The organism is Streptomyces sp. P1-3, assembly GCF_050613155.1.
In the GTDB taxonomy this organism is placed as follows: Bacteria; Actinomycetota; Actinomycetes; order Streptomycetales; family Streptomycetaceae; genus Streptomyces.
The window spans coordinates 403,276-514,083 of record NZ_CP192512.1 but is presented as its reverse complement, the minus strand read 5'-3'; the positions used below and the strand labels follow the sequence as shown (position 1 = coordinate 514,083).

Below are 110,808 nucleotides of genomic sequence, written 5' to 3'. Positions count from 1 at the left end.
GACCGGCAGCAGGAACAGTCCTCCTGCGGTGAGCTGCCAGGCGGTCGAGGCGAGCACATCGGCACCGGTGTTCCACCGCTTGGTCAGGATGTAGCCGAAGGACGACACGAGCATGGCTGCGGCCGAGGCGAGGACTCCCGGTACGCTCACCCCTCCCGCCCCTGTGAGCAGCATGAGACAGACCCCGCTGAGCCCGATCGCGGCGCCGGCCAGGTGCGCGAGGCCGGGGCGCTCGGACACCAGGGCCCAGGCGATGAGCATCATCGCCAGCGGGGGCACCGCCATGACGGTCGAGGCGATGCTCGTCGGGAGCAACTGGGAGGCGGCATAGACGAGTACGAAGAACACGCTCACGTTGAGCAGCCCGAGCACCGTGGACCGCCACCACCAGGCGCCGTGCGGTCGCTGCCTGCACAGGCCCAGCAGGACGAGGCCAGCGGGCAACGCCCGCAGGGCGGCCCCGTACAGCGGGCGGTCCGGCGGCAGGAATTCATGGGTGACGCAGTAGTTGGCTCCGCAGGTCACCGGCGCGACAGCGGTCAGTGCCACCCACCGCATATTAGCTTCTATGGAAGACAATATAGCTTCCTGGGAAGCTATCGTGGTGTCCATGGATGATCCGCAACCTCTGGACCGCGTAGCCCGCATCCAGGCCGACTGGCGCCGCGAACGGCCCGACATCGACATCGCTCCGCAAGGCGTGATCGGCCGACTGCACCGCTTGGCCGACCAGCTCACCGAGGAACTCTGCCTCGTCTACGGGCGCTACGGACTCAGCGAGGGAGAGTTCGACGTCCTGTGCGCACTGCGCCGCGCCGGTGAGCCCTACGAACGGGCACCCGGCGAACTCGCCGCCCACACCATGGTCACCACCGGCGCGATGACGAAGAGAATCGACCGCCTGGAGCGCGCCGGACTCGTCACCCGCCGCCGTTCCGACGACGACCAGCGCAGCCGGATCGTCGCGCTCACCCGGCCCGGACGCGAACTTATCGACCGAGCGTTCACCGACCACATGCGCAACGAACGCCGCCTGCTGGACCTGCTGACACCCGCCGAGACCCAGGCACTCGAAGGGCTGCTCACAACCTGGCTCTCCCGCGTGGAAAATCCGCATCCGTCTGACAGCAAGTGACCCACTGCCCGCAACCGCGGCTCCGCCCTGCTCGGCTGGGTCGGTGAGGACGCCGCGCCGGTGGCCGGAGCCTTGCAAGTCAACCCGTGCGCCCGTAGATCCCGGCCAGCCGATGGAAGGCGGCCTTGGGCTCCCAGGCATACGGGTCGGCCGGGTCGGTGCGGGCGATGCCGTAGCTGGCCATGTCCAGGTCGTGGCGCGGGTCCGGGGAGTGCGGGTACATGGGTTCGGCGAACTCGAAGACGAATGCCCCGTGGACGTTCTCGGCGTCGAAGAGGTGGAGCAGCTCGGCAAGGTAGTCGGCCTGTACCTGCTCGTTCCTGGTGTAGCCGGGTTTCACCTTCGGCCGGGCCGCCCGCCAGTTGACGATTCCGTCGCCGTTGGCGCCCTTCGCGTCGGCGCCGGTGTAGGTGCAGCAGCCGAATTCGGTGATGACCACCGGCTTGCCGTACCCGCGCAGTGTGGCGAGTTCCGCGGTATAGCGTGCGTGGTTGCCCGCGTCGCGGTAGAGGTTGACGCCGACCAGGTCGAATGGCGTCCAGTCGACGCCTTCCCAGCTGCCCGCTCCGTAGCTGACCGGGCCGTGGAAGTGCTGCCTGGCCAAGGTGACCGCCGCGCGGAGATGGGAGTTCAGCCGCCGGTTGTAGACCCAGAGCAGTAGTGGCCAGGTGACCGTGAGCACCACCGACCGGATCGGGAACCGGCCGCCGGGGACGACGCCCGGCATGAAGATGCTCAGCTCGCAGCCGACCGACAGGGTGACCTTTCCGGGATTTCGGCGGCGCAGGTTCTCCGCGGCGACGCTCAGCTCCTCCAGGTGCGCCAGCGTCCGTGCGCGGCCGGTTTCGGCGAAGCGGGGCTGGATCCACACCTCGAGGCCGCGTTCCAGGGCGAGCTCGGCGGCCTCGCTCAGACGGCCGATGTCGGTGCCGAACACGCAGACGGCCGTGCAGTGCAGCTCCTCGGCGATGACGCGCAGGTCTTCGCCCGCGTGGGCGGCGTCCCACTCCGGCCGCGACAGGGTGCCGGGCACGTAGGCGGTGCCGACGTCGTAGTTGATCCCGCGCACCGGCAGACCGCTCACGGGCTCGGGCGTCGCCCGCGCCTTCTCGATGAAGGATCGTGGGTTCTGGTTGGCTGACTGGTTTCCTGAATGCATAACCACCGTTGTCCTCGGTCGTTGAGGGGGCGTGGAGGGCGTGCGGCCAGGTGGTCGCCGAGCCTGCGGAGGTGGGCGGAGGCAGAGCTCAGAAGGTGCAGCGCGTAGAGAGGCCCTGGGTGCGGCTTCAAGAAGAAGGAAGAGAGCGGCGCAGGGAAGAGGCGTGGGTGCTAGGGGAGGGGGAGAGTGTTTGCTTGGTGTTCGAGTTCGGGGAGGCGGGAGGGGTCGGTCAGGAGGGCTGTGAAGGCGAAGTCGACGATCTCGGGCGGGCTGACCGCGATCTCCGGCAGCGCCAGCGCGTCGAACAGCGCCAGCACGAGCCGCGCCCCCGACACCGAGTTGATCGGCCGCACGTCGCCCTCGCGCTGCCCCTGCGCGATCATCTCGGTGACCTGCCGTTCGAGCCGTTCGGTCAGCTTGCGTTCGGCCGCGAACCGGTCGCGTTCCAGTTCGGGCGTGGTCAGGATGGACGCCAGCACGTACGGCGAGTCGAGCAGATGCTCCAGCGACTCCCGCAACCAGCGATGCAGCTTGACCACCGCCGGTGCCGCCACGACGTCGAGTGAGTCGCCTACGGCCAGCGGCCGCTCGAGCCCCAGCTTCACCAGCGCGGCCAGGATGTCGTCCTTGGCGGAGAAGTGCTTGTAGATGGCCGGCTGCTGGACGCCGACGGCGGCGGCGATGTCACGGGTGGAGGTGGCGGAGTAGCCGTGGACCGCAAAGAGCCTGGCGGCCGTGCGGAGGATGCGCTCGGCCGACGGGCTCCTTTTCGATGCGGGCATGCAGGTCAGACTAGCCGGTCACAGTTCGGTGGCGGCCCGGATGCGGGCCATCGCCGCCTTGAACTCGGGCGCGTCCATGACCGGCACCAGCGTCATGGCCTTGACCATGCTGCCGGTGAACTTCATCCGGCCGCGGGCGAAAGCGGCCTCCTCGGTCAGTTCGCCCCGCTCGATGCGGACACTGTCGTCGTAGGTCATGGTGATCGTGTAGTCGGGTTTGTCGAGGATGCCGAGCGCGACGTCGGTCACCCGGCCGTGTTCCAGCACCCAGTAGTAGTGCACGGCGCGTGCGCCGGTCAGGATGTACTGCAGGCGGGCGTTGGCGCCCTGGCGTTCCGGCAGGTCCTGGGTCTCCTTGAGTACGAGCCTTGTCCAGTCCTGGGTGAGGTAGCGCGCCATGTCACAGCTCCCCGGGCCAGGCGTCGCCCTCGCGGGTGAGGGCGCGTGCCAGGTTCTGGTAGAAGACGATCACGCCGGGCTCCTTGGGGCTGAGGTGGCCGCGCTCGGCGAAGCGTGAGGAGACGCCGCGCTGCACGGCTTCGAGTCCTGTCTTGTCCTCGTCGTTGACCATGGCGGTGATCGTCTGCTGTGCTCTGGCGAGGGCCTCGGGATCCACGGAAGCCACCAGTTCGGGCGGCATGAGCACGCCGCCGACCACCTGGATCCTGTCGATGGACTGTGGGATGAAGCTGAGCCAGACGATCTGGTCGCCCATGGCGAGGAAGCCGCCGGTCGGGAATGACAGCAGGGCCATCCCGTTGGCCTTCTCCAGCTCGCCCAGTTCGAGCGCCTCCGACTCGATGGGTTCGGCGAACGGGGTGCGGGCGTGCATGACCCAGGGCGAGTACTGCTTGATGTAGGGGGTGCCGCCGCCGGGTAAGAACGGCTCCAGCGTCTCCCGATGCAAGCCGATGACGTGGTAGTTCTCGTAGCCGTTCTCCAGCGCAAGTTTCCAGTTCGCCTGCCATTCCTCCGCCACAGAGATGACCTGGACCAGATCGCCGAGCCGGTAGTTGACGAATTCGGGCGCGGCCAGGTCGAGGTGCGGGCCGATGGGTTCGGCGGCGGCGTCGAGGTTGACGTAGACGAGGCCGTTCCACTCCTCGACCGCGAAGCCGGGCAGTCGGCAGTTCTTCTGGTCGAAGTCCTTGTTCCCGCCCATGTGCGGCGCGCCGCGCAGCCGCCCGTCGAGGCCGTAATTCCACAGGTGGTACGGGCAGGTGAAGGAGTCGGTACGGCCGCTCCCCGGCTCCACCAGAGGCATCAGCCGGTGCCGGCAGATCGGCGACATCGCGTGCAGCGCGCCGTCGGTGCCGCGGGTGACGACGACCGCCTCGCCGGCGATGGACAGCGCGACGTAGTCGCCGGCTTCGGCGAGCTGGCCGATGTGAGCGACGAGCATCCAGGCGCGGCTGAAGATCCGCTCCCGCTCCAGCTCCCACATCTCAGGCGAGGTGTAGGCGCGCGGCGGGAGACTGATGGCCGGCGGGTCCTCGTCGAGGTAGCGGCGCAGCTCGGCGAGGATCTCCCCGGTTCCCTCTGTAGTGATCACGGTCATGGTGAACCCTCTCGTGACGAGTTATCAATCGATAACCTTGAAGCCAAGGTATCAGTTGATAACCGTTCGTCAATGGGTGAGACCGAAGCGATCAAGCGGTGAGGGCATATCCCTCCTGGTAGAGGGTCTGGTGGACACGTTCGTGTTGTCGGGCAGGGTGGTGGCGCCAGTAAGCGTCGAGATGACCGTTGGCGGTCACCGCGCGGAGTTTCAAGACCGCGTCGGCGAGACCTCAGTGCGCTCCGGCGAGGGCGAATCTGTCGGCGATCAGGTGGCGGCAGGCGCCGATCACGCCGGTCGCGATCGGCCATCCCGCTTCGAGTGCTTGCTCATGGCGCAGGTGCTCGGTGTTGCCGGTCAGGTAGCGGATGCAGGCGTCGATGCCGTCGCGGCGTCGGGCGCTCAGTGTGGAAGCCTGCGTGGTGAGGGCGGTGACGACCTGGTCGGTGTGCCTGGCCAGTGGCGCCAGGGCGTGAGTGGCGCCCCAGTCCTCGGTGGCAGGAGCAGCGGGCGGGCGCAGGCGCCAAGCAGCCGCCCACAGCCTCTCCGCGACGTGGATGAAATCGATGACGATTTGAACGTGCACGTCGCGGCGGGCGGCTTCGGCGGTGATCACAAAAGTGGCCGCCAGGCCCAACGGGCGGGGCGTCATTCGGGACATGGTGTCCATCAGCGCCCGCCCCGCCGAAGCCGAGGACCGTGCGGTGCCTGGTCATACGTGTCTGATGGAAGAACCTTGTGTGTCGACAGCCCCTGGACTGGCGATGCGCTCGATGCGTGGTTGGGCGAGTTGGACGTAGTCAGCACCCGAGATGACTGCTGAGCGGTCGAGCCGGGCGGCGTTGAAGTAGAGCTGTGGCTGGGCGACGACCTCGGGGTCGGCGACGAGCTCGAGGGCGGGATCGAAGGCGAAGGGAAGGACGGTGCCGGGGACGGTGTGGGCCAGTCGTTCGGCGGTGGCAGCATCGCTGAATCCCACGTAGCGGGCGTCGAACAGCGTGCGGATGGCGTCCAGGTCGACGCGCCGGTCTCCTGGGATGACCGCGAGCACGTGGCGGGTGGTCCGCCGATCGATCTTGACCCTGAGGATGATGCACTTCGCTGCGTGGGACACGGGGTGCCCGCGCAGAGCGCTGACCGAGTCCGTGGTGCCATCCGGTTCGTGATCGATGAGCCGGTAAGGCGTCTGAGTGGCGTCGAGCAGGGTGATCAAGCGCTGGTAGGTGTCATTGCCGGGCACGCTTCGTCCTCTTTCATGGTTCTTGCTGTAGTGGTGCGGTGGGTACGTTCGATGGCCTGTCCCCAATAGGTTCCGGCGATCATGAGCATGGCGCCGATGGCGGCCCAGGGGGTGAGCCGTTCGCCGCCGAGGCTGATCCCGATGGCGACGGCCCAGATGGGTTCGGTGCCCAGCAGCAGGCTGGCCCGGCTGGCGGAGGTGCCCTGCACGGCCCAGGTCTGGGCGAGGAAGGCGAACACACTGCAGAACAGGGCGAGATAGACCAGCTGGGCCCAGGTGGTGGCACTGCTGTGGGCCAGGCCAGGCAGGTGGGTGACGGCCGGGGCCAGGCACAGTGCCGAGCCGACGACGGTTTGGGCGGTCGTCAGGTGGAGCGGGTCCATGGAGCGGCCCGCGGTGAGCCGTCCGACGAGCGCGACGTGCCCGGCCCGGACGACTGCGGCGGCGAGCATCAGCACGTCTCCGAGTCGTGGTGCGTGCAGCCCGGTGCTGGAGGTAAGCAGCCCGACGGCCAGGACACAGAGGCCGGCGGCAAGGAAGAACGTCCAGGGCAGCCTGCGGCTGCCGGTGCGGTCCAGCAGTGGCGTCAGCACAATGGTCAAACTGATGATCAGCCCGGCGTTAGCGGCGCTGGTGTGCGCTACCCCGTAGGTCTCCAGCACGAGAACGGCCGCCTGGGTGACTCCCAGCAGCGACCCGACGCGGACCTCTTCGCGGGTCCAGCGGCGCTTTCGGCGGCGGGAGGCGACCAGGGCGCCGCACGCGAGCGCGGAGATCGCATACCGGGCGAAAAGCACCGTCATGACCGGGAGCGCGGCGGTGGCCGTCTTGGCCGCGAGATAACTGGATCCCCAGACCAGCGCGACCAGGAGAAGTACCGCATCGGTACGGCGGGTAACTTGCATGCCCCCACGCTGCCCCACCGGATCGTTGAAGGGTAGGACCAACTTCTAAAACGAAGCTGTAGTTCGCCTACACTGTCAGGATGGATGAACGGCAGCTGCGGATCCTGCGTGAGCTGGGAGATCTGGGCAGTGTCAGCGCGGTCGCCGAGGCTCTGCACGTGACGCCTTCCGCGATTTCGCAGCAGCTGCGGCTGCTGCAGCGCTCGATCCCCGTCCCGCTTACCGAGCGTGCCGGACGTCGTGTGGTGCTGACCGACGCCGGGCAGGCCCTGGCCGCGGCGGCCATCGAGGTGGAGAGCGCCCTGGCCCGGGCACGGCACACCATCGCCGACTTCGCAGAGCAACCCGACGGCAACGTATCGGTGGCTGCGTTCCACAGTGCAGCCTCCGCATTCTTCCCGATCCTGCTACGCAGCCTCGCCGGCCAGAACCGCCCCCGCCCGGCGCTCGCCGACGAAGACGTCGCTCAGGACCGCTTCCCCGCTCTCACCCGTGACTACGATCTCGTGCTCGCTCACCGCCTTGACCATGGCCCGCCATGGCCGCGCACCGTGACCTCCACCACGCTGCTGCATGAGCCCCTCGATATCGCCTTGCCTGCCAGCCACCCACTGGCCTCGAAACCGCTGCTTACGCCGCGGGACGTGGCAGACCAGCCGTGGATCACGGTCCACGACGGCTTCCCGCTGATGGCCACCATCGAGGCCATCGCCAGCGTCGCCAACCGCCGCCTCGACATCGTCCACCGCATCAACGAGTTCGCAGTGGTCGCCGAGGCCGTCGCCGCCGGCGGCGGCCTCGCGCTGATGCCCCGCTGGACCGCCCGCCCGCACCCCGACGTCGTCCTCAGGCCGCTGAGCGGAGTACACGCCAGACGCCACATCGACGTCCTCCACCGGCCCGAGCGCACCGCCCGCAAGGCCGTCCGAACAGTCCTAGCCGAGTTGCACCGCGCCGCCGCAGAAATCCAGGGTCGAGAGACCTGAGCCGCTCCTGCTGCCGGTCTCGATGTGCACACGCCGACGAACAGCCGGGAGTGATCAGGCGCCCTTCGTCAGTCCTGCCGCCGGATCGGCGGCCCCCCCCGGAAGCATGGGGCGGGCACGGAAAACGACACGGTGAGTTCGAGTCGCTTGTCCACCACGAGTGTCAGCGGATTGAGTGGGTCGGGAGCGGGCACTGTCGTCTCCTGGTCGCGCCGGTTCGCGGCCGCCGCGGTCGATCTATGGGGCGCGCGGTCTTCTTGCAGGTCAGCGCAGCTTCGGGGAATTAGGCAGTTAGTCATGTTGGCATCGGAACAGCATGGTGTCCCAGATGATCGGGTCGATCTGTTGCTCGCAGCAAGGGCAGCGGTCCGGTGCGGTGCTGCTGTCCACGAAGTACGGCCCAGGCATAGGCGAGTGGCGGCTTTCCGGCCACCGAAGTGGCCGGAAAGCCGCCTGTGGTCACCGCAGCGAGATGTGCAGGATCTCCGAGACGCGCCGGTATCCGGCGCGCTGGGAGATCCGCTCGGTGTCGTCGTCCTCCGGCATGAGGAACGGGGTGGTGATCCCGACGCTCGGGCAGGCGCGCGTCAGCGCGGCGTGGAGCGCGGAGGCGATCCCGCGACGCCGGTACGCCACGCGCACACCGATGGCGGCGAGCTCGCTCACGCCCTGGTGAGGCGGACCCATCTGGCCGCCGCCCACGCCCTGGCCGCTCGCAGTATCGAGGGCGAGGGCTACCAGGCCGCCGCGGTCCAGCACACTCCGGAGCCGTGCGACGTCGTGCTCGCCGGTCACCGGCTGCTGGTACGCCTCGCCCTGCGCCTCGGCGACCTTCCGAAGCTGCGCGTCGGTCTCGGCGAGCAGGACCTCGACCGGCCCGGCGACCCGTGGCGCGGGCGCGTCCGCGGGATCACATGTCAGGATCGGCAGCCGCCGTTCCGCGGTGAACCCGGACGCGACCAGGGCGTCCTCGACGAGCGGGGCAGCGGCCGGAAGGTACTCCAGACGCGGCGTCCGCGATCGGCTGGTGAACGTCTCGACGAGCCGACGGACCTGGTCATCGGTCGGTTCGGCCCCGTCGTCGGGGATGGCGTAGTTGAAGAAGAGTCCGGCGTCGTGGGGGTCGATGCCGACGGTGAACGGTCCGGTGCGAACGGCTCGGCCACCGCGGCCGGTGGCAGCGGCGCGCAGGTAGGCGTGCGCCTGGGATTCGAATGCGAACACGAAAGATCTTTCTTGGGTCTGAAGACGGGTTCCGTGAGAACGGGCCGCCCAGCAGCCAACACCGGATCCGTGTCCGGCGGAGTGGCGCAGCGGCCCGTCAGCGGGTCGCAGGCACAGGCATCGTCCTTCCGTGTTCGAGATACGGCGCAACGGACGCTAGGCGTCCGCCCCACGGAGGGCAACCGATATATACCGGCCAAGCCCTGCCGGGAGAGCCGGATCGTCGCCCATACCAGCGGCAACTCGCGCCGGCCAAGCGCGACGCCCAGAGGAGCCAACTACCGTGCTCAGGGGCCAACCGAGCACAACATGCCTCACACCCATCAGAGTCATTGCACTTGCTGTGTCCCACACAGGCTGTGTCGCTTTCGCGGGGCCTCGCCCGGTGGTGCGCCTCGCGTCCTCGTCGGCCATCGTGTCTCTTTCGGTGATTCATCACGTGATGGAGATCACGCGTCGGTGTCGTCGTCCCCTTCCGTCTCTTCCTCGGCCTCCTCTGATGCTGCTTCGGCCCCCTCCGATTCCAACTGGTCGACGGTTCCCTTAAAGCCCTCCACGACTGAATCGGATTCGTAGACCTGAGGCAAAGGAGGCAGGTCGTCACGCTCTTTGTGGCGACCGTCGTCGTCGCCCTTTGTGTCAGTGGCCAAGACTGTCCTCCAGATGCGGTAGGCATGCTCGCGGGGTCCCGCCGGTATTGCTCCAGGATTGAACGCTAAGGGCTCTGGCCAACGCCGAGTATCGATTTGATCACTGACGGCCTCGTGGTCGTGCCGTCTACCTATGGCCGCAGGTTGACAGGCCGTGTCAGTTGAGTACCTATCGGATGATCAGGTCGCCCGGTACGGGCGGTTCGCGGGTGAGCCGTCGGTTCAGGAGCTGGAGTCCTTCTTCAGGCTGGACACCGAGGCGTTGGAGATGGCCCGGTCGAAGCGCCGTTCCCATAACCGGCTGGGCTGGGGAGTGCAGTGGGGACGGTGCGGATGCTGGGCACGTTCCTTTCCGAGCCGGCCGCGGTGCCGACGTCGGTGGCGGACTTCGTCGCGGAGCAATTGGGGATCGACGATCCGTCGTGCCTGAAGCTGTATCCGGAGCGGTTGCCGACGCAGCACGAGCACGCGCGGGAGATCCGGAAGCTGCTGAAGCTGCGGGACTTCGAGGAGGGCGACCTGCCGCTGCGGGAGTACATCGCGGGGCGGGTGTGGGTGTCGACGGAGGGGCCGCGGGCGCTGTTCGACCGTGCGGTGACATGGCTGCTGCGCAACCGGGTGCTGCTGCCGGGGATGACGCCGCTGGCCTACCTGGTCGCGGAGGTGCGGCGGGGTGAGCAGGCGCTGATCTACTCGGTGGCGGACGCGCCAGTGACACCGGAGTTCCGCCGTGAGCTGCTGGGGTTGCTGACGGTGCCGGAGGGCTCGTCGGTGTCGGTGCTGGAGCGGTGGAGGAAGGCGCCGAGGGACATCTCGGGACGGGGCCAGAAGGCCGCGCTGGAGCGGGCCCGGGACATCCGCGCGATGGAGGGGCGGAAGCTGGATCTGTGGCGGGTGCCGCCGGTGAAGCAGGCGGAGCTGGCCCGGTACGGGCTTTCCACGCACGCGCCGACGCTGCGCCGGCTGGCGGAGCCGCGGCGGACCGCGACGCTGCTGACGACGGTGCGGCATCTGGAGCACTCGTCGGTCGATGACGCGCTGACGCTGTTCGAGCTGCTGATGGCCACCAAGCTGCTGGCCCGCGCGGAGCGCGAGGAGGGCAAGGCCCAGCTGAAGGGCATGCCGAAGCTGCGGAAGGCCGTGGTGAAGCTCAGGGGCGCGGTGACCATCATGATGGACACCCCCGTCGTCGCGGAGAGCGAGGGGGAGCCGGTTCCGCTGAGCATGGCCCAGGCATGGGAGCGGATCGAGCAGTTCGTCACGCGTGAGGAGCTGGCAACGGCCATCGTGGCTCTGGGGGAGGTGTTCCCCGAGGGCGACGACGAGGACAGCGATGCGCTGTGGCGCAAGCAGTTGCTGGACCGGTACGCCACGGTGCGGCCGTTCACGTCGCTGCTCGCGACGGTGGTGCCGTGGGGCGCGAGTGAGGCCGGCACGTCCGTCGTGGAGGCACTGCGCGAGCTGCCGAAGGTCCAGGCGCGGCGTAAGCCGGGGCCCGAGCACATCGACTCGACGCTGTTGCTGGACGCCACGTGGCGGCGGCTGGTGCTCGGCAACCCGGTGTTGGTGCCGAACGGGCTGATCGACAAGCAGGCGTGGACGTTCTGCGTGCTGGAGGCCCTGCACACCGCGCTCAAGCGCCGGGACGTGTTCGCCAAGGGCACCGACGTATGGGGTGATCCGAGGGCGCGGCTGCTGACGGGACCGGGGTGGGCCCTCGCGCGGCCGAAGGTGCTGACTGCGCTGGAGCTGCCGAACACCGCCGACGAACACTTGGGCGAGCTTGGGGCGCTGCTGGATGAGACGTACCGGCATGTGGCCGAGGGGCTGCCGGGGAACGCGGCCGTGGACATCGTCGGCGGGAAGATCCGTCTGGACCGGCTTCAGGCCGAGCCCGAGCCCGCTGGATACAAGATGGTGCACGACGCCGTGCAGGCGATGCTGCCGAAGGTGGACTATCCCGAGCTGCTGCTGGAGGTCCACGCCCACACCGGCATGCTGAACGCCTTCGAGCACATCAGCGGTAAGGTCGCCAGGCCGGACGACCTCGACATCACCCTGACCGCCCTGTTGGTGCACAAGTCCACCAACATCGGTCTGGAGCCGGTCATCAAGCCCGGCGACAAGGCTCTGACCCGGTCGCGCCTGACGTCCGTGGACTGGGGGTACTTCAACACCCCGGGCATCAGCGCGGCCTCGGCGCTGATGGTCCAGAAGCAGGGCGAGATCGACATCGCCGGCGACTGGGGCGGCGGCCACGTCGCCTCGGCGGACGGGATGCGCTTCACCGTCCCGGTCCGCTCCCTGCATGCCCGCCCGAACCGCAAGTACTTCTCCACCGGGCGCGGGGCGACCTGGCTCAACGTCGTCTCGGACCGCGTGATGAGCCTGGGCGGCATCGTGATGCCCGGCACCCTGCGCGACTCCCTGGGCATCCTGGACGCGGTGTTCAACCTCGACACCCGCGAGCGGCCCGAGATCGTCATCACCGACACCGGCTCGTACAGCGACCTGGTCTTCGGGCTGTTCGCGATCTGCGGCTACCAGTTCTCCCCGCGGATCGCCGACATCTCCGACGCCCGCCCGTGGCGCTTCGACATGAGCGCGAACTACGGCCCGCTGGAGCCGGTCTCCCGGCACCGGGTGCAGGCCGAGCGGATCCGCCAGCATTGGGAGGACATGCTCCGTGTCGCCGGGTCGTTGCAGACCGGGAAGGTGCGGGCGTACGACCTGCTGCGGATGATGATGGCCAGCGGCGACCGCATGACCGGCCTCGGGGACGCGTTCGCCCACTACGGGCGGATCTTCAAGACCCTCCACCTGCTCCAGTTCCTCGACTCTGAGGCATACCGGCGCATGATCGGCGTCCAGCTCAACATCGGCGAAGGCCGCCACTCACTGGGCCGGCGGATCTTCTTCGGACGGCTCGGCGAGCTCCGCCACGGCTACCGCGACGGCATGGAAGATCAGCTCGGCGCCCTCGGCCTCGCCCTCAACGCCGTCGTGTGGTGGAACACGCTCTACACCGATGCGGCGGTCAAGAAGCTGGAAGCCGGGGGCGTGACCATCTCCCCCGAGATCCGCTCACGCCTGTCCCCGCTGGTCCACGAACACATCAATTTCCACGGCCGCTACCCCATCATCCGCTTCCACAGCGACGGGGCCCTGCGGCCCCTGCGGGAGCCGGGCGAGTCCGAGGAGTAGAAGGACGGGTACGCCCTGGGCGGGGGCCGTCACACTTCCCGTCCAGGGCACCGGCTTCGGAAACAGGACGTTGACACCCCTTGAGGCTCATGGGGCCGCTCGTCCACTCGGGGCAGACAGTCATCATCCCAACACGCCCTGAGCGTGGCACGGACTCAGATGCCGCCACTGCGCCTCGCAGACACGATCCACAGGTCTTGACAATGGCTTGCATTCTCCCAGGTGGGGAGGGGGGTGAAGCCCGCGTCGGTCATGATGGCATCTCTTTTCCAGTAGCCGCAGCCGATCACCAGCGGACGAGAACGAGTTCGACAGCGAATCCGGGGCCCATGGCTGCGACGAGCCCATGAGTGCCGGCCGGGGGCGGGCTTCCCATCGCGGTGTCCAGGACATCGAGGACTGACACGGACGAGAGATTGCCCCGGTCGGCCATGGAGCGGCGGGTGAGTACGGTGGCGTCCGGCGCGAGGCTCAGAGCCCGTTCCACCGCGGTGAGCACCTTCGGCCCGCCGCCGTGGATGATCCAGCTGCCGATCCGGTCGGTCGTCAGCGCATGCCGGGAGAGGAAGGAGTGCACGGCTTGGGGCAGGTGTGCCTCGGTGAGCGCGGGCACCTCCGGCGCCAGACGGATCCGGAAGCCGTGGGAGCCGATCGCCCAGCCGAGCGCATCGTCGCTGTCAGGCACCAACCAGCTCGCGCCGTCCACTAGTTGTGGCCCCTGACGCTCGCCTGCCCGGTGACCGCCCGCCGCCACCACGACCGCCGCGCCGTCGCCGAACAGGCTGCCGGCGACGATGTTCGCTATCGATCCGTCCTTCTGCTGGTAGGCCAGGGAGCAGAGCTCCACTGCCAGCAGGACGGCGATCTGGTCCGGGTGCGCGCTCAGGTAGTCGCGGAGCAGGGCGAGACCCGCGGCTCCCCCGGCGCAGCCGTTGCCGAACAGCGGAATGCGTCTGATGTCCGGCCGCAATCCCGTCCGCTGGGCCAGTCGTGCTTCCAGCGAGGGTACGGCCAGCCCCGTCACGGTGGTGCTGATCACCGCGTCGACGTCCCCCGGACGTACCCCGGCCTCGCTCAGGGCTCCGGTCAGGGCCTGCTCGCCGAGATCCAGGGCGGTTTGCAGCCATACCTGGTTGGTCTGTGTGAAGTCGTCGAGATCGGCCAGTTCGACGAGCTTGCCCAGGGGCAGGGACAGATGGCGCGTGGCCACGCCCGCGTTGGCCTCGATCTTCCGCAGCATCAGGACGCCGGTCGCGGAGTTCATGAGCGTGGTGCGCGCCAGCGTGGCCATGATCTCGTGCTGGGGGTAGCGGTACGGCGGGAACGCCGTCCTGATCGCCCTGATCCGCGGAGCGGGCGAGGGGCCTTCCGGCGGTCGTGCGTGGCGGTATGTGGTCTGGGTGGTGGAGTCTTGCGTCGGTTCCCCCATCGATTACCCTCCGCTCTTTCCCGGGTGTGCGGTCAGTTTCTGTCATGACGGCGGGCACCAGCACTCCGCGTACGAGTACGGCGTCCACGGCCCCGCCCAGCGCCACGCCGATGCCGATGAGCTTGAGCAGGGCCACGTCCGAAGTGCCCATGGCCGCCGTGGAGACCGCGACGGCCGGTGGGGCGGACGTCATCAGTCTGCCGGTGCGGCCGATGCCGTCGACGATCGTGGTGCGGTTGTCTCTGCAGCGCACGTACTCCTCGCGGATCCGGCCCAGCAGGAACACCTCGTAGTCCACCGACAGAGCCAGGGTGATGATCAGGACGAACAGCAGGGGCGAGGCATCGAGGGTGTGTGTCACCGTGAAGCCGCCCAGCAGGGCGCGGCCATAGCCTTCCTGGAAGATCAGGACGAGGGCCCCGAGGCTGACGGCCGCCACCGTCAGCGCCTTCAGCGGCGCGATCACGCTGTGGGTGAAGGCGCCGAGCAGGAGCGCGAGTCCCACACCCAGCGCAGTGAGGCACCACGGCAGGGCGCCCGCAACGGTGTCAGCGACTTCGGCGGCTCGGCCACCCACGCCCACGGTGCCGGGTGCGGGCAGGGTTCGTACGACGCGTACGGCCGTGACATCCGCCAGGTCCTCCAGTCGGCCGGCGTAGGCGTCAGCTCCGGCGGCGGCCTGCGGACCGGTGACCACCACGGTGAGGAGCCGGTCGGGCGAGGCGGCGAACGCGGCGCGCATGCGCTCGGCCGCGGCAGCGGCCGGAGCGGTGGGGGGCAGCTGCCTCAACGCTCGCACTCGCATCCTGTCCGTCTCAGGGGGCCGTGAACAGCAGGACGGCGTTCTGCCCGCCGAACCCAAAGGAACAGCTGATAGCCGTCTTTGTGTCGACCGGGCGCGGGCGGCCGGCCACGATGTCCAGCTTGTACTCGCCGTCCTGGCCCTGGAAGTTCGCCACCGGCGGGATGAGGCGGCGGCGCAGGGCGAGGACGGTGTACGCGGCCTGGATCGCTCCAGCCGCGCCAAGAGCGTGACCGATTACGCCCTTGGACGCGGTCACCGGTGGCACGTCGTCACCGAACGCCCGGGTCAGGGCCGCGGCCTCGGCGGCATCGTTCAACGGTGTCGACGTACCGTGCGCGTTGACCAGACCCACGTCACGCGCAGCGCAGGCCCCGTCCTCCAGCGCGGCGCGGACCGCACGGACCGCTCCGGCACCGGCCGGGTCCGGGGCAACCGGATGACGGGCGTCCGCACCGGCTCCATAACCGCGCAGCAGCGCCTGCGCCGGAACGCCGCGGGCCTTTACCTGTGTGAGGCGTTCCATTACGAGGACGGCGGCGCCCTCGCCCAGGACGAAGCCGTCCCGCGCCGCGTCGAACGGCCGGCTGGCCAGCTCCGGCCGCTCCCGCTGTCGGGAGAGCGCGCGCATCCGGGTGAAGCAGGTCGCCGTCATGCGGGAGCGCCCGGACTCGCTGCCGCCTGCCAGGACGATGTCGCAGGTGCCCGACCGCAGCAGATCCCGTGCGACACCGATCGCGGTCGCGCCGGACGCGCAGGCGCTGGAGGTGATGAAATTCGGCCCCTGGGCGCCCAGATCGATCGCGACCTCGCCGGCCGCCATGTTCGGCACACTGCGCGGCAGCGCCAGCGGTGAGACGCGCTCGGGGCGGCCCGCGCCGAGGTGGCCGAACTCGGTGACATAGGTACTCAGGCAGTTCGAGCCCACACCCAGCACGACGCCCACGCGCTCGGCCGGCCAGGACGTGGGGTCGAGCGCGGCGTCGGCGACGGCTCGCCTGGCGGCGACGAGGGCGAACTGGATGAACCGGTCCACCCGCCGGGCGAACGACCGTCCCAGTTCAGCGACGGCGTCGAAACCGGGTACCTGGCACGAGAAGTCGACGGGCAGTCCGGCGAGTTCCGGATCGGAGGCGGCCAGGGAGCGGCCCCGGCACAGAGCCGCCCAGTTGTCCTCGGCGCTGTGCCCCGCGGGAGTCACCAGACCCAGTCCGGTGACCGCGACCTCAGCGCGCACGTTCGAACACCTGGGCGGCCTCGCCCAGCGTGGCTATCGGGGACAGTTCCACGGCGTCCTCCGGCAGGACGATCCCGAGCTCCTCCTCGGCCGCCACCACGAGTTCCATCAAGGACAAGGAGTCCATCCCGAGGCTTTCGAATGTCGTCGCCGCCGTCAGCTGCTGCGGGTCCGCCTTGACGTCGAGATGACTGGTCAGCAGGGTGACCAAACGCTCGGGAAGCACCGGCTGGATGTCCTGTCCCACTTCCTGTGTCATGCCGTGACCTCCTGTGCAGTGGTGCGGGAACGCCCTGGACCGTCACCGGCGTTCATCCGCTCGTACAGTTCTCGCGCGCGGGACGCCTGCGCCCGCAGCGACTCCAGGTGCTGCCCCAGTCGCTCCTGGGCCTGCTCGCCGGCTGGGCCGAGGCCGGACAGAGACACATCACTCCCAGGGCGCGCAAAAGGGGCCGCACGACGTGCTGGTGGTGGACATCGAGGTCGAAGATGCCGGCGGCCGCGACCCGCAGAGCGCGGGCGCGGAAACCGGGAATCGTCGTGCCCGGCATCCTGAAGTCGCAGATCACGTCGGTCAGGGCCGTCAGCGCGTCGTCCGGGAACACGCGGAGGGCGTCGGCGTACAGATCCCGGCAGAAGAGCATGTGCAAGCTCTCGTCTGCGGCGATACACGCCATCAGCTGTTCACCCACCGGAGCACCGCACATGACGCCCACGTTGCGGTGCGCCTGGCAGGTCGCCAGCTCCTGCACCGTCACGTACGACAGCGCATGCAGGACGGTCGGCAGGTCGCTGCGGTACCCGGCCGCCCGCATGCCGCATCCGTAGCTCCTCAAGGGCCACCGGGTCCATCGCACGACGGGCGAGACGGGAGAAGACCGGCGCCCCTGTTACCGACCGGTTGATCCAGACTCAGGGCGCTGTCACGACGACCACTTCTGAACCAGTGCCGCCAGAAACACTGCTACCGGTCAGGCAGGCTGCGGTCTGGTTTGCCAGCCGGAGAGGCAGAATATTGATGGCGGCACCCGAGTAGTGCCCATTGATGATGGTGCCCTCGGCATGTCCGACAATGTGGCCTTCCACGCGTTCGGCAGTGAACGTGTTCACGTTGAACGCGCTGGTGGTGCCGTCCGACCACTTGAGCGTGCCATGGTGGTTCGGATCGGTGACGGTGCCCTGGCACTGAGTCACAAAGGTGCCGTCGACCTGAGAGGACACCAGTAGCCTAGTAGGGGCATCGGCACAGGGCACAGGCGGCACAAATGTCGTATCGCTGTGCAAAGTGACCGTCTGCGCGCTCTGGGTGATGGGCGGACTGTAGCTGGAGCTAGCAGTTCCCAAGCCAGCAAGGATGTGAGTCGGCATATGTGATGCCCCTTTGCTTGTCGTCACTTGTCACGGAACGCCTGCCCTGTCCAAGCAGGGCGGGACGGTGAGAAGACACCTCCAGACCAAGCGAATCCTGCCCCTGGCCCCTTCGGGTCTTCCTCACAGGAGGGGCGGAACTCGTCCGCATACATACCGAATCCCCACCGTCCCCTCCGGGGCACACGTACGACGGAGGGGCGCACGAAGCAGACTTGGGGCGTACGTCATCGGGGTATCGCCGAGGTGAGCCCCAAAGCCGCCAGTAGTTGATCTTGAGCCTTGGTCTGACCAGGCCGGCGCAATCAACCCGGGACATGACACGTCACCCGGGCAGTCACCTCACGTGCCGTACTCCGGCAACAGCCCCTCCAGCGCGTATACACGGTCTTCCCTGCTCTGTCGTGGCACGCTCAGGGCCATGGTCTACCGCTACCAGCACAAGGCTGTCCCGATCACCGTCGGGCAGCTCCGCCCCCTCTTGTCCGGGCTGGAGGACACCACCATGATCGAGGTCGTCGTCCCCACAGGCCCCAGCATCGAGTGCGGCATCGGCGACGAGCCGCCGCTCATCCTGACCGGCGGCTCCGGCGACTGGACTGTAGAGGAAGAGAGCGGCAGGCCGGTCCTGACCCTGAACGCCGACTACCCGCCAGGTGCATACAAGCGACTGGACGACGGCCGCCACGTTCCCGATCATGGGTAGCGCGTGATGTGTCGGTGGACGGCTACGACACGGTCGGGCGCATTCCGGCTGCCCCCTCAGGTGGAATTCTGTGGCGCCTCGACGACTCGTCCGTGCTCCCAGGCGGTGAGCACACGCTCTCGGCCGTCCGTCTCCTCGATGACGCGGATGACCACCTGCTCATCGGAACCGTAGAGGCCGACCCAGTCTCGCCAAGTCCGGAGGGCGGTGGTGTCCGAGGTCCACTCCCCGGTGACCTTCGGGCCGTTCGCGGTGAACTGGAGGACGGCGAGGTACTTGGTCACCGGGCTGGTTCCGTCTGCTCCACTGTGCGCGGGGCGGGGAGTTCGCCGGCCTGGAGGCCCGCGAAGTCGGCGTGGGCCTGGGCGACGGCTTCGGGGTATGCCTCACGCTTGGCGTGCTCGGCGAGCGCCCGGTAGATGCTGGCCACCGAGGGGTTCTGTCCCTTGCGCTTGCCGGTGGGGATGATCAGGTCGGGCTGGATCTGCTCGACGGACTCGCCGTTCGCCCTCCGCCGGAGCACGGTGTGCAGCATGTCGTCGGTGATGACCGGCGGTCGGCCACCGTGCTTGCCCTTGCGGGCCGCGGTGTCGAGCCCCTCCAGCGTCGACTCGCGGATGTTCACGCCGCCGCACGAGCCGTCACCCGCGGCTGGCAGGGTGAGCGACGAACAGCACACCAGCCGACAAGCAACCCGGACATGGTGCTCGATCTGCCCGGCCTACTCGCCGACCACCTGCGCACTCCTGCGAGGTCGAGCCTGAAGACGGCGTCAAGGGCGTGGACATGTGCCGACTCCCGGCGGATCACCTTGGGGACACCACTGGTAAACACCGCCACAGGCCGGAGCGGCAGCCTGGCGATCGATGCTCTGACCTGCGGCGACCCCTTAGCGTTCAATCCTGGAGCGATACCGGCGGGACCCCCTCGCCAAGCGCAACGATCGTCCGGCGGCCTTGGCTTCACCCGCATGGGTGGGCTCGCTTCCTGGTGACCGGCACGCACCCGACTCTCGTCGGTGGCGATCGGCCATACGGACGCGAGGCCGGGGCAGGGGCCTGCCACCTCAAGGAAACGCAAGTTCAGAGAAGGCACGGGTGTGGACTCAGCTGCACGACCCGAACGGTGCCGAGTCACCTCGGGCCGCGGGAAACTGGCGGACGTTGCCTCCCTGGGTGGCCTGCTCGCGCAGACGCTCGATCTCGTCGTGCTGGGCGGCCAGCCTGGAGATCGCCAACGTCTTGAACGCGATCATTTTCGCCAACTCCTGGTCCCGGTCGGCGATCCGCTTCTTCAATTCGGCGTTCTCCGCCTTCAACCGTTCGACCTGAGCGGCACGTGGGTCGATGATTTCCCCGGCGGCCTGAAGCTCCTGCACCCGCCGCTCGAACTCCTCGGCCAGGTGCTGGTAGGCGCCGGGCCTGGGGATGCCGTCGCGGTTCTTCTTGGGGTAGAAGCCGGTGCGGGTGACCCCGGCCAAGAAGGCGAGGGTCTTGAGGTCGGCCTTGCCTCCGGGCGGCAGGTTCCCGGCCAGGATCCGTTCCATGGCGGCCCGGATCGCGGCCTCGTTGCGGGCTTTGTCTTCCTCGGTGAGCCGGGCCGCCTCAGTCCTCTCCCGCCGCCGTGGCGGCGTCGATCTCGGCGACGACGCGCAGGGCACGGTCGCGTTCGGGTACCAGCCGCGTCTTCTCACCCTTGGCCACTCGGGGGCTCTCGATTAACACATCGATGGAGGCGGCCTGGCCGGCCCAGACCGGCCGATGACACGGATGGTGGGTGGCCTGCGGGCAGCGGGCGGAGTCACACATCCCCACTAGCGGCTTCGTCGCGTCGGGAGTGCCGACCATCCGCAGACACAAAGCCTTGGACGGATCTCGGAACCAGCAGAAGTTCGCTGGACCTACGTGCAGCGTCTTCGCCTGCTTTCGCAGGAGGTTCTCCAAGTGCCGGTCGTCCTTGAGGACTTTCGGGTCGGTGCGGGCCGCGTCCTTCAACTCGGCATCGATGCGAGAGAACACCTCCACCAGGCTGCGGGCACCGGGACCGGCGGGCATGATTCCGGCCTGGACATCGCGGAACGCCTGCACTGTAAGCTCGACGTGGTGGGCTTCCTCAGCCTCTTCGATCTCAGCGTGGAACAGCCGCTGGGACCCTCCGGGACGGGAGGCATAGCCTTCCGTTGTGGCCACTGAAATATGCTTGAGAGCCACCTTCGCGGCCAGCACGCCGCCCGGCCGCTGGGCGATGGCCAGAGCCAACGTGCGTCGCATCATCCGGGCACTGGCCGGGCCTGCCGGGGTCAGCGGGAGCCCCCAGTGCTCCCGGTTGCCGGTCCGTTCCAGCCAGCCCCGCAGGTACTTCACCCGGGAGGATAGGTCGACGGTGGCGAACAATGCCTCGCCGGTTGGCCGATCCAGCAGACGCTCGGCGAGAGCAATCGCTCGGTCTACTTCTTCGATGACCACCCATTCATCAGGTGCCCCACCGAACGCCTGTCCCTTGACCAGCTTGCTTGCCAGCCGGAATCGGGTCCCGCCGCCCGGAGTCGTCCGAGCCGGGAGTCGGCATCCTGCCTCGATCTCCAGTAGTTCGCTGTTGCGCATCCCAGATAGCGCGGCGGTCAGGACTAGGCAGGCGGTGGCCACGTAGCTGGCCATGATGTTGACGTCCTCTGTGGCCAACGGACGTGTCCACGGGACCAGTTCGCCGCTGTCGGCTCGTGCGATCTGAGCCGGATTCCGGGCCCAGGGCCGTTGGAAACCCACTTCAGTCGCCAGCTCGGTCAGTGCAGGCACCAGGTGCGTGCATACGTCCGGAGGGAGTCGGCCGACGCCGGCCTTGCGGGCGAAGCGGCCCCAGACCAAGAGCGTCAGCGGATCTTCTCCGTGATGGTTGACGCGCTTGGTCGTCTGGTTGTCGGCCAGCGCCGGCAATGGCTCACCGGAGGCCCTGATCTCCTCCACCACCCGCCGCAAGGCGGGCAGATCGGCCATGGTGCCGCCGGGCAGACCTACCCCCTCCGCCGCGTCGGCCCGTACCTGGTCCAGCAGGTCAGCGATGTGCGGGCCCACGACATCAACCAGGTACAGACACGTGGCCAGCAACGGCTGCAGGATGGCATCCGGGACCGGCGGAGTGCGGTTCTGGGCATTCGTCTTGATGCCGACGACGCTGGTCGCGGTCTTGCCCTTCCATGGCGCGAACCCCGCACAATAGCTGTCGGTGGACACCAGATCGCCGTACAGGGCGAGCATCTGGATGGCACTCACGAGCTCCCTCATCGTGCCGGGATCCAGCCGTCGCTGGAGCTCGTCGGGAACTGGCAGGCTCCAGTGACGCTCCTCCAGGTAGCGCTCGCACATCTCCTGGGTCACGCCGTCCAGAGTGACGAGCCCCTGCTCGGTCAGCCAGTTGAACCAGTCGATGAACTGCCGCAGGTACCGGTAGCAGGTACGCGGGCTGCGGACCCTTCGCAAGGCCAGCGAGCACTCCAGGACGGCCTCGTGCCGCGGTGCGAGCATCGCCAACAGGACTTCCTTGGCCACCACCCGCCACGATGGGTTTACGATCTCGCTGAAGTCCCAGATCAGCTCTGTCTCGCTGACCATGCGATGGGCGTCGGCCAGGCCGGACAACTCCCAACGGTCCTGCCCGAACACTGGTCCTCTCACGCCAGGGGCCAACGTCAACCCGGCAATCTCACAGATGTTGCCACCAGCGAAGACCGAGGCAACGCGGCGCTGGGAGTGGAGGGGGACGGAAAATCGGCGGCGCATCATACGGTTGCCTCCTCAGGGCGAAGCGGCAGGTCGCTGTCGTCGCCCGCTACCTCCAGCCGGCCCCTCGACTTCGTCTCCTCGGAGAACTTGGGCAGGATCTCGATGCTCAGGCGATCGGCGTAGGGGCCGAAGACCCGTAGGAAGTTCTCGGTGGGCATCTGCCGGAACTGGCGGCTGAAGAAGGCGTCGAGCCTGAGCAGGTTCGGGGCGTGACGTGGCAGGAATACTGCCAGTGGGCACAGCAGGCACATCCATGGCCGGGCGGGACATGGCTGTCCGGCGGGGCCATGGATCCCGGCCAGTTGGTCGGCGCACGCGGCGGTGAACACATCCCGCTCACCTCCCACCAGCTCGGCGAGGTCCGCAGCCTCCAGACCAAGTCGCCTCACCGCCTCGGGGAACCCTTGTGCCAGCTCCGCGGCCTGTGCGGTCGAGAGCACCACTGGCGGCAGGGACTTGCGCAGGACATCGGTCTGGCCATCCTCAATGATCGACTCCACAGCGGCCAACTGGGCAGGGTTGGTCGGGGTGACGTAGTGATCGCCCTCGGTGCGGGGGGTGTGGTTCGGGTCGATGGCGGCCCGTCCCGTCCAGCCCCGTCTCGACAGTCGCGCTTCGTACGTTGCCCGAATCCGGCCGCGGTGAATCACCAGGGCCATGCCCGTATCGTCCAGCAGACTGAGAGACCGGTTCAGGCGCCGCCGGATTTTCCCGTTTTCAGACGGCCGACTGATCGCTCGTCGGGCATGGGGAGCGTGGACAATCCACAGCATGTTGCGGTGCTCGGTATCGGCGAATCGCCGTGCCGGGGTAGAGAACTCCAGCCATCGTTCCAGGAGCCGGACCGCCCGGCCTGGAATTGTCAGGATCTCCCGCGACGTACGGCCTTTTATGTAGCTGAGCAGGATCGTGGCGTCACCAGCCCACTCCACGTCTGCGATACCGAGGTCTTCGATCCCGTCTGGGACGATGCCGGAGTACATTCCGAACAAGGTCATGTAGGCGTGCTGGACAGGCAGCGTCGGGAAGAGAGCCTCGCGCACGTTCCGCAGCATTGGTTCCGGTTGCGGGGTCTTACATTTCACATGGCCGCGAATGCAGTCCTGATATCCATTGCGCCACGGAATCGGGCCGTCTCGGATCATGAGCCAGCCGATGTCCGCCTCGCTGTTACGCCCGCTTATTCGCGGATCAGTGCCCCCAGCAGCCAGTGCCAGAGCCCGCTTGTGACGGGCCCAACTGTCGTCCACCAGATTTCGGCAAGCCGTCTCCAATCGCTCCCACTCGTCGTCGGTATAAGCCGTGTAGGGCCCGGTGCGAGGCTTCACATGCAGCTTGTTTCCGGCGAGGTACTCGCGTACCTCGGGTCGCAGGGTGCCGGTGATTGCGTCGAACCCCTTCAGAATCATCCGGGTGTTGCGCTCGTGCGCATGCTTCCCGGCCAGCCAGAAGCGCATCAGCAGAGGCCGGGTCAGGTCCGAGGCTGAGCCGGTGAAGCCGGCCGCCGACAGTTTGATCACCATCTGGCGCAAGGACACGGCGTAGACCGCGGCGGTCCTCTTTGCGCCGATGCCGCCGTGTGGGTGGGCGTTCGCCGTCAGGCCGTGGGCGAGGTCCCGGGCCAGTTCCAGGTTGGGCAGTCCGTCCAGGGCGGCTGTCCACTGGCTTCCATCGGCGAAGAGGAAATGGACGGCGAGCGGCTCGTCAATGACAGTCGCGGGCATCAGTGCAAATCCTCATCATCGAACTCTGCTTCGGCCTCGGCGGCGGCAGCCGGATTCAGTTCGACGGCCATTTCCCTGTAGGCGTCGCGGTAGATACGGGTGACGTCCAGGCGCGCGATGTAAATTTCAGTGGAGACGACGCTCTGATGGCCCAGCAGGTCGCGAAGAACCAGCATGGGATCTGACTTGGTCAAATACAGAGCCATCGCGGCGTCATCGCCTGTAGCCTTCACTAGTTCGGCAGCCCGGCGGTAGTAGCCCGCGATCAGCCACTCCAGAGTTTGCATGGCCATCGAATGGCGGAGTCGGTGTGGAGAAACGGTCGGAAACCGCGGCTCGAACCGTTCCCGGATTCTGGCGGACGTCCGGCGGAAGACCGTCGCATAGTCGACGAATGGCTTCCCCGAGGACTGCAGTCCGACCAAGGGCGATTCGCCTTCCGGCGAAACCAGCCGCAGTCGCTCAGACGGTCTCAGCTGCCGCCAGGACCTGCGTTGGCCATTGATGTGTGCGCCTTCCCAGTCGGGTTCCTCCACCACCAGGGGCTTGCCCAGCTTCGACGGCGGCCGCCAGACGAAGCCTTCCGCGGACGCGGCCCGGTCCAGCTCGATGTACTGGTGCACGTCGGCCAGTGCTTCGTAGCTGATCCACGTTGTCCGTGGCTTCTGGCCTTTGGTGATCGCGTGAGCGAGCGGGAACAGTACCGGCACCGGGGTCGGGCGGGCCGGCAGCGGCGGCACCTCGTGCACGGTCAGGTAGGTGAACTCCTGCCGCCGCAGGCCACTGGACAGATCCAGCTTGGCCATCGAGGCGTTCCGGGCGCCTTCGCGCCCCCGGAAGTGACGGTCCGGTTCTCCATCCGGATCCAGCCCCGCCAGGGCTCGCACAAAGAGCTCGGAGAAGTCCCTCTCCATGTACTTGACCGACATGTGCGGCCGGGGAGCCCGCATCTTGGCCAGGTTGCGCTCAACCTCCACCAGCACACCGTCCGCGAACCTCTTGCCCGTGCGGTAGGTGAACGGCACGGCCGCAGAACAGCCTTCGTCGCGCGCCCACCGGTAGAAGCTCGACAGCATCCCCATGTGGAGATTCCACGTGGTCACGTCCCACCGGTTTTTCAGTTCCCCGGCCAAGCGGTACTCGGCGTACATGCTCAGAGCCGCGCGAAGCCTGTGGCGGTCACCCAGCGGGTCGACACCACGGATCTTGAGGAACTGCATCCAGTCCCGCAGGCACCCCGCGTTGTTCTCCCAAGTCCGCACTGCTGGGGCACCGTTCAGTGGCATCTCGCGTAGCCAGCGATTCACGATCACGGTGGGGCGCAGTAACCCCGGGGCGTCCTCGAAGAGAAGGTCGTCGTCGACCAAGACTGGCATCCGGTCCCGGATGAGCGGCTCCCGGGATAAGTCCCAGGACTCCCAGCCCGCCGAGGAGAAGCTGATCAGTTGCATGTTGCCGGAACCTAGCTATCCGACACGTACAGCGGCAACAGACTCAGAGGCCAATGGAGGGGCACACAGCAGGGAAAGCGACACGACAACTAAGCAACGACTTCCCTCGGATACTCGTAAGGCACGTGACCTCCGGGCCCACTTGCCGCACATGCCTTATGGCTCCCGGGAGCCATAGATAAGTGTGGCCGGGTGGCCGGTTCCGTGCGGTTAGCCGGCGAGGTCATCGGGTTGGTCGCTGACGCGGGTTCGCCTGCTGTCGGCGCGGTTTCTGGCGGGTGTGGGGAGGGCGCGCAGGCGTGCGACGTGACGTTTCTGGATGTTGGTGGTGCGCTCAAGGAACTCGGTGATCAGTTCGATCTGCTCGACGCTGTAGCGGGTCAGGAGCTCGCGGCGACCCTCATCGAGGAGCGGGCCGATCAGTTCATAGCCGCGCCGAGTGGCTGCCTCGGTGGCACGCACGATCGTCTTGCGGCGGTCGCTGGGATGCGGGGAACGGGTGAGATAGCCGAGCTTCTCCAGCCGGTCGAGCATCGCGGTCACGCTGCCGGTGGTCAGCCCGAGCCGGGCGGCCAGCAGGCTCGGTGCCGCTTCCGGAACCTCTTCCATGAGGATCTCCAGGCAGCGCAGATCGGTCTCGTTGACTCCCATCAGCCGCGCCGTCTCGCGGTCGAAGTCGTCCACCGACGCCTGGTAGCCCGCGATGACCTTGCCGAGCCTTTCGGCGACCGGAGCCGGTTCACTTGACATTCGAGTCACTCGCCTTCCAAACTACTTTTAGCTCGATCTCCAAGATACATCGCTTTCGAGCGGCTTGGCAGTCGAAACGCTGAGTGGTCGTCCGGTTGCGCAGCTCCACTCCACCCACTTCGAAGAGGCAGGCAACAACCATGTCCGAGACGTTCATCCCGCTGACCGGTGACGAGCGGTTGACCCTGAAGAAGGCGGCCTTCGGCGCAGTGACCCTGGTGTCCCTGGCCTACCCGGGTGCCTGGTCCGCCACGAAGGAGAACATCGTCGGGGCCAAGGTCCTCACCGGCGCGACCGGCATCGTCGGCCGCGTCCTGTCCGGCAAGGCCAAGTTCGACCTCAAGGGCGAGAACACCGCCGACATCGCGGACGAGGTCCTGTCCGCCCTCCGCGCCACGGTCGCCACCCTGGACGCCAAGGCCCCGGCCGAGACGCAGGAGTTCCGGCGCGCGGTGACCACCGCTGTCCAGCAGGCTGCCGACTCCACCGGACGCGGGACAAGCCCTGCCCAGGCCGACATGATCACCAAGATCACGGCCGCCCTCAAGGCCGCGTGACGGCAGGCCGACCGCACCAGCCCCAGCACGCCACCGCCCCGCGTTCCGCACAGGGCAATAACCACCTCCCGCCCAGAAGGAGTTGACTTAACAATGACCACCCCCCGCACCGCACTGGTGATCGGAGGCGGCATCGCGGGCCCCATCACCGCCATGGCCCTGCAGCGCGCCGACATCGACGCGACCGTGTACGAGGCGTATGAGCAGAGCTCGGGCCTCTCCCACGGCATCTACCTCACCGTCGCCGTCAACGGCATCGCCGCCCTGGGGGCCATCGACGCCCAGCACGTCGCGACTGATCACGGCTTCCCGACCGGAAAGATCGAGTTCGCCTCCGCTACCAGCAAGCACCTGGCCGCGATCCCCAACGGCACGACCCTGCCCGACGGCACCCTCACCCACACCATCAAACGCACCGACCAGATGCCGACACCGGCGCGCACGCACGCGAACCGGCCGCGCTGTTCGACCGGGTGAGTCGGCGAACGGATTGAGGAGCGGCGATGAGAGAAGGATCCGATGGCGGCGGCCGTGTGCTGCTGTGGTGGCGCGTCGCCGGCATGTTCGCCTGGGTGACCGTGGCCGCGCTGGCGGTCTTCCACGGCGCCAACGCCATCTTCGGTGTCGGATATGACCGGTGGGCGCACGCGGCACGAGCCGGCGCGATGTTCGTCCTGGTCGTGCCGGCCGTGGTGCTGGTTACCCGCATCCCCGACCGGGCGACCCTGTCCGGCATCGGCTTGACCTCGCTTCGCCAGGGGGCACGCTGGCTGCTGATCGGTATGGCGTGCTGGCTGATCCCGGCGGCCGCAGGCGTCGCCGGCTGCCTGGTGTTCGGCTGGACCGCCCTCGCCCCGCATGGATCGGCGGGCCAGATGTTGGTGACGGCCGCCGGCCTTTTCCTACTCGTCTTCGTTTTCGAGGCTTTTCCCGAGGAGCTCGTCTTTCGCGGGTATCTGTTCGGCAACCTGGCCGTCCGGCTCGGGCCGTGGCCCGCGCTGTGGACACAGGCGATCTTGTTCATGCTGTGGGGCATCATCAACGGCGGACCGAACTCGTTGTCCAGAAGCATGCTGTTCCTCGTCTTCGCCGTGGTCGCCGGGCTGCTGCGCATAGTGACGGGCAGCGTGTGGACCTCGATCGGCTTCCATCTCGCCTTCCAGACAGCCGCCCAGCTCTTCGGCTCGATCGGCGGTCAGTTCACCGTGAGCACCCCCTCCGCCCTGAACGTCCTCGCCTTCGGCGTCCTACCCTTCGCCACGGCCCTCACCCTGTGCCTCTGGCTCATGCGCAGGCGAGCCGCCACGCCAGCCCCTCACCAGCACAGTCCGCCGCCCGGCAAGACCGAGGGCTGACGATCAAAGGCTCAACTATGACGTCGGCACGTCCCACCCGAAACACCTGTCCCGGCCCGCATGGAACACCGGCCGCATCGACGTGCGGATCGTCGAGCGTAACCCCGCCGAGGCCGGGTTCGTCCCCCAGCTGCGCGGCAGCACTACGAACCCCGCGGTGTCGTTGGCACGTTTGACGATGTCGAGGGTGAGGTGGAGTTTCTCTCGGGCCCAGTCGACCAGGCTGCTGGCATCGCCGCCGTCCGCCCACACCAGGCGGATGGAGAAGTACAGATCCCGCAGCCGTTGAAGCAGCGGGACAGCGGCGTCGCGGTCCTGAGTGCTCGCCGCGTCATGTCGGAGACATAGCACCGAGTGCGGTCCGGCCGGTCCGCCGCGTTGCCGAACCTGTGCGCGAGGCAGTCACACAACAGGGAGGGCGAGTTGGATTCCACGCACGCGAGCGCGAAAGACTGCGGCAGCAGGGCCTCCCTGGTGCTTGGTTTGGTTCGCACCCCCGAGCCACCAAGAGGCCCTGCTGTCATGCGCCAGTTCTCCCGCGATCACCCGATCAGGAACCCTTCGACCAGGCCAGCCCGTGATCGATAAGCGGATGGCGTCTCAGGGCAGGTCCTGGTATGCGTCGATGCCGATGAACGCAGCTTGGCCACCACGGTGATCTCGTGTCGATTGTGGTGCAGCTGTCTGGCGTGCAGGATCTCGTGCTTTCGCCGCAGCAGGTCAAGACACTTGCGCACGGACGCCGCGACATTGCCGTGGGCGAGCTTCAGGGTGACGACCGCTTTACCACCGGGCCGCAACCGGCCTGCCGCAGTCAGCATGGTGTCGCAGGTCAGCCTCGGGTCCATCTTCATGTCGTTGACGATGACATCGAAGCGCGTCTTGTTCGCCCCGAAGAAGTTGCCGGCTGTCGTCCTGGCATGGGTGACACCAGGGTCGGCGAGCAGACGGGGATCCAGATCATCCGTGAGGTGTTTGACGAATGCGATGGGCCGCGTCCGGCAAACCTTGGCCAGCTCGTCCAGCGATGTGCCGGGCACGCTCAGGGCACCGACATCGGGACCAAGCCGTTCGATGACCGCACGCTGCCCGAACTCATCTGTCAGCTCCCGGCGAGCAGCGGGGAAGTGCTCCTCCGAGGTGGAGAATATGAAGGTGTTGGTGGACATAACGTCATCGCTTTCGGATGGCCATCGCGAGGCGCGGTAGTGGGGGCGGCCTGCCGACGTCGCCGCCCGCATTGCCCTGCCGTGCGGTGCGCGGGCGGCGACGCGGTCGGTCACGGCACGCGCGTGCGTTCCACGAGGCGGTCGGCGAGATAGCGCTGGAACTGCCACAGAGCGCGCTCCAGGTGAGAAGCGTCCGCCCGACGGCCCCGGATCGGTGGCCAGTCCCCGCTGCACACCCCGCAGGGCCACCAGATCCTCGTTCGTGATGGTCTCCAGTTGCTGACGCGAGGCGTCCACGTAGGCGTCGAATCCCGGCTTGCCCCGGGCCTCGGCTGGCACGAGCACCGCGAAGTGGGCATCGTGGGTAGCTGGGCCCGTGGGAATCCACCGCAGGTACGTCACGCTGTCGGGCAGGAGGGCCATTGCCATGTGGGGGAAGATTCCCGCGATCGTCATCCCTGAGAGGGCGGTTCGTGAGTTGATGTCCGTTTCCAAGTGTTGCATAGGGCAGGGGTGCCAGCTGCGGCGTCGGCTACTGTTTCCTGGCGAAGTTGCCGGTGTCGGCTTCAGTGAGGATGCCGAGTTGACACGTTGAGGTCGTGTAATGCGGATGTCTTGTTGAACAGGCGCTGTGCCGAGAGCTCGCCGTACGGTCGATGCGCTCGAACACCAGCTGGTGGTTCTTGGCGGCGGGGTTGCGCCAGTCGAGACCTGTTCGTGAGTCAGGTCCGTGAGGAGCCATCACCGCGGCGGGAGCCGCCGTACGGCCGTCCCGAGAACGCGCTCGGCTGGAAAGTATCCCAACTGTCGTGAGTCGAGGCTGGCCGCCTTGTTGTCGCCCAGCAATATCAGCCGCCCCGGGGGTACTCGGCCGCCCGGTGACACCCGGAGTAGCTGGCCGATGTCGCGCGGCACAGGATCTCCCGGCACCCCGGTCACCCGTTTGATTAGCCAGTGCGGTGCAGGCTCCAGCCGCGCCGGGGGCAGGTACGGCCGTTCCACCACGACAACGTGCCCGCGGTCAGGCACCCTGCCGCGGCGGACGAGGATCCGGTCCCCGTCCCGGTAGGCAGGCGCCATGCTCTCCCCTCGCACCGTCACCACCATCAGCCGCCGCCCCAGGAAAGCCGACAGGGTCAGATGCATGGTGATGGCAGCGGCTGGGATGACGCAGACGATCACCAGCCCCCAGGCCGCGGTGAGCGCCGGAAGCGCCATGGTCAGCCCCGCCCCGCCGGCAACACTGGCCAGCAGGCCTCGGGCCCCGTCCGGTAGCCGGTGGACTGCAATGTGAACAGCCGCGCGTACACCTGTCCGGCCGTCATCAGCGCGTGGTGGTTGCCGCGTTCGACCACGCGCCCCTCGGACAGCACGACGATGAGATCCGCGTCTCGGACCGTGCCCAGCCGGTGCGAGATGAGAAGACTCGTCCGGTCGCCACGGTGCCGCCCGAGCGAGGCGTGGATCTCGTGCTCGGCCTCAGCGTCTAGCCCGGAGGAGGGCTCGTCAAGGATCATCAGTTCACGTCGGTCGCGGAGGAATGCCCGTGCGAGCGCGAGACGTTGCCACTGCCCGCCGGAGAGCACAACCCCGGTCTCCGGATCGTCCTTGTCCGACTCCATGAAGAACATCCGCGACAGCAGGGTTTCGTATCCCTGCGGGAGCGTGGCGAGCGTGTCATGGATACCGGCCTGCTCCGCCGCCGCTTGGACGCGTGTCCGGTCGTCGAGCGCGTCCAGGTCGCCCAGGCCGATGTTCTCGGCTGCCGTCATGTCGTAGCGCATGTAGTCCTGGAAGACGGCGCCAATCCGGTGGCGCAGCGCAGCGGGGTCGACATCCCGCAGGTCGACGCCGTCCCACAGGATTGCGCCGTGGGTAGGGTCGTAGAACCGGCACAACAGTTTGACAAGCGTGGACTTGCCTGCCCCGTTGAGGCCGACCAGGGCGAGTGTGCTGCCGTGCGGAATACGAAGGCTGACGCCGCGCAGCACCCATGGGTGGTCGTCGGAGTAACGGAACCACACATCGCGCAGCTCGATTCCCTGCCGCAGTCGCGGCAGGGCGCGCGGTGTCGCAGATACCGGCAGATCCGGACCGGCCGTAGTGACCACGACATAGTGCTCGAACATCAGCAGCGCCTGGTAGAAATTGGCGATCTGCCCCGCGAGCGCGGCGGTCGCGCCCTGAACTCCCGCCACGGCGGCGACAAAGATCGCGACATCGCCGACCGATAGCCCGCCCGACCGGGCGGTACCCACTGCCCATAGCAACCCCGCACCGGAGACCAGAGCTGCTAGCAGCCCCAGTCCGGTCTGGACCAGGGCTTGTTGCCGGTCCAAGGCCCGGCGTGCGCCGTTGCTGGCCCGCCGGTCGGCGAGCATGCGTCCGCGCAGGAAGCCGCCGATGCCGAACAGGCGAACTTCCGTGGCGGCGTCGACGCTGGTCAGCAGCGTGCTGTAGAAGAATTCCCGCCGCTCGGTGTGCCCGATGTCCCAGTACACGCGGGCCTGGCGGCGCGAGAGGACGATCTCAGCCAGCAAGGTGGGCACTCCCGCCACGAGCACCAGTGCGGTCATCGCAGGGCTGAGCAAGAACAGGGAGCCGAGGAGGCCTGCTATGGTCAGTAAGGCCTGGCCGGTGCCCAGCAAACCGTTGACAACCTGGTTCGCGGACATTCCCCCAGCCTGAAGGGCCAGTCGCAGCCGATCCAGGAATCGGGGATTCTCGAACCTGCCCAGTCCGACGAAGCCGTCCACCGCGGTGAACAGCCGGTCCTGGCTGAGCAATCCCGTAGCCCGGTTCATCTCGGCCTGGAGATACTGCGTCAGCTCGCTCGTCATACCTGTGACGGCACTGACTGCGGCCAGACCCGTCGCCAGCGCGACAAGGCTTCCCGGGCTGGTGCCGTCGACCAAGCCATCCATCACGAATTTGGTGAGCCAGGCTGTCGCCACCGGCAGTCCGCCTGCGACCAGGGTGAGAAGCACGTACATGGTCAGCACGCGGGGCGCCGCCCGGGCAGCGAGCGCACTGGCCACGAGCATGTGCCGGATCAGCGTCACGGCTCCCGGGGGTGGCCCCGGCGCCCCGTCCACCGTGTCGGGGCGGTTCATGCGACGACATGGGCAGTCGTGCTGTCAACATCAGCGGCCATGTCTCCGTTTGGGGCTACGTCGACGTGGCTGGAGGTGACCACAAGTCGACCCCCGTCGTCCCGTCCCACCCGCAGCAGCGTCGGATATGCGCGGGCCCCGAAGGCGGTGCTTACCGTGCCGGCGGGCGGTTCGACGACCACGCGAGCCACCGGTTTGAGCTCGGCGACGAACTGCGCCGCGGCATCGGTGTCCCCCACCACCGTGGCCAGCACCCGGTTCCGTCCGCCGGCCAGTCTCCGGGCATGCGCTACGAACGAGGGCAGCGTGGTCTTGCACGGCCCGCAGGTCGGGGAGAAGAACGCCACCAGCGTATCGTCGGGGAGCGACTCCTGGGCGAGCGGTTCGTCGTCCACGGTGACGGTTCGGAACGCGCTGATCTCGGTGCCCACCTCGATGTCGGACGTCTGGGGACTGAATGCCGACAGGCGCTCCGTGTGCTCGCGCAGTCGTTTGATCACGCCGATCATAAGGACCAGGTTCAGGGCTCCTAGCGACCCGACGAAGACCACCGCCGCGATGAGGAAGAACATGACAACTCCTCGGTCCATTCTGGTTTTTGTGGTCCGGGTGCCGTCTGCAACACCGAAGCCACGCTTAGTGGCGGCGGTCGACGGGAGTAAACAGCGCGATCACGTCGTCGAGAACGGTGATCAGCAGCCCAAGTAGTAGACCGGCGGCCGCAGCCATCGTTCCGCCGCCCACATGCACGGGGCCGGTCGCTGGCGTAGCCGCAGTCGTCATCAACGTGCCTGCGCCGGCCAGGAAGGTCAGCGCGGTATTACGGGCCAGGTGCGAGGCGCCGAGCGGGGTGCTGGACGCACCGAAGCACCGGCATGGCTGACGGACTCCCCGGCGGACCGCCAGCGTGATAGCGGCCGTGAATGTGATCAGCATTGCCGTCGCGGTAGCGCAGCCCGCTGCAGCGGCAACGCCGCCGAACGGTGCCGCGACCAACGCGCACACCGCCGCCTCCCCGGCGGTCACCAGCACGGCCGCAGGCGTGACGAGGCGCGGCGGCAGCACTCGCATGCCGTGTATCGAAGCGACGAAGGCGCGAAACGCTGGAAGCCCGCGTGCCTTGCTGAGGAAGGCCGCGAGGAATACCGCGCCGATGAGGCAACGGATCCCGATTGCCAGGTAGGACACTCCCGACCTTCCTCCACGTGTTGGGTGGGTCAGCAGGCGTACTGTTCGCCGGGGTAGCAAGGGCCGCATTGGTAGTACTGCCACGGTCCGGCGCCGGTACCGTTGCAGAGTCGCCGCTGCTGCCACCAAGTGTGGCCCGCTGAGGCACAGCCGCTATTGGCGTCGCCCTTGACGCAGCGGCACTCCCACCAGCACGGGATCGCAGCCGCTGCCTCGACCTTCGGCACGAATCGTTCAAGCAGCCTGGTCCCCAATTTTTCGAGCATCCCGTACATGTTCCGACTCCTTCGCATCGCCGATTGGCCATGGAACGTTGTGCGAGCGGGTCTCGTGAATGTCTGATGCCGACTCCTGAACAGCCCATGCGACGCTTCGATCTCACACACCAGAGGCCCGGGTCCGAGCACACTGTGCCGCTGATGTCCGGCGCGGGAGAAGGCGCCACATGATGGACGGATTGCGCTGTTGCGTCGAAGACGAGACGGATGAGTTGCCGACGACTGCCGCACGACGATGAGCGTGTCCGCACGGTCACTGGGCTGACAAGGGAAGTCACCGTTCGCGTCTGTTCGGAACGATGCTCACTGCGTTCCGAACGCTCATGAACAAGGCCGGTTTCAAGGGTGCCCGATCACCATCTGTCGGGTACATGCTGAGATATGAGCCAGAGCCAGAGAAAGGGCACCTTCACCGAGCCACCGGAGGAACCACCACAGCCAGCGCAAGCCAGCACCCCTGCCGAATACACTGCGGCACTGCGCACGCTGCGACTCTGGTCCGGACTGACCTACCGCCAGCTTGAGGACAAGGCCACCGCGCACACCGACGCACTCCCGGCCAGCACAATCGCAACCACTCTCGGCCGCGCCACCCTGCCCCGAGAACGGTTTGTCGACGCCTTCACCCGCGCGTGCGGCCTTGATGAAGAAGAAGTACGTCAGTGGCTCGAGGCACGCCGCCGCATCGCCACCCCAAAACCTGCGTCAACCGGCGACGAGGGAGGTGACGACCGCGACGTCATAGCCACCGGTGTGGCTGTTACAGCACGCGCCCCGCGGTGGCACTGGGCGGCCGGCCTGCTCGGTGCCGCGGGCATCGCGGTCGCGGGCACGCTTGGCGTCAGCAGCCTGTTCCAGGACTCGTCGACACCGGCCGCCCTGCCCGCGATGCCGGTGACCGAACTGCGCATGCTGGCAGTGGGCAGCTGGGCACGTATCCACCCCGCTCGCACACCCGGACTGTGTCTCACCGAAGGCAGGGATCGCACCGGCCGATACCAAACCGCCGTCGCCGCTCAACAACCGTGTACGAAGGCCGCCCTGCCGCTAGTGTTCCTCGAACCGCTGGGCAAGGACACCGTGCAGATCCAGTGGCACCACCCGAAGTACGGCATCGGCTGCCTCACAGTTCTGTTGAAGGGGCCAGGGCGCGACCTGATCGAGCCCCGCGACGACTGTGCCGACGACAACCGGGCCCAACAGTTCCGCGTCGAGCCATTCGGCCCGCCTGCTACACCCCACTTCCGCATCCGCCCGGTCGTCACCGGCCAGTGTCTGAGCCTGCGCGACCAAGACACCAAGAGCGGATCGGAAGTTGTCCAGGGCCGCTGCTCCGGCGCCGCGGACCAAGACTTCCTGATCGAACTGATCCCCCCTCCGCAGGTCGCTGCCGGACGCAGCCAATCGTCGAGGTGACCAATGAAGATCCACCATCTTGAAGTCACTGGTCACGGGGCTGGTGTGAGTCGTTGGTCGCGTACTCGTGCCGGTCGGGGGCCGTTGTCGTAGCTCAAGATCGTCTGCCGTTGCCATCGCGGATCTGCCGACTGCCTGGCGTGCGCTAGGCAGCCGTCTCGACCACCCAAGACAGATCTATCGACATGCGATAGATTCTTATCGTAAATCGATAGGTCAAGGAGTCTCGGTGACGCAACTACTCGCGCGCTCCCTGCGCGCCGTCCTCATCGCAGTGTTCGCCCTCACCCTCGGCGTCCAATTGATGATGTTGGCCATCGCCAACGTGGAACCCGACCAAGACGACATCGCCGTCTCCCGCCACGGAACTGTCGTGATGAACAACAGCTTCATCGACGACGTCATACAAGACCGCGGCGTCGAAGTCGCCCTCTACGCCATCCCCGCCCTCATCCTGCTGCAGGCCGTCATGGTCTGCATCTGGCGTCTGGCCACCCTCGCCCAGAACGGCAAGGCCTTCACCCCCGCTTCCCTTCCCTACCTCACCACCACCATCCGCGCACTCGCCGGAATGACCGTCCTTCTGGCCGTCCTCGCCATCCGTCTCAGCAGTACAAACGCCCTGCCCCTCGGCTTCACCCTCTACCCCTATGGAGCCGTCCTGGCCGCCGCCACCGGCACTCTGGTCATGCTCCTGCTGCGCACCCTGTTGCACCAGGCCATCAACCGCGACGACGAAGCCACTCGCATGCGCAGTGAACTCGACGAGGTGATCTGATGCCGATCGTCATCGACATCAACGTCATGATGGCCAAACGCAAACTCACCGTCGGCCGCCTCGCCGCCTACGTCGGCATCTCTCCCGCCAACCTCGCCGTGCTGAAAAACGGCCGCGCCAAAGCCGTCCGCTTCACCACCCTCGAAGCCCTGTGCGAAGCCCTTGACTGCCAGCCAGGCGACCTGCTGCGCTACATCCCCGACACCGACGACCCCGAACCCGGCACCGACGATCCCGAACCCGGCACCGACGATCCCGAACCCGGCGAACAGGAAGGCCCGGATGAATGAAGATCCGTCCAGCTCGTTCGCGCAGGGCACCGGGGCTGAGTCCGGATCGGCGATCATGTACTCGTGCTGCTCGTGGGCGGTTGCCTGTCCCCAAGACCGTATGTCAGGAGGCGACTTCGGTGCGGGTCAGCACGAGCAGGGCCCGCAGCAGCGTGGTCGCGTAACGGGGCGAGAGCCGCAACTTGGTGAGGATGCGCCAGTTCTTAAGGTGCGCGAAGGCGTGTTCGCAGACCGTGCGGACGGATGCGATCAGCTTGTTGACCTGCTTCTTCGCCGAGGTGAGGGGTTTGGTGCGGGCGGCCTTGTAGCCGGTGATGACCACCGGGTCGTCCGGGTTGCCGTCCAGGCCGATGAAGCCGAGGTCACCGATGGCGCCGAGCTCGGTGGCCCGCAGCCGCTCGGCGAGCTTGTTGTAGCGGGCCGTGGTGATCTCCGAGGAGCGTCCCGGACGGGCCGCGGACAGCCACAGCAGCCGGCCGCGATCGTCGGTGAGCGCGAGGACAAGCAGGCCGTGGGCCTTGTGTTTCCCGCTGTAGTTGCGACGGTTGTCCGATCCGGTGCGGCGCCGGGTGCGGATCAGGGTGCCGTCCAGCAGCACGACGTGGCCACCCTTTCGGGCGACCTTCTTCAGCGCGCGCTCCAGGCGCTCGGCCCGCGCTGCAAGCAAGTTGATCACTTCCAGCACCCAGCGCCGCACCGTGGTCGCGGAGACGTCGTTGCCGTCCGCCATGTCGGCAAGACGCTGGTCATGGCGGAGAACAGCGAGGACGATCGCGGCGATTCTCCCGGGCGGCAGCTTGCGCCACCGCGATCCGATCATCTTCAGATGACCGCGCAGCAGGTCCCCGAGGTGGGTCAGGATGGCCGTGGACAGGGTCAGGCTCGACTGGTAGACAACCGTCTCAGTGCCCCTGGCGGAGCTGGTTTTCTTTGACATGAACTATCAACTGCCGCCGGGGGCACGAACGTTACGGGCGGCACCGCGCGGTGTTGCCGCTCACAGCGTGGTGGTGAACTTCCCGTCGGCCAGCTTGCGCAGCCAGCCCCGCTCGGCGAGCCGGTTCAGCTTCGAACGCATCGCCTCCGAACGAGCCGGCTCCAGGGAGATCCCCAGCTCAGTGCAGACCTGCTTCACCATGACCGGCCCGTCGGCCCGCCGCACCACGTCCACGATCCGCTGATAGTCCGCGGGCAGGACCGACTCGTCCATGCCCCGCTCACGCGGCGGCACCGCCAACACCGCACGGCCCGCGGCCTGCCCGGCGGGCGGTCCCGCCGTCCGATCGGCCTCGGCTCGCACCTGCTCGGCCAGTCGGCGTGCGACCCTCTCGGCGACAGCGAGTTCCTCCAGCTCGTCGCGGACATCCTGCAGCTGCAGGCTCAACTTCTCAGCCCGCACCTCCAGTTCGGCCCTGCGGGCCATGATCAGTTCACGCAAGTCCGGTTCCGCGTCCTGGGCCACCTCGATGTACCTCCCGCCCGGAGCGTACGAATATCCCCCTCGCGCGCGCCGGGGAATCCACAGATCCGCGATCATCGAAACGGCAGACGATCTTGAGCTACGACAAGCACCCTCGACCAGCGCGAGCAAACGATCAGCGACTCACACCAGCCCAGTGACCAGCGACTTCAAGATGATGGATCTTCAATGAGCGACTCGAGAGTGTCATGCATCAGGTGTGAGCCTCCACGAAGGAGTCACTCGATGGGAACGGCGACGGATCACCTGATCGGGACGGGTAGCGGCGTGTCGCTTGCCGGTGTTGGCGAGGCCGTCGAGGGTGCCGACGTGAAGTCGATGCCGGTATCCGCGAATGGTATGTCCAGCGAGTTGCTGGAGGAACTGGTCGCGCTGACGACCGAGAAGACCGCCGAGGGCGGGCTGAGGCTGATGGGCGAGGGCGGGATCCTGCCCGAGCTGGCCCAGCACCTGATGCAGGCCGCCCTGGAGGCGGAGATGGACCTGCACCTGGCCGCGGAGGCCAGCCGGGTCGGCGGGCGCGGGTCGCGCTCGGGTGGCAACACACGCAACGGCTACCGGAGGAAGAAGGTGATGGCGGAGGTCGGACCGGTGACCGTGCAGGTCCACCGTGACCGGCTGGGCACCTTCTCTCCATGACTGCTGGCGAAGTACGCGCGCCGGACCGGGGCGCTGGACGAGATGGTGCTCTCGCTGACCGCGAAGGGCCTCACGTCCGGCGAGATGGTCGCCCACCTCGCGGAGGTCTACGGGATGACGACGACGAAAGAGACCGTCTCCACCATCACCGACAAGGCCCTGGAATCGATGGCGGAATGGCGCACCCGCCCCCTCAATCCGGTCTATCCGGTCGTCTTCATCGACGCCATCCACGTCCGCATCCGCGACGGGCACGTCGCCAATCGGCCGATCTACGTCGCGATCGCGGTCACCGCGGACGGCTACCGGGAGATTCTCGGCCTGTGGGCCGGCGACGGCGGCGAGGGCGCCAAGTACTGGCAGACTGTCCTGACCGAGATCAAGAATCGGGGCGTCGAGGGTGAGCGGGCAGATCGCGGCGACGCGGGGTGGCTCACGGCCGTGGATGGGTGAACAAGCCCTGCTCGGTCTCGGCCAGGATTCCGCGCTCGGCGAGCCGCTTGAGTTTCAGGCGGGTGTTGTTGATGGTGTTGGGTGCGATCTCCAGGTCCATCGCCTCGCACACCTGCCGCGCCCGCAGCGGGGCGTCGGCCGCGGCGAACACCGCCATGATCTGCTGGTAGGCCGGATGGTCAGGCAACTTCGGGGATGGCGGCGCGGGCGGGACCGGCTCGGGCAGCTCCAGCAGGTCTTGCGGGTGATGCGGATCTCTTCGGCGGTGCGGTGAAACTCCTCCAGCTGCGCGGAAAGCTCCGCGATCCGCTCCTTGGCCGCATCGGCCTGCGCGGCGATCTCCCGTTCCCACTCCTCCAGCCGTGCCAGCACCGCGCCGAGGGTGAACTGCTCGCCGGTCATGCGGTACGCCAGGACGGCGCGGTGGCTCCGGCCAGCCGGCGCAGTATCACCGCGGTCATCGCCCAGTAAACCCGCGACTCGGAGGTGCGGGGCTGGTGTTCGTAGTCGCGCACCAGCCGGCGGTGCAGCATCAAGATCCCGTAGGCGCGCTCCACGATCCACCGTTTGGGGATCGGAACGAAGCCGGTCTGCGCGGGATTGCGCTCCACGACCTCTACCTCGATGCCCAGCTTCTCCCCGTGCGCGACGACGGCGTTCTTGAAGCCTTGGTCGACCAGGGCCTTCTCGACGGTGTCGGCGACCTTGTCCAGCAGCGTGCTGCCGACGGCGTTCTCGTGCGCCGACGCAGCCACCACGACCACCGCGATCACCAGCCCCAGCACGTCAACGGCCAGGCCGCGCTTGCGGCCCGGTACCTTTTTGCCGCATCACGCCCCGTCGACTGTGCGGGCACCCGGCCGCGGCGTGCACGCTCTGGGTGTCGAGCACCACCAGGCTCGGGTCCGCCTTCCGGCGCGCCTTCTCCCGTACCTGCCAGCGAAGCAGGTCGTTGGCAGCCGGTGCGGCCCTGATAGAGCAGCGCGTTGACGATCTCCCGCATCGCGTACCGGCCCTGATGGCCGCTGACCGAGGGGTGCGCGGCCTTCCACGCGGTGATCACCGGCTCCACCAGTACCCACCGCTCGTCGGACAGATCGCTCTTGTAGGGCTTGCGCTCGCTCACGGCGACCAGCCCAGCATGCCCATGGCCGCCAACCGGCCGGGATACCGTCCTGCCACACGTTCAGGTGACGACAAATCACCTGTGCACTCACATTTCGCCCTCTGACAGTTCGCGCTCCCCGGGCCCGGGGATCAAGGCCTATCGCCCCTGGTGCGCCTTCCGCAGTCGCTTCCTCCATCGCCATCTCGGACAGGGCGTCCGCAGAGAAGGGCGTGTACATGGTGAACCAGCGTCCGTCGCACTCGTCGACGATGGTGTCCTTGCCCGGCAGGATCGGCTCGAGGGTGCCCGCGTGGCTCCCCATGTGGTGGTAGTTCTCCGAGCCGTTCTCCAGTCCCACCTTCCAGTTCGCGGGTATGCCCTCCCAGCCGGCCGTATAGGCCACGACCAGATCCGCCATCCGGTACGGGGCCAGCTTGGCCGTCAGCTCGTCGAGCTGCGGACCCAGCGCCGGCACCTTGGGATCGGCACAGATCATGATCAGCCCGTTCCACACCTCCAGGCGGTACCGGGGCAGCCGGCACGTCGCACGATCGAAGTCGACCTTGCCCATTAAAGGCGCACCAGCCAGCTGCCCGGCGTACTCACCGTTCAGCCGGTACGTCCACGTGTGGTACGGGCACGTCAGCCGCTTCAGGGACCCTTGCTCGGGCGTGGTCTCCGGAGGAAGCACATCCATGAACCGGTGACGACACACCCGGGACAGCGCGTGGAGAACACCGTCCTCGTCTCGCGTGACAACCACCGGTTCCCCCAGCATATCGGCGCAGGTAGTCGCCGGGCCGGGCGATCTGGTCCACGTGACCGGCGCACAGCCGGTCGGCGCGGAAAATCCGTTCCCTCTCCAGGCGGTAGCAGTCCTCACTGCTGTAAGCCCGTCCCGGAAGCGTTTCACCGCGCTCCAGCGGTAGCGCCGCGATGTGCGTCAGCTCGTCGAGGAGGGAATCGAGTTCTCGGTGCGGCATGGTGCCACCACCCTTCCTGCAGGTTCCCTTCATCCTTCGCCCGGAGCCCCCGGCAGTGGATCGCCGCAAAGGTTGACATTCGAGTCATCCTTTCGGATGAGACATTGGTGTCTCAATCGATTATCGTGAGTCTCATGTCCGTGGATCGTGCACACGTACTCAAGGAAGCCGCCGCGCTGCTCACACGCCGGGCGACGACGTCGATGGACGAGATCGCCCGCGCCGCGGGCATCAGCCGCGCCACCTTGCACCGGCACTTCGCCGGGCGGGACGCCCTGATCAGAGCGCTGGAGGAACATGGGATCGCCCAGTTCGCGCAGGCCATGGACCGCGCGCGGCTGGACGAGGGGAATACGGCCGACGCACTGCGCCGGTTGATCGCCGAAGCCGAACCGGTCGCCGCCGTACTCGCCTTCCTCTGCACCGAGAACCAGCTCTTCGAGGGCGGCGAGATCAACGTCGGCTGGGCTCGCCTCGACGCGCGGATCACCGCGCTCTTCCGCCGCGGTCAGGAAGAGGGCGACTTCCGGATCGACCTGAGTGCCGCCTGGCTCACCGAAGCGCTCTACGGCCTGTTCAGTGCCGGCGCCTGGGCTGTCCACGAAGGGCGCCTCGCCCGCAACGACCTCAACCACTCGATCGCCGAGCTGCTGCTCGGCGGCATCCGACGGAGCACGAAGAAATGACCGAGACCCTAGCGATGGGACGGGCCGGTTCGGCCCATGTCGACGACCAGCCGCGCCCCGGGCGCTGGCTCGCGCTCGCCGTCCTCGCCCTGGCCGTACTGCTGGTGGGCGTCGATGCCACGGTCCTCGGCCTCGCCACCCCCTTCCTCAGCGAGGACCTGCGCCCCTCCGGGACCCAGCTGCTGTGGATCGGTGACATCTACTCGTTCGTCATCGCCGGCCTGCTGGTCTCGATGGGCAGCCTCGGCGACCGCATCGGCCGTAAGAAACTGCTGCTGATCGGCTCTGTCGCCTTCGGCGCCATGTCGGTGCTCACCGCGTACGCCACCAGCCCGGAGATGATGATCGTCGCACGGGGGCTGCAGGGCGTGGCCGGTGCGACGCTGATGCCGTCCACCCTCGCACTGATCCGCAACCTCTTCCACAACCCCAGGGAACGCAGCCTGGCGGTCGGTATCTGGGGCGCGATGGCCTCGGCCGGTATGGCCGTCGGGCCGGTCCTCGGCGGCTTCCTGCTGGGGCACTTCTGGTGGGGGTCGGTCTTCCTGATCAACCTTCCGGTGATGGCGCTGCTGGTGGCCGTCGGCGCAAAGCTGCTCCCCGAGTCGCGCAATCCGGATCCCGGGCCCTGGGACATCCCCAGCGTGCTGCTGGCCCTGGTGGGCATCGTCGGCGTCGTCTACGCCATCAAGGAAGCGGCGGTGGTGGGCTACCGCTCGGACATCGCCGCGAGTGCCGTTGTCGGTGTGCTCGCACTGATCGTGTTCGTCCGCCGGCAGCTCACCCTTAAGTCGCCGCTGCTGAATGTGAAGCTCTTTTACCACCGGGGGTTCTCCGGCGCGGTGCTGGCGGACATGCTGACCATCCTCGGCCTGTCCGGGCTGGTCTTCTGCCTCTCCCAGTTCCTCCAGATGGTGCAGCTACGCTCGCCGCTCAACGCGGGCTTGGTCGAGCTCCCGGCCGCGGTCGGCGCGGTGGGCGCCGGTCTGGCCGCCGGATGGGTCGCCCGCAGGCTGTCCGTACGGCTCGTGGTGGCCGGCGGGCTGGCAATGGTGGGGCTCTCGCTCGTCGGCTGCACCACCCTGCAGGGCGACACCGGCACCGCCGCGATGTGCGTCATCCTTCTCTTCGTCGGCATCGGCGCCGGCTTCGCGTTCACCGTCACCACCGATGTGATCCTCTCCAGCGTGCCCAAGAAAGAGGCCGGCGCCGCCTCCGCGGTCTCCGAGACGGCCTACGAACTGGGCGCCGCGCTGGGCATCGCCCTGCTCGGCTCCATCGTCTCCGGCATCTACCGCGGCTTCGCCACCCCGCCCGGGGTGCCCGAAGGCGTCGCCGACGCCTCCCGCGAGTCGCTCGGCGGCGCCGTCGACGCGGCCGGAGCGCTCCCCGCCGACAAGGCCGCGGCGCTGCTGACGGCCGCTCAGGACTCCTTCGTGGCCGGTGTGGACGTGGCGGCCGGGGTGGGCGCCGCGGTCCTGCTGGCAGCGGCCGGCGGGGCGTGGTTCCTGCTGCGTGGCCAGGAGCTGGCGGCCGGCCCGGCCGCCGCCGAACCAGCCCGCCCCGTGTCAGTCTCTGACCAGAGCGTGGATCGGAAGTAGATCACGTCATTGGCCGGCCGGCACTCGAGCACGCGCCGAAGAACCCCCTTGATGGTTCTGAACTGTCTCTATTCATAGTTGCGGACTGCAATCAGCAGGACGTTACCTACAGGAAGGCACGCACTCATGCGCACGCTTTACGTCGTCACCCACCCCGAAGCGACGCACCACGTCGAGGGAGTAGTCGGCGGATGGCACGATTCGCAGCTGACGCCCTCTGGCGTCCGCGCGGCAGCCTCCATTGCCCAGGCGCTGCGGGCCCAGATCCCGGACGGTGCCGAGGTGGAGCTGTTCTCCTCGGATCTGCAGCGCACCCGGCAGACGGCCGAGAAGGTTGCCGCACTGTTCGGGATGAAACCGATCCTGGATCGCAGGCTGCGGGAGAAGTCCTACGGAGAGGCGGAGGGCAGGCCGCAGGAGTGGCTGGACAAGCGGTTCGTCCCGCCGCCGGCTGTCGGGGAGCGGATGGAACACGACGCGGGCGTCGCGGGAGCCGAGACCATGGCGGCGTTCGCGCAGCGCGTCTACGCGGCCATGGACGAGATCCTGCAGAATCCGTACGAGCACCAGATCGTCGTGACCCACGGCTTCGCCCTGACGTTCGTCGTGGCATCCTGGATCGGTATGCCGCCCGAGTCGCTCGGCCACGTCAACTTCCGGGCGCCCTCCGGCAGCATCACCACGCTGCGCGAAGACGACTTCTTCCACAACCGCCAGGTTGTCAGCCTCGGTGACACCCGCCACCTCGCCTCTACCAAATCTGGCTGACCTCTACCTGGCCCGCTGCCCTCATGGCTGGCGGGCCATCCCATGAACTGACGTCATTTCTCGGGTTCTGGCTCAACCTCTGTGATCGGTAACGCTGGGTTATCCGCTTAGAGCTCGTAACACGATCTTGTTGAACGGCCCTGGTCGGCCGTGACCGGCGTGACGATTCGGCCGTTCGGGATGGTGTGACTACCCGGCCGTGGATCGTGGACGACGACTTGTGGGCCCTGATCGAGCCGCTTCTGCCGCCCTGGCCCGAGCGGTCTCCGGGGCCTCGGCCGGTGCCGGACCGGCTGTGTCTCCAGGGCATCTTGTACGTGCTGCACAACGGCATCGCCTGGCAACTGCTGCCTCTGGAGCTCGGGTTCGGCTCAGGGCAGACCTGCTGGCGGCGCCTGGATCGCTGGCAGAAGGCCGGGGTCTTCGACCAGCTGCACCGGATCCTGCTTGCCGAGCTGAACGCGGCCGGCGAGCTGGACTGGTCGAGGGCATGCGTGGACGGCTCTCACATCCGCGCGAAAAAGGGGGCGCCGACACCGGTCCGTCGCCGGTCGACCGGCGGAAGACGGGCAGCAAGCATCACCTGATCTGCGACGGACGCGGCACCCCGTTCAAGGTCATCACCACCGCGGCCAACATCAACGACGTCACCCGGGCCCTCGCCCTGGTCGATGGCATCCCGCCCGTCGCCGGACGGCCTGGCCGTCCCCGCAGGCGTCCCGAAGCCCTGCTCGGTGATAAGGGCTACGACTCCAACCCCAACCGCCGCGAGCTACGCAAGCGCCGGATCCTGCCAGTCATCTCCCGCAAGGGTGTCCCGAACATCCAGTGCCTGGGCAAACTCCGCTACGTCGTCGAGCAGACCTTCGCTCTGCTCCACCAGTTCAAGCACCTCGCCGTGCGCTGGGAACGCCGTACCGAACTACACGACGCCTTCGTCTCCCTGGCCTGCGGCCTCATCTGCTGGAGACGCCTCAAGAAGCACAACCCGTGATCGTGTTCTAGAGCACTCGCTCGTCGTCGCGTCCGTGGCCCGCAAGTACGACCTTCCGGAGGAGCTGGCCGGGCGTCTGCGCGGCTCGACTCCCGAGGAGCTGGAGACCGACGCGAAGGCCCTTCATGCACTCATCGCACCTGCCGCCCCGCCCTCACTTGGGGGGCGGCCTCACCCCGTCCGACGATGAGGACGATGGGGGGATGGACCCGCGCAGGCTCGCGCGGCGAACTCGGCGTTTCTAGCTCGCCTTCAGTGGAAGATTCTGTTCATTTGCTCTACAGACATATTTTGACGAAGCCAGTAGATCTCAGAGTTTGTCATGCCCTGTTGCATCACACGCAAAGGCTCATCGGGTAGATGCCACACGACTGCAGGCATCCGCTCGGGATTCAGCCCTTTCAGGTGGTGCATAATCTCGGCAGGAGGAAGGCTGGCGATCTGGCTTGCTACACCGGCGGCCCAACGCCCTTCCCAGACTTGGTACGCTTCGGGTTGAGTCAGGCGAGCGAAAATGAATTCCGTATCGCCTGGCATATTAGCGAGAATACCACCGACACGCCGAGCGAAGTTGATCCATTCCTTGCCCCCGTGAGGCACTGACCGAGCAAACGCACCTCGCACCCACATCACGAAGTCTTCCTGAGGGAAGCCCTGTATGAGAGTGGCAGCTTCCGCCGAACCCATCGCATCAAGCAGAGCAATTTGGGATTCGTGACCGAAGATCACAAAAGCGTTATGCGGGTCTTCGAAGGTCATGATGACTTCTGCAGTGCGCCTGTAGCCCAACGCCCCGAAGACCTGACCGGCCTGCGGCGTCGGCACACTCAAGGTCTGTGCCAATGTATGGAAGTCGAGACCGTCCCTGCGGAGGAATTGCTCCGCAAGACCCCGAAGCCATTCATTCGGCATGAAAGGCAGTAGGGCGTTCCGCTTGCCGGCGTCGCTCACCGAGAGCCACGTGACAATGGCATCGGCAAACTCCAGTGTCTGCAACGCTTGGGCACACGCCTCCGGCGTGACACCTGCGGTGACGAAAGCCGCCAGGGCAGGTGTAGGAAGACGTGGAGCAAACTTGATCAGCGTTGGGATGTCGACAGTGTGGCGCCCGTCCGGGTCTGGACGGGCAATCAACTCGATAGACTGCTCGAATGGCATTCCGGAGATGAACGTTCGCGCCACAGGGACGGGCATATCTTCCAGCAACTCTAGGACGCGAGAGTTTCCCATCGACGCAAGGCGCTGATAAGCCAACTGCTCATCAACAGAGAGCAGGAAGTCGACGCATACAGCATTAGGCAACTCGGCAAGACGACGCGACGCCGAAGCGGCATCCATTTCAGCAAGCATCGCAATAGTCTTCTCTCGCGGCATTTCAAGGAGAGCTTCCACCGCCGCCTTGATGGGCAGCGAGGCGATTTTTTGTGCATCTGAACGCTCAGCAGGATATCCGACATACATGTCACCCTGAGCCACTTGATAGATGCGGGCGTGGTCGCTCGCGGATGCCTGCGCCTCAACGCTGTTTTCACGCCGGGGCGGCACTTCGAAGTTCGTCATGATTCCGTGACATTCAAATCGCCCTGTCCGATCTGGAACACCCGTGCGTGGCCGGATGCCTTTGCATCCTGCTTCACGCTTCCATGCCAGACACGATCCCCTTGAGACGCGGCGGGCACAGCGTCCGAGATTACAGATTCCAGTTCCCGTACCAGACTCGCACGATCACGCTCGTCTGCGGCCTCCAGCAACTGTTCGAAGCGTGCCCGCCACATCCCCATCTGCACCGCGCTGACGATCTCCGCGTGGTCAACAGGTGTTGCCGCTAGTTCCGTTGCGGTCTGGTCAAGTCGCTCAAGTTCGGCACGCTCGCGCTGCGGCTCTCCTCTGCCCAGCACTGCCGCGAGACGTGCACGCATGGTCGCCCAAGCGTCAGTGCCCGCAGCCTGGACCACTGCTGTGCCCCCAGTCGCCGCAAGAGCTGTGAGTGCTTCCGTCAGCAAGGTTCCCCCTCATCTCGCAGGCAGGGCAGCAGTGTAGCGGCGCAGGCAGCACTGCGGACGTATGAACTCCCTACCCAACTTGACCTCTTCACGCCACCCCCACTCTCGGAGGTAGCACCACTTGCCCACCCCTCAGCACCAGGCCGAACCCCAGCTCCGAGGGCAGGAGTTGCCAGGCTATGTCGTTGTAGAGGACGAACAGGATGCCCTGCAGGCAGAGACGGTCCAACACCGGCCTCGGCCCCGGCGACCGCTCTGGCCAGGGCGGCAGCAGCGGTTCGATCAGCGCCCACAAGTCGTCGTCCACGATCCACGGCCGAGTACTCACACCATCACGAACGGCCGAATCCTCACACCGGTCACGGCCGACCAGGACGTCACAGCAAGATCGTGTTACGAGCTCTTAGCGCGAAGCCCAGCCCCTGATCAGCGGACTCGCCCGGGGCGAGAAGAAACAGCCGTCGGCCAACGTGGTCCTCCGCTACCGGCTCGTCGAGGACGTTAACGACCGGCGCAATGCCAAGTCGGCGTTGTAGGTCATCCATCGTGCCGAGCGTCGCCGAAAGATAAAGCCGTTGTTTGGAGTGCCGGTAACCAGGCAGTGTCTGGGTCGGGGGGTTGTATGGCCGGATCTCGACTGCAGAGGGGCCGATGAGGACCCCGCATGCGTGCAGATTTGGGCGTACGCGGAGCCACAGGAATTTGGCGTCGTTCGGCGGTAGGCCAGAGGAGAGGAGATGCGCGGCACGGTCGGAGATGGCTGCCCAATGGGGGAACGCGATCAGCTCTGGGGGAACAGCGGAGTCGGCAAGGCCCTCACGCATGAGTGAGATGGACGGGTAGAGCCCAGTGTGAGCGAGTACAAGGTCGCATAGCCGCTCGTACAGTTCCCGCTGAGTTCGACGGTCGATGCGGATAGCGAAGAGACCTGCGAGTGGCTGTTCGGCCATGTGAGCGTCATCGAAAACGAGAACGTCGGCAGGCTCGACCTTGGGGCTGGTGTTGAAGTACGTCCAGTAGTTCATGACGCCGAGAACCCTGGCGTCGTGGTAGGCCGCAAGGTCCGCGGGCGGGTAGTTCATCGAAGAGAACTTCACGGCCTCCAGTCCAGGCAGGCCCCCAGCCTGGGCTAGCACTTGCTCGGCGAGTTGGTTTGTGCCGGTCAGGTAGGCGACTCTTTGGCCACGCTCCAGGGCAAAGTCGGCGATGAGTAGTGCGACCAGTGTTTTGCCGAAGCCAGTTGGCAGCTCAACAGCCACATCATCTTTGTCGATGTTGCGGACGTAGCCTTCGAGCACACGGGCCTGTGACGGCCGCAGACTCGCATAGCGTGCCGATCGGAACCCCGCCAGCCGCGCCTCAAAGTTCACTGGATCAGCCACGCTGCAGCTCCTCCTCGGTGCCTGCCCTGCAGCTACCGGCGTACGCAGCCTCCCAGGCACCCTCCTCACCCAAAGTAACCCCTGGCGCCCAAGCGGCACCCTGTGGCTGTCTGTCATCGGCCGTCACTGGAAGTTGTATTCAGGCAGGGCGAGATTCGCCCCGCCTCGCGCATGGCAAGACGGGGCGAGGCCCACCTCGGAGGGGCACCGGGCGAGGGCTCGTATGGTCAGCGATTTCCCAGGGACTTTTCAGGGACTTTCAGCTCTGTCCCAGGGACTTTTCAGGGACTTTTCGCCGAGTAGGCAGGGAAGGGCCTGACAGCTCTGAAAGGATCGAAACCGCAGGTCAGGCCCTCTTTCCTCAGCACTCGATGACGTTGACCGCGAGTCCGCCCCGCGCCGTCTCCTTGTACTTGACCTTCATGCCTGCGCTGTCTCCGTGGGCGATGGGTAGGTGCACAACCTGCTTCGGGCTCCGCATGGATCCGCTCTCGTGTGGGGAGAGCGCAGCCCGGATGGTTTCGCGAAGCTCGGCTTCTCTACCTGCAAGTGGCGGCCTGAGCAAATTCTGCTTCGAGCGGGAAGCTCGATCCATGAAAACGTTCATGGCCTCGAGGCTGCCCGCACTGAAAGGCTGAATGTTGGATCATGGGTGGCGGAGTTTCTTGCGGGTGCGCCGCAGCCGGACGGTATTGAGGTGACGAGGTTGCGGCGCATTCTGGAGCACATGAGGAAATGACGTAGGCCCCCACGTCGCGGCGTGGGGGCCTATAGCTATGCTGCGAGCTCTTCCTGAGTCTTCCACTTCGGGCGGAGGCGGGCCTTGACGAGAGCGCTGCGGTTGAACTCGTTCGCCTCGACCGGAGGCGTGACCTCGATGCCGTGCAGGTATCGCTTCAGCACGGAGCGGCGCTGCCGTAGCGAGCCCTCGTGCCAGCCCCTCAACAGATCCTCCTTCGAGACCCTGGGAGCCGAGCCGCCTTCCGTGGCCGTGATCGCGTCACGCAGTCCGGAGATCTTCCGGTTCGTCCCGGCGAGCATGTGGAAGTAGTCGTCCTCGGTGAGCCCCACTTCCTGGAGCGTGCCGTCCGTCCAACGGTGCATGAGGTCTTGCTTCCGGGCGGACTCGCGGTCGAGGTCGGCGCGCATGGTTCGCAGTTTGTCCGGATCGCCCGGCGGGTCCTCTGCAGGGCAGGCGAGGAGCTGGGTGAGGAAGGCGTTCATGCCTTCGCTGATGGCCTGCTCGGTCGCTTTCGCCGCGATATAGGTGCCGGCGCAGCCCCCGTGAGCTGATGGTGGGCAGCGGTAGCCGGGCACCTTTTTACCGTTCTTCCTCCCGAACTGGGCGCCGACCAGGCCCCTCCCGCACTTGAGGATCCCGGAGAGCAGGTATTTCACGACGATGGGGTTGCGGCTCTTGCCCTCGGGGATGCCGCGCTTCTGGCGGCGGAGCTGGAGTTCGAACTGGACCTGGGACCAGGCCTTCGGGGTGACGATGGGGTCCCAGCAGCCCAGTAGGGGGTGGCCGTCGTCGTCGAAGAGGACGAGGGACCAGCCGTCCCACTCCTTCGACGCGTCCACGCGGTGCTTGCCGGAGTAGGAGACCATGCCTGCGTAGCGTGGGTTGCGGAGCATCTTGTTGATCATGGTCGAGGACCACTGCCTCGCCGCCGGTGGGCACACGCCGTCTTTGTTGAGCTTCGTGGCGATGCTGTAGGCGGTCTCGCCGGACAGGCACTCATCGAAGATGTGGGCGACGAGGTCGGCCTCGTGGGGGAGGAGCTTGCCCTTGTCCGTTCCCTTGCGGATCCAGCCGTAGGCGATGCGGCCCTGGATCTTGCCTTCCTGGGCTGTGGCTAGGTGCATGCGTGCGACGCGGCGCGAAGTGTCCTCGGAGGACTTCAGCGCCATCACGCACATCATGCGCGCCATGTGCCGGTCGCTGTCGTTGATCAGGTTCATCCGGCCGCCGGTGGCGCCGACCACGGGCCGCTGGACGTACTCGACGATGTCGATCAGGTCTTCGAGGTCCCTGGGCTGGCGCACGAGGCGGTCCAGGTCGTAGAAGATCACGCCGTCGATGACACCGCTGTCGAGGTCGGCCAGGAGTTGGCGGAACTGCGGGCGGATCACCATCCAGTCGATGGAGCCGTCGCTCTTGACCACCTTCTTCTTCTTGAAGGCCGAGGTGTCGTTCTCCCGGTAGACCTTCGCGAACGGGCCCCACTGCAATCGAGCGCGGGTGTCTTCCGCGTCTTCGAGCTGCCGGTCGACGCCGGCCTCCAGGCCGAAGCGGTCGGAGGAGATGCGCAGGTAGGCGCCGGGGCGCCGAGGGAGGTAGGCCGAGAGCTGGTCGTACAGGTTGAGGGTGACCCGACCGCGCCGGGCCTGCGGGGGGATCTGGAAGTCGTCCCAGGTGGGGAGTGTCGACATGGGGATGCTGCTCCGGTACTCGATGGCTACCGATACCGGGCACCTTCTGTCGAACATCAGGGTTGGGCCGGGCCGTCGATCCGCTGTTAGCCTGCGCCGTTTCGATGTGGATACTGGCTGCCATGCGCATCGACTTTGATCCCGCGGCCATGGACCGGAACTCCTTCTACAAGCTCCTGACTGCGGTGGTTGTCCCCCGCCCGATCGCGTGGATCTCCACGGTCGGACGAGACAGCTCTGTTCCCAACCTCGCCCCGCACTCCTTCTTCACCATCTCCGCCGTGGCGCCGCCGATCGTTCAGTTCACCTCCGTGGGACGCAAGGACTCGCTGCGGAACATCGAGGACACCGGCGAGTTCGTGGTCAACTTCGCGCCGGAGCACCTCTTCGAGCAGATCAACGAGACCGCGGTGGACTTCCCGCACGGTGTCAGCGAGTTCGACGCGGTGGGGATCGCGCGCGAGCCGAGTCTGCGGGTCAAGGCGCCGCGGGTGGCGGCCTCACCGGTGGCTCTGGAGTGCGAGCTGCACAGCACGCTGCGGCTGGGCGACTCCACCGTGGTGTTCGGACGGGTCGTGCACGCGGCGGTGGCCGAGCAGGCCGTCGACGACGGGCATCCGGAGGTCACGCGGCTGCGTCCGCTCAGCCGCTTGGGCCGCGACGAGTGGGCGACGCTGGGGGAGGTCTCGGAGCTGGGCCGTATCCGGTATGCGGACTGGCCGGGCCGCCGCGGCGAAGACTGAGTCACATCGCGCTCTATAGTCGTCCGGTTACGGTGGTGGCGCCCCTGCTCGAAGTCGGGTGGGGGCTCGCTCGTGGGTGCGACAGGGGCTGAAACCAGTCGCGTCACGCGGCGTGCATACGGGCAGCATCCCGGGTCGGCCCGCCGCCCCCCCCCCCCGCGCACGAAGCCCCGCCCGGGTCGTCCCGGGCGGGGCTTCGCGTCGGCCGTATGTATCGGTCCTGTCAGTCGCCGGACTCGCCCGCGTGCGGGCTCAGCGCGTCCGTGCCGACCAGTGCGAAGATCACCACGCCGAGCAGGATCCGGTAGTACACGAACGGCATGAAGCTCTTCGTCGAGATGAACTTCATGAACCACGCGATCACGGCGTAGCCAACGAAGAACGCGATGACCGTCGCGAATATCGTGGGCCCCCAGGAGACGTGCCCGCTCTCCGCGGCGTCCTTCAGCTCGAACGTTCCGGAGGCCAGTACCGCGGGGATCGCGAGCAGGAACGAGTAGCGGGCGGCCGCCTCGCGCGTATAGCCCATCAGCAGACCGCCGCTGATCGTCGCACCCGACCGGGAGACGCCGGGCACCAGCGCCATCGCCTGGCACAGGCCGTAGACCAGACCGTCCTTGACGCTCAGTTCCTTCAGCGTCTTGCGCTGCTTGACCGCGCGGTGCCGCCCGCCGTTCTCGTCACGCGCCGCCAGCCGGTCCGCCGCACCCAGCACGATGCCCATGACGATCAGCGTGGTGGCCGTCAGCCGCAGATCGCGGAACGGTCCCTCGATCTGGTCCTTGAAGGTCAGGCCCAGCACACCGATCGGGATCGAGCCGACGATCACCAGCCAGCCCATCTGCGCGTCGTGGTCGGACCGCATGCGCTTGTCCGTCAGCGACCGGAACCACGCCGAGATGATGCGTCCGATGTCCTTGCGGAAGTAGATGATCACCGCTGCCTCGGTGCCGATCTGCGTGATGGCGGTGAACGCCGCACCCGGATCGTGCCAGCCCGCGAAGGCCGCGGTCAGCCGCAGATGCGCGCTGGAGGAGATCGGCAGGAACTCGGTCAACCCCTGGACGAGTCCGAGGATGAGTGATTCGAACCATGACATTGCGTCTACGCTATCCAAGGTTTGATCATGCGCTGACCCATGAATGTGCAGGTCAGGCGGGGTTCCGGGTGGGAGGCCAAGGCGACTTAAGGTCACTGGGCGGCCGGGGGCAGCGTAGCGTCCCCGGGCCCGGCGCTTCGCACAAGGTCCCCGTTCACCGCCGCCTGGGCGGACTGGCGCAGCCGCCCCCGTCGGCGCCAGGCGACGGCCACCGCGCTCAGCCCGGTCAGTGCGATGAAGGCCATGGCCGCCATGAAGACCGGTGAGGTGGGGGTCGCCGCCCGGCTGCCCGCCACCACGTACGCGGCGGTGTTCGGCACACTGCCCAGCGCTGTGGCCAGCAGGAACGGCAGCCAGCCCATCCGGGACACCGCGGCACAGTAGTTCGCGGCCGCGAACGGCACGCCGGGGAAGAGGCGCAGCGCGAGCATCGAGCGGAAGCCGTGCCGCGACAGCTGGCGATCGGCCGCCGTCAGCCAGCGGCCGCGCAGCAGCGGCCGCAACGCGTCCTGTCCCAGCAGTCTGCCCAGCCCGAAGGCGATTCCGGCGCCGAGCACGGTGCCCACCACCGCGCCGGGCAGCCCCGCCTGGGTGCCGAACAGCGCCCCCGCCGCCAGGTTCAGCAGCGGCCTCGGAACCAGCGCCGCCGTACACACCCCGTATGCGAGTGCGAACACCACCACGGCGCCGGAGCCGGACAGCCGGTCGGGCCAGCCGTCGGCCATCAGCCGCTGCGGCTCCCAGACCAGCACCGCGGTCGCCGCACCGGCCAGCAGGACGAGCAGCAGAGCCAGTCGCGACCACGGGGACAGCAGCACACGGGCGCAGCGCGTGGCCGGTCGCGGGGGCGGAACGGCGGCATGGGGCATCGAAGGAGCGTATCCGAAAACCAGTCGACGCCCCCCAGCCCGTGGGGCCATGATCAGCGACATGTTCCGGTACGCCTTCCCGAAGCCGACGTCCGCGCTCGCGGACGCGCCGAAGGCTGCCGTCCACCGCCCCCTCGTCTCGGTGGCCGCCTGCCTCGACGGCGCCCGAAGCTGACCCTCCTCGGATCTTCCGACGGACCCCGCCAGGGGAGGGTCGGTCAGGCCCTCGGGGTCCGCGATGCCCATCCCTGTTCCCGGAGATTCCCATTCTTGTTCCCGGGGATTCCCAACCCTGTTCCCGGGGACTCCCCTCACCCTGTTCCGAGGAAGGAACGGAAAGCCCATGTCGAAGCAGGTCTATGTCCGCACCAAGCCGCACCTCAACATCGGCACCATGGGCCATGTCGACCACGGCAAGACCACCCTGACCGCCGCCATCACCAAGGTCCTCAGCGACCGCGGCACCGGCGGCACCTATGTCCCGTTCGACCGCATCGACCGGGCGCCGGAGGAGGCCGCGCGCGGCATCACCATCAACATCGCGCACGTCGAGTACGAGACGGACACCCGGCACTACGCGCACGTCGACATGCCCGGCCACGCCGACTACATCAAGAACATGGTCACCGGCGCCGCCCAACTCGACGGGGCGATCCTGGTCGTCTCCGCGCTCGACGGCGTCATGCCGCAGACCGCCGAGCACGTGCTGCTCGCCCGCCAGGTCGGGGTCGACCACATCGTCGTGGCGCTCAACAAGGCGGACGCGGGCGACCCGGACCTCACCGACCTCGTCGAACTGGAGGTCCGCGACCTGCTGACCGCGCACGGCTACCCCGGCGACACCACCCCCGTGGTACGGGTCTCCGGACTGCGCGCGCTGGACGGCGACCCGCGCTGGACCGGCGCGGTGGAGGCGCTGCTCGACGCCGTCGACACGTTCGTGCCGACGCCCGTGCGCTACACCGACGCGCCGTTCCTGCTGGCGGTGGAGAACACCCTCACCATCACCGGCCGCGGAACCGTGGTCACCGGAGCCGTCGAGCGCGGCACGATCCGCATCGGCGACCGCGTCGAACTCCTCGGCGGCACGGACGCGGAGGGCGCCATCACCGTCGTCACCGGCGTGGAGACCTTCGGCAAACCGATGGAGTACGCCCAGGCCGGGGACAACGTCGCGCTGCTGCTGCGCGGCGTGCCCCGCGACGCGGTGCGCCGCGGGCAGGTCGTCGCGGCGCCGGGCAGCGTCACGCCCCGGCGGCGCTTCACCGCGCGGGTCTACGTGCTGTCCACAGCGGAAGGCGGCCGCCGTACGCCGCTCACCACCGGCTACCGGCCGCAGTTCTATCTGCGGACGGCCGACGTGGTGGGGGACGTGGACCTGGGCGCCGCCGGCGTGGCACGCCCCGGCGAGACGGTGGAGATGCGCGTCGAACTGGGCCGCGACGTACCGCTGGAGGCGGGGCTCGGGTTCGCGATCCGCGAGGGCGGGCGCACGGTCGGCGCCGGCACCGTCACCGCTGTCGCGGACTGACCGGGGTCTGGGCAGGGCCCGCGTAGCGCCCGCGTACGGCCCGCGTAGCGTCGGCGTGTGGCCCGTGTATGGCCCGCGTCGAGCCTGCGTGTGGCCCGCGTAGCGCCAGCGCGTGGCCCGCGTGTAGCTCGCGTACGGCGCCCCAGTGGCGGCACCTGGGGCGCCGTACGCGGCACAATGTGGGGGTGGACGAGCCCATACCCGTCAGTCGCGCCGTGGACGGCGGCACCGCCAAGCTGATGCCCGACGTGGACCGCGCGCGGGCCTGGCTGCTCACCGTGGACGGCGCCCCCCAGTCGTACGTCGACCTGGACGACCCCGCCCACCTCGAGTTCGAGTACGCGCGACGGCTCGCCCACGTCCTCGACACGGCCGCGGCCCCCGGCGCCCCGCTCGACGTCCTGCATCTCGGGGGCGGCGCGCTGACCCTGCCCCGCTACGTCGCGGCCACCCGCCCCGGCTCCCGGCAGCGTGTCGTCGAGGCCGACGGCGGCCTGCTGGACCTCGTCACCGAGGTGCTGCCGCTGCCGCCGGGGGCCCGGATCGACCTGTGCCGGGCCGACGCCCGCACCGTGCTGGAGGCCGCGCCGCCGGCCGCCGCCGACGTGGTGGTCGCCGATGTCTTCACCGGTTCGCGGGTGCCCGCGCACCTGACCTCCGTGGAGTACGCGCGGGCGGCCGCCCGCGCGCTGCGCCCCGGCGGCCGGTACGCGGCGAACCTCGCCGACGGCGCCCCGTTCGCCTTCCTCCGCTCCCAGGTCGCCACCTTCGCCACGGCCTTCGCGCACCTGTGCCTGATCGCCGAGCCCGCGGTGCTGCGCGGCCGCCGCTTCGGCAACGCCGTCCTGCTGGCCTCCCAGACGGAACTGCCGGTCGGCGCCCTGGCCCGCCGCGCCGCCGCCGACGCCTTCCCGGCCCGCGTCGAGTACGGTCCGGCGGTGGACCGCTTCACGGCGGGAGCCGTCCCCGTGTGGGACGCGGACGCCGTGCCCTCGCCGCAGCCGCCGGGCGGGGCCTTCAGCATCGGCTGACCCGGCCGTCCGCCCCCGCGGCGGATCAGCGGGCGGCCGCCGGGGCGGCGGTGCCGTCCGCGTCCGTTCCGTCTGCGGACGTTTCCCCGCCCCGGGCTCCGCCCTTTGCGGCCGACGGCGGCTGACGGCGCGTCAGCCGCCGTACGTCCGGCACGGTCAGCACCGCCGCGGTCAGCGCCACGATGAGCACCGAGCAGCCCCACAGCGCGGCCGTCCGCCCGAACGCGGACTCCGCGGGGCCCGCGAGCGCGGTGGCCAGCGGCAGCAGGGACAGCGAACCGAACCAGTCGTAGGCCGAGACCCGTGACAGCTTCTCCTCCGGGATCTCCTGGTGCAGCGCGGTCATCCAGGAGACGCCGAACGCCTCGATCGCCGCGCCGCTGACCAGCATCACCGCGGCCAGCGCCGGCAGCGGCAGCGGGACGGCGAGGGCCGCGGAGGGCAGGGCGAGCGGGAAGACGCACAGCGTGCCGACCAGCAGCAGACGACGCGGCCGCCACCGCGTCATCACCAGCCCGCCGAGGACCGTGCCCGCGCCGAACGCTGCCAGCACCAGGCCCCACGACCGCGCGCCGCCCAGCCGCTCCTCGGCGACCAGCGGCCCGTACACCGAATCGGCGGCCCCCACCACCGCGTTGACCACGGAGAACTGCACCACGATGCCCCACAGCCAGGGCCGCCCGGCGAACTCCCGCCAGCCGTCGCGCAGATCCCGCAGCATGCCGCCGCCCGGCTCGCGCCGCGGCACGTGGCTGACGTCGAGAAAGGCCCGCAGCGCGGCGGCGAACGCGAACGCGGCGGCGTCGACGGCCAGTACCCAGCCCGCGCCGAACGCCGCGATGAGCGCGCCGCCCAGGGCCGCGCCGCCGATGTTCGCGCTCTGCGTGCCCATCCGGAACCAGGCGAAGGCCCGGCCCGCCTGCTCACCCGTCACGCTGGACAGCAGCATGCCTTCGGCGGCGGGGGAGAAGAACGCCTGCGCGGTGCCGCCGAGTGCGGAGAGCGCGGCCATCTGCCACAGCTCGGCCGCGCCGGTCAGCACCAACACCGCGAAGGCGGCCTGGGAGAGGCAGTTGAGGGCGTTGGCCGCGACCATCACCCGGTGCCGCGGCACCCGGTCCGCTATCGCGCCGCCGATCAGCAGGAAAACCACCAGCGGTGCGGTACGCGCCGCCGCGACCAGCCCGACGTCGCCGCCGTCCCCGCCCGCCTCCAGCACCGCGAACGCCGCGGCGACCAGGGCCCCGGAGCTGCCGAGGCCGGTCACCACGGCGGCGGCGGTCAGCAGGGTGTAGTTGCGGCCCGCCCACGCGGGGCGGCGCGGGCGGCGGTTGGGGCGGCCGGGGGTACCGCCCGTGCGCGAAGCGCTATGGGGGAGTGTCACCAGCGGACTATCCCCGCGGGCGGGGCCCGCTGCCAACCGGATTTCACCCCCGGGCCGAAGGGGAGCCGGTGGTGAAGAGAGGAGCCGGTGGTGAAGGGAGGGGCCGGTGGTGAAGGGGGCCGGGGCGGTCAGGACGTGGTGGCGGGCTTCAGCGGGCGCAACGTGCTCATGATCTTCTCGACGACCGCGTCCGGCAGCTCGTCCGCGACGTTCTTGGCGGCGTACAGCACCCAGACCGCGTAGTCCCCGTTGATGTCGGTGTAGGCGACGGCGTAGGCCTTGCCGTCGCTGTCGCACTTGTTCTTCTTCGGCACGCCGGTGACCGTGGCCGAGGAGACATAGCCCGTGATGCCGTGGGCGCTCCGGAACGGCTTGGGCGCCGTGACCTTGAGATCGCCCTTCTGGTCCTGGTCGAACCCGGCCAGCGCCCAGTTGCCGGCCTCGACCCGGGCGGCCTCGGCCTCGTTCTTCGCCCCCTGCGCGCCCTTGGTGCCCACGCCCGCCAGGGAACTGGTGGACTTGGAGCCGTCCTTCTCGACGGTGCACCACTTGTCCTTGAAATACGCGGGGGAGGACATGCTCACCAGGGGCTTGCCGTTGTCGTCCGCGAAGCCGGTCGACCACGACGGGCCCTTGACCTTCCAGTCGGCGGGCACGTCGAAGGCGTTGTGCCGCTTGCGGTTCACCACGACATCCCAGCCGGGGAGGACCGCCTTGACCTCGCCGTCGGCGCCGGTCTGGCCGTTGTCCCCGTCCCCGTCCGCGTCCGAGCCGCCGGTGTCCTCGCCCGGTTCCGGCCGGTCGGAGGCGGACGACGGGGCGGAGGGCCGCGCGGCGCCCTTGGCCTCGCCCTTGCCGTCGTCGTCCTTGCCCAGCACCAGGACACCGGTCACCACCGCCGCCGCGATGACGGCGGCCGCGGTCACGATGGCGATGGTGGCGGTGCGCTTGCCGCCGTTCCGGGGAGGCTCGGGGGAGCCGGGCGGGCCGGCCGGGGCCTTCCAGTCCGCCCGCGGCTGGTCGTACGGCTGCTGTCCGGGCTGCTGGTAGGGGTTCTGGCCGGCCGGCTGCTGATACGGGTTCGGCTGGTGGCCCGGCTGCTGCTGGTAGGGGCCGCCGGGCTGCTGGTACGGGTTCGGCTGCTGCTGTCCGAGCTGCTGGTACCCGGACTCCGGGTACCCCGGCTGCTGATACCCGGGCTGCTGGTACGGGTTCGGCTGCTGCGGGTTCTGCTCGCCCCCGGGCGGCTGCTGTCCTGGCCACATGGCAGGTAACCCTAAAGGGGCCGGCGTGGCGCTGCCATGCCCGGCCTTCCCCACACTGGCTACCCGCTGGTAACTTTCCGGTATGTCACAGACTCAGCCCCAGACCCAGACGTCGATCGGCGAGATGCTCGCCGCCACGGTGCCCATGGTCCGCACCCTGAACCTGGAATTCCTGGAGACCTCGACCGAGCGCGCCGTACTGCGTCTGCCCGACCAGCCGGACTTCCACAACCACGTCGCCGGCCCGCACGCGGGCGCGATGTTCACCCTTGCCGAGTCCGCGAGTGGCGCCATCGTCCTCGCCGCCTTCGGCGATCAGCTCTCCCGCGCCGTCCCGCTCGCCGTCAAGGCCGAGATCGGCTACAAGAAGCTCGCCAAGGGGCCGGTCACCGCCACCGCCCAGATCGGCCGGCCGGTCGCCGAGGTGGTCGCCGCACTCGACGCCGGAGAGCGCCCCGAGTTCCCCGTGAACATCTCCATCACCCGCGAGGACGGCGCCGTCACCGGCGAGATGACCATCGTCTGGACGCTGCGCCCGAACAGCTGACACCTCACCAGCCCCACCCGCCGCTGCCCGCCGCACCGCCCGTGCCGCGGGCAGCGGCATGTCCGCCACCGCCGCGAATTCGCGGCGCGTCGGCCCTTGCCGTCACCGTTCGTAGGCCAACACTGGACACAGCGCGACATCGCGCGGTTCCGCACCTCTTCCGCACCTCTTCCCCACCTCGCAGGAGACATAGGGAGTGACGGCCCATGCCCGAAGCAGTGACCCGAAGGTCCGCGATCCGACTCCTGGGCGGGGCGATCTCCGTCGCCGCGGCCACCGGTGCCTCCCCGGTGGCCGCGGCGGCCCCAGCCCGCCGCCCACTGACCGCCCCCGCCCGCGCCGCGGACATCGCGTCCCTGCTGCGGCGGCTGACACTCGACGAGAAGATCTCCCTGCTGCACGGCGCCGCCGACCCCGCCAAGCTCGGCCAGGCCGGATACCTCCCCGGCGTCCCCAGGCTCGGCATCCCCCCGCTTCGGCTCGCCGACGGGCCCGCCGGCGTACGGGTCACCCGCCACGCCACCGCGCTGCCCGCCCCCGTCCTCCTCGCCTCCGCCTTCGACCCCGAGCTCGCCCGCGCCTACGGCCGCACCATCGGACACGAGGGCCGGGCCCTGGGCCAGGACGTCCTGCTGTCCCCGATGGTCAACCTCATCCGCACCCCGTACGCCGGACGGAACTTCGAGACCTTCGCCGAGGACCCGCTGCTCGCCGCCGACCTGGTGGCCGCCGAGATCCAGGGCATCCAGGCCGAGGGCCTGATCGCCACCGTCAAGCACTACGCCGTGAACAACCAGGAACACGAACGGATGTCGATCGACGTCCGGATCGACGAACGCACCCTGCACGAGACCGAGCTGCGCGGCTTCGAGGCCGCCGTACGGGCCGGGGCCGGTGCCGTCATGGGCGCCTACAACAAGGTCAACGGCACCTACGCCTGCGAGAACCGGGCCCTGCTGACCGACATCCTGCGCGACCGGTGGGGCTTCACCGGCTGGGTGATGACCGACTGGCACGCCGCCCACAGCACCGGCCCCGCCCTGGCCGCCGGTCTCGACATGGAGATGCCGAACGACACCTACTTCGGCGCCGCGCTCAAGACGGCCGTCGTCACCGGGCTCGTACCCCTCGCCCACGTCGACCGCGCCGTGGGCCGCGTGCTGACCGTCCTGGACCGCTTCGGCCTGCTCGACGGCAGCGCGCCGCCCCGGCCCGAGCGCGACCCCGCCGCCGGTGCCCGCACCGCGCTGAGGGTCGCCCTCGCGGGCGGCGTCCTGCTCCGCAACGAGCGCGCCACCCTCCCGCTCACCGGCCCCGCCGCCCGCCACATCGCCGTCATCGGCCCCACCGGCAGCGTCCCCTTCGTCAGCGGCGGCGGCAGCGCCCATGTCGTCCCCGACCGGGCCGACAGCCCGCTGGACACCATCCGGGCCCGCGCCGGACGCGGCGCCCGCGTCACCTACGCCCTCGGCGAGGACCTGTACGGCAAGCCCGTCCCCGCCGCCGCGCTCAGTCCCGCCGTCGACCTGGAGGAGCAGCGGGTGCCCGCCGGCCAGACCTGGAACTACGACGGCACCCTCACGGCCGGCGAAGCCGAGGAGTGGACCTTCGTCCTGCACTACTCCGGCCGGCGTCCCACCGTCACCCTCGACGGCGCCGAACTCTTCCCGCCGATCCCCGGGCTCGGCGAGTACTTCACCGGCGGCCTGGCCGGCACCGCCCCGGACGGCCTCGCCGTGCGCCGCCACACCCGCGACCGGCTCCCCGCGGGCCCGCACCGGCTGCGGATCACCGCCCGGGGCGGCGACGCCGGGCAGACCTTCCGGCTGCGCCGGACCACCGCCGCCACCCGCGCCGCCGACGTCGCTGAGGCGGCCCGCGCCGCCCGCGCCGCCCGCAGCGTCGTCCTGTTCGCGTACGAGGACGCCACCGAGGGCCAGGACCGCACCACCCTCGCCCTCCCCGGCCACCAGGAGGAGCTGATCACGGCGGTCACCGCCGCCAACCCGCGCACCACCGTGGTCCTCAACACCTCCTCCTGCACCGCCATGCCCTGGCTCGCCCGCACCGGCGCCGTCCTGCAGATGTACTACCCGGGGCAGGAAGGCGCGGCCGCCACCACCGCGCTGCTCTTCGGCGACGCCAACCCCGGCGGCAAGCTCACCCAGTCCTTCCCGGTCTCCGACACCCGCCACCCGGTCGCCGGGGACACGCTCCGCTACCCCGGCGTCCTCGGCCGCGAGGAGTACTCCGAGGGCGTCTTCCTCGGCTACCGCTGGTACGACGCGCACCGCAGGGCGCCGCTGTTCCCCTTCGGGCACGGCCTGTCGTACACGACGTTCGCCTACGGCGGGCTCCGGCTGCTGGCCCGCGGCGGCGACGTGGAGGCGACCTTCACCGTCCGCAACATCGGACAGCGGACCGGAGCCGAGGTCGCCCAGGTCTACCTCGGCCCGGCGCCCGGGATCCGGCTGCCCCAGCCGGTGCGGATCCTCGCCGGCTACCGGCGCGTCGAGCTGCGCCCCGGGGAGGCCCGTACCCTCCAGGTGCGCATCACCCGCCGGACCCTGTCCTCGTGGGACACCGCCCGGCACGACTGGGTGGCGGGCACCGGCCGCCGTACCGTCGAGGTCGGTTCCTCCTCCCGCGACCTGCGGCTGCGCGGCTCCGTCGACGTGCCGATGTCACGGTGATGTACCGATGTCCCTCTGGTGCGCAGACGCACCGCTGACGAGGGGAACCGCCGGGTCGATCCAGTAGTCTTCCCCGGGTGTGCGCCCGGATCTGGGCGCACATCGGGGGCTCCAGACAGTCACACGGGGAGGACACGGCGTTGCATATCGAACAGTGGCTGGAGACCGTACCGGCGGTCAGCGTGTACGCGATCGTGGGGGTGGTGATCGGGCTGGAGAGCCTGGGCATCCCGCTGCCAGGCGAGATCGTTCTGGTCACCGCGACGCTGATGGCGTCCTCACAGGACCACATCAACCCGTACATCCTCGGGGCCTGCGCCATCGCGGGCGCGGTCATCGGCGACTCGATCGGCTACATGATCGGGCGCAAGGGCGGGCAGCCGCTGCTGAACTGGCTGGGGCGCAAGTTCCCCAAGCACTTCAGCGCAGACCATGTGGCGACCGCCGAGCGGTCGTTCCAGAAGTGGGGCATGTGGGCCGTCTTCTTCGGCCGCTTCATCGCCCTGCTGCGGATCTTCGCGGGGCCGCTCGCCGGTGTCCTGCGGATGCCCTACTGGAAGTTCGCCATCGCCAACGTCCTCGGCGGCATCATCTGGGCGGGCGGCACCGTCGCGGTCATCTACTCCGTCGGCAAGGTCGCCGAGGACTACCTCAAGAAGTTCTCCTGGCTGGGCCTGGTCGCGGCGCTGCTCTTCGGCCTCGGCTCGCTGGTCATGATGAAGATGCGCGCGAAGAAGGCCGCCGCGGCCCGCGAGGCGGCGGAGGCCGAGGCGCGGTCCGCGCCGGAACCCGCCGCGGAGAGCGCCCCGGCGTCGGTGTCCGCGCGGGACTGACCGCCGAGCCGGGCGCGACCGAGACCTGCGCCCGCGCCCTACACACAGCGATCACCCGGACCGGCCTCGGCTGGTCCGGGTGATCGCCGTTTCGGCGGGCGCATGCGCGGCTGGATGGGGTCCCGAGCCCCGGCGGCCCGACCCGAAGCCGCCCGGCGGCGGTCCGGTCCGGACCGCCGCGGACTCAGGCGCCGGGCGTTACCTCGCGGTGCGCCTCGGCCAGCCCGAGGTACATCGCCGCGTTGAGCTTGATGTGCTCGAGCTCCTCGGCGGTGAGCTCCCGCCTGACCTTGGCGGGCACCCCGGCGACCAGTGAGCCGGGCGGGACCCGCATCCCCTGCGGGACCAGCGCGTGAGCCGCCACCAGCGAGCCCGCCCCGATCCGGGCGCCGTTGAGGATCGTCGCGCCCATGCCGACGAGCACGTCGTCCTCGACCGTGCAGCCGTGCAGGACGGCGTTGTGCCCGACGGTCACCCGTGCGCCGACGCTGACCGGGAAGCCGGGGTCCACGTGCACGGTGCAGTTGTCCTGGATGTTGCTGTCGGCCCCGAGCACGATCGGGCCGCAGTCCGCGCGCAGCACGGCGTGGTACCACACGCTCGCGCCCGCGGCCAGCGTGACGTCGCCGAGGACCACCGACGTCGGCGCCGTGAACGCCCCCGGATCGATCTTCGGCTCCTGGCCGCCCACACCCGCGATCAACGCACTCATCGCCACGCTCGCTCCTCGGATCTCTCAAGGCCGCAGCCCACTCACGTCGCGCCTACGGGCACCGTAGGCGACCGGCGCGGCCGTCGCGCACGGGTGCGGGCAAGATCACAGCACCGGGTCCGGCGCCGAAGCCGCCGTGCGGTGCCGATACGGTGGACGGGTGCCGAAAAACCGGAACGTGTTCTCGTCACTGGCCGCCGCCCGGCGCCGGGCCGTCTCGCGCGCGGTGCACCGCGGCTGGCGGTGGATGCGCGAGGCGGGCGCGGTGACCGCCCAGCGCCCCGGCCCGTACCGCTTCCGCCGTATCGGCACCGGTACGCGGCTGGCGTTCCCGCTGGGCACGGTGTTCGGCGAGGAGTGGATCGAGCTCGGTGAGCACTGCGTCATAGCCGAGCAGGTCACCCTCACCGCCGGGATGATGCCCGGCGTCGACCTCGGCCCCGATCCGGTGCTGCGGCTGGCGGACGGCGTGGTCCTCGGGCGCGGCAGCCACGTGGTGGCCTCCCGGCCGGTCGTGATCGAACGCGAGGTGTTCTGCGGCCCGTACGTCTACATCACCAGCGACAACCACAGCTACGACGACCCCGACCAGCCCGTCGGCAAGCAGTGGCCGCGCAGCGCGCCGGTGACGATCGGCGCGGGCAGCTGGCTCGGCGCCGGCGCCGTCGTCCTGCCCGGCGCACGGCTCGGGCGGAACGTGGTCGTCGCGGCGGGCGCCGTCGTGAGGGGCGAGGTGCCCGACCACGCCGTGGTCGCGGGCGCACCCGCCAAGGTCGTACGGCGCTGGGACCCGCGGACGGGCTGGCAGCCGCCGCTGCGCACCCCGCCGCCGGTGCCCGTACCGGCGGGCATGACCGCCGAGGAGCTACTGGCCGTGGCAGCCCTTGAGGACGCGGCGGCCGACGCGGAGCCCCGGCCGCGGGCGGCCACGGACACCGCCTAGTTCGCGGACACCGCCTAGCCAGTCCACGGACATCGCATAGCGCACGGACACCGCCTAGCCCGCGGTCGCCGGCGGCACCGTTCCGCGGTGCCGGGGCCGTCGAGTCCGAAGCGCCGAGCTGACGAGACGGTCATGACCGCAATGCTCCGCCCGCCCGCTGAGACCGCGCCGCGGCGGCCCCGGAGCTGCTGTTACCTTGGCGCTCATGAGGACCCCGATGGATGCCTTCGACGACGTCCGGCCCGCGATCGAGTGCCTGGATCTGCTGACCGAGCCGGTCGCCGCCGCGCTGCGCGCCTGGACCGGGCCGGTGCCGGTGGACCAGTTGCACTACGTGGACACCGAACCCGAGAAGGCGGACACGGCGGTCCTCGTGGAGAACTACGGCTCGTGGCTGCTGGAGCAGTCCGCCAACTGCGTCGTCGTCGCGGGCAAGCGCGGCGGGGAGGTGACCCTCGCCGCATGCCTGGTCCTCGCGCACACCCGCGCGGATGTCAACGGCGTGGTCCGCCGTCATCTCGGGGCGCGCAAGGCCTCGTTCGCGCCCATGGACACCGCCGTCGGCGCGACCGGCATGGAGTTCGGCGGCATCACCCCGATCGGCCTGCCCGCCGACTGGCCGCTGCTGGTGGACGCCGCCGTCGCCGACGCTCCGTACGCGCTCATCGGCAGCGGCAGTCGCCGGGGCAAGCTCATCGTGCCGGGCAAGGCACTGGCCCAACTCCCCGGCGCCACCGTGCTGGAGGGGCTGGCCGTCTGACGGCGCCGCCGCCACCGACGGCGGTCACCGCCGCGGTGACCGTCACCCGCCGCGTGGCTCCCGGCCCCGGGACAGATCCAGCGACAGCGCGATGGAGTGCTCGGCGAACCCCAGGCCCCGGTACAGCGCCTCGGCGTCCGCGGTCGCGTGCAGATCGACCCGGGTGACGCCCCGCGCCGCGAACCAGTCCAGCAGCGCCTCGGTCGTCGCGCGGGCGTACCCCCGGCCCCGGTACCGGGGGTCGGTGCACACGCTGAAGACGAATCCGAAGCGCCCGGTGGGGTGGCCGGGCGCGGGCAGCCGCTCCTCCAGCCGGCCCACCGCGCAGGCGGCGAGGTGACGATCCCCGCCCGCCGCCTCGCCGTCCACCACGAACGCGCCCAGCACAGGCGTGTCCTGGGCCAGTTGCCGCGCCACCGTCCGCCGCGCGGTCTCCTCCCACGGGCCCGGTTCGTCGCGCCCGCTCATGGCCGCGAACATCAGCCTGCGCAGGCGGACCAGCTCCCCGGCGTCGTCGGGGTCTGCGATACGTATCGTGATCATGGGCGGACGCTAGCGCAGGACGCCGGCGCGGCCCTCCGCTCCGCCGAGGCGGGGTATCTCGATCGCCGGACAGCGGTCCATCACCATGTCCAAACCCGCGTCGCGGGTGCGGTGCCACGCCTCCTCGTCCACCACGCCGAGCTGGAACCACACCGCCTTGGCACCGACGGCGACCGCCTCGTCGGCCACGCCTCCGGCGAGGTCGCCGTTGACGAAGACGTCCACCACGTCGATCTCGAAGGGAACCTCGGCCAGCGAGGCGTATCCCTTCTCCCCGTGCACCGTCTCGGCCTTCGGGTGCACCGGCACGATCCGCTTGCCGTAGCGCTGCAGGACCTCCGCCACGCCGTACGCCGCGCGCCGCTGGTTGGCGGAGAGCCCCACGACCGCCCAGGTGTCGCCGAGTTCCGTGAGGATCCTGCGAACCGTTGCTGGATCGCCGTACATGCCCTGCCTCCCGAGAGGACGAAAACCGACCGTGCTGGGCACAACCGAGTCCCCGCCCCGAAGATTCCCCGCCTCGGGGACGAAGGGGCGCGGTCGCCCTTCGGGATGCGTCGGTCCGAAGCCGGTGGTTCGCTGATGACCAGCACCACCCGACACCAGGGAGTGATCATGGGCGACGCAGGCGAATCGCGTGGCAAGGCCAAGCAGATGCGGGAGAAGGCCCGGGAGACGAAGCAGGCCGCGGAGCGCGCGAAGGACCCGGCGGAGCGCAAGCGGCTCCAGGAGGAGGCCCGTCGGCTGGAGAGCCAGAGCGAGCAGGAGAGCAGCATGGCGGCAGGGGACATCTACCCGGCGGAGTGAGGCGGCCGGGGGCCACCCCGACGCGGGGCACCCCTCCCCGAAAGGCCCGCGCCGGGATCCGGTTGTACGCCACCGGGCGGGACGGCGTCAGTGGGCGGGGCGTGAGGCGCCACCGAAGAGCCTGGCGAGTACCCGGAACGGCAGGGTGACGACGGTGGCGATCGCGTGGCCGATGGCGCGGAGGACATCGGCGATGGCGCTGAACATGGCTACCTCCTCGCTGGGATCACCACCCTCCATCCTCCCTCCGATCCCGATGCGGGGCCGACGTAGGCTGGGGTGATGCAGGAGCGGTACCGGACCGTCGCGCGCGAAGGCGTGCACGAGGTCGAGATCAGCAAGTCGCGCTTCATCTGCGCGCTGGCCCCCGCCGCGACGGAGCGGGAGGCCCAGGACTTCGTCCAGCGTGTCCGCGCCGAGCACCCCACCGCCAGCCACAACTGCTTCGCGTACGTCATCGGCGCCGACGGCGGCGTCCAGAAGGCGAGCGACGACGGAGAGCCGGGCGGTACGGCCGGTGTGCCCATGCTCCAGATGCTGGTGCGCCGCGAGATGCGGTACGTCGTGGCCGTCGTCACCCGCTACTTCGGCGGGGTCAAACTCGGCGCGGGCGGCCTCATCCGGGCCTACGGCGGCGCGGTCGGCGAGGCACTCGACGCGCTGGGCACGGTCACCCGGCAGCGCTTCCGGCTGGCGACCGTCACCGTGGACCACCAGCGGGCCGGGAAGGTCGAGAACGATCTGCGGGCGACCGGCCGGGCGGTGCGGGACGTGCGGTACGCCGAGGCCGTCACGATCGAGATCGGGCTGCCGGAGACGGACGTCGAGGCGTTCGGAGCCTGGCTGGCGGACGCCACCGCGGGCACGGCGACGCTGGAACTGGGCGGCGAGGCGTACGGCGACGCCTGACCGCCGAGCGCCGGATCAGCCGAGCCGCTTGTAGAAGAACCGGATCAGCCGAGCTGCTTGTAGTAGAAGCCGCAGTCGCGGAGCGAACCTCCGGGCTCGGCCGCGTAGTCGGGGACGACGCCGTACCGGGTCCAGCCCGCGGAGCGGTACAGCCCCTCCGCGGTGCTGTCGGCCTCCGTGTCGAGCAGCAGAAGCGTGATGCCGGCCAGGGCGGCCGCCTGCTCGGCGGTGGTGAGGAGCGCGCGGCCCAGCCCCTGGCCGCGGGCCTCGCGGTGCACCATGAGCTTGACGATCTCGGCGCGGTGTCGGCCGGCGGGCATGGTCACCCGGGCCAGCCCGACCGTGCCGACTATGCCGCCGGGCCCCTGGGCGCCCCACACGATGAGGCTGCCGTCGTCCACGGCGGGCTGCCGGGTGCGCCACCAGGCCGCTGCCGCCTCCTGGTCGAACGGGGTGAGGAAGCCGAGGGAGGAGCCGTCGTCCACGGCGTCGACGAGGAGGTCGGCCAGGCTCTTGAGACTGTTGCCGAAGTCGGCGGCGGACAGACGGGTGATCGTGTGCACAGCGGGAGTCCTTCGGTGTGGGTGGGATGTGAGGGGAGCGGTGGTGCGCCTCACGGCAGGACGATCATCACGGCGTAACGGACCGGGTCGGGGCCCGGGCAGCGGAACCGCGAGCGGCCCCAGAGCCGGAAGCGCAGGCAGTCCCCGGTCCGGATCAGATGCACGCCGCCGCCCGCGGTGACCTCCAGGGCGCCTTCCAGCACCCAGATGTGCTGCTCCAGACCGGGCACCGGCGGCCCGTCGTACGCGATGTCCGCGCCCGGCCGCAAAAGGCCCTCGACGACCTCGCCGCGCAGACCGGGGTGGGGTGGGGACACCGACCGTCTGGTGAAGCCCGAGGCCTCGTCCCGCCACACCGTCTGCCGGTCGGCCCGGACCAGCTGCGGCGGCTCCGCCTCCACCTCGGCCAGCACCTGCGACATCGTCCGCTCGTACGCCGCGCACAGCCTGCCCAGCAGCGCCGCCGTCGGGCTGATCTCGGCCCGCTCCAGCCGCGACAGCGTCGAACGGCTCACGTCGGCGCGCCCCGCCAGCTCATCCAGCGACCAGCCGCGCTCCGCCCGCAGCTCCGCGAGCCGAGCCGCCAGACGCGCCTCGATATCTTCTCCCATATTCGGGATGGTATCCCGAATATGGGAAGCGGGGAAGGGGGTGAGTGTCTAGGTCGGCCACTGTCCTAAACCGGTCTTAGCGTGGCCGCGCCCCCCCCCCCGCAGAACAGGACCGACGACCACCATGACCAGTACCACCGCCCGGACGGCGAAGATCAAGTGCGCGGCCTTCTGGGGCCATGACGGCAAGGCGCTCGCGGACTTCTACGCCGCCGCCCTGGGCTGGAAGGTCACCCAGACCTTCGGCGACAGCGCGGCGATGATCAGCGACGGCACGACCACGTACGTCTTCTACACCGCCAAGAGCTTCACCGCGCCCAACTGGCCCGAGGACGAACTCGTCTTCCACCTGGACCTGGCGTTCGACGATGTCGCGGCCGCCGAGGAGCGCCTGCTCTCGCTCGGCGCCACCAAGCCGGACCACCAGCCCGGCGGCAAGCACTGGACGGTGCTGCTGGACCCCTCCGGGCAGCCCTTCTGCATCAGCGCCGCCTGACCGGCCGGCCTCGGTTCCGCCTGGCCGACCGGCAATGGTTCCGTCTGACCGAAAAGGGAGGTCGGCGACCGAGCGGGCGGCCGGGGGCATTACGGTGTCTCCGGCAGCCGGAGGGCCTCCGGCAGCCGGGCGGGCAGAGGAAGGGAACAGATGCGGGTCGGAGCGGCGCGGTGAGGATCCTGCACACCTCGGACTGGCATCTGGGCAGGTCGTTCCACCGGATGAGCCTGCGGGACGCGCAGCGCGACGTCATCGCCCACCTCGTCCGCACGGTCCGGGAGGAGCGCGTCGACGCCGTGCTCATCGCCGGCGACGTCTACGACCGCGCCGTACCGCCGCTGGCGGCCGTCGAGCTCTTCGACGACGCCCTGCACCAGCTCGCCCACCTCGGCGTACCCGCCATCCTGATCTCCGGCAACCACGACTCCGCCCGCCGCCTGGGCGTCGGCGCCGGGCTGATGCGGCGCGCCGGCGTCCACCTGCGTACCGACCCCGCGGCCTGCGGCACGCCCGTGGTGCTCTCCGACGACCACGGCGACGTGGCCTTCTATGGGCTGCCGTATCTGGAACCGGCCCTGGTGCGGCGGGAGTTCGGCACCCCGCGGGGAGGGCACGCGGCGGTCCTCGGCGCCGCCATGGACCGGGTCCGGGCCGACCTCGCCACGCGGCCCCCGGGCACCCGTTCCGTCGTCCTCGCACACGCCTTCGTCACCGGCGGCGCCCCCAGCGAAAGCGAGCGCGACATCAGCGTCGGCGGCGTCGCCTCCGTGCCGCTGGAGGTCTTCGACGGCGTCGACTACGCCGCGCTCGGCCATCTGCACGGCTGCCAGGCCCTCAGCGAGCGGGTCCGGTACTCCGGCTCCCCGCTCGCGTACTCCTTCTCCGAGGCCCGGCACCGCAAGAGCATGTGGCTGGTCGACCTCGGCGCCCGTGGCGAGCTCGCCGCCCGGCGCGTCGACTGGCCCGTGCCCCGGCCGCTGGCGCGGCTCCGCGGCCGACTGGCGGACCTGCTGGCCGACCCGGAGCTCGAGGCCCACCGGGACGCCTGGGTCGAGGCCACCCTCACCGACCCCGTCCGGCCGCACGAGCCGATGGCCCGGCTCTCCGCCCGCTTCCGGCACGTGGTCAGCATCGCCTTCGAGCCCGAACGCGCCCCGCAGGACCCGGGCGGCTCGTACGCCCAGCGGCTGCGCGGCCGCACCGACCAGCAGGTCACCGAGGACTTCGTGGCCCACGTGCGTGGCGGCCACGGCCCGGACGCCGCCGAGCGCGCGGTGCTCACCGGCGCCCTGGACGACGTACGCCTCGCCGACACCCTCGGCGAGGCGGCCCGATGAGGCTGCACCGGCTGGCCGTCACCGCCTTCGGCCCGTTCGCCGGCACCCAGGAAGTTGACTTCGACGAGCTGTCCACCGCCGGGCTGTTCCTCCTGCACGGCCAGACCGGCGCGGGCAAGACCTCCGTACTGGACGCCGTCTGCTTCGCGCTGTACGGCACGGTGCCCGGCGCCCGCCAGGCCACCGGCCTCAGCCTGCGCAGCGACCACGCCGACCCGCACACCCGCACCCAGGTCGTGCTCGAACTCACCGTCGGCGGGCGGCGGCTGGAGCTCACCCGGTGCCCCCAGCAGCAGCGCCCCAAGAAGAGCGGGCGCGGCTGGACGACCGAGAAGGCGCACAGCGAGCTGCGGGAGCTGGCGGCCGACGGCACCTGGCAGGGGCTCAGCCGCTCCCACCAGGAGATCGGCGAGGAGATCACCCAGCTGCTGGGAATGAGCCGGGACCAGTTCTGCCAGGTCGTCCTGCTGCCGCAGGGCGACTTCGCCCGCTTTCTGCGCGCCGACGCCGAGGCCCGCGGCAAGCTGCTGGGCAGGCTCTTCGACACCAGCCGGTTCGCCGCCGTCGAGGACCGGCTCGCCGTGCTGCGCCGGGACGCCGAGAAGCAGGTGGTCACCGGCGACGAACGGCTGCTGGCGCTTGCCCACCGCATGGCCCAGGCCGCGGGCGACAACGCCGACCTCAGGCAGCTGGGGCTGTGGGACGCCACCGGGCCGGCGGTCCCCGACCAGCGCACCTCCTCGCGGGCGCGCACCAAGCCCGTCCGCACGGCCAAGGCCGGCGGCCGCGCCGCCCCCGCACCCGGCGAGCCCGGGCTGGCCGACACCGTCCTGGAGTGGGCGGCCGTGGCCCGTACCGCCGCCCGGGAGCTGCGCGACATCGCCGCCGCCACCGCGCACACCGCGGAGGCCGCCCACCGTGCCGCCGGTGAGCGGCTGGAGGCCGTACGGGACCTGGACCGCCGCCAGCGTCGGCACACCGACGCCCGGCGGCGCGCGGCCGAACTGCACGCCCAGCGCGGCGAGTCGGAGCAGCTGCGCGACCGGCTGGAGCGGGCGCGCGCCGCCGCGGCCGTAGCCCCCGCCCTGGACCTGCGGGACAGCGCCGAACGCGACCAGGGCGCCGCCGCCACCGCCGAGCGGACCGCCCGCGCCCAGCTCCCGCCGGGGCTGGCCGACGCGCCCGGCGACCGGCTCGCGGACGCCGAACGGCGGCTGCGCGAGGACCTCGGCCGGCTCGCCGCCGCCCGCCGTGCCGAGCAGCGCGCCGACGCCATCGGCGCCGAGGTCTCGGCCCTGGACCGGGAGGCCCGCGCCGACGAGGAACTGCTCCAGGAAGCCGCCGACTGGCTCGCCCAGTGGGAGCCGACCCGCCAGGCCCACCAGCGGCGGATCGACGAGGCGGACGCCGCGGCCGCCCGCGCCGACCAGCTCGGCGACCGCGTCGGCCCCGCCGAGGCACGTCTGGAGGCGGCCTGGGAGCACGACCGCCTCACCCTCGAGGCCCGCGAGGCGGAGGAGGCGCTGCTGCACGCCCGTCAGGAGGCCGCGACCGCGCGCGAGCGGTGGCTCGACGTCAAGGAGCGGCGGCTGCGCGGCATCGCCGCCGAACTCGCGGCCGGGCTGCGCCCCGGCGAGCCCTGCGCGGTGTGCGGCTCGGCGGACCACCCGCGGCCGGCCCGTCCCGGGGCCGGGCATGTGGACCGGACCGCGGAGGAGGCGGCACTGGCCGCGACGGAGCGGGCCGAGTCGCTGCGCGCGGAGGCCGAGACGCGGCTGGCGGCCCTGCGCGAGGCACTCGCGGCCGCCGAGGCGGGCGCCGGCGGCGCCACCGCCGGCGCACTCGCCCGCGAACTGGACGAACTGCGCGCGGCGTTCGGCACGGCACGGCGGGAGGCGGCGGCCGGACACGCCGCCCGCGAAGCGCTCGCGCACGACGAGCGCGAGTACGAGCGCCGCCGCGCGCAGGCACAGGAGGCCGAGCGCCGCGCCGCCGCCCGCACCTCCCACCGCGAGGCCCTGGTGCGGGAACGGGAGGGGCTGGAGGAGGAGCTGGCCCAGGCCCGGGACGGCGCCGCCGCGGTGGCCGAACGCGCCGCCGTGCTGGAACACCGCGCCCATCTGCTCGCCGAGGCCGTCGAGTCGGCGCGTACCGCCCAGGCCGCCGCCGAGCGGCTCAAGGACGCCGACGCGGCGCTGGCCGACGCCGCGTACCGCGCCGGGTTCCCGACCCCGCAGGCCGCCGCCGACGCGATGCTGCCGGCGGACCGGCAGCACGCTCTCCAGCAGCGGCTCGACCAGTGGCAGCGCGAGTCGGCGGCGGTCGAGGCCGAGCTGTCCGACCCCGCCGTCGCGGCGGCCGGGGCACGGCCCCCCGCCGATCTCCCGGCCGCCGAGGCGCTGGCGGAGGCGGCCACCCGGGCGCTGCGCGAGGCCTCCGCGAAGGACGCCGCCGCCCGGACCCGCTGCGCGGAACTGGACCGGCTCTCCGCACAGGCCGTCGCCGACGCGCGGCGGCTCGCCCCGCTGCGGGTGGCCTACGACCGGGTCGCCCGCCTCGCCTCGCTGGCCGCGGGCACCTCCGCCGACAACGAGCGCAAGATGCGGCTGGAGTCGTACGTACTGGCCGCCCGGCTGGAGCAGGTGGCGGCAGCCGCCAGCGCCCGTCTCCAGCACATGTCGTCAGGGCGCTACACGCTGGTCCACTCCGACGAGCGCACCGGCGGCCGCCGCGCGGGCCTGGGCCTGCACGTCATCGACTCCTGGACCGGCAGCGAACGCGACACCGCCACCCTTTCCGGCGGCGAGACGTTCTTCGCCTCGCTGTCCCTGGCCCTCGGCCTCGCCGACGTCGTCACCGACGAGGCGGGCGGCACCCGCCTGGACACGCTCTTCATCGACGAGGGCTTCGGCAGCCTGGACGAGCAGACCCTGGACGAGGTCCTGGACGTCCTGGACTCCCTGCGCGAGCGGGACCGGACCGTGGGCATCGTCAGCCACGTCGCCGACCTGCGGCAGCGCATTCCCGCCCAACTGGAGGTCGTCAAGCGCCGGACGGGCTCGGTGGTCGCGCACCGCACGCCCGGCTGACGGGCGGGCGGCAACAGGCGGAAGGTCAGGAGGAGATCGCCCGCCGGGCCAGCGGTGAGGAGTACACCACGCTCGTCGTCACCGAGCCGAGCGCGCCGATCCGCCCCGTCACCTGCTCCAGATGCCGCATCGAGCGCGCGGCGACCTTGATGACGAAGCAGTCGTCCCCGGTGACGTGATGGGCCTCCAGGATCTCCGGTGTGACCGCGATCAGATCGTGGAACGGCTTGTAATTGCCGTTCGGGTACCGCAGACGCACGAAGGCCAGCACCGGCAGCCCGAGCCGCTCCGGGTCCACCACGGCCGTGTACCCCGCGATGACGCCCGCCTCCTCCAGCCGCCGGACCCGCTCGGTCACCGCGCTCGCGGACATGTTCACGGTGCGGGCCAACTCGGCGAAGCCCGCCCGGCCGTTGGCCTGCAGAGCGTCGAGAATCCGCCAGTCAGTGGCGTCAGGGGAATACCCGGTCATGAGCGCTGTCTAGCAGGGGAATCCCCGGCCGAGCAACGCATCCGCCGGGGATCATCGGTTCACGCGGCCCTCGGCCGACCGTAGATTCTTCCCCATGAACACCACATCGCCGCAGGTCACCGCCGTTAACGCCATCAGCCCGGTGCTCGCCACCCCGCCCGCGGCCCCCGCCGAGGCGGTGGCCTACTTCGCCTCCCGCCTCGCCTTCCACACGGACGTGGCCGATGTGCACGCGTCCCTCCAGGCGGGCGATCCCGGGTTCGCCGTCGTGGACTCGCGCAGCACCGCGGCCTGGGACCAGGGGCATGTGCCCGGCGCCGTCCACCTGCCGACCGCGCTGATCCCGGGGGAGGCCGCGGGGCTGCTCGACCCGGCCGTGCCCGTCGTCGTGTACTGCTGGGGCCCCGGCTGCGACGGCGCCACCCGCGCCGCGCTCGCGCTGGCCCGGCAGGGCTACCAGGTCAAGGAGATGCTCGGCGGCATCGAGTACTGGATCCGCGAGGGATACCCCGTCGAGACCTGGGAGGGGACCGAACAGCGCCCGGCCGACCCCCTCACCGCGCCCGTCGGCGCCGCCGACTGCGGCTGCTGAGCCAACCCCCGTGCCACCCCGTGCCGGTGTGGACCATTCCGTACGTCGGCGAGGTACCGATCCGGTACCGTGACCGCCATGCCAGCACTCAACATCGAGTTCACCGACGAAGAGCTCGCGGCCATCCGTGAGGCCGCGGCAGCCGATGGCAAGAGCATCAAGGCGTATGTGCACGACCTGTCGGTCCGTGAGCAGCAGCGGCGGGTCTTCGTCCAGCACGCGGTGAAGTTCTGGAACGACCACATCGACGAGTTCGACGCCGCGTTTCCGGAGGAAGTGCCTCCCACCGGCCGTGGCGCCGCGGCCTGATGAAACTCCGCATCGATGTCCCCTGGCTGCTGGGGGTGCAGGAACAGAAGCTGTACGACGAGCCCGCCGTCCACGATTACACGGCGCTCGCCGCCGCGGCCTCGCGGCACGCCTTCGACGTGACCCGGTTCGACCACGAACCCGACGCCGCCTGGCGCGCGGCGGCCCTGATGCACACCCTCGTCCGGCTCCAGCCGCTGCCCGCGCGCAGCAGCCTCTACGCGTGCATGGTGGTCGTCGCCTACATGGCCGCCGCGGGTGAGGGCATAGACCCGCCCTACGGCGCCATCGTGGATCTCGCCCGCGACATCAAGGAATACCGGGTGGAGGTCTACGAATGCGCCGACCGCATCCGCGAATGGCGGATCTGAGCGGAACGCGACGGGGCCCGGCCTCCCCCCAGCCCTTCGGGCATGGGAGGTACCCCCACGGCCGCCGGGCCCGTCGCCCACGTGTGACATACGGTCAGAGGGCCGACAGCTCCGCCACCAGATCGTCGAGGCCCAGTGACCCCTGCGACAGCGCCGCCATGTGCCACCGCTTCAGGTCGAAGCCCTCGCCGTGCCGCTGCCGCGCCGCCTCCCGGCCCGCCAGCCAGGCGCGTTCGCCCAGCTTGTAGCCGATGGCCTGGCCCGGCATCCCCAGATAGCGCACCAGCTCGCTCTCGATGACGTCCGCCGGCCGGCTGCAGTGCGTGCCGAAGAACTCCTGCGCCAGCTCCGGCGTCCACCGCTCACCGGGATGGAACGGCGAGTCGGCGGGGATCTCCAGCTCCAGATGCATGCCGATGTCGATGATCACCCGCAGCGCCCGCATCATCTGCGCGTCCAGGTACCCCAGCCGCCGCTCGGCGTTCTTGAGGAAGCCCAGCTCGTCCATGAGCCGTTCCGCGTAGAGCGCCCAGCCCTCGGCGTTGGCGCTGACGATGCCGACCGTCGCCTGGTAGCGGGAGAGCCGATCGGCGACATGCGCCCACTGCGCGAGCTGGAGGTGGTGCCCGGGCACGCCCTCGTGGTACCAGGTGGAGACCAGGTCGTAGACCGGGAAGCGGGTCTCACCCATGGTCGGCAGCCAGGTGCGGCCGGGGCGGGAGAAGTCCACCGACGGCTGGGTGTAGTACGGTGCCGCCGCGCTGCCCGGCGGCGCGATCATCGACTCGACGCGCCTGACCCGCTCGGCCAGGTCGAAGTGCGTGCCGTCCAGCTCCTCGATCGCCTCGTCCATCAGCCCCTGGAGCCAGACGCGGATCTCCTCGACGCCCTCGATCGCCTCGCCGTGCGTGTCGAGGTGGCGCAGCGCCTCCCACGGGGTGGCTCCCGGCAGGATCTTCGCCGCCTCGGCGCGCATCTCGGCCAGCAGCCGGTGGAATTCGGACCAGCCGTACGCGTACGCCTCGTCCAGGTCCAGGTCGGTGCCGTTCCAGTAGCGCACCCAGCGGGTGTAGCGCTCGCGCCCCACCATCTCGGGCGCGCCCTCGACGCCCGGCCCGTACACGTCGCGCAGCCAGTCGCGCAGCTCGGTGACGGCCCCGGTCGCCAGGGCGGCGGCCGCGTCCAGCTCGGCGCGCAGCGCGTCGGGGCCACCCGCCGCGAACTGCGCGAACCAGCCGCCGTCCGTGCCGATCCACTCCGTCAACTGCCCGATGACCGTGGACACCTGGCGCGGTCCCGCGGGCAGGCCCAGCTCCAGGCCCTTGGCGAGGGAGGTACGGTAGCCCGTCAGCGCCTCCGGTACGGCCCGCAGCCGCTCCGCGATGGCGGCCCAGTCCTCCGCGGTCTCCGCCGGGGTCACGGTGAACACGCCGCGCACGGCGTGCGCGGGGGAGTGCAGATTGCTGACCGCGCGCAGCGGCTCCCGCGCCTCGTGTACGGCCAGTTCGGCGGTCAGCCGCTCGCGTAGCAGCCGGGCGCAGCGCCGTTCGGTGTCGCTGTCCGCGCCGGGCCGCCCCTCGGACTCGGCGAGCCGCGCCAGGGTGGTACGGGCCAGGTCGGCGAGGGCCTCGCTCCCGGTGGGGGAGAAGTCCGGCAGCCGCCGGGAGGATTCGGGTACCCCGAGGTAGGTGCCGGTGATGGGGTCGAGTTCGATGAGCGCGTCGACGTAGGCGTCGGCGACCTGCCGGGGCAGCAGCACGTTCTTGGTGTCGGACATGCGGTCATCTTCGTACGCCGGGGTGAGGCACGTCATCACCGCCTGGGTGGACACGCCTGACGGCGGGCCTTGGTGGACGTGCCCGGTGGGGCGGCGCCGGAGGCCGGGGCGCCGCCCCACCAGCAGGGGACCGTGCGGGGGTCAGGTACCGGCGTGCGGTGTCGTGGCGGGCACTGCCGCGGCCTGGTCCGGCACCGGTGCGAGGCGAGCGGTGATGACGAGCGTGCCCTCCTCGATCTGGTAGTCCAGCGGCAGGCCGAGGCCGCGCATGGCCGCGACCATGCCGGTGTTGGCGGACCGGGTGACCACGTACACGCTCTCGCAGCGTGCCTCACGGGCCAGCTCCACCAGCCGCCGCAGCAGTTCGGAGCCCACCCCGCGGCGCTGCCACGCGTCCTCCACCAGCAGCGCGATCTCGGTCTCGTCGCCGTCCCACAGCAGATGGCCCAGCGCCACCAGCCGCCCGGAGCCGGTGTGGGCGGCCAGCGTGCGGCCGAAGCGGGGGCTGAGCAGGTGGCCCAGGTAGCGGTCCGCGTCGCCGACCGGGCCGTGGTAGCGCCGCGCGAGCGTGTCGGCCGAGCAGCGCTCGTGCATCGCCCGCGCCTCGGCCAGGTCGCCGGTGCCGGCACGGCGTACGGTGATCTCTTCGCCCTCGGGCAGGGTGAGGACGTCGCTGCGGTGCGGGATCCGCGGGCCCAGCCGGGCGTCCAGCTCCACCAGCGCGCGGGCCCGTGCGAACTCGGTGGGAGTGAACGGCAGATACGGCCGCTCGATGGAGATCACCCCGCCCGATGGGTCGCGCAACCGCATCACCGTCTCCTCCAGTACCCCTTCGACCGGCGGGATGCCGTCAGCCGGCGGACGCCCGGTGACGTCCTTCGCGGGCCGGGAGCGGATGGTGCAGCGGCCGAGCAGCTGCCGCAGCGCGAGGGGCAGTTCGGCGGCGTCCAGCGCGGTACGGGTCGCCAGGTTCAGCACCCGGGTGGGGGCGTCCACCAGGTCGTGCGGATCGGCCCGCTCCAGCCAGGTCCCGCTGCCGCCCGCGTCGGCGACGGCACGGGTCAGCTCGGCGGGCTGGAGGGACGCCGGAACGCGCAGCAGGAACTCGTCGACCGTGCCCTCGGCCAGCGGGTGGGTCTGCAGGGTGAGGATGTCCACGCGCTCCTGCGCGAACGCCGCGCACAGGGCGGCGAGACTGCCCGGCTCGTCCCGTACCGTCGTACGCATCCGCCACAGCGCGGAGCCGCTGTCCGCGGCCCGCGCCGTGGCGCCGGTATCGGATGTGGGCACTGGAGGCGCGTGCCTGTGCCGTCGGGACCACCAGGTGTGGAATCCGGCGGTGGCCAGCAGCGTCACGGCGGAGAGCAGCAGCAGCTCCGGCCCCTCGGGGCCGTGCGCGATCGTGTTGGCGACGGCGTCGGCCACGGCCACGGCCGTGAACAGCGCGGCGAGCTCGACCAGGTCGTGCCGCCAGTGGTGGCGGCGACGGTGGGTGTACGCAGAACTCTGTTCAGTCATACCCCCACCTTGGACCAAGGGTGTTGCGTGATCACGAACATACTGTGTCCGATGAGTTAAGGACGCTTCTGCTCGCTTACCGCCCGGTTTAATCCGATACTTAACCAAGTGGCTCTTCAATCACGTGCTCAACCACTTCCGGCCCTGCTCGACCGGACGGGCGGCGGGCTCACTGCCCGACGCGTCCCGGCTGGAGCACCTTGGTGAACAGCACCGCCCCGCCCACCTCGCGCAGCCGGACCGTCAGCTCCCCGCTGTCCCCGTCGATGGCCGCCTCGCCGTAGAACTGGAAGCCCTCGGCGGGGGAGACGTTCGCGCGGGTGGGCGCCTTCACATACGGCTGCTCGGGGCCGAAGGTGCCATCCAGCTTCCCGGCGGGGAACGCGCCCGCGTTCAGCGGCCCGGTCACGAACTCCCAGAACGGGGCGAAGTCCGTGAACGCCGCCCGCGACGGGTCGTAGTGCTGGGCGGAGGTGTAATGGACGTCCGCCGTCAGCCAGACCGTGCCGGTGACCCGCCGGTGCTTGATGAACCGCAGCAGCTCGGCGATCTGCAGCTCGCGGCCGAGCGGCGCGCCCGGGTCCGCCTGCGCGACCGCCTCGAAGTCCGTCTCCCCGTCCGGCACGACGATGCCCAGCGGCATGTCGGAGGCGATCACCTTCCATACGGCCCGCGACCGCGACAGCTCCCGCTTGAGCCAGGCCAACTGCTCGGCGCCGAGGATGCCCTGGGCGTCGTCGGGCTGCCGACCCGGCGAGTTCGCGTTCCGGTACGTCCGCATGTCCAGGACGAACACGTCCAGCAGCGGGCCGTGCCGCAGCACCCGGTACATCCGGCCCTGGCCGTCGGGGCGGAGGGTGCCCACGGGGAAGTACTCGCCGAACGCCCGGCGCGAGCGGGCGGCCAGCACGTCCACCCGCTTCTCGGTGTAGCGGGCGTCGGTGAGGATCTCGCCCGGGTACCAGTTGTTGACCACCTCGTGGTCGTCCCACTGGACGATGGACGGCACCTGCGCGTTGAAGCGGCGCAGATTCTCGTCCAGCAGGTTGTACCGGAAGTTGCCGCGGAACTCGTCCAGGGTCTCGGCGACCTTCGACTTCTCCGGCGTCGTCAGATTCCGCCACACGCCGCCGTCCGGCAGGGCGACGCTCGGCGCGATCGGCCCGTCGGCGTAGATGTTGTCGCCGCTGCACAGGAAGAAGTCCGGGTCCAGGCGGCGCATCTCCTCGAAGACCCGGTAGCCGCCCAGGTCGGGGTTGATGCCCCAGCCCTGTCCTGCCAGGTCGCCCGACCACACGAACCGCACGCTGTGGCGGCGGGCCGGAGCGGTGCGGAACGTGCCGTACGCCGGCTCCGAGGCGCGCCGCGGGTCGTCCGGGTCGGCCAGCAGGACGCGGTAGTGGATCTGGGTGCCCGGCGGCAGGCCGCGCAGCGCGGTGGTGCCGGTGAAGTCGCTTCCCGGGCCCAGCAGCGGGCCGTCCCAGCGCCGCGCCCGGGCGAAGGACTCGGTCGCGGAGGTCTCGACGACCATCCGGGCCGGGCGGTCGGCGCGCACCCACACCAGTCCCGAACCGGTCGTCACATCGCCCACCTGGACGCCCCACTGGGCGCGGGGCCGCCCCGCCAGGGCCTGGGCGGGCGCGGCGGCGGCCGGCGAGGGCAGCGCCGGCAGCGCCAGCGCGGCGGACGCGGCGGCCGAACCCCGCAGCACCGCGCGCCGGCCGACGCGCTCCCCGGACTCCCGGGATCCCTCGGACTCCCCGGGCGCCCTGGACTTTTCGGACGCCCCGGAATCCAGCGCCATGGAGAACCTCCTGCTCGTGATGGTCAGTGGCTCGTTGCTATCGGCAGGAGATGCCTCCCACTCGAACGCCCAGTGAACAACGGGTTGTGCGCCACGAGAAGTACGCGTGTGACCGGCGTGACCCGTGCGGCCCTGCCGAGACTGTGACCTAGTAAAAAAGATAACCCGGTAACGAAATCTGCTACCGTGCTCGCATGACCAGCCATCAGCCGGGCCTGCGCCAGCGCAAGAGGCAGCGGACGTACCAGACGCTCTCCGACACCGCGATCGCCCTGTTCCTCGAAAAGGGCTTCGACCAGGTCTCCGTCGCCGAGGTCGCCGCGGCCGCCGAGGTGTCCAAGCCGACGCTCTTCCGGTACTTCCCGGCCAAGGAGGACCTGGTGCTGCACCGCTTCGCCGACCACGAGGACGAGGCGAGCCGGGAGGTCCGCGAGCGCGCCGCCGACGAGTCGCCGCTCGCGGCGCTGGAACGGCACTTCCTCGCCGGACTGGACCGGCGCGACCCGGTCACCGGCCTCAGCGACGACGCCGGGGTGCTGGCGTTCCATCAGCTCCTGTACGCCACGCCGAGCCTGGTGGCCCGCCTGTTCGAGTACACCAACCGGTCAGAGGACGCGCTGGCCGCGACGCTGCGCGAGCTGCTCCCCGCCCGCGGCCAGCTCGCCGGTGTCACCGCCCGCCTCGCCGCCGGCCAGATCATCGCCACTCAGCGGATCCTCGCTCTGGACAACTGGCGGCAGATCGCCGACGGCGGAACGGCGGACGAGGTCCACCCGCGGGCGGTGGCCGCGGCCAGGCACGCCTTCGGCCTGCTCCGCTCGGGCCTCGCCGACCTCCGCTGAGCTCCCCGAATCCCACAAGGGCACCCACGAAGAAACCCACGAAGAAGCCTACGAAAGCACGGGAAAGGACAGCGCAGATGACGTCAGAGGGTCTCGGCGGCGCACTCGGCGAGGAGCGCGACTACGCCCGCGCCTGCCGGGCGGCGATGACCGCGATGGTCGAGGCCGCGGGGATGCGGGTCGTCACCGGCGAGGACGTCTCCGGCAGCGGCGCGAGCGCCGAGGCCCTGGGCCGGTATCTGCGCAGCCACGCCAAGGAGCTGGCCGAGGAACCGGACGGCCCGCCCTTCTTCGGCCGCCTCGACTTCGACCGCGGCCCGGCCGCCGGTGACCATCAGGGCCAGTGCTACTACATCGGCCGCCGCCGGATCGCCCGCCACCCCTCAGCCCCGCCCCTGGTGGTCGACTGGCGGGCACCGGTCTCCCGCGCCTTCTACCAGGCCACCGCCCGCGAACCGCAGGGAGTGGCGGTACGCCGCCGCTTCGGCTGGGCACCGCTGAGCACCGGCGCCGCCGAAGACCTCACCAGCCTGGAGGACGAGCGGCTCATCGCCGCCACCGAGCCGGGCACGGACGAGTCGACCACCGCCGGGAGGCACGCCGATGAGCTGACCACCACCGAGCCGGGCGCCGATGAGCCAGGCACCCATGGGCTGGGCGCCGACGAGCCGGGCGGCGCCGTCGGCCGGATCGTCGCCGCCGAGATCGAACGCCCCCGTGTCGGCCCGATGCGCGACATCGTGGCCACCATCCAGCCCGAACAGGACGACCTGGTACGCGGCGAACTCACCGCCTCCGTATGCGTCCAAGGCGCCCCCGGCACCGGCAAGACCGCCGTCGGCCTGCACCGCGCCGCCTATCTGCTCTACACCCACCCGCAGCGCATCCAGCGCGCCGGACTGCTGGTCATCGGCCCCAACCGGACCTTCCTGCGGTACATCTCCCAGGTGCTGCCCGCACTCGGCGAGAGCGACGTGCGCCAGTGCACCCTGGACGACCTCATCGCCCGCCCCCGGCTGACGGTCCGCGCCCCCGACGACCCGGCCGCGGCCGCCGTCAAGCACAGCGCCCGGATGGCCGAGGTCCTCGCCCGTGCCCTGTACGGCAGGGTCCGTACGCCCGACGAACCGGTCGCCGTCCCCGACGGCTCGTACCGCTGGCGGATCGACACGGCCGAGCTGGACCGGATCGTGGCCGAGGTGCGGGACCAGGCGCCGCCGTACGCGGTCGGGCGGGAGCGCGTCAGGTCCCGGGCCGTCGCCCTCCTCCAGCGCCAGGCCGAGCGGCGCGCGGGCCCGCCGAACAACGAATGGCTGCGCCGCATGGGCCGGGCCAAGGCGATCACCGCGTTCCTGGACGCCGTGTGGCCTGCCGTACGCCCCGAGGAGGTCGTCGGCACCCTGCTGGCCGACCCGGCCGCGCTGGCCGCCGCCGCGGACGGCGTCCTCGACGCCGACGAGCAGAAGGCGCTGCTGTGGCGCACCCCGCCGCGCTCCCACAAGAGCGCCAAGTGGTCGCCTGCCGACATGGTGCTCGTCGACGAGGTCGCCGGGCTGATCGAACGGCCCGAGGGCTACGGCCATGTCGTCGTCGACGAGGCGCAGGACCTCTCCCCGATGCAGTGCCGCGCCATCGCCCGGCGCAGCGACTTCGGTTCCCTCACGGTGCTCGGCGACCTCGCCCAGGGGACCACCCCGTGGGCGGCCCGGAGCTGGCCCGAACACCTCACCCACCTCGGCAAACCACAGGCGGTCGTCGCCCCCCTGACCACCGGCTTCCGGGTGCCCGCCGCCGTGGTCGCGCTCGCCAACCGGCTGCTGGGCGCGCTGGACGTCCACGTGCCGCCCGCGCGCTCACTGCGCGGCGACGGCGAGCTGCGGTTCCGCGCCGTGTCCGCCGACGGGCTCCCGGGCGCGACCACGGCGGCGGTGCGGGCGGCGCTGGCGAGGGACGGCTCGGTCGCCGTGATAGCCGCCGACGCGGACACGGCGGCGGTACGCGCGGCGCTGGACGCCGCCGGGATCGCGACGGCGGCACCGGAGGAGATGGGGGAGGCGGGGGAGGTGGGGGAGGCCGGCCGGGTCACGGTCCTTCCGGCGACGGTCGCCAAGGGACTGGAGTACGACCACGTGGTGGTGGTCGAACCGGCCGCGATAGCGGAGGCCGAACCACGCGGCCTGCACCGCCTGTACGTCGTACTGACCCGAGCCGTCTCCCGCCTGGACGTGCTCCACGCGCGCCCATTGCCACAGGCGCTGGTGGACGCGGCTGCGTAGGGTGAGTCGGGGGCATGGCAGGCCGGGCGGTCAGGATGGAGTGGAACCGCCATCGGTCGCCATGCGCTGACGCCGGTAGTGGCGAGCCGCTCGGGCACGGTTTCCGCACGACGACTTGCACCATTCCTGCCGCCCATGGCTCTTGACGAAGTAACGCACGCAGCGGGGCGCGGTGCAGGCGCGCAACCGCTCGCGCTGCGGGCCGCTCAGGAAGTCGATGGCGGCGCGGGCCAGGGCCGCCACGAGTCGAACCTTCGGATCGCTCTCCGCCGACAGCAGACGGGTCGTGGGGGCGCCTTCTGGTGGCCAGTCCATCTGCGGGACGACCCTTTCACGAGCGGCAACCGCGTTGAGGTGGGCCAACGCCTGGTCGGTCGGCATCAGTCGATGGGCATCCGCAGGACTGGGAGGAGCGGGACTGACCGCCCGGGCGAACAGCGCCCGGACTGCCTTCCGCAGTTCGGTGATCTCGATCCTGAGGCCTTCGTCCGCCGCGATCTCCCCGGCCTGGAGACGGCCGGCCAGCAGATCGGCCTGTGCCTGAATCCAGCGGGTCGTTCCGTGTGCCGTGGCGAGGTCGTCGGCGACGCCGCCGTCTCCGTCGTGGCGGATCGTGCTCGCCAGTTCCAGTGCCAGCCAGCGCTCCATCAGCGTCTCCTTCCCCGCCTGGTCGTCAACCACTTGATCACATTCCCGCCCACACCCTAAAGTCTCTAACGGTAAAACGAGAATTTCCGTTAGGTGCCGGGGTGGGGTGACGAACCACGCCTCGGTGTGAACCGGCGGCCGGAGCCGCCTTTGGAGGGGACAGAGAATGACGGTGCTGCTTGCCCAGATCAGTGACCTGCACCTGGACGGCAGTGAGAGGGCCACCCGGCGCGCCGGCCGCGTCATGGACTACCTGCGGGCCCTGCCCCACCCGGTCGATGCCGTCCTGGTCACCGGGGACATCGCCGATCACGGCGAGGAAGCGGAATACGAGGAGGCGGCCCGCATCCTGGCGGCCCCCTTCCCTGTACTCACCTGCCCCGGCAACCACGACGCGCGTCCGGCCTACCGCAAAGCCCTGCTCGGAGAGGCACCCGGCCATGGCCCCATCGAACCCGACCACGGCCCCATCAACCGGATCCACCACATCAACGGGGCCGCCATCCTGATGTGCGACTCCACCATCCCCGGCCGCGACGAGGGGCGCCTCGACGCCCAGACGCTCGACTGGATCGACACCCAGCTCACCGGACTGCGGCGGGACACCCCGGCACTGATCGCCTTCCATCAGCCGCCGGTCGAACTCCACCACCCGCTGCCCGACTCCGGAATGCTCGAACAGCCCGGGCAGCTGGCCGCCCTGCTCGACGCACACCCGCAGGTCGTCGCCGTCCTGACGGGACACGCCCACACAGCAGCCGCCTCGACCTTCGCCGCCCGTCCCCTGATCGTCGGGCCGGCCGTCACCTGGACCCTGCGCATGCCCTGGGAAGGCACCCATCCCGCGGACCGCGACCAGCCGCCCGGCCTCGCCTTCCATGTCCTGGGCGACGACCGGCGCCTGACCACCCACTACCGCGTCGTGCTCTGATCCCGCCCGCTCGACTCGGAGACATCGTGGTCCACCCCTATGCCGTCCTCGGGTTCCTGGCGGCGGTCCTCCCCTTGGTCGCCACTCCCGGAGCCAGCCTGGTCCTGCTGGTCCAGCACGTCACCGACAGCGGCCGCCGCCAGGCTCTTCCCGTCATCCTCGGCACAGCCACCGGCCTGTACATCCACGCCACCCTCGCCATAGCCGGCCTGTCGGCCCTGGTCATGCACTCCAGCCAGGCCTTCACAGCCGTCAAGTTCATCGGCGCCGCCTACCTCATCGGCCTGGGCATATGGACATGGCGCTCCGCCACCCCGTCGGCGCGCGCTTCCACCCACCGGCATCTGCCGAAGCAGTCGGGCTCCGTCTATGCCCAAGCGATGCTCGCCAATGTCCTCAACCCGAAGGCGGCGTCCATCTACTTGACCCTGGTTCCCCAGTTCATCGCACCCGATCACTCCTTCGACGGCCAGATCCTCACCCTGGCCACCGCCCACGCGCTGCTGATGACACTCTGGCTCCTTGCCTGGACCGTCCTCATCCGGCGTGCCTCACACACCCTGCGGAAACCCCGCTTCAAGCGCACGGCCGCCAAGATCACATCCGTGGTGTTCCTCGCCCTCGGGATCCGAACCGCCGCGACATAGGCGTCTCATCTGACGTGACAAGCACCCCGCTTGACCTTGACACGGTGACAAGGTCTTCACTCTGGCCAAGGAGGTGGTCCCGATGGCCATGCCGAAACAGGACACAGATACGATGCGAGCTCTCCAGTGGCTGGAGGACAGCCGCTCGTCAGCGCGGCTGCGGGCGGCGCTGGCGGTCGGCACGACCCCTGACCCGCGGTTCATCGACAAGCTCATCGAACGATGCGCGATCGAACCCGAATTCTACGTTCGCGAAATGCTCACGTGGGCACTCACCCGCCATCCAGCATCAATGACGGTCCCAGAGCTTCTCGATGAAGTCCGCTCGGAGCGTGCGCAGGCACGAAGCCAGGCGTTGCACACGCTGTCCAAGATCGGGGATCGGCAGGCGTGGCCGGCGATCACACGGGCGCTGCTGTCCGACGCCGACGATGAGGTGGTGCGGAGCGCTTGGCGGGCGGCGGTCGTGCTCGTGCCGGAAGGTGAAGAGCCCGAGTTGGCCGCGGTGTTGTCGACACAGCTCGGGCGCGGTGAGCGTGAGACGCAGCTGAGCCTCAGCCGGGCGCTGATCGCGCTCGGTGAGGTGATTTCGCCGACTCTGCGCGCCGCGATGACGGATCTCGACCCTCGCGTGCGCGCGCACGCGATCGCCACGGAACGGCTGTTGCGCGACCCTGATGCCGGATTCGAGTTCGCGATCGAAGAGGCGAAGCGCGTCGTAGCCCTCGGCGGGGCCAGCCAGGAGGGGTGACAGGCAGTGTTGATCGGTGATGTGGCACGACGGTCCGGGGTCAGCGCCCGCATGCTCAGGCATTACGACTCGCTCGGCCTGGTGCGGCCAACGGGTCGTACCGACGCCGGCTATCGCGAGTACTCCAGCGAGGACATCCGGCGGATCTTCCATATCGAGAGCCTGCGGTCATTGGGGTTGTCGCTGCATGAAGTAGGGCGCGCGCTCGATGAGCCAGGCTTCACGCCCTCAGAGCTCGTCGACGACCTCATCCGCCAGACGCGAGAACGCATTGCAAGCGAGACGGAGCTGCTCACGCGCCTCCGCCGGATCGGTGCCGCGGAACCCGCCGGCTGGGAGGACGTCCTCCAGATCGTCGCACTCCTCCAGGCGTTGGGGTCAAAGAGCGCCGGGACGCGCCAGCGCGCGGCCCTGTCCTCGGTCGAAGAGGTTCCGGTGCCAGTGGAAGCACTGGTCGAGGCAGTGCTGAGCGAGACGGACCCGAACGTCGCCGGAGCCCTTCGATGGGCTCTGGCGCGATCGGGCGAGGGCGGATTGGCGCTGCTGGCGGAGGGCCTCGGCTCACCAGTAGCCGAGGTGCGGAAACGTGCCGTCCAGACCATCGCGGAGATTCCGGACGGTGAGGCGACCGCACTGCTGCGGGGCGCCCTCGCGAACCCCGACATCGTGGTCCGCAGATATGCGGCTCTGGCGCTCGGGGCACGTGGAGCAGCCGACGCGGTCCCGACGCTTATCGACATGATCGTCGAGGAGGCGAACGATGCCGACGCAACCGATGCACTGAGCGCGCTGGCGAGTGATCCCGCGTTGGCGGACCAGATCGCCACCAGGCTCGTTGACCGCCTCGCCCACGGCACCGTTGAGGTTGATTCGTCTGCGCGTCGACGGCTGACACAGGCGCTCGCGGACATCCCGGGGAGCACGACGTCACGTGCCCTCGCGGATCTGTCACATGACGAAGACCGTGCCGTTGCGCTTACTGCGACATACGTTCTCAAGCTGCGCAGCGCACGATGACAGGTCAGTCGCCGGCCGGTCGCACCGGCTCCACCTCGGCTGCCGCCCGCCGGTCATAGGCCCGGCGGGCGGCGAGTACCTCGTCTTGGTGTTCCTCGGACCAGTCCTGGATCGCCGTCAGCAGGCCGGTGAGGCTGTGACCGAGCTCGGTGAGTTCGTATACGACCTTGGGCGGGATCGTGGGGTAGACGGTGCGGGTGACCAGGCCGTCGCGCTCCAGGGTGCGCAGTGCCTGCGTGAGCATCTTCTGCGTGACGCCGTCCAGGCGGCGGCGCAGTGCGTTGAAGCGCAGCGGCCCCTGTTGGAGGGCGCCGACCGTGAGCAGGGCCCATTTGCTGGTGAGCAGCGACAGCACCGGGCGGGACGGGCAGGTCTGGAAGTAGGCGTGGGCGCCACCGTATTGCCGCAGGTCATTCCAGGTATCCATAGGGAACCTGGATATCAGGAGGGTGCCTTCTTCTCAAGTGTCAGTGCATGGCGCAGGCTGGTGTGCGCCGCGCGGCGACCGTGAGAGATCAGCAAGACGATCACGACGATCATTAGGACGATCAGTAAGAGGGGGTACGTCATGGGTGTGCGTATGCGCGCCGTCAGTCAGCTTGCCTTCGGGGGCCCCGAGGAGCTGTGCGTGGCGGAGGTGGAGCGTCGGGAGCCGGTGGCCACCGAGGTGCTGGTGCGGGTCGAAGCGGCTGGCGTGAACCCGGTGGACGCGAAGTTCCGGGCAGGCGCGGTCCCTTGGGGGACGCTGCCGTTCATTCCCGGCTGGGATGTGTCGGGGGTGGTCGAGGCGGTCACGCCCGGAGTCACCCGCTTCGTGCCGGGCGACGAGGTGTACGGGCTGGTGCACTTCCCGTGGCGCGGCGGCGGCTACGCCGAGTACGTCACCGCCCCGCCCCGCCATCTGGCCCACAAGCCCGCCGCCCTCACACACGCCGAGGCCGCGGCGCTGCCGATGGCGGCGCTCACTGCCTGGCAGGGGATGGTGGACACGGCGCGGGTGTCGAGCGGGCAGCGGGTGCTGATTCTCGGGGCGGCCGGCGGGACGGGCCACCTGGCCGTACAGGTCGCCAAGGCGCTCGGGGCGTACGTCATCGGCACCGCGCGGGCGGAGAAGCACGCGTTCGTGCGCGGCTTCGGCGCGGACGAGATCGTCGACTACACCACGACCGATGTCGGTGCGGCGGTACGGGACGTCGACGTGCTCTTCGACCTGGTCGCAGGTGACGACGCGGCGCGGGCGGCGGAGGCGCTGCGGCCTGGCGGGATCCTGGTGAGCGCCACCCGTGCGGCGGCCGTGCCCGGCCTGGCCGAGCGGGGGGTGCGCTTCGCCAGCCTCGGCGTCGAGCCTGACTACGCCTCATTGGAGAAGCTCAACGCGCTCATCGAGCAGGGACGGCTGCGGGTGCACGTCGAACGCGGCCTGCCGCTGACGGAGGTGGCCGAGGCTCACCGCCTGATCGAGAGCGGGCGCGTGAAGGGAAAGATCGTCCTCGTTCCCTAGGACGGGACTCCGTGGGGGCGGGGGGCAGGTGACGCCGCCGCGCCGGCGCAGTGCGATGGTTCGCATGGCTGCCGGTGCCCCGGTGACCCGGTCGATGGTGCACATCGATCCCGAGAGCGGCAGCGGCCATGTCGTCGGACTCGCGCTGCCGCTCCGGGCGTCCCATCCGTCCGGGCCGACAGTCGGACGCCGACCGCTCCGGGGCTATCCGTCTGGAGCACCGGGAAGAGTCGGGACCGGGGAAACGACCTCAGCTCGGCAGCAGGCGAACCGCCTCGACGATCCGAGCCGGCGTCAGATGGGCGTACCCCAGCACGAGACGCACGTCGCCGTCCTCCGATTCCGGCCCCGCGGCGAACCGGTGATCGCCCAGGGCGCGCAGCGCGACCCCCGTCCGCCGTGCCCGGGCCAGGAAGCGGTCCTGCGGGCCGTACCGCGCGGGAAGCCGGGCGATGACGTGCAGCCCGGCGGCGATCCCGGTCACCTCGGTGCCGGGGAATCGCTCCGTCAGCGCCGCGACCAGCACATCGCGACGCTCGCGATAGGCACGGCGGCAGCGGCGGAGCTGCCGGTCGTAGTCGCCGCGCGTGATGAGGTCGGCCAGCAGGGCCTGGTCCAGCACCGGATGGCCCAGATCCAGCGTGCGTTTGCGCTCCACGATCCGGTCCATCAGCGCGTCGGGTGCGACCAGCCAGCCCAGCCGCAGGCCGGGCGCCAGGGACTTGCTCACCGAGCCGGTGTAGGCGACCCGCGCCGGGTCCAGGCCCTGCAACGCGCCGACCGGCTGCCTGTCGTAGCGGAAGTCGCCGTCGTAGTCGTCCTCGATGAGCAGGGCGTCGGTCCGGCGGGCCCAGGCCAGGAGCGCGGCGCGGCGCCGCGCCGAGTACGCGATGCCGGACGGGAACTGGTGCGAAGGAGTGAGGACCGCCGCGCCCGCGCCCGACGCGGACAGGGCGTCGGGGGCGAGTCCGTCCGCGTCCAGCGGTACCGGCACCGTCGACAGGCCCGCCGCCGCGAACAGCGCCGCGTGCTCCGGACTTCCCGGGTCCTCCAGCGCCACCGGCCGCCTGCGCCCGGCCACGTCCTCGTACCCGTCCCCGGCCGTGCCCCCCTCGTGCCAGTGCCCGGCCATGCCCTCGTGTCCGTGCCCGTGCCCGTGCCCGTGCCCCGCCACGGTCCCGTGTCCGGTCCGGTCCCGGCTCCCGTCCGCCAGCGCCAGACCCAGCAAGGTCATCGCCTGCGCCACACCGGAGCACACGATCACGCGCTCCGGGTCGGCCACCACGCCGCGCCGCCGGGACAGCAGCCCGGCCAGCGCGTCCCGCAGTTCGGGCAGGCCGCGCGGATCGGGGTAGCCCAGTCCGCTGTGCGGCAGCCGGGTCAGTGCCCGCCGGTGGGCGGCCGCCCACGTCGCGCGCGGAAACAGCGACAAGTCGGGGGAGCCGGGCAGGAACCCGGTCACCGGGCCGTCCGGGGCTCCCGCCCCCTCCGGCGTGCGGCCGCCGGAGGGCACGGCCCGCACCGCCCCGCTGACCCAGGTGCCCGCGCCCCGGGCGCTGCGCAGATATCCCTCGGCGGTCAACTGCTCGTACGCGTCGGTGACAAGCCCGCGGGAGACCCCCAGGTCGGCGGCCAGCTCCCGGCTGGAGGGCAGCCGCGTCCCGGCGGCGATCCGCCCGGAGCGCACGGCGTCGCGCAGCGCGGACTGGAGCAGCCGTCCGCGCCCGCGCGGCGGCGCGGCGGCGGTGGGCAGCAGCGACTCCCAGGCGGCGGCCCAGCCGCTGCCCTGTCGTATGCCTTCGCCATCGTCCTGGTGCCCGTCCGGGTGATCGTGGTGCTCGTCCGCGCGCTGTGAAGTGGTCCCCGAATCAGCCATCGGATTGGACCTTAAGGGGTACCGGCACCGCTTCGTAGCGTCCATCTCATGCACCGATCCACCGGGGGACAGCCCCAGTATCCGACGTGTCCGACGCGCACGGCGCACCGTTCCGGGGCCCTGTGCGCCGCCGTCGCCTGCTTCCTGGTCGGCGGCTCCTTCACCGCCAACAGCGTGCTCGGCGACTACCCGTACGCGGGCGGCCAGGCCCTGCGGTACGCGCTGGCGTGCCTGCTGCTCCTGCCGCTGCTCGGCGGCGGAGGCGTGGCGCCGCTACGGAAGCTGACGGGGCGCCAGTGGGTGCGGCTCGGCGTGCTCGCGGCCGTCGGCATGGTCGGCTTCAACCTCGCGGTGCTCGCCGCCGAGCGCACCGCGGAGCCCGCCGTGCCGGGGGTATTCGTCGGCTGCGCGCCCGTCGTCGTCGCGGTGCTCGTCCCGGCGCTCGACGGCCGCCGCCCGGCTCGGCCGGCGGTGCTCGGCGCGCTGTTCGTCGCCGCGGGCGCGTGGACCGTCCAGGGGTGGGGGCGGACCGACGCCGTGGGGCTGGGCTGGTCGCTGGGCGCGCTGGCGGGCGAGGTGGGCTTCGCCGTGCTGGCGGTGCCGGTACTGCGGCCGCTCGGCCCGAGACTGCTCTCTGCGGCGGCGTGCGGTGTCGCGGCGCTGGAGTCCGCGGCCGTCGGCCTGCTCCACGACGGCCGTGCCTGGGTGCGGTGGCCGGACACCGGCGAGGCCGTCGCGCTGGTGTGGCAGGCGGCTGTCGTCACCGTGGTCGGCTTCGTCCTGTGGTACATGGGCGTACAACGGCTCGGCGCCGAACGCGCCACGCTCTTCTCGGGGGTGATCCCGGTCGCGGCCGCGCTGACGGCACCGCTGGTGGGCACCGGGGGCTACGGCCTCCCGCAGGCCGTGGGCAGCCTGCTGGTCGCGGCAGGCGTCACGCTCGGGGCCAGCGCCCCGGCCGCCCCGACCTCGGTGCCGAACGCTGCCCCGACCCCGGTGCCGAACGCCGCCCCGACCCCGGTGCCGAACGCCGCCCCGACCTCGGTGCCGAACGCTGCCCTGTCACCGGTGCGGAACGTTGCCCCGACCCCGGTGCGGAACACCGGCCGCGGTCCGGGCCCGGGGCGTCGCCCCGGTCACACCCACCGTGCTGGACAACCCGCCCCGCCGTCAGGTGGGATGAGCCCGTGACCTCCGCCGACGCCGCCACCGACCTCTTCGAGGAACACCGCTCGACCCTCGTAGGCGTCGCCTATCGCATGCTCGGCCGGGTCACCGACGCCGAGGACGTCGTCCAGGAGGCGTGGCTGCGCTGGTCCGGTGCCGATCGCGGCGAGGTCCGCGATCCGCGCGGCTATCTCGTACGGATCACCACCCGGCTCGCGATCGACCGGCTGCGGCAGGTGCAGGCCCGGCGCGAGGCGTACGTCGGCCCGTGGCTGCCCGAACCGCTCACCACCGACTTCGGCGACGCCGTGCCGGACACCGCCGAGCGTGCCGTGTTCGCCGAGTCCGTCTCCTTCGCCGTGCTGGTGGTCCTGGAGTCCCTGTCACCGCTGGAGCGCGCGGTGTTCGTGCTGCGCGAGGCGTTCGGCTTCCCGTACGGCGAGATCGCCGCCACCCTGGACCGCGGTGAGGCGGCCGTGCGCCAGCTCGCCGGGCGAGCCCGCCGTCATGTGGAGGAGCGCAAGCCGCGGTACACAGTGAAGCCCGAGGAACGGCGCGCCCTCACCGAGCGGTTCATCGCGGCCGCCGCCGGAGGCGACCTGGGACAGCTCGTCGCCCTGCTCGCCCCCGACGCCCGGCTCGTCGGCGACGGCGGCGGCAAGGCGCAGGCCCCGCTCCGCATCCTGGAGACCGCCGACAAGATCGGCCGCTTCCTGGCCGGCTCCGCGAGCCGCCTGCCGGGCGCGGAGCTGCGTCTCACCGAGCTCAACGGCCAGTTCGCGGCGGTGGTGCTCCTGGACGGTACGCCCGACATGGCGTTCAGCCTGGACGTCGCCGATGGTCTCGTCCAGTGCGTCTACGTCGTGCGCAACCCGGAGAAGCTCGCCGGCCTGAAGCTGTGAGCCCGCGCGGGGAGACCGCGCGCCGCCCGCTACAGTCCGCCCGCGACCCGCAGTACCGCCCCGGTGGTGTACGACGCCTCCGGCGACATCAGCCAGGCGACCGCGGCCGCGATCTCGTCCGGTTCGCCGGGGCGGCCCATCGGCACCCGGTCCGAGTTCCGCCAGGGCCGCTCCGGGTCGCCCATCGCGGCGTGGATGTCGGTCAGTGTCATGCCCGGCTGCACCGAGTTGACCCGGATACCCTCGGCCGCCAGTTCCTTCGACAAGCCGATCGTCATCGCGTCCACCGCCGCCTTGCTGGCCGCGTAGTGCACGTACTCACCCGGGCTGCCGGTTGTGGCGGCGCCCGAGGAGATGTTGACGATCGCACCGCCGGGACCGCCGAGCCGGGTGGACATCTCGCGCGCGGCGCGCCGGGCGCACAGCAGCGCGCCGGTCACGTTCACGTCGACCACCCGGCGCATCACCTCCGGCGAGGTGTCGGTGAACCGGCCCAACGTCCCGGTGATCCCGGCGTTGTTGACCAGGCCGGTGACCGGGCCGAGCTGTTCCGCGGCCGTGTCGAACAGCGCCTCGACCTGGTCGTCGACGCTGGTGTCCACCGATACGGCCACACACCGCACGCCGTGCGCGCGCACCGCGGCCGCCGACTCCTCCGCCGCTTCCCGCGCCCGCTCGTAGCCGATGGCGATGTCATGCCCGGCGCGGGCCAGCCGCAGCGCGATGGCCGCCCCGATGCCGCGGCTGCCTCCCGTGACCACCGTGACCTGGTCTCCCATGCCTGCGCCTCCCCATCCGTCCCGCCGTACGTGTTGACCCGTACGAGTGTTGACCCGTACGAGCCGATGATCGCCGACGATAGCCGATCAAGGATTGGTCTTGACCAAGTCAGGAGGCCGTCCTATGGTCACTGTCGGAGAACTGCAACAACCTTTAATAAACAAGCACGTGTAACCGTTGCGGAGGAACAGGGTGGGGACCACGCAGCTCGCATCGGTGCCGGAGCCGAAGTACTGGCACCTGAAGACCGTGCTCAGCGACGCACTCGACTCCGAGTTCGCGGTGGGGGAGATCCTGCCCAACGAGCGCGAACTCGCCGCCCGGTTCGGTGTCGCGCGTGCCACGCTCCGCCAGGCCCTGGAACAGCTCGAACTGGAAGGCAGGCTCCAGCGCCGCCGCGGTGTGGGCACCACCGTCGCACCGCCGCGCGTGGGCGTCGCCGTCACCGACCCCGGGCAGGCATGGCCGGGCGCGGGTGACACCGCCGACACGTGGCAGCCGGTCGACAGCGGTGCGGCGGTGCCCCCCGCCGCGGTGGCCAGGCTCCTGCACCTCGAGCCGGACGCCGAGGTCCACGTGGTGCGGCGGACCCGGATGTCCCACGGCCAGCCGCTGGCCGCCGAACTGCTCTACATCCCGGCCGCGTCCGTCCCCGGCCTCGGCGCCGTCGACACTCCGGGCGGCGACGGCCACGCCCGCGCGGTGCTGCGCGAGCTGCGGCGGCTGGACCTGGAAGGCCAGGACCAGGCGGTGGAACTGGGCTCCGCCCGTGCCGACGACGCCAAGGCGCTCGACCGGCTCCCGGGCGCGCCGGTGCTCGTCGTGACCACCCGCTACTACGCCCAGGGCCGCACCGCGGCCGTCGGGGTGGCCACGTACCGGGCCGACACATGCCGGTTGACCTTCGCCGAGACGGGCCCGCTCGGGGGCACTTCGCAGCGGTAGCCGGGGGTGGAGGGGGAGCCCCCCCGGCGGCGAGCCCCATGGCCGGTGGCCGGTGGTCTGCTGTCAGTGATCCGCAAGCGGCGCCCCCGCAGTCGGTGATCCGCTAGCGGTGACCTCCGCTGTCGGTGATCCGCTAGCGGTGACCTCCGCTGTCGGTGATCCGCTAGCGGTGACCTCCGCTGTCGGTGATCCGCAAGCGGTCCCCCCGCTTCCGGTGATCCGCTACCGGGACGCGCGCCGGGCCGTGGCCGTGCGCTCCACCGCGAAAAGCTCCTCCTCCACATGGTCCAGCGCCAGCCGCAGCGCGCCCATGGCCACCGCCGCCTCGCCGAGCGCCGACTGGACGACGACCGGCGGCCGCAGGCAGTAGCGCGACAGCTCGTCACCGAGCGGGCCCAGTACCCCGTCGAGACCGGCGGCCCAGCCGCCGACCACCACGACCTCCGGGTCCAGTGCCAGCACCAGCGCCGCCACGTCGTGTACCAGCCGCCGGATGAACCGGTCGACCGCCGCGCACGCCTGCTGGTCGCCCTCCCGCGCCAGTTCGAAGACCCGTGCCACCTGCTCCTCGTCCAGCGGGTGCAGCGGTTCGCCGGTGGTCGACAGCACCTCCTCCGGGGCCGCCTCGCGGCCGAGCAGATGCAGGGCGCCGATCTCCCCGGCCGCGCCTCCGAAGCCGCGGTGCAGCCGCCCGCCGATCAGCGCACCGGCCCCCGGGCTCAGCCCGGCCAGGACGAACACCACGTCGTCGGAGCCGGCCGCGGCGCCCTTCCACTGCTCCGCCACGGCGGCGGCGTTGGCGTCGTTCTCCACCAGCACCGGGCAGCGGAACGAACGTTTCAGCCGATCGCCGAGCGGCAGCCCCGTCCACCCGGGCAGCGCCGTGCACAGCCGCACGTTCCCGTCGGCCTCCACGATCCCCGGCGTCGCCACCCCGACCGCGCGCAGCGAGTCCCGCGCCACGCCCGCGCGCCGCAGCAGATCCGCGACGGCGGTACGGACCCGTTCCAGCCGCTCGTCCACCGACGCGTTCTCGGCGACCTCGCGCACCGCTGAGCCCAGGACCCGCCCGTCCAGGTCGGACAGGAGCGCGGCGATCCGGTGCGGGCCGATCTCGACGCCGAGGAGATGGCCCGCCTCGGCCCGGAACCGGTACCTCCGGGCGGGCCGCCCCTGGCGGCGCACCTCGCCGCCCTCCGCGGGCGCTTCGACCACCAGCCCGCTGGCGATCAGCCCTTCGACGACGCCTTCGACGGTCGGCCGGGACAGCCCCGTCGCCTGCACGAGGTCGGTGAGCGTCGCGGCCCCGGGGGCACCGGCCGGGGTGCCCGCACCGCCGTCCGTTTCGCTCGTACCGCCATGGGGGCTGCCCGTACCGCCGTCCGTGCCGCTCATACCGTCCGTGCCGCCCGCACCAGCGGTCGGCCCGCCGGTGGGCTCCGGCCGGGGTTCGGACCATGCGGCCGTACGCAGCGCGTGCAGCACCACGGCGGAGTTGATCCGCCTGAGCAGCGACGGATCTCCGCCGGTGAGCCGGCCCACGTCGGCCTCCCTGTCTGTGCGTCTGCGCCGGATCGTATCCGTTGGCCACAGGCGCGGCGAGTGCCGGTCCGCGGCCCCGGCCTCAGCCCGGTGTGACGAACCCCGACTCGTACGCCGCGATCACCGCCTGCGTGCGGTCCCGCGCGCCCAACTTCGCCAGTACCGCGCTGACGTGCGTCTTCACCGTCTCGGTGCCCAGCAGCAGCGCCGTGGCGATCTCGGCGTTCGACATTCCGCGCGCCATCAGCCGCAGGACCTCCGCCTCACGGTCGGTCAGCGCGGCCCGCGCCATCGCCGTCCGCGCGGCCTCGTTCCCGCGCCCGGCCGCCAGTTCCCGTACGGCGGCGGGGAAGAGCAGCGAGTCGCCCTCCGCGACCAGCCGGACCGCGTGCACGATCTCGGCCGGCCGGGCCCGCTTGAGCAGGAAGCCGTCGGCGCCCGCGCGCAGCGCCTCGTACACGTAGTCGTCGTTCTCGAAGGTGGTGATGACGAGGATCTTGGGCGGCCCGGGGACCGTGCGCAGCACCGCGCGCGTCGCCTCGATGCCGTCCAGCAGCGGCATCCGTACGTCCATGGCGATCACGTCGGGGTGTAGTCGGCGCACCAGCGGGATGACCGAGGCGCCGTCGGCGGCCTCGCCGACGACCTCGATGTCCGGCTGGGCCTCCAGGATCGCGCGCAGCCCGGCGCGCACCAACTGCTCGTCGTCGACGAGGAGGACGGTGATCGGCACAAGATCACCTTATGCGGTCGGGCGCGGGGCGGAGTCCAGGGGGAGCCGTACCCGCACCCGCCACTGTCCGTCGTGCGGCCCGGTGTCCGCCTCCCCGCCCAGCAGGGCCGCCCGTTCGCGGATGCCGCGCAGGCCGCTGCCGCCGGTGCGGCGGCCAGCCATGGCGGGGACCGCCTCCGTGCCCGTCTCCGTGTCAGGGGCCGCCTCCGTGCTCGTCGCCGTGCCCCTCTCCGTGTCAGGGTCCGTTCCGGTCCCCGGCAGCGGGTTGCGTACGTCCAGCTCCAGCGCGCCCCGCCCCGCCTCCTCGGCGACCCGTATCCGTATCCGTACCCGCACCGGAACCGGGCCCGCGTGCCGCAGCACATTGGTCAGCGCCTCCTGGAGGATGCGGTAGCCCTCGCGGGAGACCGGTCCGGGCAGGTCCGCCAGCGAGCCGGTGATCTCCGCGCGCAGCGGAGTGCCCGCGGCGCGCGCCGACTCCAGCAGCCGTTCGGCGTCGGCGAGCCCCGGCCGTTCGGCGGGCCGCCGCGCGCCGTCCTCCCGGAGCAGGCGCAGCACCCGTTCCAGGTCGTCCAGCGCGCACCGCCCGGTCTCCTCGATCGCGGCCAGCGCCCGGTCGGTGAACTCCGGGGAGCCCGCGGCACGCGCCGCGCCCGCCTGGACGACGGCGACCGTCAGCGCGTGCCCGATCGAGTCGTGCAGTTCGCGGGCGAGCCGGTTGTGCTCCAGCAGGCGCTCGGTACGCTCCTCCAGCGCCGCGAGCCGTTCGGCGGCGGACGGGCCGAGCAGCCGGGGCGCCGCGGCGGCCATCAGCCATCCGAGACCCACGACCACGGCCGCCAGCGCGGCCAGGGGGAGCGGGGCGAGGAGCGCGTACCACCATCGGTGGCCGCTGATCCGCGGGCCGAAGCCCGTGTCGCCCGTGCCCCCGGCCGCCGCGTCGACCAGAGCCCCTGTCAGCTGGGGCAGCCGCATACACAGCCAGGCCGTCGCACAGCCCACCTCCAGCCGGAACACCAGCCAGACCGCGGTGAGCACCCGGTCGGTCCACGAGGCCGCCGGGGCCGCCGCGATCACTGACGCTCCGTCATCGCTCCCGTCGTCGCGCCGGTCCCGGGCGTGCTCACCGGAGGTGAGCAGCAGCCGTGCCTGGAGCCCTTCCGCGAGCCGCGCCACCGGCGCCATCGCCCAGCCGACCAGCAGCGGCACCGGAAGCACCAGCAGCCACCGCTGCTGGTCGGCGGTCATCCCGACGTACCCCGGGTAGACGAAGCCGCACATGAGCGCGGGCAGGACGCCGGTGAGCAGGTGCAGCCACCGGGTGTAGGTGACGGCACGGGTAAGCGGCTTGAACAGGGCGGATACCGGCATACGGACATCCTGGCAGCGTCCGGGAGGGCTCGGCCTCCCCCGCGCGGGGGAGTGGATCGCCTCGCGCGGGGGAGCGGCAGCCCACCCGCGGGGGAAGCCCGGCACCCCCGCCGACCGGCATCGTCGTTGCCATGACAGCGATCGACATCCGCGAGCTGACCATGGTCTACGGATCGGTGCGTGCCGTGGACCAGCTCACCTTCAGCGTCCGGCCCGGCCGGGTCACCGGATTCCTCGGCCCCAACGGAGCCGGCAAGTCCAGCACCATGCGCGCCGTCCTCGGACTCGACCGGCCCGCCTCCGGCACCGCGACCGTGGGCGGCCGCCCGTACCGGGAACTCGACCGGCCGCTACGGCACGTCGGCGCGCTGCTCGACGCCTCCGCCGCACACGGTTCCCGGACCGCCCGGGACCATCTGCGCTGCCTCGCCCACAGCAACGACCTGCCCGCTCGGCGCGTGGACGCGGTCCTGGGGGAGACGGGCCTGGCGAGCGTGGCCGGGCGCCGGGTGAAGACCTTCTCGCTCGGCATGCGCCAGCGGCTCGGCATCGCCGCCGCGCTGCTCGGCGAGCCGCCGGTGCTGATGTTCGACGAACCGGCCAACGGGCTCGACCCCGAGGGCATCGTCTGGATCCGCACCCTGATGAGGCGGCTGGCGGCCGAGGGCCGCACCGTGCTGGTCTCCAGCCACCTGATGGCGGAGACCGCGCTGACCGCGGACCACCTCGTGGTGCTGGGCCGTGGACGGCTGCTCGCCGACACCTCGATGGACGACTTCGTACGCGAGCACAGCCACATCCGGGCGCGGGTGCGCACCAGCGAGCCGGAGCGGCTGCGCGCCGTGCTGGCGGACGAGGGTCACACCGCGGTCGCGGACGGATCCGGCGCCTGGACGGTGGACGGCGCCGGGTCCGCGGACATCGGCGCGCTCGCCGCCCGCCACGGCGTCCCGGTCCTGGAACTCACCGACGACCCAACCTCACTGGAACAGGCGTACCTGCGCCTCACCGCCGAAGACACCGAGTTCGCGGCACCGGCTGCCGCCCCGACCCAGGAGACCTGATCGACCATGCTTTTCTCAGCGGTGCTCCGCTCCGAATGGATGAAGTTCCGATCCCTGCGCTCGCTGCGACTCGCCCTCGCCGGCGGGCTGGTGGCCACCACCGGGATCACCGTGCTGGTGAGCGCCACCTCCGGCGGGCCGGACAACGACGCACCTGACTTCGATCCGGTCTTCGCCTCCTTCTTCGGCCTCAACTTCGGGCAGATCGCGGCCATCTGCTTCGGGGTGCTGGCCGTCACCGGGGACCAGGCGCACGGCGGCGCCCGGATCTGGCTCGCCGCGGTGCCCCGGCGCGGGCTCTACTACGGCGGCAAGCTGGCCGTCACCGGCGGCCTCGCGCTCGCCGCCGGGCTGGTCACCGGCTTCGCCTCGCTGCTCGGCGGGCAACTGGCGCTGGGCGAGGACGGGGTGGGCCCCGGCGCCACCGGGGCGGTGCGCGCGGCACTGGGCTGCGGGTTCTATCTGGCCCTGCTGACGCTGATGGCCGCGGGTGTCGCGACGGTGGTACGGGGCGGGGTCGGCGCGCTCGGCCTGGTCATCCCGGTGATCTGCTTCCTCTCCCCGGTGCTCGGCACGGGAGGGGCGGTGTCCTTCCTCCCGGACCAGGCCGGGCAGCAGATGCTGCACGCCCACCCCGAAGGGCCGCTCGGGGCCTGGACGGGACTGGCGGTGATGGCGGCGTGGACGGCCGTCGCGGTGTACGCGGGGCTGCGGGCGCTGCAACATCGCGACGCCTGACGGCGGGCTCTGCAACACCGCGACGCCTGACGGGGCCTGACGATTTCCGACGAGGCGGCCACGCCTGACGGCCGGGCCAATTGTCAGAGGGCAGCGGTTTACTGACGGTATGCAGAGCATCGCCGGGCATCTGGCCGCCATCGAGGAGCTGCGCGCCCGTGCGTTCCCCGCGCGGTGCGAACGGAGAGGTTGGGCCGACAGCGGCCCCGGGTACCACATAGCCGCGCTCCGGGTCAGTGAACACTTCTGGGACGCGGACCCGAGCCGGGTGCGGGAGGTGGACGAGGAGTTCGATGCCGAACTGCGGTTACTGATCGGGGCCCTGGCCCGCGAGTGGGGCGCCCCGGACGTCCTCGACCTCACCGAGTGCCTGGAACGGTCCGGCCTCGGTGAGCCCGTCCCACCCCCACTGGACACGCTCTGCGGCTACGTCGCGGAGGTGCACACCTGGATCGTGGACGGGCGCTGGGTCGCGGTCGGTTCGGGGCGGGCCGGCCGCGAGCTGCCGATTCACCTGGTCGCGGCGATAGGCGAGCCGGACCTGCTCACGCCTCGGTGAACGCCGCCGCACGGAGCCGTCCGAACTCCTCCGCCATCCTCGCGAGCGACCAGCCGGCATTGAGTCCGCTCGGATTGGGCAGCGCCCATATCCGGGTGGCACCGATCATCCGCTCCTGCGGCCCGATCTGCGCGCGCCTGTCGCCGAACGCGGCCCGGTAGGCGGTCACCCCGGCCACCGCGAGCCAGCGCGGGCGCAGCCGCTCCACCTTCCCGGCCAGCAGCAGTCCGCCCTCGCGGTACTCGTCGGCGGTCAGCTCGTCTGCACGGGCGGACGCACGCGAAACCACATTGGTGATGCCCAGCCCGTAGCCGAGCAGTTCCTCCTGCTCGGACGGCTTGAGCAGGCGCGGCGTGAAGCCCGAGGCGTGCAGGACGGGCCAGAACCTGTTGCCCGGGCGGGCGAAGTGGTGGCCGGTCGCGGCCCTCATCAGCCCCGGGTTGATGCCGCAGAAGAGTACGTGGAGACCGTCCGCGACCACATCGGGGACGATGCGGTCGCGGGCGGCCTCGAGCTCCTCGGGCGTCACTTCGGCTCCTCGGGCGTCACGCCGGCTTCCTCGGGGGTCAGAGGATCGCCCCCGGTACGTACGCCGCGGCCTCCGGGTGCTCCTTGGCGATCTCTGCGATCCCCCCGACCACGGACCGTACCTGGTCGGCCGCGGCGCCGGTGAAGGACAGCTTGTCCGCCATCAGCGCGTCCAGCTCGGCCCGGTCCAGCGGGATGCGCGGGTCGGCGGCGAGCTTGTCCAGCAGGTCGTTGCGCTCGGCGCCCTGCTCGCGCATGGCCAGCGCCGTCGCCACCGCGTTCTCCTTGATCGCCTCGTGGGCGACCTCGCGGCCCACCCCGGCGCGCACGGCGCCCATCAGCACCTTCGTCGTGGCGAGGAACGGCAGGTAGCGGTCCAGCTCGCGGGCGATCACGGCGGGGAACGCGCCGAACTCGTCCAGCACGGTCAGGAAGGTCTCCAGCAGCCCGTCGAAGGCGAAGAACGCGTCCGGCAGCGCGACCCGGCGCACCACCGAGCAGGACACGTCGCCCTCGTTCCACTGGTCGCCCGCCAGCTCGCCGGTCATCGACGCGTAGCCGCGCAGGATCACCGCGAGGCCGTTGACCCGCTCGCAGGAGCGGGTGTTCATCTTGTGCGGCATGGCGGACGACCCGACCTGGCCCGGCTTGAAGCCCTCGGTCACCAGCTCGTGCCCGGCCATCAGCCGGATCGTCTTGGCGAGCGAGGACGGGGCGGCGGCCAGCTGCACCAGCGCGGTCACCACCTCGTAGTCCAGCGAGCGCGGGTAGACCTGGCCGACGGAGGTGAAGGCGTGCGCGAAGCCGAGGTGGGCGGCGATCCGCCCCTCCAGCTCGGCCAGTTTGGCCGCGTCGCCGCCGAGCAGGTCCAGCATGTCCTGGGCGGTGCCGACCGGGCCCTTGATGCCGCGCAGCGGGTAGCGGGCGAGCAGGTCCTCCAGCCGCCCGTACGCGGCGAGCATCTCGTCGGCGGCGGTGGCGAAGCGCTTGCCGAGCGTGGTGGCCTGCGCGGCGACGTTGTGCGAGCGGCCGGCCATGACCAGCTCGGCGTTGTCCGCCGCCAGCCCGGCGAGCCGTACGAGTACGGAGACCGTACGGTCCCGCACCAGCTCCAGGGAGAGCCGGATCTGGAGCTGCTCGACGTTCTCGGTCAGGTCGCGGGAGGTCATGCCCTTGTGGACGTGCTCGTGCCCGGCGAGGGCGTTGAACTCCTCGATGCGCGCCTTCACATCGTGCCGGGTGACCTTCTCGCGCTCCGCGATCGACGCCAGGTCGACGGTCTCCAGCACCCGCTCGTAGTCGGCGAGCGCGGCGTCCGGCACCTCGATCCCGAGGTCTTTCTGGGCGCGCAGCACGGCGAGCCACAGCCGCCGCTCCAGCGTCACCTTGTACTCGGGGGACCACAGGACGGCCAGCTCCGCCGAAGCGTAGCGGCCGGCCAGGACGTTCGGGATGCGCGGCTTAGCAGTCACGTGGCCAGATACTACCGGCGTTCGACTGGCGGTTTACGCAGGCCAGCGCCCCGCCCCGGTTTGTCGCTTGCTACGAACGCGCGTCCCGGTCCCCACACGCTCGGCCCTCACGCGCTCAGCGTTCGGACGCGCAGCCCTCGTACGGCAGCAGCTCGGCCCGCTTCGGCGAGCGGCCGTCGCCGGAGGACCTGCCCGTCAACCGCCGGCTGATCCACGGCACCAGGTGCTCGCGCGCGAACCGCACGTCGGCGCCGCGCCGCGCGGCCCAGCCCGGCCGGACCGGCGGCGGCAGCGGCGCCCGCCAGTCGTACTCCGGAGGATGGCCCAGGGACTGCCACACCGCCTCCGCCACGCGCCGGTGCCCCTCGGCGGTCAGGTGCAGTCGGTCCTCCGCCCACATCCGGGGGTCGCCCAGCGCGTCGGCGGCGAACAGGTCCACCACCACCGCGCCGTGCCGCGCGGCCAGCGCGTCGATGTGTGTGAACAGCTGCTCCATCCGTGGCCGGAACCGCTCCAGCACCGGGCCGCGCCGCCCCGGGCTGCGCATCAGCACCAGCGTGCGGCAGCCGGGGGCCAGCCGGGTCACGGCCTCCTCCAGCAGCGCGCACACCTGTGCCACGTCGCACTTGGGGCGCAGTACGTCGTTCAGCCCGCCCACCAGTGTCACCAGGTCGGCGCCCATGGCGGCGGCCGGACGGGACTGCTCCTCGACGATCTGCCCGATGAGCTTGCCGCGCACGGCGAGGTTGGCGTAGCGGAAACCGGGTGTCCGGGCCGCGAGCCGCGCGGCGAGCAGATCCGCCCAGCCCCGGTACGTACCGTCCGGGAGGCTGTCGGACATGCCCTCGGTGAAGGAGTCACCGAGGGCGACGAAGCTGGTGTACGGGGCGCTGGGGTTGGCGGCGTTCCTCTGCATGGCGGCACGAGCATACCGGTCGGTACGTCGGTGGCTCGGCGCGGCCCGCGTGCGCGCCGGGCCGCGCGCGAGCATTATCGGCTCTATGGCGATCGTGCACATCTTCTTCGAAGGCGGTGCTCGCAACGGAACGACCGTGACCTGGAATCTGGAACCCGGTGACGACGTCTACGACGACAACATCTTCCGGCCGCCCGAGCTGTACCGCAGGACGAACCGGACCCGGGTGATCGGACGGGTCGAGTTCACGGTCTTCCGCTACGACCCGTACGGCAGCCGCCGGGACCGGCCCGCGTAGGCCCGTCCGCCCGCGGGGCCCGGGGGGCACCTCCGGGCGCGCCGGGGGAGCCTGCCCGCCCGCCGGTCAGGCCACCAGCTCCCGCAGTACGTCCTCCATGGTGACCAGCCCGGCCGGACGGCCGTCCTCGTCGATCACCGCCGCCAGATGCGTACGGCTCCCGCGCATCGCCGTGAGCACGTCGTCAAGCGGCGTCGCGGCCCGTACCCGGGCGATCGGCCGCAGCTGGCCGATCCGGAAGGGCACGTCGCGCGGCCGCGCGTCGAGCGCGTCCTTCACGTGCAGATAGCCGATGATCCGGCCGCCGTCGTCGACCACCGGGAACCGCGAGAATCCGGACTCCGCCGAGAGCCGCTCCAGCTCCTCGGGCGTCACCCCGATCGGCGCGGAGACCACCCGCTCCACGGGCAGCACCACGTCCCGCACCGGCCGCCGACCCAGCTCCAGAGCCTCCCGCAGCCGCTCGGTCGCGCGGCCGTCCAGCAGGCCCGCCTCGCTGGAGTCCGCGACCATCCGGGCGAGCTCGTCGTCGGAGAAGGTCGCCAAGACCTCGCCCTTGGGCTCCACCCGCAGCAGCTTCAGCAGGCCGTTCGCGAACGCGTTGACGCCGAAGATCACCGGCCGCAGCGCCCGGGACAGACCCACCAGCGGCGGGCCGAGCAGCAGGGCCGTGCGCACCGGCTCCGCCAGCGCGACGTTCTTGGGCACCATCTCGCCGAAGAGCATGTGCAGATACGTCGCCAGCGCCAGGGCGATCACGAACGCCACCGGGTGGATCAGCCCGTCGGGCAGATGGGCCGCGTGGAAGACCGGCTCCAGCAGGTGCGCCATGGCGGGCTCGGCGACGATACCGAGCACCAGCGTGCACAGCGTGATGCCGAGCTGGGCGGCGGCCAGCAGCGCCGAGACGTGCTCCAGCCCCCAAAGGACGCTGCGTGCCCGCCGGTCACCGCGGTCCGCGTGCGGCTCGATCTGGCTGCGGCGCACCGAGATCATCGAGAACTCCGCGCCGACGAAGAAGGCGTTGACGACCAGCGTCAGCAGGCCGATCAGCAGTTGGACGACGGTCATCGGCCGGCCTCCCGGTCCTTCGCCTCATGCGTCTCGCCGGGGTGCGGGGCACGCAGCCGGGCCCGGGCGGCACGGCGCCCCGAGGCGTCCAGCACCTCGATGTGCCAGCCGACCAGCTCCACGGTGTCCCCGACGGCCGGGATCCGGCCGAGCGAGGTCGCGACCAGCCCGGCCAGCGTCTCGTACGGGCCCTCCGGGACCCACAGTCCGATGGCCCGCAGCTGGTCGGTGCGGGCCGCGCCGTCCGCGTCGTACAGCCGGTGCCCGTCCTCGTCCGTGCCGGCCGGGGCCAGGTCCGGCGTCTCGTGCGGATCGTGCTCGTCGCGGACCTCGCCGACGACCTCCTCGACGATGTCCTCCAAGGTCACCACACCCGCCGTGCCGCCGTACTCGTCGATCACGACGGCCATGCTGCGCTTGGCGGACAGCCGGTCCAGCAGCCGGTCCACCGTCAGGGACTCCGGCACCAGCAGCGGCTCGCGCATCATCGCGGTGACCGGATGGCGCGGCCGCCGCTCGGCGGGCACCGCCAGCACGTCCTTGATGTGCGCGGTCCCCACGACCGTGTCCAGATTGCCCCGGTAGACCGGGAAGCGGGACAGGCCGGTGGCGCGGGTGGCGTTGGCGACGTCCTCGGCGGTGGCCTGCGCCTCCAGCGCGATGACCTGGACGCGCGGGGTCATCACGTTCTCCGCGGTCAGCTCGGACAGGTTGAGCGTACGGACGAACAGCTCGGCCGTGTCCGCCTCCAGCGAGCCCTCCTTCGCCGAATGCCGGGCGAGCGCGACCAGCTCCTGCGGGCCGCGGGCGGAGGCCAGCTCCTCGGTCGGCTCCAGGCCCATCCGGCGGACAGCGCGGTTCGCCGTGTTGTTGAGGTGGCGGATCAGCGGGCGGAACGCCGCGCTGAACCCGCGCTGCGCGCCCGCCACCCGCCTGGCGACCGGCAGCGGCCGGGAGATTGCCCAGTTCTTCGGCACCAGCTCGCCGACGACCATCAGGACGACGGTGGACAGCGCGGTGCCCAGCACCAGGGCGGTGCCGGAGGCCGCCGATCGGGACAGGCCCAGCGCCTCGACCGGTCCGGTGAGCAGCGCGGCGATGGACGGCTCGGAGATCATGCCGATGATCAGGCCGGTGACGGTGATGCCGAGCTGGGCGCCGGACAGCTGGAAGGTGAGCCCGCGTACGGCCTTCAGGGCGCTCTGGGCGCCGCGGTCGCCGCGGTCGGCGGCCATCTCCAGCTCACTGCGCTCGACCGTGGTCAGCGAGAACTCCGCCGCGACGAACACCGCGCAGGCGAGCGTCAGCAGCAGGGCGACCAGCAGGAGGATCACTTCGGTCATCGGTTCACCTCTGTCCCATGATCGGACAGGGCACCGGGAGAGCGCGATATCGATCTGCCGGGATGACTACTGGGAGGCTCGCCCATGGGCGGACGCTCACACCTTTCGCTGGGGAATCAGTGGGTTACCCACCCATGGTAAAGGATCGGTAAAGTCGGTTGGGTGATCAGGGCGCGAGGGGCTTCACCCAGCGGCTCCACTGCGGCTCGGGCGCGTACCCGGCGGCGCGCCACGCCCGGTGCGCGAGGTCGTTGCGGTCCAGCACCATCGCGTCGCCGCGCCGCCCGCCCAGCGCCACGAACCGCTCCTCGGCCGCCGCCAGCAGCGCCGAGCCCACCCCACGCCGCCGCTGCCCCGGGTGGACGGCCAGTCGGTAGAGATGGCACCGCCACCCGTCGAATCCGGCGATCACCGTCCCGACCAGCTCGCCGTCTCGCTCGGCCAGCAGCAGCGCTTCGGGGTCGCGCTCCAGCAGCCGGGCCACGCCGTCCACGTCGTCGCTGATGCTGTTCCCCTCGGCGGCCACCTTCCAGAAGGCCAGCACGTCATCGAGGTCCGCGGGCGCCGCGGCCCGTATGTGAAGATCGGTCATGCCTTGATCCCAGCACGGCCCGGGCGCGCCGACGCGGTGTTTTCGGCATTCGAGACGCGGGCATCCGAACCCGTCAGCGGTCCCGCAGCTCCTCGATCACCGGACCGAACGCCTCCAGGTTGGGGTCCAGCACCGAGAAGTACGAGAAGCCAAAGCGCTCGCGGTGGCCGCGCAGCTGCTCGGCGACTGGGGGAAGTTCCCGGGTGACTCACTCGTGCGCGATGGCCGCCAACATGTTCATCCGCGACGCCCGCAGCGCGGGCAGCAGCGCCGCGACCAGCCCCACCACGACCGACCCGATCAGCACGACCACCATCGTCGGCCACGGAACGGCCAGTTCCCTCATCCCCTCCAGGGCCAGCACATGGTGCATCGTCACCCCCCACACCAGGCCGAGCCCCAGCCCCAGCACCGCCCCGAAGACCGAGATCACCACCGACTCCAGCCGGACCATCCGCCGGGTCTGGACCCGCGACAGCCCGATGGCCCGCAGCAGGCCGATCTCACGGGTGCGCTCCACCACCGAGAGCGTGAGGGTGTTGACGACCCCGAGCACCGCGATGATGATCGCCAGCCCGAGCAGCGCGTAGACCAGATAGAGCAGCACGGCGATCTGATCGCGCACCAGTTCCTTGTAGTCGGCCTGGTCGCGCACCTTGACCTGGGGAAAGGTCTTCAACTCCCGCTCCAGGGAGCGGCGCAGGTCCCGCGGATCGGTGCCGGGCGCGGCGTTCACGTACAGCGCCGAGTCCTGGCTGCCCGGCAGATACCGCTCCGCCGTGCCGAGCCCCATCATCAGGCCGCCCTCGGAGCCGAACCCGCCGCCGGACTCCGACTTGGCCAGCGCGCCGACCGTCAGCCGGGCCGTACGCCCCGTCGAGAACGTCACCGTGACCGGGCTACCCACCCCGACCCCGTGGTCCCGGGCGAACTTCTCCTCCATGCCGATCCGCCCCGGCGCCAGCGCCGCCGCGGTGCCACCCGCCCGGTAGTCGAGCCTGATGACCTCGTCGAACCGGTCGTCGAAGGCCCCGCCGTTGGTACGAACCGACTCCCCGTCCGGCAGCTTCACCCGCATCGGCACATAGCGCTGCCGTACGAGCGTGCCGACCCCGTCCACCTCGCTCGCCCGGTCGGCGACCGCCCGGGGGAACGGCCCGAAGGAGTTGGTCTGGAGTACGAAGTCGGCGCCCAGCCGCTTGTCGATCTCCGCGTCGAAGGACTTGGTGATCGACGCCCCGGCCACCGACAACCCGGCGACCAGCGCGAGCCCTACCATCAGCGCAGCCGCGGTGGCTCCGGTGCGGCGCGGGTTGCGCAGCGCGTTGCGCTGGCTGAGCCGCCCCACCGGCCCGAACAGCCTCGGGAAGGCCCCACCGAGTACCCGTACCAGGGGCCGCACCAGCAGCGGCCCCGCGATCACCATCGCGATCAGGGTCAGCAGCACGCCGAGCCCCAGCAGGGCGGCCGCGGCCTCGGTGCCGTCACGCGTCGCGGAGGCGCCCAGGGCTGCCCCGCCCGCGGCCCCGGCCACCAGCCCCGCGACCGCGCGGATCCGCAGCGGACGGCCGACCCCCGACACCTCGGTGTCGGCCAGTGCCGCCATCGGGGAGACCCGGGCCGCGCGGCGCGACGGCAGATAGGCGGCGACGAACGTGACGCCCAGGCCCACCACGTACGCGGCCACGGGCGTGGCCGGACCGAACGCCAGATCCGCCGCGTCGAGGTTCATCCCGAGCAGCCCCAGCAGCTCGATCAGGGCGATCGCGAGCCCCACCCCGGCCGCGAGCCCCACGGTGGACCCCGACACACCGAGCAGCACCGCCTCGGCGAGCACCGAGCGGCGCACCTGGCGGCGTTCGGCGCCGAGCGCGCGCAGCAGCCCCAGTTCGCGCGTGCGCTGGGCGATGAGCATCGAGAACGTGTTGACGATCAGGAACACCCCGACGAGCACGGCGACGCCCGCGAAGCCCAGCATCACGTACTTGATGATGTCCAGGAACTCGCCGAAGGCGGCGGCGTCCGACTCCGCCTGCTCCGCCCGGGTCCGCAGCTCGTAGCGGTCCGCGCCCCCGCCCTTCCCGCCGTCGAGGGCGGCGGCGACCCGGTGCTTGAGCGTCTCGTCCGACACGCCCGGGGCCGCGTCGACCTTGATGGAGGACGCCGCGTCCGGATCGCCCAGCAGCCGCCGCTGGGCGCTCGGGGTGTCCACGTAGACCAGCGTGGCACCGGGGTTGGTGGTGGTGAACGCGGCGATGCCGGTGACCTTCACCGGGAAGGTACCGGGGGCGGCGATGATCCGCAGCGTGTCACCGATCTCCACGTGCGCGCGGTCCGCGGTGTTCGCGTCGATGACCGCCTGCCCGTCCCGGCGCGGTGCGTGCCCGCTGGTCAGCCGCACCGGGGTCTCCTTGCCGGGGTTCCAGTCGGTGGCGAGCGTCGGGGCGTTGGCGGTGGTCCTGACCTCCTTGTCGCGCGCGTCGATGACGGTGACGTTCTCCACGGTGGCGTCCACCCGCGCGGCCGCCACGCCGGGGACGCCCGAGAGCCGGTCCGCGAGTGCGGCCGGCAGGGTCGGCGTCCGGCCCGCGCCGTAGCGGCTGTTCTCGTCGAACGCGGACTTCGGAGTCACCGTGACGTCGGAGGCCGCCGACCTGAACAGCTGGTCGAAGGTCCGGTTGACGGTGTCGGAGAAGATGAGGCTGCCGACGACGAACGCGACCGACAGCACGACCGCGAGCGCGGAGAGCAGCAGCCGCCCCTTGTGCGCGAGGAAACTGCGCAGCGTCGCCCGGAGCATGACCGCCCCTCAGCCCTCTCCGCCGCCGGCGGCGGCAGCGGGACCCGTGTCGCCGAGGCCGGGAGGCGCGGGTTCCGATCCCGGCCCCGCGGGTCCGGGTCCCGGGCCGGGCGAGGCGGGTCCGGTGCCCGCGGAGAGCAACCGCATCCGCTCCAGCACCGCCTCCGCGGTCGGCCCCGCCATCTGGTCCACGATGCGGCCGTCGCCGAGGAACAGCACCAGATCGGCGTGGGCGGCGGCCGACGGGTCGTGGGTGACCATGACCACGGTCTGGCCGAGCCGGTCGACGGCCTCGCGCAGGAACCGCAGCACCTCCAGCCCCGACCGCGAGTCCAGGTTGCCCGTCGGCTCGTCGGCGAAGATCAGCTCGGGGCGGGAGGCCAGCGCACGGGCGCACGCCACGCGTTGCTGCTGCCCGCCCGAGAGCTGTCCCGGCCGGTGGTCCAGCCGGTCCCGCAGCCCCAGGGTGTCGATGACCCGGTCCAGCCACACGCGATCGGGTCCGCGCCCGGCGATGTCCATGGGCAGCGTGATGTTCTCGGCGGCCGTCAGCGTCGGCAGCAGGTTGTACGACTGGAACACGAACCCCACCCGGTCGCGGCGCAGCCGGGTCAGCTCCCGGTCGCCCAGCCCGGTGATCTCGGTCGACCCCAGCCACACCCGCCCGGCGGAGACCGTGTCGAGCCCGGCCAGGCAGTGCATCAGCGTCGACTTGCCCGAGCCGGAGGGCCCCATCACGGCGGTGAACCGGCCCCGGGCGATCTCCACGTCCACCGCGTCCAGCGCCCGAACGGCCGTCTCCCCGGAGCCGTACGTCTTGGTGAGCCCCGCCGCGCGCGCCGCGGCCTCCGGCCGCTCCGCGGCCCCGCCGGCCTTCGCTGCCGTCGCTGTGGACAAGGCGCCTCCCGCTGTCCGGTACGCGCACGTACGCGAGGTACGCGCGGGCGGTCGCGCACGAGCTGTACGAGCCGTGCGCGCGGTCGCGCGTGGTACGCGCGACCATGAGCCGAGCGTAGGCGCGCGGACCGGCCGCCGGTATCCCTGTGGATAACCCGCGCCCGGCGCGTCTTGCCGGTGCTAGCGCCCGCGCGCTAGCGTAGTTGTGTGGCGAAGACGCAGCTGAACGT

The 110,808-nt window shown here is 70.4% G+C and carries 109 protein-coding genes and 6 pseudogenes (2 of these 115 cut by a window edge); 47 read left to right on the top strand and 68 right to left on the bottom strand.

Annotation, left to right across the window (positions count from 1 at the left end):
* Window positions 1-558: the 5' portion of an EamA family transporter gene (locus ACQUSR_RS02050; RefSeq protein ID WP_431040792.1), read on the bottom strand. Its footprint begins 348 nt before the window's first position; the window shows 558 of its 906 coding nt (coding positions 1-558); the start codon lies at window positions 556-558; its stop codon lies off the left edge, out of view.
* Window positions 559-610: 52 nt separating this feature from the next.
* Between ACQUSR_RS02050 and ACQUSR_RS02045 the strand changes: the two genes are divergently transcribed.
* Entirely contained in the window at window positions 611-1,135 is a 525-nt protein-coding gene (locus tag ACQUSR_RS02045; protein ID WP_431040791.1) for a MarR family winged helix-turn-helix transcriptional regulator, read from the top strand.
* A gap of 79 nt (window positions 1,136-1,214) precedes the next feature.
* On the opposite strand, the gene ACQUSR_RS02040 is transcribed toward ACQUSR_RS02045, so the two are convergent.
* From ACQUSR_RS02040 to ACQUSR_RS02010, 7 genes are all read right to left on the bottom strand, one after another.
* A complete protein-coding gene (locus ACQUSR_RS02040; RefSeq protein ID WP_431040790.1) occupies window positions 1,215-2,219 on the bottom strand; it encodes a hypothetical protein in 1,005 nt (334 codons plus the stop codon).
* Window positions 2,220-2,464: 245 nt separating this feature from the next.
* Window positions 2,465-3,076 carry a TetR/AcrR family transcriptional regulator gene (locus ACQUSR_RS02035; RefSeq protein ID WP_431040789.1) on the bottom strand — a complete coding sequence of 204 codons (612 nt, stop codon included), beginning with the start codon at window positions 3,074-3,076 and terminating at the stop codon, window positions 2,465-2,467.
* Between the two features lie 18 nt (window positions 3,077-3,094).
* Window positions 3,095-3,475 carry an SCP2 sterol-binding domain-containing protein gene (locus ACQUSR_RS02030; RefSeq protein ID WP_431040788.1) on the bottom strand — a complete coding sequence of 127 codons (381 nt, stop codon included), beginning with the start codon at window positions 3,473-3,475 and terminating at the stop codon, window positions 3,095-3,097.
* 1 nt (window position 3,476) lies between these two features.
* On the bottom strand, window positions 3,477-4,634 hold the full coding sequence (locus tag ACQUSR_RS02025; protein WP_431040787.1) for an aromatic ring-hydroxylating oxygenase subunit alpha: 1,158 nt from the start codon (window positions 4,632-4,634) through the stop codon (window positions 3,477-3,479).
* Between the two features lie 232 nt (window positions 4,635-4,866).
* Window positions 4,867-5,286: a hypothetical protein gene (locus ACQUSR_RS02020; RefSeq protein ID WP_431040786.1), complete on the bottom strand. Its 420-nt coding sequence runs from the start codon at window positions 5,284-5,286 to the stop codon at window positions 4,867-4,869.
* Between the two features lie 60 nt (window positions 5,287-5,346).
* Window positions 5,347-5,874 carry a YbaK/EbsC family protein gene (locus ACQUSR_RS02015; RefSeq protein ID WP_431040785.1) on the bottom strand — a complete coding sequence of 176 codons (528 nt, stop codon included), beginning with the start codon at window positions 5,872-5,874 and terminating at the stop codon, window positions 5,347-5,349.
* Window positions 5,844-6,779 (bottom strand): DMT family transporter, encoded by a 936-nt coding sequence (locus ACQUSR_RS02010; RefSeq protein WP_431040784.1) that lies wholly within the window; start codon window positions 6,777-6,779, stop codon window positions 5,844-5,846. The genes ACQUSR_RS02015 and ACQUSR_RS02010 overlap by 31 nt, the downstream gene beginning before the upstream one ends.
* 80 nt (window positions 6,780-6,859) lie before the next feature.
* Between ACQUSR_RS02010 and ACQUSR_RS02005 the strand changes: the two genes are divergently transcribed.
* Window positions 6,860-7,765, top strand: coding sequence for a LysR family transcriptional regulator (locus ACQUSR_RS02005; protein ID WP_431040783.1), 906 nt, complete (start codon window positions 6,860-6,862; stop codon window positions 7,763-7,765).
* A gap of 459 nt (window positions 7,766-8,224) precedes the next feature.
* On the opposite strand, the gene ACQUSR_RS02000 is transcribed toward ACQUSR_RS02005, so the two are convergent.
* On the bottom strand, window positions 8,225-8,989 hold the full coding sequence (locus ACQUSR_RS02000) for a GNAT family N-acetyltransferase (RefSeq protein ID WP_431040782.1): 765 nt from the start codon (window positions 8,987-8,989) through the stop codon (window positions 8,225-8,227).
* Between the two features lie 449 nt (window positions 8,990-9,438).
* Window positions 9,439-9,639 (bottom strand): hypothetical protein, encoded by a 201-nt coding sequence (locus ACQUSR_RS01995; RefSeq protein WP_431040781.1) that lies wholly within the window; start codon window positions 9,637-9,639, stop codon window positions 9,439-9,441.
* Window positions 9,640-9,793: 154 nt separating this feature from the next.
* Here ACQUSR_RS01995 and ACQUSR_RS01990 point away from each other — a divergent pair.
* A pseudogene (locus tag ACQUSR_RS01990) lies at window positions 9,794-12,843 on the top strand (Tn3 family transposase).
* 286 nt (window positions 12,844-13,129) lie between these two features.
* Here the strand turns inward: ACQUSR_RS01990 and ACQUSR_RS01985 are convergent.
* The 6 genes and pseudogenes from ACQUSR_RS01985 to ACQUSR_RS01960 form a co-directional block, all read right to left on the bottom strand.
* Entirely contained in the window at window positions 13,130-14,272 is a 1,143-nt protein-coding gene (locus ACQUSR_RS01985) for a type III polyketide synthase (RefSeq protein WP_431040780.1), read from the bottom strand.
* An 85-nt stretch (window positions 14,273-14,357) separates the two neighbouring features.
* A pseudogene (locus tag ACQUSR_RS01980) lies at window positions 14,358-15,014 on the bottom strand (MMPL family transporter); the annotation flags it as partial.
* 73 nt (window positions 15,015-15,087) lie between these two features.
* Window positions 15,088-16,311: a beta-ketoacyl-[acyl-carrier-protein] synthase family protein gene (locus tag ACQUSR_RS01975; protein ID WP_431040779.1), complete on the bottom strand. Its 1,224-nt coding sequence runs from the start codon at window positions 16,309-16,311 to the stop codon at window positions 15,088-15,090.
* Window positions 16,301-16,570 (bottom strand): acyl carrier protein, encoded by a 270-nt coding sequence (locus ACQUSR_RS01970; RefSeq protein ID WP_018543077.1) that lies wholly within the window; start codon window positions 16,568-16,570, stop codon window positions 16,301-16,303. Before ACQUSR_RS01970 ends, ACQUSR_RS01975 begins: the two co-directional genes overlap by 11 nt.
* A 52-nt stretch (window positions 16,571-16,622) precedes the next feature.
* Window positions 16,623-17,126, bottom strand: a complete 504-nt coding sequence (locus ACQUSR_RS01965; RefSeq protein WP_431040778.1) for an acyl-ACP desaturase — start codon at window positions 17,124-17,126, stop codon at window positions 16,623-16,625.
* 97 nt (window positions 17,127-17,223) lie between these two features.
* Window positions 17,224-17,532, bottom strand: a complete 309-nt coding sequence (locus ACQUSR_RS01960) for a hypothetical protein (RefSeq protein ID WP_431040777.1) — start codon at window positions 17,530-17,532, stop codon at window positions 17,224-17,226.
* Between the two features lie 568 nt (window positions 17,533-18,100).
* Here ACQUSR_RS01960 and ACQUSR_RS01955 point away from each other — a divergent pair.
* Window positions 18,101-18,385 (top strand): hypothetical protein, encoded by a 285-nt coding sequence (locus tag ACQUSR_RS01955; RefSeq protein WP_431040776.1) that lies wholly within the window; start codon window positions 18,101-18,103, stop codon window positions 18,383-18,385.
* 56 nt (window positions 18,386-18,441) lie between these two features.
* Here ACQUSR_RS01955 and ACQUSR_RS01950 read toward each other — a convergent pair whose 3' ends face one another.
* The 7 genes from ACQUSR_RS01950 to ACQUSR_RS01920 all read right to left on the bottom strand — a co-directional run bounded on the left by ACQUSR_RS01950 (window position 18,442) and on the right by ACQUSR_RS01920 (window position 26,089).
* Window positions 18,442-18,669: a hypothetical protein gene (locus tag ACQUSR_RS01950; RefSeq protein WP_431040775.1), complete on the bottom strand. Its 228-nt coding sequence runs from the start codon at window positions 18,667-18,669 to the stop codon at window positions 18,442-18,444.
* Window positions 18,666-19,010 (bottom strand): hypothetical protein, encoded by a 345-nt coding sequence (locus tag ACQUSR_RS01945; RefSeq protein ID WP_431040774.1) that lies wholly within the window; start codon window positions 19,008-19,010, stop codon window positions 18,666-18,668. Before ACQUSR_RS01945 ends, ACQUSR_RS01950 begins: the two co-directional genes overlap by 4 nt.
* A gap of 480 nt (window positions 19,011-19,490) precedes the next feature.
* The gene (locus tag ACQUSR_RS01940; protein ID WP_431040773.1) at window positions 19,491-19,931 is read right to left on the bottom strand and encodes a hypothetical protein; all 441 of its coding nucleotides are present in this window, start codon (window positions 19,929-19,931) and stop codon (window positions 19,491-19,493) included.
* Between the two features lie 58 nt (window positions 19,932-19,989).
* Window positions 19,990-22,044, bottom strand: coding sequence for a hypothetical protein (locus ACQUSR_RS01935; protein ID WP_431040772.1), 2,055 nt, complete (start codon window positions 22,042-22,044; stop codon window positions 19,990-19,992).
* Between the two features lie 116 nt (window positions 22,045-22,160).
* Window positions 22,161-23,888, bottom strand: a complete 1,728-nt coding sequence (locus tag ACQUSR_RS01930) for a hypothetical protein (RefSeq protein ID WP_431040771.1) — start codon at window positions 23,886-23,888, stop codon at window positions 22,161-22,163.
* A complete protein-coding gene (locus ACQUSR_RS01925; RefSeq protein WP_431040770.1) occupies window positions 23,888-25,339 on the bottom strand; it encodes a site-specific integrase in 1,452 nt (483 codons plus the stop codon). Before ACQUSR_RS01925 ends, ACQUSR_RS01930 begins: the two co-directional genes overlap by 1 nt.
* Window positions 25,340-25,549: 210 nt before the next feature.
* The gene (locus tag ACQUSR_RS01920; protein ID WP_431040769.1) at window positions 25,550-26,089 is read right to left on the bottom strand and encodes a MarR family winged helix-turn-helix transcriptional regulator; all 540 of its coding nucleotides are present in this window, start codon (window positions 26,087-26,089) and stop codon (window positions 25,550-25,552) included.
* Between the two features lie 140 nt (window positions 26,090-26,229).
* On the opposite strand from ACQUSR_RS01920, the gene ACQUSR_RS01915 reads away from it, so the two are divergent.
* The 3 genes from ACQUSR_RS01915 (at window position 26,230) to ACQUSR_RS01905 (ending at window position 28,001) form a co-directional block, all read left to right on the top strand.
* On the top strand, window positions 26,230-26,646 hold the full coding sequence (locus tag ACQUSR_RS01915; RefSeq protein ID WP_431040768.1) for a hypothetical protein: 417 nt from the start codon (window positions 26,230-26,232) through the stop codon (window positions 26,644-26,646).
* Window positions 26,647-26,739: 93 nt separating this feature from the next.
* A complete protein-coding gene (locus tag ACQUSR_RS01910) occupies window positions 26,740-27,123 on the top strand; it encodes a hypothetical protein (protein ID WP_431040767.1) in 384 nt (127 codons plus the stop codon).
* A gap of 56 nt (window positions 27,124-27,179) precedes the next feature.
* The gene (locus ACQUSR_RS01905; RefSeq protein WP_431040766.1) at window positions 27,180-28,001 is read left to right on the top strand and encodes a lysostaphin resistance A-like protein; all 822 of its coding nucleotides are present in this window, start codon (window positions 27,180-27,182) and stop codon (window positions 27,999-28,001) included.
* Window positions 28,002-28,016: 15 nt separating this feature from the next.
* On the opposite strand, the gene ACQUSR_RS01900 is transcribed toward ACQUSR_RS01905, so the two are convergent.
* The 6 genes from ACQUSR_RS01900 to ACQUSR_RS01875 form a co-directional block, all read right to left on the bottom strand.
* On the bottom strand, window positions 28,017-28,352 hold the full coding sequence (locus ACQUSR_RS01900) for a hypothetical protein (protein WP_431040765.1): 336 nt from the start codon (window positions 28,350-28,352) through the stop codon (window positions 28,017-28,019).
* Between the two features lie 191 nt (window positions 28,353-28,543).
* Window positions 28,544-29,674 carry an SRPBCC family protein gene (locus ACQUSR_RS01895; protein WP_431040764.1) on the bottom strand — a complete coding sequence of 377 codons (1,131 nt, stop codon included), beginning with the start codon at window positions 29,672-29,674 and terminating at the stop codon, window positions 28,544-28,546.
* 237 nt (window positions 29,675-29,911) lie between these two features.
* Window positions 29,912-30,388 (bottom strand): S26 family signal peptidase, encoded by a 477-nt coding sequence (locus ACQUSR_RS01890; RefSeq protein ID WP_431040763.1) that lies wholly within the window; start codon window positions 30,386-30,388, stop codon window positions 29,912-29,914.
* Window positions 30,389-30,390: 2 nt separating this feature from the next.
* A complete protein-coding gene (locus tag ACQUSR_RS01885; RefSeq protein ID WP_431047323.1) occupies window positions 30,391-32,214 on the bottom strand; it encodes an ABC transporter ATP-binding protein in 1,824 nt (607 codons plus the stop codon).
* 65 nt (window positions 32,215-32,279) lie between these two features.
* Entirely contained in the window at window positions 32,280-32,855 is a 576-nt protein-coding gene (locus ACQUSR_RS01880) for a TlpA family protein disulfide reductase (protein WP_431040762.1), read from the bottom strand.
* Between the two features lie 64 nt (window positions 32,856-32,919).
* Entirely contained in the window at window positions 32,920-33,471 is a 552-nt protein-coding gene (locus ACQUSR_RS01875; protein ID WP_431040761.1) for a MauE/DoxX family redox-associated membrane protein, read from the bottom strand.
* Between the two features lie 659 nt (window positions 33,472-34,130).
* On the opposite strand from ACQUSR_RS01875, the gene ACQUSR_RS01870 reads away from it, so the two are divergent.
* From ACQUSR_RS01870 to ACQUSR_RS01860, 3 genes are all read left to right on the top strand, one after another.
* Window positions 34,131-35,165 (top strand): helix-turn-helix domain-containing protein, encoded by a 1,035-nt coding sequence (locus ACQUSR_RS01870; RefSeq protein WP_431040760.1) that lies wholly within the window; start codon window positions 34,131-34,133, stop codon window positions 35,163-35,165.
* A 229-nt stretch (window positions 35,166-35,394) separates the two neighbouring features.
* Window positions 35,395-35,943, top strand: a complete 549-nt coding sequence (locus ACQUSR_RS01865) for a DUF2975 domain-containing protein (protein WP_431040759.1) — start codon at window positions 35,395-35,397, stop codon at window positions 35,941-35,943.
* A complete protein-coding gene (locus ACQUSR_RS01860) occupies window positions 35,943-36,233 on the top strand; it encodes a helix-turn-helix domain-containing protein (protein WP_431040758.1) in 291 nt (96 codons plus the stop codon). Before ACQUSR_RS01865 ends, ACQUSR_RS01860 begins: the two co-directional genes overlap by 1 nt.
* Before the next feature lie 103 nt (window positions 36,234-36,336).
* On the opposite strand, the gene ACQUSR_RS01855 is transcribed toward ACQUSR_RS01860, so the two are convergent.
* Complete coding sequence (locus ACQUSR_RS01855; RefSeq protein WP_431040757.1) at window positions 36,337-37,170, bottom strand: transposase family protein; 834 nt, start codon at window positions 37,168-37,170, stop codon at window positions 36,337-36,339.
* A 60-nt stretch (window positions 37,171-37,230) separates the two neighbouring features.
* The gene (locus ACQUSR_RS01850) at window positions 37,231-37,671 is read right to left on the bottom strand and encodes a hypothetical protein (protein WP_431040756.1); all 441 of its coding nucleotides are present in this window, start codon (window positions 37,669-37,671) and stop codon (window positions 37,231-37,233) included.
* Window positions 37,672-38,052: 381 nt separating this feature from the next.
* Here ACQUSR_RS01850 and ACQUSR_RS01845 point away from each other — a divergent pair.
* Window positions 38,053-38,751 (top strand): annotated as a pseudogene (locus tag ACQUSR_RS01845) (IS256 family transposase); the annotation flags it as partial.
* A 34-nt stretch (window positions 38,752-38,785) separates the two neighbouring features.
* Here the strand turns inward: ACQUSR_RS01845 and ACQUSR_RS01840 are convergent.
* The 3 genes and pseudogenes from ACQUSR_RS01840 to ACQUSR_RS01830 all read right to left on the bottom strand — a co-directional run.
* The gene (locus tag ACQUSR_RS01840; RefSeq protein WP_431040755.1) at window positions 38,786-38,992 is read right to left on the bottom strand and encodes a hypothetical protein; all 207 of its coding nucleotides are present in this window, start codon (window positions 38,990-38,992) and stop codon (window positions 38,786-38,788) included.
* 211 nt (window positions 38,993-39,203) lie between these two features.
* A pseudogene (locus ACQUSR_RS01835) lies at window positions 39,204-39,931 on the bottom strand (transposase).
* A gap of 256 nt (window positions 39,932-40,187) precedes the next feature.
* Window positions 40,188-40,691: pseudogene (locus ACQUSR_RS01830) on the bottom strand (aromatic ring-hydroxylating oxygenase subunit alpha); the annotation flags it as partial.
* 339 nt (window positions 40,692-41,030) lie between these two features.
* Between ACQUSR_RS01830 and ACQUSR_RS01825 the strand changes: the two are divergent.
* The 4 genes from ACQUSR_RS01825 to ACQUSR_RS01810 all read left to right on the top strand — a co-directional run bounded on the left by ACQUSR_RS01825 (window position 41,031) and on the right by ACQUSR_RS01810 (window position 44,945).
* Complete coding sequence (locus ACQUSR_RS01825) at window positions 41,031-41,582, top strand: TetR/AcrR family transcriptional regulator (RefSeq protein WP_431040754.1); 552 nt, start codon at window positions 41,031-41,033, stop codon at window positions 41,580-41,582.
* Complete coding sequence (locus tag ACQUSR_RS01820; RefSeq protein ID WP_431040753.1) at window positions 41,579-43,183, top strand: MFS transporter; 1,605 nt, start codon at window positions 41,579-41,581, stop codon at window positions 43,181-43,183. Before ACQUSR_RS01825 ends, ACQUSR_RS01820 begins: the two co-directional genes overlap by 4 nt.
* A gap of 126 nt (window positions 43,184-43,309) precedes the next feature.
* Window positions 43,310-43,951: a histidine phosphatase family protein gene (locus tag ACQUSR_RS01815; protein WP_431040752.1), complete on the top strand. Its 642-nt coding sequence runs from the start codon at window positions 43,310-43,312 to the stop codon at window positions 43,949-43,951.
* Window positions 43,952-44,154: 203 nt separating this feature from the next.
* Window positions 44,155-44,945, top strand: a protein-coding gene (locus ACQUSR_RS01810) for an IS5 family transposase (protein WP_431047321.1) whose coding sequence is annotated in 2 segments (ribosomal slippage) — window positions 44,155-44,469 and window positions 44,472-44,945 — 789 coding nt in all. Because the reading frame shifts where the segments join, the coding sequence is not laid out codon by codon here.
* Window positions 44,946-45,197: 252 nt separating this feature from the next.
* Here ACQUSR_RS01810 and ACQUSR_RS01805 read toward each other — a convergent pair.
* From ACQUSR_RS01805 to ACQUSR_RS01785, 5 genes and pseudogenes are all read right to left on the bottom strand, one after another.
* Entirely contained in the window at window positions 45,198-46,505 is a 1,308-nt protein-coding gene (locus ACQUSR_RS01805; protein ID WP_431040751.1) for a hypothetical protein, read from the bottom strand.
* Window positions 46,502-46,864 carry a hypothetical protein gene (locus ACQUSR_RS01800; RefSeq protein ID WP_431040750.1) on the bottom strand — a complete coding sequence of 121 codons (363 nt, stop codon included), beginning with the start codon at window positions 46,862-46,864 and terminating at the stop codon, window positions 46,502-46,504. Before ACQUSR_RS01800 ends, ACQUSR_RS01805 begins: the two co-directional genes overlap by 4 nt.
* A gap of 226 nt (window positions 46,865-47,090) precedes the next feature.
* Window positions 47,091-47,258, bottom strand: a pseudogene (locus ACQUSR_RS01795) (transposase); the annotation flags it as partial.
* Window positions 47,259-47,325: 67 nt separating this feature from the next.
* Entirely contained in the window at window positions 47,326-48,330 is a 1,005-nt protein-coding gene (locus tag ACQUSR_RS01790; protein ID WP_431040749.1) for a DEAD/DEAH box helicase, read from the bottom strand.
* 774 nt (window positions 48,331-49,104) lie between these two features.
* Window positions 49,105-50,763, bottom strand: a complete 1,659-nt coding sequence (locus ACQUSR_RS01785) for a recombinase family protein (protein WP_431040748.1) — start codon at window positions 50,761-50,763, stop codon at window positions 49,105-49,107.
* Between the two features lie 122 nt (window positions 50,764-50,885).
* On the opposite strand from ACQUSR_RS01785, the gene ACQUSR_RS01780 reads away from it, so the two are divergent.
* Window positions 50,886-51,506: a flavin reductase family protein gene (locus ACQUSR_RS01780; protein ID WP_431040747.1), complete on the top strand. Its 621-nt coding sequence runs from the start codon at window positions 50,886-50,888 to the stop codon at window positions 51,504-51,506.
* 223 nt (window positions 51,507-51,729) lie between these two features.
* Here the strand turns inward: ACQUSR_RS01780 and ACQUSR_RS01775 are convergent, their stop codons facing one another.
* Both ACQUSR_RS01775 and ACQUSR_RS01770 read right to left on the bottom strand, forming a co-directional pair.
* Window positions 51,730-52,605, bottom strand: coding sequence for an undecaprenyl-diphosphate phosphatase (locus ACQUSR_RS01775; RefSeq protein WP_431040746.1), 876 nt, complete (start codon window positions 52,603-52,605; stop codon window positions 51,730-51,732).
* Between the two features lie 92 nt (window positions 52,606-52,697).
* Window positions 52,698-53,474 carry a TVP38/TMEM64 family protein gene (locus ACQUSR_RS01770; RefSeq protein WP_431040745.1) on the bottom strand — a complete coding sequence of 259 codons (777 nt, stop codon included), beginning with the start codon at window positions 53,472-53,474 and terminating at the stop codon, window positions 52,698-52,700.
* 49 nt (window positions 53,475-53,523) lie between these two features.
* Between ACQUSR_RS01770 and ACQUSR_RS01765 the strand changes: the two genes are divergently transcribed.
* From ACQUSR_RS01765 to ACQUSR_RS01755, 3 genes are all read left to right on the top strand, one after another.
* A complete protein-coding gene (locus tag ACQUSR_RS01765) occupies window positions 53,524-53,649 on the top strand; it encodes a hypothetical protein (RefSeq protein ID WP_431040744.1) in 126 nt (41 codons plus the stop codon).
* Window positions 53,650-53,817: 168 nt separating this feature from the next.
* A complete protein-coding gene (tuf, locus tag ACQUSR_RS01760) occupies window positions 53,818-55,005 on the top strand; it encodes an elongation factor Tu (RefSeq protein ID WP_431040743.1) in 1,188 nt (395 codons plus the stop codon).
* Between the two features lie 185 nt (window positions 55,006-55,190).
* On the top strand, window positions 55,191-56,036 hold the full coding sequence (locus ACQUSR_RS01755) for a spermidine synthase (RefSeq protein WP_431040742.1): 846 nt from the start codon (window positions 55,191-55,193) through the stop codon (window positions 56,034-56,036).
* Window positions 56,037-56,061: 25 nt separating this feature from the next.
* Here ACQUSR_RS01755 and ACQUSR_RS01750 read toward each other — a convergent pair whose 3' ends face one another.
* Both ACQUSR_RS01750 and ACQUSR_RS01745 read right to left on the bottom strand, forming a co-directional pair.
* On the bottom strand, window positions 56,062-57,420 hold the full coding sequence (locus ACQUSR_RS01750; RefSeq protein ID WP_431040741.1) for an MFS transporter: 1,359 nt from the start codon (window positions 57,418-57,420) through the stop codon (window positions 56,062-56,064).
* A gap of 128 nt (window positions 57,421-57,548) precedes the next feature.
* Window positions 57,549-58,685 carry a hypothetical protein gene (locus ACQUSR_RS01745; RefSeq protein ID WP_431040740.1) on the bottom strand — a complete coding sequence of 379 codons (1,137 nt, stop codon included), beginning with the start codon at window positions 58,683-58,685 and terminating at the stop codon, window positions 57,549-57,551.
* 82 nt (window positions 58,686-58,767) lie between these two features.
* On the opposite strand from ACQUSR_RS01745, the gene ACQUSR_RS01740 reads away from it, so the two are divergent.
* From ACQUSR_RS01740 to ACQUSR_RS01730, 3 genes are all read left to right on the top strand, one after another.
* Entirely contained in the window at window positions 58,768-59,232 is a 465-nt protein-coding gene (locus ACQUSR_RS01740) for a DUF4442 domain-containing protein (RefSeq protein WP_431040739.1), read from the top strand.
* Between the two features lie 206 nt (window positions 59,233-59,438).
* Window positions 59,439-61,925: a beta-glucosidase family protein gene (locus tag ACQUSR_RS01735; protein WP_431040738.1), complete on the top strand. Its 2,487-nt coding sequence runs from the start codon at window positions 59,439-59,441 to the stop codon at window positions 61,923-61,925.
* A 140-nt stretch (window positions 61,926-62,065) separates the two neighbouring features.
* Window positions 62,066-62,758 (top strand): DedA family protein, encoded by a 693-nt coding sequence (locus ACQUSR_RS01730; RefSeq protein ID WP_431040737.1) that lies wholly within the window; start codon window positions 62,066-62,068, stop codon window positions 62,756-62,758.
* A gap of 184 nt (window positions 62,759-62,942) precedes the next feature.
* On the opposite strand, the gene ACQUSR_RS01725 is transcribed toward ACQUSR_RS01730, so the two are convergent.
* Window positions 62,943-63,470, bottom strand: a complete 528-nt coding sequence (locus tag ACQUSR_RS01725) for a gamma carbonic anhydrase family protein (protein WP_431040736.1) — start codon at window positions 63,468-63,470, stop codon at window positions 62,943-62,945.
* Between the two features lie 160 nt (window positions 63,471-63,630).
* Between ACQUSR_RS01725 and ACQUSR_RS01720 the strand changes: the two genes are divergently transcribed.
* Window positions 63,631-64,413: an acyltransferase gene (locus tag ACQUSR_RS01720; RefSeq protein WP_431040735.1), complete on the top strand. Its 783-nt coding sequence runs from the start codon at window positions 63,631-63,633 to the stop codon at window positions 64,411-64,413.
* A 205-nt stretch (window positions 64,414-64,618) separates the two neighbouring features.
* Complete coding sequence (locus tag ACQUSR_RS01715) at window positions 64,619-65,173, top strand: YbaK/EbsC family protein (protein ID WP_431040734.1); 555 nt, start codon at window positions 64,619-64,621, stop codon at window positions 65,171-65,173.
* A gap of 42 nt (window positions 65,174-65,215) precedes the next feature.
* Here ACQUSR_RS01715 and ACQUSR_RS01710 read toward each other — a convergent pair whose 3' ends face one another.
* The gene (locus tag ACQUSR_RS01710) at window positions 65,216-65,716 is read right to left on the bottom strand and encodes a GNAT family N-acetyltransferase (protein ID WP_431040733.1); all 501 of its coding nucleotides are present in this window, start codon (window positions 65,714-65,716) and stop codon (window positions 65,216-65,218) included.
* 9 nt (window positions 65,717-65,725) lie between these two features.
* Window positions 65,726-66,163: a CoA-binding protein gene (locus ACQUSR_RS01705; protein WP_431040732.1), complete on the bottom strand. Its 438-nt coding sequence runs from the start codon at window positions 66,161-66,163 to the stop codon at window positions 65,726-65,728.
* 168 nt (window positions 66,164-66,331) lie between these two features.
* Here ACQUSR_RS01705 and ACQUSR_RS01700 point away from each other — a divergent pair, with 168 nt between their 5' ends.
* Entirely contained in the window at window positions 66,332-66,523 is a 192-nt protein-coding gene (locus ACQUSR_RS01700; RefSeq protein ID WP_431040731.1) for a DUF6381 family protein, read from the top strand.
* Between the two features lie 87 nt (window positions 66,524-66,610).
* Here ACQUSR_RS01700 and ACQUSR_RS01695 read toward each other — a convergent pair whose 3' ends face one another.
* The gene (locus tag ACQUSR_RS01695) at window positions 66,611-66,730 is read right to left on the bottom strand and encodes an LPFR motif small protein (RefSeq protein WP_431040730.1); all 120 of its coding nucleotides are present in this window, start codon (window positions 66,728-66,730) and stop codon (window positions 66,611-66,613) included.
* A gap of 75 nt (window positions 66,731-66,805) precedes the next feature.
* On the opposite strand from ACQUSR_RS01695, the gene ACQUSR_RS01690 reads away from it, so the two are divergent.
* Entirely contained in the window at window positions 66,806-67,432 is a 627-nt protein-coding gene (locus tag ACQUSR_RS01690; protein WP_431040729.1) for a YigZ family protein, read from the top strand.
* 44 nt (window positions 67,433-67,476) lie between these two features.
* Here ACQUSR_RS01690 and ACQUSR_RS01685 read toward each other — a convergent pair whose 3' ends face one another.
* Both ACQUSR_RS01685 and ACQUSR_RS01680 read right to left on the bottom strand, forming a co-directional pair.
* A complete protein-coding gene (locus ACQUSR_RS01685) occupies window positions 67,477-67,995 on the bottom strand; it encodes a GNAT family N-acetyltransferase (protein ID WP_431040728.1) in 519 nt (172 codons plus the stop codon).
* 50 nt (window positions 67,996-68,045) lie between these two features.
* Window positions 68,046-68,606, bottom strand: coding sequence for a helix-turn-helix domain-containing protein (locus tag ACQUSR_RS01680; RefSeq protein ID WP_431040727.1), 561 nt, complete (start codon window positions 68,604-68,606; stop codon window positions 68,046-68,048).
* 124 nt (window positions 68,607-68,730) lie between these two features.
* On the opposite strand from ACQUSR_RS01680, the gene ACQUSR_RS01675 reads away from it, so the two are divergent.
* From ACQUSR_RS01675 to ACQUSR_RS01665, 3 genes are all read left to right on the top strand, one after another.
* On the top strand, window positions 68,731-69,102 hold the full coding sequence (locus ACQUSR_RS01675; RefSeq protein ID WP_431040726.1) for a VOC family protein: 372 nt from the start codon (window positions 68,731-68,733) through the stop codon (window positions 69,100-69,102).
* A 170-nt stretch (window positions 69,103-69,272) separates the two neighbouring features.
* Window positions 69,273-70,439 (top strand): exonuclease SbcCD subunit D, encoded by a 1,167-nt coding sequence (locus ACQUSR_RS01670; RefSeq protein WP_431040725.1) that lies wholly within the window; start codon window positions 69,273-69,275, stop codon window positions 70,437-70,439.
* On the top strand, window positions 70,436-73,528 hold the full coding sequence (locus ACQUSR_RS01665; protein ID WP_431040723.1) for an AAA family ATPase: 3,093 nt from the start codon (window positions 70,436-70,438) through the stop codon (window positions 73,526-73,528). The genes ACQUSR_RS01670 and ACQUSR_RS01665 overlap by 4 nt, the downstream gene beginning before the upstream one ends.
* Before the next feature lie 25 nt (window positions 73,529-73,553).
* Here the strand turns inward: ACQUSR_RS01665 and ACQUSR_RS01660 are convergent, their stop codons facing one another.
* Window positions 73,554-74,000: an Lrp/AsnC family transcriptional regulator gene (locus ACQUSR_RS01660; protein WP_431040722.1), complete on the bottom strand. Its 447-nt coding sequence runs from the start codon at window positions 73,998-74,000 to the stop codon at window positions 73,554-73,556.
* A 94-nt stretch (window positions 74,001-74,094) separates the two neighbouring features.
* Between ACQUSR_RS01660 and ACQUSR_RS01655 the strand changes: the two genes are divergently transcribed.
* From ACQUSR_RS01655 to ACQUSR_RS01645, 3 genes are all read left to right on the top strand, one after another.
* Window positions 74,095-74,592 carry a rhodanese-like domain-containing protein gene (locus ACQUSR_RS01655; protein ID WP_431040721.1) on the top strand — a complete coding sequence of 166 codons (498 nt, stop codon included), beginning with the start codon at window positions 74,095-74,097 and terminating at the stop codon, window positions 74,590-74,592.
* Between the two features lie 78 nt (window positions 74,593-74,670).
* Window positions 74,671-74,901 carry a hypothetical protein gene (locus ACQUSR_RS01650; protein WP_431040720.1) on the top strand — a complete coding sequence of 77 codons (231 nt, stop codon included), beginning with the start codon at window positions 74,671-74,673 and terminating at the stop codon, window positions 74,899-74,901.
* On the top strand, window positions 74,901-75,272 hold the full coding sequence (locus ACQUSR_RS01645) for a toxin Doc (protein WP_431040719.1): 372 nt from the start codon (window positions 74,901-74,903) through the stop codon (window positions 75,270-75,272). The genes ACQUSR_RS01650 and ACQUSR_RS01645 overlap by 1 nt, the downstream gene beginning before the upstream one ends.
* A 94-nt stretch (window positions 75,273-75,366) precedes the next feature.
* On the opposite strand, the gene ACQUSR_RS01640 is transcribed toward ACQUSR_RS01645, so the two are convergent.
* The 3 genes from ACQUSR_RS01640 to ACQUSR_RS01630 all read right to left on the bottom strand — a co-directional run bounded on the left by ACQUSR_RS01640 (window position 75,367) and on the right by ACQUSR_RS01630 (window position 80,371).
* Window positions 75,367-77,049: a DUF885 domain-containing protein gene (locus ACQUSR_RS01640; protein WP_431040718.1), complete on the bottom strand. Its 1,683-nt coding sequence runs from the start codon at window positions 77,047-77,049 to the stop codon at window positions 75,367-75,369.
* Window positions 77,050-77,190: 141 nt separating this feature from the next.
* The gene (locus tag ACQUSR_RS01635; RefSeq protein WP_431040717.1) at window positions 77,191-78,567 is read right to left on the bottom strand and encodes a GNAT family N-acetyltransferase; all 1,377 of its coding nucleotides are present in this window, start codon (window positions 78,565-78,567) and stop codon (window positions 77,191-77,193) included.
* Between the two features lie 169 nt (window positions 78,568-78,736).
* On the bottom strand, window positions 78,737-80,371 hold the full coding sequence (locus ACQUSR_RS01630; RefSeq protein WP_431040716.1) for an alkaline phosphatase D family protein: 1,635 nt from the start codon (window positions 80,369-80,371) through the stop codon (window positions 78,737-78,739).
* 194 nt (window positions 80,372-80,565) lie between these two features.
* Between ACQUSR_RS01630 and ACQUSR_RS01625 the strand changes: the two genes are divergently transcribed.
* Window positions 80,566-81,213 carry a TetR/AcrR family transcriptional regulator gene (locus tag ACQUSR_RS01625; RefSeq protein ID WP_431040715.1) on the top strand — a complete coding sequence of 216 codons (648 nt, stop codon included), beginning with the start codon at window positions 80,566-80,568 and terminating at the stop codon, window positions 81,211-81,213.
* Window positions 81,214-81,290: 77 nt separating this feature from the next.
* On the top strand, window positions 81,291-83,489 hold the full coding sequence (locus tag ACQUSR_RS01620) for a HelD family protein (RefSeq protein ID WP_431040714.1): 2,199 nt from the start codon (window positions 81,291-81,293) through the stop codon (window positions 83,487-83,489).
* Window positions 83,490-83,519: 30 nt separating this feature from the next.
* Here the strand turns inward: ACQUSR_RS01620 and ACQUSR_RS01615 are convergent, their stop codons facing one another.
* Window positions 83,520-84,137, bottom strand: a complete 618-nt coding sequence (locus ACQUSR_RS01615; RefSeq protein ID WP_431040713.1) for a CGNR zinc finger domain-containing protein — start codon at window positions 84,135-84,137, stop codon at window positions 83,520-83,522.
* Window positions 84,138-84,303: 166 nt separating this feature from the next.
* On the opposite strand from ACQUSR_RS01615, the gene ACQUSR_RS01610 reads away from it, so the two are divergent.
* The 4 genes from ACQUSR_RS01610 (at window position 84,304) to ACQUSR_RS01595 (ending at window position 87,483) form a co-directional block, all read left to right on the top strand.
* Entirely contained in the window at window positions 84,304-85,068 is a 765-nt protein-coding gene (locus ACQUSR_RS01610; protein WP_431040712.1) for a metallophosphoesterase, read from the top strand.
* Between the two features lie 26 nt (window positions 85,069-85,094).
* Window positions 85,095-85,715, top strand: coding sequence for a LysE family translocator (locus ACQUSR_RS01605; protein WP_431040711.1), 621 nt, complete (start codon window positions 85,095-85,097; stop codon window positions 85,713-85,715).
* An 82-nt stretch (window positions 85,716-85,797) separates the two neighbouring features.
* Complete coding sequence (locus tag ACQUSR_RS01600) at window positions 85,798-86,466, top strand: HEAT repeat domain-containing protein (RefSeq protein WP_431040710.1); 669 nt, start codon at window positions 85,798-85,800, stop codon at window positions 86,464-86,466.
* A 6-nt stretch (window positions 86,467-86,472) separates the two neighbouring features.
* Complete coding sequence (locus ACQUSR_RS01595; protein WP_431040709.1) at window positions 86,473-87,483, top strand: HEAT repeat domain-containing protein; 1,011 nt, start codon at window positions 86,473-86,475, stop codon at window positions 87,481-87,483.
* Window positions 87,484-87,487: 4 nt separating this feature from the next.
* Here ACQUSR_RS01595 and ACQUSR_RS01590 read toward each other — a convergent pair whose 3' ends face one another.
* Complete coding sequence (locus ACQUSR_RS01590) at window positions 87,488-87,910, bottom strand: winged helix-turn-helix transcriptional regulator (RefSeq protein ID WP_431040708.1); 423 nt, start codon at window positions 87,908-87,910, stop codon at window positions 87,488-87,490.
* 153 nt (window positions 87,911-88,063) lie between these two features.
* On the opposite strand from ACQUSR_RS01590, the gene ACQUSR_RS01585 reads away from it, so the two are divergent.
* Window positions 88,064-88,984: an NADP-dependent oxidoreductase gene (locus ACQUSR_RS01585; RefSeq protein WP_431047319.1), complete on the top strand. Its 921-nt coding sequence runs from the start codon at window positions 88,064-88,066 to the stop codon at window positions 88,982-88,984.
* 250 nt (window positions 88,985-89,234) lie between these two features.
* Here ACQUSR_RS01585 and ACQUSR_RS01580 read toward each other — a convergent pair whose 3' ends face one another.
* Window positions 89,235-90,860 (bottom strand): PLP-dependent aminotransferase family protein, encoded by a 1,626-nt coding sequence (locus ACQUSR_RS01580; RefSeq protein ID WP_431040707.1) that lies wholly within the window; start codon window positions 90,858-90,860, stop codon window positions 89,235-89,237.
* A 48-nt stretch (window positions 90,861-90,908) separates the two neighbouring features.
* On the opposite strand from ACQUSR_RS01580, the gene ACQUSR_RS01575 reads away from it, so the two are divergent.
* The gene (locus ACQUSR_RS01575) at window positions 90,909-92,051 is read left to right on the top strand and encodes an EamA family transporter (protein WP_431040706.1); all 1,143 of its coding nucleotides are present in this window, start codon (window positions 90,909-90,911) and stop codon (window positions 92,049-92,051) included.
* Window positions 92,048-92,929 carry an RNA polymerase sigma-70 factor gene (locus ACQUSR_RS01570; RefSeq protein WP_431040705.1) on the top strand — a complete coding sequence of 294 codons (882 nt, stop codon included), beginning with the start codon at window positions 92,048-92,050 and terminating at the stop codon, window positions 92,927-92,929. Before ACQUSR_RS01575 ends, ACQUSR_RS01570 begins: the two co-directional genes overlap by 4 nt.
* Before the next feature lie 29 nt (window positions 92,930-92,958).
* Here the strand turns inward: ACQUSR_RS01570 and ACQUSR_RS01565 are convergent, their stop codons facing one another.
* Window positions 92,959-93,708 carry an SDR family oxidoreductase gene (locus ACQUSR_RS01565; protein WP_431040704.1) on the bottom strand — a complete coding sequence of 250 codons (750 nt, stop codon included), beginning with the start codon at window positions 93,706-93,708 and terminating at the stop codon, window positions 92,959-92,961.
* Between the two features lie 193 nt (window positions 93,709-93,901).
* Here ACQUSR_RS01565 and ACQUSR_RS01560 point away from each other — a divergent pair, with 193 nt between their 5' ends.
* On the top strand, window positions 93,902-94,654 hold the full coding sequence (locus ACQUSR_RS01560) for a GntR family transcriptional regulator (protein ID WP_431040703.1): 753 nt from the start codon (window positions 93,902-93,904) through the stop codon (window positions 94,652-94,654).
* Window positions 94,655-94,876: 222 nt separating this feature from the next.
* On the opposite strand, the gene ACQUSR_RS01555 is transcribed toward ACQUSR_RS01560, so the two are convergent.
* The 3 genes from ACQUSR_RS01555 to ACQUSR_RS01545 all read right to left on the bottom strand — a co-directional run bounded on the left by ACQUSR_RS01555 (window position 94,877) and on the right by ACQUSR_RS01545 (window position 98,300).
* Window positions 94,877-96,196, bottom strand: coding sequence for an ROK family protein (locus ACQUSR_RS01555; RefSeq protein ID WP_431040702.1), 1,320 nt, complete (start codon window positions 96,194-96,196; stop codon window positions 94,877-94,879).
* 82 nt (window positions 96,197-96,278) lie between these two features.
* Window positions 96,279-96,929 carry a response regulator transcription factor gene (locus ACQUSR_RS01550; protein WP_431040701.1) on the bottom strand — a complete coding sequence of 217 codons (651 nt, stop codon included), beginning with the start codon at window positions 96,927-96,929 and terminating at the stop codon, window positions 96,279-96,281.
* 9 nt (window positions 96,930-96,938) lie between these two features.
* Window positions 96,939-98,300: a sensor histidine kinase gene (locus ACQUSR_RS01545; RefSeq protein WP_431040700.1), complete on the bottom strand. Its 1,362-nt coding sequence runs from the start codon at window positions 98,298-98,300 to the stop codon at window positions 96,939-96,941.
* A gap of 131 nt (window positions 98,301-98,431) precedes the next feature.
* Between ACQUSR_RS01545 and ACQUSR_RS01540 the strand changes: the two genes are divergently transcribed.
* The 3 genes from ACQUSR_RS01540 (at window position 98,432) to ACQUSR_RS01530 (ending at window position 100,661) form a co-directional block, all read left to right on the top strand.
* Entirely contained in the window at window positions 98,432-99,364 is a 933-nt protein-coding gene (locus ACQUSR_RS01540; protein ID WP_431040699.1) for an ABC transporter ATP-binding protein, read from the top strand.
* A gap of 39 nt (window positions 99,365-99,403) precedes the next feature.
* Window positions 99,404-100,102: an ABC transporter permease gene (locus ACQUSR_RS01535; protein WP_431040698.1), complete on the top strand. Its 699-nt coding sequence runs from the start codon at window positions 99,404-99,406 to the stop codon at window positions 100,100-100,102.
* A gap of 109 nt (window positions 100,103-100,211) precedes the next feature.
* Entirely contained in the window at window positions 100,212-100,661 is a 450-nt protein-coding gene (locus ACQUSR_RS01530) for a hypothetical protein (protein WP_431040697.1), read from the top strand.
* Here the strand turns inward: ACQUSR_RS01530 and mug are convergent.
* The 3 genes from mug to ACQUSR_RS01515 all read right to left on the bottom strand — a co-directional run bounded on the left by mug (window position 100,648) and on the right by ACQUSR_RS01515 (window position 103,577).
* Window positions 100,648-101,190, bottom strand: coding sequence for a G/U mismatch-specific DNA glycosylase (gene mug, locus ACQUSR_RS01525; RefSeq protein ID WP_431040696.1), 543 nt, complete (start codon window positions 101,188-101,190; stop codon window positions 100,648-100,650). The genes ACQUSR_RS01530 and mug overlap by 14 nt on opposite strands.
* A gap of 37 nt (window positions 101,191-101,227) precedes the next feature.
* A complete protein-coding gene (gene purB / locus ACQUSR_RS01520) occupies window positions 101,228-102,661 on the bottom strand; it encodes an adenylosuccinate lyase (protein ID WP_431040695.1) in 1,434 nt (477 codons plus the stop codon).
* Window positions 102,662-102,776: 115 nt separating this feature from the next.
* Window positions 102,777-103,577, bottom strand: coding sequence for an SGNH/GDSL hydrolase family protein (locus ACQUSR_RS01515; protein WP_431040694.1), 801 nt, complete (start codon window positions 103,575-103,577; stop codon window positions 102,777-102,779).
* Window positions 103,578-103,662: 85 nt separating this feature from the next.
* Between ACQUSR_RS01515 and ACQUSR_RS01510 the strand changes: the two genes are divergently transcribed.
* Window positions 103,663-103,875: a hypothetical protein gene (locus ACQUSR_RS01510; protein ID WP_431040693.1), complete on the top strand. Its 213-nt coding sequence runs from the start codon at window positions 103,663-103,665 to the stop codon at window positions 103,873-103,875.
* A gap of 66 nt (window positions 103,876-103,941) precedes the next feature.
* Here the strand turns inward: ACQUSR_RS01510 and ACQUSR_RS01505 are convergent, their stop codons facing one another.
* From ACQUSR_RS01505 to ACQUSR_RS01485, 5 genes are all read right to left on the bottom strand, one after another.
* Window positions 103,942-104,946 carry a hemolysin family protein gene (locus ACQUSR_RS01505; protein ID WP_431040692.1) on the bottom strand — a complete coding sequence of 335 codons (1,005 nt, stop codon included), beginning with the start codon at window positions 104,944-104,946 and terminating at the stop codon, window positions 103,942-103,944.
* Window positions 104,943-106,289 (bottom strand): hemolysin family protein, encoded by a 1,347-nt coding sequence (locus tag ACQUSR_RS01500; RefSeq protein ID WP_431040691.1) that lies wholly within the window; start codon window positions 106,287-106,289, stop codon window positions 104,943-104,945. Before ACQUSR_RS01500 ends, ACQUSR_RS01505 begins: the two co-directional genes overlap by 4 nt.
* 166 nt (window positions 106,290-106,455) lie before the next feature.
* Entirely contained in the window at window positions 106,456-106,881 is a 426-nt protein-coding gene (locus ACQUSR_RS01495; protein WP_431040690.1) for a GNAT family N-acetyltransferase, read from the bottom strand.
* 208 nt (window positions 106,882-107,089) lie between these two features.
* Complete coding sequence (locus ACQUSR_RS01490; protein ID WP_431040689.1) at window positions 107,090-109,681, bottom strand: ABC transporter permease; 2,592 nt, start codon at window positions 109,679-109,681, stop codon at window positions 107,090-107,092.
* Between the two features lie 9 nt (window positions 109,682-109,690).
* Window positions 109,691-110,578 carry an ABC transporter ATP-binding protein gene (locus tag ACQUSR_RS01485; protein WP_431040688.1) on the bottom strand — a complete coding sequence of 296 codons (888 nt, stop codon included), beginning with the start codon at window positions 110,576-110,578 and terminating at the stop codon, window positions 109,691-109,693.
* A 207-nt stretch (window positions 110,579-110,785) separates the two neighbouring features.
* On the opposite strand from ACQUSR_RS01485, the gene ACQUSR_RS01480 reads away from it, so the two are divergent.
* Window positions 110,786-110,808, top strand: partial view of an antitoxin gene (locus ACQUSR_RS01480; protein WP_304465246.1) — the 5' end (the start) only. Its footprint extends 205 nt past the window's final position; only the first 23 of its 228 coding nucleotides appear in the window; its start codon is at window positions 110,786-110,788; the stop codon falls past the right edge of the window.

Bases quoted from the DNA above. Each gene is read 5' to 3' on its own strand.
- ACQUSR_RS01590 (WP_431040708.1), bottom strand. From the start codon at position 87,910: ATGGATACCTGGAATGACCTGCGGCAATACGGTGGCGCCCACGCCTAC.
- ACQUSR_RS01880 (WP_431040762.1), bottom strand. From the start codon at position 32,855: ATGTTCTTCCTCATCGCGGCGGTGGTCTTCGTCGGGTCGCTAGGAGCC.
- ACQUSR_RS01490 (WP_431040689.1), bottom strand. From the start codon at position 109,681: ATGCTCCGGGCGACGCTGCGCAGTTTCCTCGCGCACAAGGGGCGGCTG.
- ACQUSR_RS01715 (WP_431040734.1), top strand. From the start codon at position 64,619: ATGAGGACCCCGATGGATGCCTTCGACGACGTCCGGCCCGCGATCGAG.
- ACQUSR_RS01925 (WP_431040770.1), bottom strand. From the start codon at position 25,339: ATGCAACTGATCAGCTTCTCCTCGGCGGGCTGGGAGTCCTGGGACTTA.
- ACQUSR_RS01660 (WP_431040722.1), bottom strand. From the start codon at position 74,000: ATGACCGGGTATTCCCCTGACGCCACTGACTGGCGGATTCTCGACGCT.
- ACQUSR_RS02020 (WP_431040786.1), bottom strand. From the start codon at position 5,286: ATGACGCCCCGCCCGTTGGGCCTGGCGGCCACTTTTGTGATCACCGCC.
- ACQUSR_RS01515 (WP_431040694.1), bottom strand. From the start codon at position 103,577: ATGCAGAGGAACGCCGCCAACCCCAGCGCCCCGTACACCAGCTTCGTC.
- ACQUSR_RS02010 (WP_431040784.1), bottom strand. From the start codon at position 6,779: ATGCAAGTTACCCGCCGTACCGATGCGGTACTTCTCCTGGTCGCGCTG.
- ACQUSR_RS01625 (WP_431040715.1), top strand. From the start codon at position 80,566: ATGACCAGCCATCAGCCGGGCCTGCGCCAGCGCAAGAGGCAGCGGACG.
- ACQUSR_RS01815 (WP_431040752.1), top strand. From the start codon at position 43,310: ATGCGCACGCTTTACGTCGTCACCCACCCCGAAGCGACGCACCACGTC.
- ACQUSR_RS01970 (WP_018543077.1), bottom strand. From the start codon at position 16,570: ATGACACAGGAAGTGGGACAGGACATCCAGCCGGTGCTTCCCGAGCGT.
- ACQUSR_RS01770 (WP_431040745.1), bottom strand. From the start codon at position 53,474: ATGCCCCATGCCGCCGTTCCGCCCCCGCGACCGGCCACGCGCTGCGCC.
- ACQUSR_RS01890 (WP_431040763.1), bottom strand. From the start codon at position 30,388: ATGGCGCTTCCGGCGCTCACCGCGGCCTGGGGGCTGGTGATCGTCTGC.
- ACQUSR_RS01700 (WP_431040731.1), top strand. From the start codon at position 66,332: ATGGGCGACGCAGGCGAATCGCGTGGCAAGGCCAAGCAGATGCGGGAG.
- ACQUSR_RS01775 (WP_431040746.1), bottom strand. From the start codon at position 52,605: ATGTCATGGTTCGAATCACTCATCCTCGGACTCGTCCAGGGGTTGACC.
- ACQUSR_RS01665 (WP_431040723.1), top strand. From the start codon at position 70,436: ATGAGGCTGCACCGGCTGGCCGTCACCGCCTTCGGCCCGTTCGCCGGC.
- ACQUSR_RS01565 (WP_431040704.1), bottom strand. From the start codon at position 93,708: ATGGGAGACCAGGTCACGGTGGTCACGGGAGGCAGCCGCGGCATCGGG.
- ACQUSR_RS01615 (WP_431040713.1), bottom strand. From the start codon at position 84,137: ATGGAGCGCTGGCTGGCACTGGAACTGGCGAGCACGATCCGCCACGAC.
- ACQUSR_RS01870 (WP_431040760.1), top strand. From the start codon at position 34,131: ATGAGCCAGAGCCAGAGAAAGGGCACCTTCACCGAGCCACCGGAGGAA.
- ACQUSR_RS01920 (WP_431040769.1), bottom strand. From the start codon at position 26,089: ATGTCAAGTGAACCGGCTCCGGTCGCCGAAAGGCTCGGCAAGGTCATC.
- ACQUSR_RS01955 (WP_431040776.1), top strand. From the start codon at position 18,101: ATGGTCTACCGCTACCAGCACAAGGCTGTCCCGATCACCGTCGGGCAG.
- ACQUSR_RS01510 (WP_431040693.1), top strand. From the start codon at position 103,663: ATGGCGATCGTGCACATCTTCTTCGAAGGCGGTGCTCGCAACGGAACG.
- ACQUSR_RS01650 (WP_431040720.1), top strand. From the start codon at position 74,671: ATGCCAGCACTCAACATCGAGTTCACCGACGAAGAGCTCGCGGCCATC.
- ACQUSR_RS01545 (WP_431040700.1), bottom strand. From the start codon at position 98,300: ATGCCGGTATCCGCCCTGTTCAAGCCGCTTACCCGTGCCGTCACCTAC.
- ACQUSR_RS01885 (WP_431047323.1), bottom strand. From the start codon at position 32,214: ATGCTCGTGGCCAGTGCGCTCGCTGCCCGGGCGGCGCCCCGCGTGCTG.
- ACQUSR_RS01630 (WP_431040716.1), bottom strand. From the start codon at position 80,371: ATGGCGCTGGATTCCGGGGCGTCCGAAAAGTCCAGGGCGCCCGGGGAG.
- ACQUSR_RS01680 (WP_431040727.1), bottom strand. From the start codon at position 68,606: ATGGGAGAAGATATCGAGGCGCGTCTGGCGGCTCGGCTCGCGGAGCTG.
- ACQUSR_RS01965 (WP_431040778.1), bottom strand. From the start codon at position 17,126: ATGCGGGCGGCCGGGTACCGCAGCGACCTGCCGACCGTCCTGCATGCG.
- ACQUSR_RS02030 (WP_431040788.1), bottom strand. From the start codon at position 3,475: ATGGCGCGCTACCTCACCCAGGACTGGACAAGGCTCGTACTCAAGGAG.
- ACQUSR_RS01735 (WP_431040738.1), top strand. From the start codon at position 59,439: ATGCCCGAAGCAGTGACCCGAAGGTCCGCGATCCGACTCCTGGGCGGG.
- ACQUSR_RS01690 (WP_431040729.1), top strand. From the start codon at position 66,806: ATGCAGGAGCGGTACCGGACCGTCGCGCGCGAAGGCGTGCACGAGGTC.
- ACQUSR_RS01640 (WP_431040718.1), bottom strand. From the start codon at position 77,049: ATGTCCGACACCAAGAACGTGCTGCTGCCCCGGCAGGTCGCCGACGCC.
- ACQUSR_RS02025 (WP_431040787.1), bottom strand. From the start codon at position 4,634: ATGACCGTGATCACTACAGAGGGAACCGGGGAGATCCTCGCCGAGCTG.
- ACQUSR_RS01855 (WP_431040757.1), bottom strand. From the start codon at position 37,170: ATGTCAAAGAAAACCAGCTCCGCCAGGGGCACTGAGACGGTTGTCTAC.
- ACQUSR_RS02035 (WP_431040789.1), bottom strand. From the start codon at position 3,076: ATGCCCGCATCGAAAAGGAGCCCGTCGGCCGAGCGCATCCTCCGCACG.
- ACQUSR_RS01500 (WP_431040691.1), bottom strand. From the start codon at position 106,289: ATGACCGAAGTGATCCTCCTGCTGGTCGCCCTGCTGCTGACGCTCGCC.
- ACQUSR_RS01495 (WP_431040690.1), bottom strand. From the start codon at position 106,881: ATGACCGATCTTCACATACGGGCCGCGGCGCCCGCGGACCTCGATGAC.
- ACQUSR_RS01785 (WP_431040748.1), bottom strand. From the start codon at position 50,763: ATGTCGACACTCCCCACCTGGGACGACTTCCAGATCCCCCCGCAGGCC.
- ACQUSR_RS02045 (WP_431040791.1), top strand. From the start codon at position 611: ATGGATGATCCGCAACCTCTGGACCGCGTAGCCCGCATCCAGGCCGAC.
- ACQUSR_RS01800 (WP_431040750.1), bottom strand. From the start codon at position 46,864: ATGCGTGCACGTCTCGCGGCAGTGCTGGGCAGAGGAGAGCCGCAGCGC.
- ACQUSR_RS01705 (WP_431040732.1), bottom strand. From the start codon at position 66,163: ATGTACGGCGATCCAGCAACGGTTCGCAGGATCCTCACGGAACTCGGC.
- ACQUSR_RS01765 (WP_431040744.1), top strand. From the start codon at position 53,524: ATGATCAGCGACATGTTCCGGTACGCCTTCCCGAAGCCGACGTCCGCG.
- ACQUSR_RS02005 (WP_431040783.1), top strand. From the start codon at position 6,860: ATGGATGAACGGCAGCTGCGGATCCTGCGTGAGCTGGGAGATCTGGGC.
- ACQUSR_RS01610 (WP_431040712.1), top strand. From the start codon at position 84,304: ATGACGGTGCTGCTTGCCCAGATCAGTGACCTGCACCTGGACGGCAGT.
- ACQUSR_RS01860 (WP_431040758.1), top strand. From the start codon at position 35,943: ATGCCGATCGTCATCGACATCAACGTCATGATGGCCAAACGCAAACTC.
- ACQUSR_RS01655 (WP_431040721.1), top strand. From the start codon at position 74,095: ATGAACACCACATCGCCGCAGGTCACCGCCGTTAACGCCATCAGCCCG.
- ACQUSR_RS01725 (WP_431040736.1), bottom strand. From the start codon at position 63,470: ATGAGTGCGTTGATCGCGGGTGTGGGCGGCCAGGAGCCGAAGATCGAT.
- ACQUSR_RS01580 (WP_431040707.1), bottom strand. From the start codon at position 90,860: ATGGCTGATTCGGGGACCACTTCACAGCGCGCGGACGAGCACCACGAT.
- ACQUSR_RS01780 (WP_431040747.1), top strand. From the start codon at position 50,886: ATGCGCATCGACTTTGATCCCGCGGCCATGGACCGGAACTCCTTCTAC.
- ACQUSR_RS01710 (WP_431040733.1), bottom strand. From the start codon at position 65,716: ATGATCACGATACGTATCGCAGACCCCGACGACGCCGGGGAGCTGGTC.
- ACQUSR_RS01645 (WP_431040719.1), top strand. From the start codon at position 74,901: ATGAAACTCCGCATCGATGTCCCCTGGCTGCTGGGGGTGCAGGAACAG.
- ACQUSR_RS01505 (WP_431040692.1), bottom strand. From the start codon at position 104,946: ATGACCGTCGTCCAACTGCTGATCGGCCTGCTGACGCTGGTCGTCAAC.
- ACQUSR_RS01530 (WP_431040697.1), top strand. From the start codon at position 100,212: ATGCAGAGCATCGCCGGGCATCTGGCCGCCATCGAGGAGCTGCGCGCC.
- ACQUSR_RS01985 (WP_431040780.1), bottom strand. From the start codon at position 14,272: ATGGGGGAACCGACGCAAGACTCCACCACCCAGACCACATACCGCCAC.
- ACQUSR_RS01675 (WP_431040726.1), top strand. From the start codon at position 68,731: ATGACCAGTACCACCGCCCGGACGGCGAAGATCAAGTGCGCGGCCTTC.
- ACQUSR_RS01540 (WP_431040699.1), top strand. From the start codon at position 98,432: ATGACAGCGATCGACATCCGCGAGCTGACCATGGTCTACGGATCGGTG.
- ACQUSR_RS01825 (WP_431040754.1), top strand. From the start codon at position 41,031: ATGTCCGTGGATCGTGCACACGTACTCAAGGAAGCCGCCGCGCTGCTC.
- ACQUSR_RS01635 (WP_431040717.1), bottom strand. From the start codon at position 78,567: ATGACTGAACAGAGTTCTGCGTACACCCACCGTCGCCGCCACCACTGG.
- ACQUSR_RS01940 (WP_431040773.1), bottom strand. From the start codon at position 19,931: ATGGAACGGATCCTGGCCGGGAACCTGCCGCCCGGAGGCAAGGCCGAC.
- tuf (WP_431040743.1), top strand. From the start codon at position 53,818: ATGTCGAAGCAGGTCTATGTCCGCACCAAGCCGCACCTCAACATCGGC.
- ACQUSR_RS01930 (WP_431040771.1), bottom strand. From the start codon at position 23,888: ATGCCCGCGACTGTCATTGACGAGCCGCTCGCCGTCCATTTCCTCTTC.
- ACQUSR_RS01915 (WP_431040768.1), top strand. From the start codon at position 26,230: ATGTCCGAGACGTTCATCCCGCTGACCGGTGACGAGCGGTTGACCCTG.
- ACQUSR_RS01585 (WP_431047319.1), top strand. From the start codon at position 88,064: ATGCGCGCCGTCAGTCAGCTTGCCTTCGGGGGCCCCGAGGAGCTGTGC.
- ACQUSR_RS01575 (WP_431040706.1), top strand. From the start codon at position 90,909: ATGCACCGATCCACCGGGGGACAGCCCCAGTATCCGACGTGTCCGACG.
- ACQUSR_RS01820 (WP_431040753.1), top strand. From the start codon at position 41,579: ATGACCGAGACCCTAGCGATGGGACGGGCCGGTTCGGCCCATGTCGAC.
- ACQUSR_RS01910 (WP_431040767.1), top strand. From the start codon at position 26,740: ATGACCACCCCCCGCACCGCACTGGTGATCGGAGGCGGCATCGCGGGC.
- ACQUSR_RS01620 (WP_431040714.1), top strand. From the start codon at position 81,291: ATGACGTCAGAGGGTCTCGGCGGCGCACTCGGCGAGGAGCGCGACTAC.
- ACQUSR_RS01745 (WP_431040740.1), bottom strand. From the start codon at position 58,685: ATGTGGCCAGGACAGCAGCCGCCCGGGGGCGAGCAGAACCCGCAGCAG.
- ACQUSR_RS01695 (WP_431040730.1), bottom strand. From the start codon at position 66,730: ATGTTCAGCGCCATCGCCGATGTCCTCCGCGCCATCGGCCACGCGATC.
- ACQUSR_RS01535 (WP_431040698.1), top strand. From the start codon at position 99,404: ATGAAGTTCCGATCCCTGCGCTCGCTGCGACTCGCCCTCGCCGGCGGG.
- ACQUSR_RS01895 (WP_431040764.1), bottom strand. From the start codon at position 29,674: ATGCAACACTTGGAAACGGACATCAACTCACGAACCGCCCTCTCAGGG.
- ACQUSR_RS01805 (WP_431040751.1), bottom strand. From the start codon at position 46,505: ATGACGAACTTCGAAGTGCCGCCCCGGCGTGAAAACAGCGTTGAGGCG.
- ACQUSR_RS01740 (WP_431040739.1), top strand. From the start codon at position 58,768: ATGTCACAGACTCAGCCCCAGACCCAGACGTCGATCGGCGAGATGCTC.
- ACQUSR_RS01600 (WP_431040710.1), top strand. From the start codon at position 85,798: ATGGCCATGCCGAAACAGGACACAGATACGATGCGAGCTCTCCAGTGG.